The 114,266-nt window shown below is 71.7% G+C and carries 102 protein-coding genes and 1 tRNA gene (2 of these 103 cut by a window edge); 52 read left to right on the plus strand and 51 right to left on the minus strand.

The window, feature by feature from the left end:
* The 3 genes in view from ACH4G3_RS08535 to ACH4G3_RS08545 are tightly spaced (at most 12 nt apart) and all read right to left on the minus strand, a layout consistent with a single transcriptional unit that may run on beyond the window.
* Positions 1-31, minus strand: the 5' end (the start) of a protein-coding gene (locus ACH4G3_RS08535) for an SAM-dependent methyltransferase (RefSeq protein WP_397623757.1). The gene continues 746 nt to the left of window position 1, outside the view; 31 of the gene's 777 nt are visible here — the first part of the coding sequence; the start codon lies at positions 29-31; its stop codon lies off the left edge, out of view.
* Positions 32-43: 12 nt separating this feature from the next.
* Entirely contained in the window at positions 44-667 is a 624-nt protein-coding gene (locus ACH4G3_RS08540) for a histidine phosphatase family protein (RefSeq protein ID WP_397623758.1), read from the minus strand.
* Positions 664-2,130 (minus strand): FGGY-family carbohydrate kinase, encoded by a 1,467-nt coding sequence (locus ACH4G3_RS08545; RefSeq protein WP_397623759.1) that lies wholly within the window; start codon positions 2,128-2,130, stop codon positions 664-666. The genes ACH4G3_RS08540 and ACH4G3_RS08545 overlap by 4 nt, the downstream gene beginning before the upstream one ends.
* Positions 2,131-2,286: 156 nt before the next feature.
* Between ACH4G3_RS08545 and ACH4G3_RS08550 the strand changes: the two genes are divergently transcribed.
* From ACH4G3_RS08550 to ACH4G3_RS08595, 10 genes are read left to right on the plus strand one after another with little or no spacing between them, the layout of a single operon-like run.
* Positions 2,287-3,708 (plus strand): ABC transporter substrate-binding protein, encoded by a 1,422-nt coding sequence (locus tag ACH4G3_RS08550; RefSeq protein WP_397623760.1) that lies wholly within the window; start codon positions 2,287-2,289, stop codon positions 3,706-3,708.
* 2 nt (positions 3,709-3,710) lie between these two features.
* The gene (locus ACH4G3_RS08555) at positions 3,711-4,586 is read left to right on the plus strand and encodes a carbohydrate ABC transporter permease (protein WP_397623761.1); all 876 of its coding nucleotides are present in this window, start codon (positions 3,711-3,713) and stop codon (positions 4,584-4,586) included.
* Positions 4,587-5,411, plus strand: a complete 825-nt coding sequence (locus ACH4G3_RS08560) for a carbohydrate ABC transporter permease (protein ID WP_397623762.1) — start codon at positions 4,587-4,589, stop codon at positions 5,409-5,411.
* Positions 5,408-6,496 carry an ABC transporter ATP-binding protein gene (locus ACH4G3_RS08565; protein ID WP_397623763.1) on the plus strand — a complete coding sequence of 363 codons (1,089 nt, stop codon included), beginning with the start codon at positions 5,408-5,410 and terminating at the stop codon, positions 6,494-6,496. Before ACH4G3_RS08560 ends, ACH4G3_RS08565 begins: the two co-directional genes overlap by 4 nt.
* The gene (locus ACH4G3_RS08570; RefSeq protein WP_397623764.1) at positions 6,493-7,317 is read left to right on the plus strand and encodes a DeoR/GlpR family DNA-binding transcription regulator; all 825 of its coding nucleotides are present in this window, start codon (positions 6,493-6,495) and stop codon (positions 7,315-7,317) included. The genes ACH4G3_RS08565 and ACH4G3_RS08570 overlap by 4 nt, the downstream gene beginning before the upstream one ends.
* Positions 7,295-8,374, plus strand: a complete 1,080-nt coding sequence (locus ACH4G3_RS08575; RefSeq protein ID WP_397623765.1) for an ABC transporter ATP-binding protein — start codon at positions 7,295-7,297, stop codon at positions 8,372-8,374. The genes ACH4G3_RS08570 and ACH4G3_RS08575 overlap by 23 nt, the downstream gene beginning before the upstream one ends.
* Positions 8,371-9,402: a 2-hydroxyacid dehydrogenase gene (locus tag ACH4G3_RS08580; RefSeq protein WP_397623766.1), complete on the plus strand. Its 1,032-nt coding sequence runs from the start codon at positions 8,371-8,373 to the stop codon at positions 9,400-9,402. The genes ACH4G3_RS08575 and ACH4G3_RS08580 overlap by 4 nt, the downstream gene beginning before the upstream one ends.
* Positions 9,403-9,433: 31 nt before the next feature.
* Entirely contained in the window at positions 9,434-10,858 is a 1,425-nt protein-coding gene (locus ACH4G3_RS08585; protein WP_397623767.1) for an FGGY family carbohydrate kinase, read from the plus strand.
* A 26-nt stretch (positions 10,859-10,884) separates the two neighbouring features.
* Entirely contained in the window at positions 10,885-11,919 is a 1,035-nt protein-coding gene (locus ACH4G3_RS08590) for a glycerophosphodiester phosphodiesterase family protein (RefSeq protein ID WP_397623768.1), read from the plus strand.
* Positions 11,919-12,146: a hypothetical protein gene (locus ACH4G3_RS08595; protein WP_397623769.1), complete on the plus strand. Its 228-nt coding sequence runs from the start codon at positions 11,919-11,921 to the stop codon at positions 12,144-12,146. Before ACH4G3_RS08590 ends, ACH4G3_RS08595 begins: the two co-directional genes overlap by 1 nt.
* Positions 12,147-12,149: 3 nt before the next feature.
* Here the strand turns inward: ACH4G3_RS08595 and ACH4G3_RS08600 are convergent, their stop codons facing one another.
* On the minus strand, positions 12,150-12,788 hold the full coding sequence (locus ACH4G3_RS08600) for a mycothiol-dependent nitroreductase Rv2466c family protein (RefSeq protein WP_397623770.1): 639 nt from the start codon (positions 12,786-12,788) through the stop codon (positions 12,150-12,152).
* Positions 12,789-12,925: 137 nt separating this feature from the next.
* Between ACH4G3_RS08600 and pepN (ACH4G3_RS08605) the strand changes: the two genes are divergently transcribed.
* From pepN (ACH4G3_RS08605) to ACH4G3_RS08620, 4 genes are all read left to right on the plus strand, one after another.
* On the plus strand, positions 12,926-15,505 hold the full coding sequence (gene pepN, locus ACH4G3_RS08605; protein WP_397623771.1) for an aminopeptidase N: 2,580 nt from the start codon (positions 12,926-12,928) through the stop codon (positions 15,503-15,505).
* A 195-nt stretch (positions 15,506-15,700) separates the two neighbouring features.
* Positions 15,701-16,741, plus strand: a complete 1,041-nt coding sequence (locus ACH4G3_RS08610; protein ID WP_397623772.1) for a hypothetical protein — start codon at positions 15,701-15,703, stop codon at positions 16,739-16,741.
* A gap of 267 nt (positions 16,742-17,008) precedes the next feature.
* Positions 17,009-17,620 (plus strand): ECF RNA polymerase sigma factor SigK, encoded by a 612-nt coding sequence (gene sigK, locus ACH4G3_RS08615; protein WP_397623773.1) that lies wholly within the window; start codon positions 17,009-17,011, stop codon positions 17,618-17,620.
* Positions 17,617-18,351 carry an anti-sigma factor gene (locus tag ACH4G3_RS08620; RefSeq protein ID WP_397623774.1) on the plus strand — a complete coding sequence of 245 codons (735 nt, stop codon included), beginning with the start codon at positions 17,617-17,619 and terminating at the stop codon, positions 18,349-18,351. The genes sigK and ACH4G3_RS08620 overlap by 4 nt, the downstream gene beginning before the upstream one ends.
* 4 nt (positions 18,352-18,355) lie before the next feature.
* Here ACH4G3_RS08620 and ACH4G3_RS08625 read toward each other — a convergent pair whose 3' ends face one another.
* The 9 genes from ACH4G3_RS08625 to ACH4G3_RS08665 all read right to left on the minus strand — a co-directional run bounded on the left by ACH4G3_RS08625 (position 18,356) and on the right by ACH4G3_RS08665 (position 31,103).
* Complete coding sequence (locus ACH4G3_RS08625) at positions 18,356-18,964, minus strand: 4'-phosphopantetheinyl transferase family protein (protein WP_397623775.1); 609 nt, start codon at positions 18,962-18,964, stop codon at positions 18,356-18,358.
* Between the two features lie 128 nt (positions 18,965-19,092).
* On the minus strand, positions 19,093-20,106 hold the full coding sequence (sbnA, locus tag ACH4G3_RS08630) for a 2,3-diaminopropionate biosynthesis protein SbnA (protein WP_397623776.1): 1,014 nt from the start codon (positions 20,104-20,106) through the stop codon (positions 19,093-19,095).
* A gap of 44 nt (positions 20,107-20,150) precedes the next feature.
* Positions 20,151-21,218 carry a 2,3-diaminopropionate biosynthesis protein SbnB gene (gene sbnB / locus ACH4G3_RS08635; protein WP_397623777.1) on the minus strand — a complete coding sequence of 356 codons (1,068 nt, stop codon included), beginning with the start codon at positions 21,216-21,218 and terminating at the stop codon, positions 20,151-20,153.
* Positions 21,215-22,231: a TauD/TfdA family dioxygenase gene (locus ACH4G3_RS08640; protein ID WP_397623778.1), complete on the minus strand. Its 1,017-nt coding sequence runs from the start codon at positions 22,229-22,231 to the stop codon at positions 21,215-21,217. The genes sbnB and ACH4G3_RS08640 overlap by 4 nt, the downstream gene beginning before the upstream one ends.
* Before the next feature lie 30 nt (positions 22,232-22,261).
* Positions 22,262-24,724 carry a non-ribosomal peptide synthetase gene (locus ACH4G3_RS08645; protein WP_397623779.1) on the minus strand — a complete coding sequence of 821 codons (2,463 nt, stop codon included), beginning with the start codon at positions 24,722-24,724 and terminating at the stop codon, positions 22,262-22,264.
* On the minus strand, positions 24,724-27,252 hold the full coding sequence (locus ACH4G3_RS08650) for a Pls/PosA family non-ribosomal peptide synthetase (protein WP_397623780.1): 2,529 nt from the start codon (positions 27,250-27,252) through the stop codon (positions 24,724-24,726). The genes ACH4G3_RS08645 and ACH4G3_RS08650 overlap by 1 nt, the downstream gene beginning before the upstream one ends.
* Before the next feature lie 140 nt (positions 27,253-27,392).
* The gene (locus tag ACH4G3_RS08655; RefSeq protein ID WP_397623781.1) at positions 27,393-28,532 is read right to left on the minus strand and encodes a serine hydrolase domain-containing protein; all 1,140 of its coding nucleotides are present in this window, start codon (positions 28,530-28,532) and stop codon (positions 27,393-27,395) included.
* 92 nt (positions 28,533-28,624) lie between these two features.
* Complete coding sequence (locus ACH4G3_RS08660; protein ID WP_397623782.1) at positions 28,625-30,379, minus strand: TIGR03767 family metallophosphoesterase; 1,755 nt, start codon at positions 30,377-30,379, stop codon at positions 28,625-28,627.
* Between the two features lie 256 nt (positions 30,380-30,635).
* Positions 30,636-31,103: an NUDIX hydrolase gene (locus ACH4G3_RS08665; RefSeq protein WP_397623783.1), complete on the minus strand. Its 468-nt coding sequence runs from the start codon at positions 31,101-31,103 to the stop codon at positions 30,636-30,638.
* Between the two features lie 219 nt (positions 31,104-31,322).
* Between ACH4G3_RS08665 and ACH4G3_RS08670 the strand changes: the two genes are divergently transcribed.
* Entirely contained in the window at positions 31,323-34,619 is a 3,297-nt protein-coding gene (locus tag ACH4G3_RS08670; RefSeq protein ID WP_397623784.1) for a S8 family serine peptidase, read from the plus strand.
* A gap of 67 nt (positions 34,620-34,686) precedes the next feature.
* On the opposite strand, the gene ACH4G3_RS08675 is transcribed toward ACH4G3_RS08670, so the two are convergent.
* Positions 34,687-35,817, minus strand: coding sequence for a hypothetical protein (locus tag ACH4G3_RS08675; RefSeq protein WP_397623785.1), 1,131 nt, complete (start codon positions 35,815-35,817; stop codon positions 34,687-34,689).
* A 1-nt stretch (position 35,818) separates the two neighbouring features.
* Entirely contained in the window at positions 35,819-36,355 is a 537-nt protein-coding gene (locus ACH4G3_RS08680) for an RNA polymerase sigma factor (RefSeq protein ID WP_354736669.1), read from the minus strand.
* A 351-nt stretch (positions 36,356-36,706) separates the two neighbouring features.
* Here ACH4G3_RS08680 and ACH4G3_RS08685 point away from each other — a divergent pair, with 351 nt between their 5' ends.
* Positions 36,707-37,723 (plus strand): aspartate-semialdehyde dehydrogenase, encoded by a 1,017-nt coding sequence (locus tag ACH4G3_RS08685; protein WP_397623786.1) that lies wholly within the window; start codon positions 36,707-36,709, stop codon positions 37,721-37,723.
* 13 nt (positions 37,724-37,736) lie between these two features.
* Here ACH4G3_RS08685 and ACH4G3_RS08690 read toward each other — a convergent pair whose 3' ends face one another.
* Together ACH4G3_RS08690 and ACH4G3_RS08695 are read right to left on the minus strand one after the other, a co-directional pair.
* Positions 37,737-38,219 carry a DUF1203 domain-containing protein gene (locus ACH4G3_RS08690; RefSeq protein WP_397623787.1) on the minus strand — a complete coding sequence of 161 codons (483 nt, stop codon included), beginning with the start codon at positions 38,217-38,219 and terminating at the stop codon, positions 37,737-37,739.
* Positions 38,220-38,224: 5 nt separating this feature from the next.
* On the minus strand, positions 38,225-39,490 hold the full coding sequence (locus ACH4G3_RS08695) for an MFS transporter (RefSeq protein ID WP_397623788.1): 1,266 nt from the start codon (positions 39,488-39,490) through the stop codon (positions 38,225-38,227).
* A gap of 96 nt (positions 39,491-39,586) precedes the next feature.
* Here ACH4G3_RS08695 and ACH4G3_RS08700 point away from each other — a divergent pair, with 96 nt between their 5' ends.
* Positions 39,587-40,483 (plus strand): LysR family transcriptional regulator, encoded by an 897-nt coding sequence (locus ACH4G3_RS08700; protein WP_397623789.1) that lies wholly within the window; start codon positions 39,587-39,589, stop codon positions 40,481-40,483.
* A gap of 55 nt (positions 40,484-40,538) precedes the next feature.
* Positions 40,539-43,112, plus strand: coding sequence for an aminopeptidase N (gene pepN, locus ACH4G3_RS08705; RefSeq protein WP_397623790.1), 2,574 nt, complete (start codon positions 40,539-40,541; stop codon positions 43,110-43,112).
* A 124-nt stretch (positions 43,113-43,236) separates the two neighbouring features.
* On the opposite strand, the gene ACH4G3_RS08710 is transcribed toward pepN (ACH4G3_RS08705), so the two are convergent.
* Positions 43,237-44,208: an EamA family transporter gene (locus ACH4G3_RS08710; protein ID WP_397623791.1), complete on the minus strand. Its 972-nt coding sequence runs from the start codon at positions 44,206-44,208 to the stop codon at positions 43,237-43,239.
* 105 nt (positions 44,209-44,313) lie between these two features.
* Here ACH4G3_RS08710 and ACH4G3_RS08715 point away from each other — a divergent pair, with 105 nt between their 5' ends.
* Positions 44,314-44,832, plus strand: coding sequence for a MarR family winged helix-turn-helix transcriptional regulator (locus ACH4G3_RS08715; RefSeq protein ID WP_397623792.1), 519 nt, complete (start codon positions 44,314-44,316; stop codon positions 44,830-44,832).
* A gap of 56 nt (positions 44,833-44,888) precedes the next feature.
* Here ACH4G3_RS08715 and ACH4G3_RS08720 read toward each other — a convergent pair whose 3' ends face one another.
* The gene (locus ACH4G3_RS08720; RefSeq protein ID WP_397623793.1) at positions 44,889-46,331 is read right to left on the minus strand and encodes an FAD-dependent monooxygenase; all 1,443 of its coding nucleotides are present in this window, start codon (positions 46,329-46,331) and stop codon (positions 44,889-44,891) included.
* A 156-nt stretch (positions 46,332-46,487) separates the two neighbouring features.
* Here ACH4G3_RS08720 and ACH4G3_RS08725 point away from each other — a divergent pair, with 156 nt between their 5' ends.
* Positions 46,488-47,066 carry a TetR/AcrR family transcriptional regulator gene (locus tag ACH4G3_RS08725; RefSeq protein WP_397623794.1) on the plus strand — a complete coding sequence of 193 codons (579 nt, stop codon included), beginning with the start codon at positions 46,488-46,490 and terminating at the stop codon, positions 47,064-47,066.
* A gap of 131 nt (positions 47,067-47,197) precedes the next feature.
* Here the strand turns inward: ACH4G3_RS08725 and ACH4G3_RS08730 are convergent, their stop codons facing one another.
* The 3 genes from ACH4G3_RS08730 to ACH4G3_RS08740 all read right to left on the minus strand — a co-directional run bounded on the left by ACH4G3_RS08730 (position 47,198) and on the right by ACH4G3_RS08740 (position 49,922).
* Positions 47,198-47,497: a hypothetical protein gene (locus tag ACH4G3_RS08730; RefSeq protein WP_354735959.1), complete on the minus strand. Its 300-nt coding sequence runs from the start codon at positions 47,495-47,497 to the stop codon at positions 47,198-47,200.
* Positions 47,498-47,558: 61 nt separating this feature from the next.
* The gene (gene malQ / locus ACH4G3_RS08735) at positions 47,559-49,652 is read right to left on the minus strand and encodes a 4-alpha-glucanotransferase (RefSeq protein WP_397623795.1); all 2,094 of its coding nucleotides are present in this window, start codon (positions 49,650-49,652) and stop codon (positions 47,559-47,561) included.
* A complete protein-coding gene (locus ACH4G3_RS08740; RefSeq protein ID WP_029181645.1) occupies positions 49,653-49,922 on the minus strand; it encodes a hypothetical protein in 270 nt (89 codons plus the stop codon).
* Positions 49,923-50,145: 223 nt separating this feature from the next.
* Between ACH4G3_RS08740 and ACH4G3_RS08745 the strand changes: the two genes are divergently transcribed.
* The 4 genes from ACH4G3_RS08745 (at position 50,146) to ACH4G3_RS08760 (ending at position 55,646) form a co-directional block, all read left to right on the plus strand.
* Positions 50,146-52,998 carry a glycoside hydrolase family 84 protein gene (locus tag ACH4G3_RS08745; RefSeq protein ID WP_397623796.1) on the plus strand — a complete coding sequence of 951 codons (2,853 nt, stop codon included), beginning with the start codon at positions 50,146-50,148 and terminating at the stop codon, positions 52,996-52,998.
* 82 nt (positions 52,999-53,080) lie between these two features.
* Entirely contained in the window at positions 53,081-53,614 is a 534-nt protein-coding gene (locus ACH4G3_RS08750) for a PadR family transcriptional regulator (RefSeq protein WP_397623797.1), read from the plus strand.
* Positions 53,611-54,297 carry an ABC transporter ATP-binding protein gene (locus ACH4G3_RS08755; protein WP_397623798.1) on the plus strand — a complete coding sequence of 229 codons (687 nt, stop codon included), beginning with the start codon at positions 53,611-53,613 and terminating at the stop codon, positions 54,295-54,297. The genes ACH4G3_RS08750 and ACH4G3_RS08755 overlap by 4 nt, the downstream gene beginning before the upstream one ends.
* Positions 54,294-55,646: an FtsX-like permease family protein gene (locus ACH4G3_RS08760; RefSeq protein ID WP_397623799.1), complete on the plus strand. Its 1,353-nt coding sequence runs from the start codon at positions 54,294-54,296 to the stop codon at positions 55,644-55,646. Before ACH4G3_RS08755 ends, ACH4G3_RS08760 begins: the two co-directional genes overlap by 4 nt.
* Before the next feature lie 94 nt (positions 55,647-55,740).
* Here ACH4G3_RS08760 and ACH4G3_RS08765 read toward each other — a convergent pair whose 3' ends face one another.
* Positions 55,741-56,277: an HNH endonuclease gene (locus ACH4G3_RS08765; protein ID WP_010046718.1), complete on the minus strand. Its 537-nt coding sequence runs from the start codon at positions 56,275-56,277 to the stop codon at positions 55,741-55,743.
* A gap of 312 nt (positions 56,278-56,589) precedes the next feature.
* On the opposite strand from ACH4G3_RS08765, the gene ACH4G3_RS08770 reads away from it, so the two are divergent.
* From ACH4G3_RS08770 to ACH4G3_RS08805, 8 genes are all read left to right on the plus strand, one after another.
* Positions 56,590-57,693 carry a mechanosensitive ion channel family protein gene (locus ACH4G3_RS08770; RefSeq protein WP_397623800.1) on the plus strand — a complete coding sequence of 368 codons (1,104 nt, stop codon included), beginning with the start codon at positions 56,590-56,592 and terminating at the stop codon, positions 57,691-57,693.
* Positions 57,694-57,983: 290 nt separating this feature from the next.
* Positions 57,984-59,195 (plus strand): ROK family transcriptional regulator, encoded by a 1,212-nt coding sequence (locus tag ACH4G3_RS08775; RefSeq protein WP_397623801.1) that lies wholly within the window; start codon positions 57,984-57,986, stop codon positions 59,193-59,195.
* Between the two features lie 56 nt (positions 59,196-59,251).
* Complete coding sequence (locus ACH4G3_RS08780; protein WP_397623802.1) at positions 59,252-60,589, plus strand: ABC transporter substrate-binding protein; 1,338 nt, start codon at positions 59,252-59,254, stop codon at positions 60,587-60,589.
* 12 nt (positions 60,590-60,601) lie between these two features.
* On the plus strand, positions 60,602-61,546 hold the full coding sequence (locus ACH4G3_RS08785; RefSeq protein ID WP_397624097.1) for a carbohydrate ABC transporter permease: 945 nt from the start codon (positions 60,602-60,604) through the stop codon (positions 61,544-61,546).
* The gene (locus tag ACH4G3_RS08790) at positions 61,543-62,436 is read left to right on the plus strand and encodes a carbohydrate ABC transporter permease (protein WP_397623803.1); all 894 of its coding nucleotides are present in this window, start codon (positions 61,543-61,545) and stop codon (positions 62,434-62,436) included. Before ACH4G3_RS08785 ends, ACH4G3_RS08790 begins: the two co-directional genes overlap by 4 nt.
* A 4-nt stretch (positions 62,437-62,440) precedes the next feature.
* Positions 62,441-63,703: a 6-phospho-beta-glucosidase gene (locus ACH4G3_RS08795; protein ID WP_397623804.1), complete on the plus strand. Its 1,263-nt coding sequence runs from the start codon at positions 62,441-62,443 to the stop codon at positions 63,701-63,703.
* Complete coding sequence (locus ACH4G3_RS08800; protein ID WP_397623805.1) at positions 63,694-64,665, plus strand: N-acetylglucosamine kinase; 972 nt, start codon at positions 63,694-63,696, stop codon at positions 64,663-64,665. The genes ACH4G3_RS08795 and ACH4G3_RS08800 overlap by 10 nt, the downstream gene beginning before the upstream one ends.
* 119 nt (positions 64,666-64,784) lie before the next feature.
* Positions 64,785-65,006 carry a hypothetical protein gene (locus ACH4G3_RS08805; RefSeq protein ID WP_029181646.1) on the plus strand — a complete coding sequence of 74 codons (222 nt, stop codon included), beginning with the start codon at positions 64,785-64,787 and terminating at the stop codon, positions 65,004-65,006.
* Positions 65,007-65,400: 394 nt separating this feature from the next.
* On the opposite strand, the gene ACH4G3_RS08810 is transcribed toward ACH4G3_RS08805, so the two are convergent.
* Together ACH4G3_RS08810 and ACH4G3_RS08815 are read right to left on the minus strand one after the other, a co-directional pair.
* The gene (locus ACH4G3_RS08810; protein WP_397623806.1) at positions 65,401-66,102 is read right to left on the minus strand and encodes a hypothetical protein; all 702 of its coding nucleotides are present in this window, start codon (positions 66,100-66,102) and stop codon (positions 65,401-65,403) included.
* Between the two features lie 189 nt (positions 66,103-66,291).
* Positions 66,292-66,465, minus strand: a complete 174-nt coding sequence (locus ACH4G3_RS08815; RefSeq protein ID WP_397623807.1) for a winged helix-turn-helix transcriptional regulator — start codon at positions 66,463-66,465, stop codon at positions 66,292-66,294.
* 356 nt (positions 66,466-66,821) lie between these two features.
* Between ACH4G3_RS08815 and ACH4G3_RS08820 the strand changes: the two genes are divergently transcribed.
* Entirely contained in the window at positions 66,822-67,487 is a 666-nt protein-coding gene (locus ACH4G3_RS08820) for a hypothetical protein (RefSeq protein ID WP_397623808.1), read from the plus strand.
* 698 nt (positions 67,488-68,185) lie between these two features.
* Here the strand turns inward: ACH4G3_RS08820 and ACH4G3_RS08825 are convergent.
* Positions 68,186-68,593, minus strand: coding sequence for a DUF6188 family protein (locus tag ACH4G3_RS08825; protein ID WP_397623809.1), 408 nt, complete (start codon positions 68,591-68,593; stop codon positions 68,186-68,188).
* Positions 68,594-68,842: 249 nt separating this feature from the next.
* Here ACH4G3_RS08825 and ettA point away from each other — a divergent pair, with 249 nt between their 5' ends.
* Genes ettA through ACH4G3_RS08840 form a run of 3 tightly spaced genes read left to right on the plus strand, consistent with a single transcriptional unit; the run spans position 68,843 to position 71,588 of the window.
* A complete protein-coding gene (gene ettA / locus ACH4G3_RS08830) occupies positions 68,843-70,507 on the plus strand; it encodes an energy-dependent translational throttle protein EttA (protein ID WP_397623810.1) in 1,665 nt (554 codons plus the stop codon).
* Between the two features lie 2 nt (positions 70,508-70,509).
* The gene (locus tag ACH4G3_RS08835) at positions 70,510-70,923 is read left to right on the plus strand and encodes an acyl-CoA thioesterase (RefSeq protein WP_243380696.1); all 414 of its coding nucleotides are present in this window, start codon (positions 70,510-70,512) and stop codon (positions 70,921-70,923) included.
* Positions 70,920-71,588, plus strand: a complete 669-nt coding sequence (locus tag ACH4G3_RS08840) for a DUF8185 domain-containing protein (protein ID WP_397623811.1) — start codon at positions 70,920-70,922, stop codon at positions 71,586-71,588. The genes ACH4G3_RS08835 and ACH4G3_RS08840 overlap by 4 nt, the downstream gene beginning before the upstream one ends.
* A 68-nt stretch (positions 71,589-71,656) precedes the next feature.
* Here the strand turns inward: ACH4G3_RS08840 and ACH4G3_RS08845 are convergent, their stop codons facing one another.
* The gene (locus ACH4G3_RS08845) at positions 71,657-72,070 is read right to left on the minus strand and encodes a globin (RefSeq protein WP_020275394.1); all 414 of its coding nucleotides are present in this window, start codon (positions 72,068-72,070) and stop codon (positions 71,657-71,659) included.
* A gap of 66 nt (positions 72,071-72,136) precedes the next feature.
* On the opposite strand from ACH4G3_RS08845, the gene ACH4G3_RS08850 reads away from it, so the two are divergent.
* A complete protein-coding gene (locus tag ACH4G3_RS08850) occupies positions 72,137-73,120 on the plus strand; it encodes a methyltransferase domain-containing protein (RefSeq protein WP_397623812.1) in 984 nt (327 codons plus the stop codon).
* Between the two features lie 13 nt (positions 73,121-73,133).
* On the opposite strand, the gene ACH4G3_RS08855 is transcribed toward ACH4G3_RS08850, so the two are convergent.
* The 12 genes from ACH4G3_RS08855 to ACH4G3_RS08910 form a co-directional block, all read right to left on the minus strand.
* Positions 73,134-74,585 (minus strand): FHA domain-containing protein, encoded by a 1,452-nt coding sequence (locus ACH4G3_RS08855; protein WP_397623813.1) that lies wholly within the window; start codon positions 74,583-74,585, stop codon positions 73,134-73,136.
* Between the two features lie 32 nt (positions 74,586-74,617).
* On the minus strand, positions 74,618-75,964 hold the full coding sequence (locus ACH4G3_RS08860) for a vWA domain-containing protein (RefSeq protein ID WP_397623814.1): 1,347 nt from the start codon (positions 75,962-75,964) through the stop codon (positions 74,618-74,620).
* 100 nt (positions 75,965-76,064) lie between these two features.
* Entirely contained in the window at positions 76,065-77,438 is a 1,374-nt protein-coding gene (locus ACH4G3_RS08865; protein ID WP_397623815.1) for a PP2C family protein-serine/threonine phosphatase, read from the minus strand.
* A gap of 3 nt (positions 77,439-77,441) precedes the next feature.
* Positions 77,442-80,129, minus strand: a complete 2,688-nt coding sequence (locus ACH4G3_RS08870; RefSeq protein ID WP_397623816.1) for a serine/threonine-protein kinase — start codon at positions 80,127-80,129, stop codon at positions 77,442-77,444.
* Positions 80,130-80,146: 17 nt separating this feature from the next.
* On the minus strand, positions 80,147-81,481 hold the full coding sequence (locus tag ACH4G3_RS08875) for a hypothetical protein (RefSeq protein ID WP_397623817.1): 1,335 nt from the start codon (positions 81,479-81,481) through the stop codon (positions 80,147-80,149).
* A gap of 48 nt (positions 81,482-81,529) precedes the next feature.
* Complete coding sequence (locus ACH4G3_RS08880) at positions 81,530-82,567, minus strand: glutamate ABC transporter substrate-binding protein (RefSeq protein WP_397623818.1); 1,038 nt, start codon at positions 82,565-82,567, stop codon at positions 81,530-81,532.
* Positions 82,568-82,596: 29 nt separating this feature from the next.
* Entirely contained in the window at positions 82,597-84,048 is a 1,452-nt protein-coding gene (locus ACH4G3_RS08885) for a hypothetical protein (RefSeq protein ID WP_397623819.1), read from the minus strand.
* Positions 84,049-84,211: 163 nt separating this feature from the next.
* Positions 84,212-84,652, minus strand: coding sequence for a GNAT family N-acetyltransferase (locus tag ACH4G3_RS08890; RefSeq protein WP_397623820.1), 441 nt, complete (start codon positions 84,650-84,652; stop codon positions 84,212-84,214).
* Between the two features lie 394 nt (positions 84,653-85,046).
* Positions 85,047-86,456, minus strand: coding sequence for a Cys-Gln thioester bond-forming surface protein (locus ACH4G3_RS08895; protein WP_397623821.1), 1,410 nt, complete (start codon positions 86,454-86,456; stop codon positions 85,047-85,049).
* 280 nt (positions 86,457-86,736) lie between these two features.
* Positions 86,737-87,213, minus strand: coding sequence for a single-stranded DNA-binding protein (locus ACH4G3_RS08900; RefSeq protein WP_397623822.1), 477 nt, complete (start codon positions 87,211-87,213; stop codon positions 86,737-86,739).
* A gap of 285 nt (positions 87,214-87,498) precedes the next feature.
* Complete coding sequence (locus ACH4G3_RS08905; protein WP_397624098.1) at positions 87,499-89,169, minus strand: GTP-binding protein; 1,671 nt, start codon at positions 89,167-89,169, stop codon at positions 87,499-87,501.
* Positions 89,170-89,448: 279 nt separating this feature from the next.
* Positions 89,449-91,056 (minus strand): dynamin family protein, encoded by a 1,608-nt coding sequence (locus tag ACH4G3_RS08910; RefSeq protein WP_397623823.1) that lies wholly within the window; start codon positions 91,054-91,056, stop codon positions 89,449-89,451.
* A 320-nt stretch (positions 91,057-91,376) separates the two neighbouring features.
* Here ACH4G3_RS08910 and ACH4G3_RS08915 point away from each other — a divergent pair.
* A tRNA-Arg gene (locus ACH4G3_RS08915) sits at positions 91,377-91,449 on the plus strand.
* A 676-nt stretch (positions 91,450-92,125) separates the two neighbouring features.
* Here the strand turns inward: ACH4G3_RS08915 and ACH4G3_RS08920 are convergent.
* Together ACH4G3_RS08920 and ACH4G3_RS08925 are read right to left on the minus strand one after the other, a co-directional pair.
* Positions 92,126-92,434: a hypothetical protein gene (locus ACH4G3_RS08920; RefSeq protein WP_397623824.1), complete on the minus strand. Its 309-nt coding sequence runs from the start codon at positions 92,432-92,434 to the stop codon at positions 92,126-92,128.
* A complete protein-coding gene (locus tag ACH4G3_RS08925; protein WP_397623825.1) occupies positions 92,431-92,976 on the minus strand; it encodes a DUF6232 family protein in 546 nt (181 codons plus the stop codon). The genes ACH4G3_RS08920 and ACH4G3_RS08925 overlap by 4 nt, the downstream gene beginning before the upstream one ends.
* Before the next feature lie 475 nt (positions 92,977-93,451).
* Between ACH4G3_RS08925 and ACH4G3_RS08930 the strand changes: the two genes are divergently transcribed.
* The 4 genes from ACH4G3_RS08930 to ACH4G3_RS08945 all read left to right on the plus strand — a co-directional run bounded on the left by ACH4G3_RS08930 (position 93,452) and on the right by ACH4G3_RS08945 (position 95,795).
* Complete coding sequence (locus ACH4G3_RS08930) at positions 93,452-94,189, plus strand: dienelactone hydrolase family protein (protein WP_397623826.1); 738 nt, start codon at positions 93,452-93,454, stop codon at positions 94,187-94,189.
* Positions 94,186-94,437, plus strand: a complete 252-nt coding sequence (locus ACH4G3_RS08935; RefSeq protein ID WP_397623827.1) for an FtsX-like permease family protein — start codon at positions 94,186-94,188, stop codon at positions 94,435-94,437. Before ACH4G3_RS08930 ends, ACH4G3_RS08935 begins: the two co-directional genes overlap by 4 nt.
* Positions 94,437-94,652: a hypothetical protein gene (locus ACH4G3_RS08940; RefSeq protein ID WP_397623828.1), complete on the plus strand. Its 216-nt coding sequence runs from the start codon at positions 94,437-94,439 to the stop codon at positions 94,650-94,652. Before ACH4G3_RS08935 ends, ACH4G3_RS08940 begins: the two co-directional genes overlap by 1 nt.
* Positions 94,653-94,835: 183 nt before the next feature.
* A complete protein-coding gene (locus ACH4G3_RS08945) occupies positions 94,836-95,795 on the plus strand; it encodes a D-2-hydroxyacid dehydrogenase family protein (protein WP_397623829.1) in 960 nt (319 codons plus the stop codon).
* A gap of 157 nt (positions 95,796-95,952) precedes the next feature.
* Here ACH4G3_RS08945 and ACH4G3_RS08950 read toward each other — a convergent pair whose 3' ends face one another.
* The 5 genes from ACH4G3_RS08950 to ACH4G3_RS08970 form a co-directional block, all read right to left on the minus strand.
* Positions 95,953-96,237 (minus strand): hypothetical protein, encoded by a 285-nt coding sequence (locus ACH4G3_RS08950; protein ID WP_354736030.1) that lies wholly within the window; start codon positions 96,235-96,237, stop codon positions 95,953-95,955.
* Positions 96,238-96,382: 145 nt separating this feature from the next.
* On the minus strand, positions 96,383-96,655 hold the full coding sequence (locus ACH4G3_RS08955) for a hypothetical protein (protein ID WP_397623830.1): 273 nt from the start codon (positions 96,653-96,655) through the stop codon (positions 96,383-96,385).
* A gap of 253 nt (positions 96,656-96,908) precedes the next feature.
* On the minus strand, positions 96,909-97,184 hold the full coding sequence (locus tag ACH4G3_RS08960) for a hypothetical protein (RefSeq protein WP_397623831.1): 276 nt from the start codon (positions 97,182-97,184) through the stop codon (positions 96,909-96,911).
* A gap of 155 nt (positions 97,185-97,339) precedes the next feature.
* Complete coding sequence (locus ACH4G3_RS08965) at positions 97,340-97,609, minus strand: hypothetical protein (protein ID WP_397617832.1); 270 nt, start codon at positions 97,607-97,609, stop codon at positions 97,340-97,342.
* A gap of 250 nt (positions 97,610-97,859) precedes the next feature.
* Complete coding sequence (locus ACH4G3_RS08970) at positions 97,860-98,126, minus strand: hypothetical protein (RefSeq protein ID WP_397623832.1); 267 nt, start codon at positions 98,124-98,126, stop codon at positions 97,860-97,862.
* A 378-nt stretch (positions 98,127-98,504) separates the two neighbouring features.
* Between ACH4G3_RS08970 and ACH4G3_RS08975 the strand changes: the two genes are divergently transcribed.
* Positions 98,505-98,798, plus strand: a complete 294-nt coding sequence (locus ACH4G3_RS08975) for a chaplin (RefSeq protein ID WP_397623833.1) — start codon at positions 98,505-98,507, stop codon at positions 98,796-98,798.
* Between the two features lie 94 nt (positions 98,799-98,892).
* Here ACH4G3_RS08975 and ACH4G3_RS08980 read toward each other — a convergent pair whose 3' ends face one another.
* The 4 genes from ACH4G3_RS08980 to ACH4G3_RS08995 all read right to left on the minus strand — a co-directional run bounded on the left by ACH4G3_RS08980 (position 98,893) and on the right by ACH4G3_RS08995 (position 101,975).
* Positions 98,893-99,759 carry a tyrosinase family protein gene (locus ACH4G3_RS08980; RefSeq protein WP_397623834.1) on the minus strand — a complete coding sequence of 289 codons (867 nt, stop codon included), beginning with the start codon at positions 99,757-99,759 and terminating at the stop codon, positions 98,893-98,895.
* Positions 99,743-100,237, minus strand: a complete 495-nt coding sequence (locus tag ACH4G3_RS08985) for a tyrosinase family oxidase copper chaperone (protein ID WP_397623835.1) — start codon at positions 100,235-100,237, stop codon at positions 99,743-99,745. The genes ACH4G3_RS08980 and ACH4G3_RS08985 overlap by 17 nt, the downstream gene beginning before the upstream one ends.
* Before the next feature lie 220 nt (positions 100,238-100,457).
* A complete protein-coding gene (locus ACH4G3_RS08990; RefSeq protein ID WP_020270406.1) occupies positions 100,458-100,580 on the minus strand; it encodes a hypothetical protein in 123 nt (40 codons plus the stop codon).
* Between the two features lie 702 nt (positions 100,581-101,282).
* Positions 101,283-101,975 carry a hypothetical protein gene (locus ACH4G3_RS08995; protein WP_397623836.1) on the minus strand — a complete coding sequence of 231 codons (693 nt, stop codon included), beginning with the start codon at positions 101,973-101,975 and terminating at the stop codon, positions 101,283-101,285.
* 402 nt (positions 101,976-102,377) lie between these two features.
* Between ACH4G3_RS08995 and ACH4G3_RS09000 the strand changes: the two genes are divergently transcribed.
* From ACH4G3_RS09000 to ACH4G3_RS09035, 8 genes are read left to right on the plus strand one after another with little or no spacing between them, the layout of a single operon-like run.
* Positions 102,378-103,460: a DUF3344 domain-containing protein gene (locus ACH4G3_RS09000; RefSeq protein ID WP_397623837.1), complete on the plus strand. Its 1,083-nt coding sequence runs from the start codon at positions 102,378-102,380 to the stop codon at positions 103,458-103,460.
* A 50-nt stretch (positions 103,461-103,510) separates the two neighbouring features.
* On the plus strand, positions 103,511-104,761 hold the full coding sequence (locus ACH4G3_RS09005; RefSeq protein ID WP_397623838.1) for a glycosyltransferase: 1,251 nt from the start codon (positions 103,511-103,513) through the stop codon (positions 104,759-104,761).
* On the plus strand, positions 104,758-106,185 hold the full coding sequence (locus ACH4G3_RS09010; RefSeq protein WP_397623839.1) for an exopolysaccharide biosynthesis polyprenyl glycosylphosphotransferase: 1,428 nt from the start codon (positions 104,758-104,760) through the stop codon (positions 106,183-106,185). The genes ACH4G3_RS09005 and ACH4G3_RS09010 overlap by 4 nt, the downstream gene beginning before the upstream one ends.
* 5 nt (positions 106,186-106,190) lie before the next feature.
* Complete coding sequence (locus ACH4G3_RS09015) at positions 106,191-107,531, plus strand: O-antigen ligase family protein (protein ID WP_397623840.1); 1,341 nt, start codon at positions 106,191-106,193, stop codon at positions 107,529-107,531.
* Complete coding sequence (locus tag ACH4G3_RS09020; protein ID WP_397623841.1) at positions 107,528-109,225, plus strand: lipid II flippase MurJ; 1,698 nt, start codon at positions 107,528-107,530, stop codon at positions 109,223-109,225. Before ACH4G3_RS09015 ends, ACH4G3_RS09020 begins: the two co-directional genes overlap by 4 nt.
* A complete protein-coding gene (locus tag ACH4G3_RS09025; RefSeq protein ID WP_397623842.1) occupies positions 109,209-109,973 on the plus strand; it encodes a polysaccharide deacetylase family protein in 765 nt (254 codons plus the stop codon). Before ACH4G3_RS09020 ends, ACH4G3_RS09025 begins: the two co-directional genes overlap by 17 nt.
* 1 nt (position 109,974) lies before the next feature.
* Entirely contained in the window at positions 109,975-111,123 is a 1,149-nt protein-coding gene (locus tag ACH4G3_RS09030) for a glycosyltransferase (RefSeq protein ID WP_397623843.1), read from the plus strand.
* Positions 111,120-111,776, plus strand: coding sequence for a YveK family protein (locus ACH4G3_RS09035; RefSeq protein WP_397623844.1), 657 nt, complete (start codon positions 111,120-111,122; stop codon positions 111,774-111,776). Before ACH4G3_RS09030 ends, ACH4G3_RS09035 begins: the two co-directional genes overlap by 4 nt.
* Positions 111,777-111,828: 52 nt before the next feature.
* Here ACH4G3_RS09035 and ACH4G3_RS09040 read toward each other — a convergent pair whose 3' ends face one another.
* Positions 111,829-113,085 carry a glycoside hydrolase family 26 protein gene (locus tag ACH4G3_RS09040; protein ID WP_397623845.1) on the minus strand — a complete coding sequence of 419 codons (1,257 nt, stop codon included), beginning with the start codon at positions 113,083-113,085 and terminating at the stop codon, positions 111,829-111,831.
* A gap of 168 nt (positions 113,086-113,253) precedes the next feature.
* Here ACH4G3_RS09040 and ACH4G3_RS09045 point away from each other — a divergent pair, with 168 nt between their 5' ends.
* Positions 113,254-114,266, plus strand: partial view of a carboxylate--amine ligase gene (locus tag ACH4G3_RS09045; protein ID WP_397623846.1) — the 5' portion only. 241 nt of this gene lie beyond the right edge of the window; the window shows 1,013 of its 1,254 coding nt (coding positions 1-1,013); the start codon lies at positions 113,254-113,256; the stop codon falls past the right edge of the window.

A 114,266-nucleotide genomic window follows, 5' to 3' on the forward strand; every position in this document is an offset into this window, starting at 1 on the left:
AGTGCGGCACCGAGGTGTCGATCTGCGTCATGGGCTCATGGTGCTACGGCACGTCCGTTCCGCACGGCACATTGAGTGAGAGGAGTGCGGCGGAACCGTCGGAGTTCATGCGCAGTTCGCTGATCGCAGCGTTCCGCAACCGCGGGAACACTCTGCGGTACTCCCCGGCCGGGATCGACAGCAGGGTGCACAGGACCAGGCGCAGCAGGGTGTTGTGGGCGACGACGAGGACGCGTCCGCCGGGGTGGGCGCCGGCGATGCGGCGCAGGGCGGCGGCACCGCGGGCTGCTGCCGCCGTCGGGTCCTCCGCTCCGGGGAAGGGGTGGGCGACGGGGTCGGCACGGAAGGCCGCGGCCCGGTCGGGGTTCTCCGCCTCGAACTCGGCGAGCGTACGGCCCTCCACGACTCCGAAGTCGCATTCGACGAGGCCCGGTTCGCGCCGCGGGACGAGGTCCAGGGCACGGCAGGCGGGCTCGGCGGTGGCGACGGCCCGGGAGAGCGGGGACGTCCAGATCGCGTCGACGGGGTGGGCGGCGGCCCAGCGGCCGAGAGCCTCGGCCTGGGCGCGGCCGGTGTCGGTGAGGTCGATGTCGCTGACGCCGGCGTACCGGTTCTCGGCGTGCCAGACGGTCTGCCCGTGGCGGGCCAGGAGGAGGGTGGTGGTCATGACTCCCCAGTGTCCCGCTGCAGACGGGCCAGGGCGTGTTCCGCTACGGCAGCGGGCAGCCAGCCGCGTTCTCGCAGGGCGTGGACGAGGCGGGCGTACGGCTCGGCGAAGGCCGCCGCGCGGTCGGGGCGGGGTTCGAGGACGGTCCGGACGCGGACCATGCGCTCGGCGACGTCCGCGAGCGCGCCCGCCTCACACGCCCCGTACGCGGCCAGCGCGGCCATGCCCAGGGCCGGTTCCGTCTGGTCCGGGACGCGGGCCGGGCGGCCGAGGATGTCGGCGCGCAGCTGGTTCCAGTACCCGCTGCGCGCGCCGCCGCCGGTGAAGGTGAGCGGGCCGTCGAGGGGGGCGCCGAGGTGGTGCAGGTAGTCCAGGCACAGGCGTTCCGCGAAGCCGACGCCCTGGAGCAGCGCGGCCCACAGGCCGGCGTCGCCCTCGGGTTCGCCCAGGACCAGGGCGGTCGCGTCCGGCGCCCGGAACGGGAACCGCTCCCCCGGCGAGACCAGCGGGTACGCGACCGCACGGGACGGCTCGAACGCCGCCGCCAGTTCGTCCATCGCGGAAGGGTCGGCGTCCGGGAAGTGCGCCGCGAGCGCCCCGGCCCCGACGCTGGACGCCCCGCCGGGCAGCCAGGTGCCGTCGGGGGCACGGTGGTTGTAGAGCACGCCGGTGGGGTCCTGGACGGGGTCGCGGGCAGCTCCCTTCAGTACGAGGGTCGTGCCGAGGACCGAGTTCCAGGAGCCGGGGCGCAGCGCGCCCGAGGCGATCTGCGCCGCGCAGCCGTCCGTCATCCCGGCGAGCACCGGGGTGCCGGCGGGGATGCCGGTGGCGTCGGCGGCGGCCGGGGCGACCTCGCCGAGGCGGGTGCCCGGGCGTACGACGTCGGGCAGCAGGCGGTGCGGGACACCGAGTTGGGCCAGGGCGGCCTCCGGCCAGGTCTCCCCGTGCAGGTCGTAGCCGGTCTTGAGGGCGTGGCTGGAGTCCGCCGGGGGCGGCTCGCCGGTGAGGCGGGTGACGATCAGGTCGGGCTGGTGACTCAGGCGAAGACCCGGGCCGTACTCCCCCAGCAGCCACAACGCCTTCGGCAGCGCCCAGGTGTCCTGCACCGCGAGCCCCGCCTCCCGGGCCCGCACGGCCTGCTTCGCAGCGCGGCCGTCGTCGTACATCAGCGCGGGGCTCACCGGGCGGCCCGGGCCGTCCGTCAGCAGGACCGTGCCGGACGTGCCGCACACCGCGAGGCCGCCGACCGGCACGCCGGGCGCGGCGCCGAGTGCCGCCCGGGACGCCGTGCACAGCGCCGACCACCACTGCTCCGGGTCCTGCTCGTGCCGCACCCCGTCCCGCCGCCCGGTCAGCGGGGCCGAGCCGCTGCCGAGGACCCGGCCGTCGGCGGTGACGAGCAGCACGCGGACGCTCTGCGTGCCCAGGTCGACGCCCAGCCAGCCCGCACCCTCGTCCGCCATCCGGAACCTCCCACGACGTCGCAGCCGGATCTGTGAACTTCTCACTGTGCCCCGATATTTTCCCGTGCGCGAGGGATTGACGCCCAACTTCAGCCGTTCCACCCTCTGTTAACGAGTCGACTCGACGTGTTAACCAGCCCCCACGTGGAGGTACGGATGGACACGCACGTGCACGACCGGCGGCGCTTCCTCGCGCTCGCCGCCGGGGCTGCCGCGGCCCCGCTGCTCACGGCCTGCGGCGCCGGCTTCGGCGGGGACGACAGCAAGAGCGACGGGTCCGCCGCGGACGACGTCACCGGCTCCTTCGACTGGAAGCGGGAGCAGGGCACCACCGTCAAGGCCCTGCTCAACAAGCACCCGTACACCGACGCGTTGATCGCCGACCTGAAGTCCTTCACGGCGAAGACCGGCATCAAGGTCGAGTACGACGTCTTCCCGGAGGACAACTACTTCGACAAGCTCACCGTGGACCTGTCCAGCGGGCGTGCCTCCTACGACGTCTTCATGCTCGGCGCGTACATGGTGTGGCAGTACGGTCCGCCGGGCTGGCTGGAGGACCTCGGGCCCTGGATGCGCAACTCCTCGGCGACGGGCGCCGAATGGGACCAGGCGGACTTCTTCCCGAACCTGCTCCAGGCCGACCAGTGGTCGCTGAAGGCGGGCGCGCCGCTGGGGCAGGGCGGGCAGTACGCGCTGCCGTGGGGCTGGGAGACGAACGTCGTCGCCTACAACACGGAGGTCTTCAAGAAGCTGGGCCTGAAGCCGGCCGAGACCTTCGAGGAGCTGACCGAACTCGCCGGCACCATCAAGCAGCGGGCGCCGGGCGCGGGCTTCGACGGCATGTACGGGATCGCCGTACGCGGGTCCAGGAGCTGGGCCACCATCCATCCCGGTTTCATGACGATGTACGCCCGCAACGGGCTGAAGGACTTCACAGTCGACGGCGGGAAGCTCACACCCGCCATGAACAGCTCCGATGCCGTCGCCTTCACCGAGGACTGGGCCGGCATGGTCAAGCGGGGCGGGCCGCCGTCCTGGACGTCGTACACCTGGTACCAGTGCTCCAGCGACCTGGGCGCGAAGAAGGCCGGGATGCTGTTCGACGCCGACACGGCCGCCTACTTCCAGGCGGTGAAGGGCGCGAGCCCCGCCTCCGGGAAGATCGCCTTCCACCCCGGCCCGAAGGGGCCCGACGGGTCGCTCGCCACCAACATGTGGATCTGGTCGCTCGGCATGAACGCCAAGAGCAAGAAGAAGAGCGCCAGTTGGCTGTTCCTGCAGTGGGCGACCGGCAAGGAGCACCTGCGCAAGAGCGCGATCACGCACAACCACATCGACCCGGTGCGCAAGTCGGTCGCCGACGACGCCGCGTACAAGGACAAGATGCGGCATCTGCCGGGCTTCCTGGAGACCTTCGAGACGGTCGTCGACCAGACGAGGATCCAGTTCACCCCGCAGGCGCAGTTCTTCGACGCGACGACCAGCTGGGCCGCCGCCCTCCAGGAGATCTACGGCGGCGAGGACGCGAAGTCGGTGCTGGACGGGCTGGCGGACGACCTCGCCGACAAGGTGCGTTAGCCATGCGGCTCGCGCTGCGTCCGTACTTCCTGATCGTGCCCGCACTGCTGCTGACCTGCGGGATCCTCTACCCGTTCGGGCTCGGCCTGTACTACACCCTGTTCGACTTCTCGGCGAGCAAACCGCAGCCGGACATGGTGCGGTTCGAGAACTACAGAGCCGTCTTCACACAGGAGGCGTTCTGGAACTCGGCGTGGGTGACGGTGCTGTACGCGGTCGGGGCGGCCCTCGCCGAGACCGTGCTCGGGGTGACCGTCGCCCTGCTGCTGCACCGCTCGACGCTGGTGGGCCGGGTGCTGGAGAAGATCCTGATCCTGCCGCTGATGATCGCCCCGGTGATCGCGGCGATCATCTGGAAGCTGATGCTCCAGCCGTCGGTGGGGGTGGTCAACCACCTGCTGCGGCCCTTCGGTCTGGGCGGGGTGCAGTGGACGGACACCCCGACGGGCGCCCTGCTGTCGTCGATCGCCGTCGACGTGTGGGTGTACACGCCGTTCGTGGCGATCCTCGCCCTGGCCGGTCTGCGGTCGCTGCCCACCTCCCCCTTCGAGGCGGCGGCCGTGGACGGTGCGGGGTGGTGGTACACCTTCCGGCGGCTGACGCTGCCGATGCTGTGGCCGTACGTGCTGGTGGCGGTGATCTTCCGGTTCATGGACTCGCTGAAGGTGTTCGACATCATCTACGCCCTGACGGAGGGCGGGCCCGGTGACTCGACCGTCGTCCTCCAGATCCGGGCGTATCTGGAGGCCATCCGCTTCCAGCGCTACTCCTTCGGGATCAGCTACACGATCGTGCTGTGGGCCGTGGTGTACCTGGCCGCGATGGTGCTGGTGAAGCACCTGGGGAAGATCCAGCGCCGGGCCGCGGAGGTGACCTGAGTGAAGAAGCGTGTGCTGGGGTGGCTCGCGGACGCCACCCTCGTCCTCTACTTCGTCTTCGCGCTGTTCCCGATCGCCTGGATGGTGATCCTGTCGCTGAAACCGGCGGACCAGCTCTTCTCCACCTACTTCTCCTTCTCCCCCACCCTCGACGGCTACCGGACCGTCCTCGGCGACAGCGAGGGCATCCCGTTCGTGCGGTTCTTCGTCAACAGCCTGGTGGTGTCCGTGGGGGCGGTGGCGCTGTCGCTGGTGGTGGGGCTGCCGGCGGCGTACGCCTCGGCGCGGTGGCGGTTCAAGGGGTCGGAGAACCTGATGTTCACGCTGCTGTCGTTCCGCTTCGCGCCCGAACTGACCGTGATCATCCCCCTGTTCGTGCTGTACCAGAAGCTCGGACTGTTCGACACGTACGTCGGCATGGTGTGGGTGCTGCAACTCGTCACCCTGCCGCTGATCGTGTGGATCATGCGGTCCTACTTCGCCGACCTCACCCCCGAGCTGGAGCAGGCGGCCCTGCTGGACGGCTACACCCGCAAGCAGGCGTTCTTCAAGGTGGCCCTGCCGCTGGTGAAGCCGGGCATCGCGGCCGTGTCGCTGCTGGCGTTCATCTTCGCCTGGAACAATTTCGTCTTCCCGCTGATCCTCACCTCCAACGAGGCCCAGACGGTGACCGTGGGCGCGCTGTCCTTCCTCGGCGGCGACCGGCCCAAGTACAACCTGACGGCCGCCGCCGCGCTGGTGTCCGTCGTACCGCCGCTGCTGCTGGCGCTGACGATCCAGCGGTACCTGGTGCGGGGACTGTCGTTCGGGGCGGTGAAGTCGTGATCGCACTGAGCGGGATACGGAAGACCTACGGGAAGACCGTCGCGCTCGACGAGCTCGAACTGGAGGTCCGTGAGGGCGAGTTCTTCTGCCTGCTGGGCCCCTCGGGCGCGGGCAAGACCACGACGCTCAAGACCGTCGCCGGGCTCGAACGGCCCGACTCCGGCACCGTCGTACTCGACGGCAAGGACATGCGGGGGGTGGAGCCGTACGACCGGGGCGTGGCGATGTGCTTCGAGAGCTACGCCCTCTACCCCCACCGCTCGGCCTACGACAACCTGGCCTCGCCGCTGCGCTCGCCCCGGCACCGGCTGCCCGCCGCCGAGGCCCGGCAGCGGATCGGCGCCATCGCCGAACTGCTGGGCATCTCGGGGCTGCTGGACCGTCCGGTGGGCCGGCTGTCCAACGGGCAGCGGCAGCGCGTCGCCCTCGGCCGGGTGCTGGTCCGCCCCGCCCGGGCCTTCCTCCTCGACGAGCCGCTCTCCCACCTCGACGCCAAGCTCCGCCAGCAGATGCGGGCCGAGCTGAAGGCGATCGGGGCCGTGCAGCACACCACCACCCTGTACGTCACCCACGACTCCGTCGAGGCGCTGGCGCTCGGCGACCGGATCGGGGTCATCCGGCGGGGGCGGATCGTGCAGACGGGGACGCGGGAGGAGATCTGGTACCGGCCGTACGACACGGAGGTCGCGCGGGCCTTCGGGCGGCCCCGGATCAATCTGCTGCCGGGGGTGGTGACGGAGAGCGGGGTGCGGTCGGACGGCGGGGTGGAGCTGCCGGTCCGGGCGCAGGCCCCGGCAGGCACCGAGGTCCTGGTCGGGCTGCGGCCCCGGGACCTCGCCCTGCGCGGCGAGGGGCACGAGCTCACCGGGACCGTGTACGTCACCGAGGTGCTCGGCCGGTCCGTCGAGGTCACCGTCCGGCTCGGGACCGGGGAACAGCGGGTGTCGCTGGTGGCCCCCCGGGCCGACGCGGCGCGCCTTCGTCCGGACGATCCGGTACGGCTCACGGTCCGGCCTGAGAACCTGCTGCTGTTCGAGGCCGACCGGCCGGAGCGACCGGGACGACGGATAGAGACACAGCGATGAGCAGCAGCAGTGGTGGACAGCAGGGGCCGGCGGCGCGGCAGGCCGCCATGGCCGAGCAGGTGCTGGCCGACGGATCGGCGACGGCGGCGGAGCTCGCCGAGCGGTTCGGGGTGAGCCTGATGACCATCCACCGGGACCTCGACGAGCTCGAACGGCAGGGCATGGTGCGGAAGTTCCGGGGCGGGGTGACCGCGCAGCCGTCGGGGGTCTTCGAGTCGAACGTGCAGTACCGGCTGAAGACCATGCGGGCCGAGAAGGCGGCCGTGGCCGAGCACGCGCTGCGGATGGTGGAGCCCGGCATGGCGATCCTGCTGGACGACTCCACGTCCACCCTGGAGATAGCCCGGCGCCTGCGCACGGGCGAGGTCACGCCGCTGACGGTCGTCACCAACTTCCTGGAGGCGATCAACCTGCTCGCCGACCAGCGGGGCATCCACCTGATGGCGCTCGGCGGCGACTACGACCCGCTGCACTCCTCCTTCCTGGGAGTGTCCTGCGTGGAGGCGGTCGAGCAGTTGCGGGTGGACGTGTGCTTCGCGTCGACGTCGGCGGTGCACGGGGGCTACGCCTACCACCAGGAGCAGCACATCGTGTCCGTGAAGCGGGCGATGCTCGACGCGGCCGCGCGGAACGTCCTGCTGATCGACCACACCAAGCTCGGCCGGGTCGCCCTGCACCGGGTCGTCCCGCTGTCCCGCTTCGACACGCTCCTCGTGGACGACGGGGCGTCGGCGGAGGCACTGCGGGATCTGGACGAGCACAAGGTCCGTTACGAGGTCTGTGCGACGAAGGGCAGCGATGACCGAGCTGGAGCTACGTGATCTGCGCAAGACCTACCGGGCCCGGGGTCGTCCGGGCGTGGACGCGGTGCGCGGCCTCGACCTCGCGCTGCGTTCCGGGGAGCTGCTGGGGCTGCTCGGGCCGTCCGGCTGCGGCAAGTCGACGACGCTGCGGATGATCGCCGGGCTGGAGTCCGTCACCGGCGGGGACATCCTCGTCGGCGGAGCGTCGGTGGTCGAACGGCCCGCGCAGCAGCGCAACATCGGGGTCGCGTTCGAGAACTACGCGCTGTATCCACCGCTGTCGGTCGCGGAGAACCTGGCGTTCGGGCTGAAGGCCCGGGGACGTAAGGCCCGTGGGGACGTCGACCGCAAGGTGCGGGAGATCGCCGGGCGGGTCGGCCTGACCGACCTCCTCGACGCCCGCCCGGCCGGCCTGTCCAGCGGCCAGAAGCAGCGCGTGTCGCTGGCCCGGGCCCTGATCCGCGAACCGGACGTGCTGCTGCTCGACGAGCCGCTGTCCCACCTGGACGCGGCCCAGCGGGACACCACCCGCCGCGAACTCAAGCGCATCCAGAAGGACCTGGGCCACACCACGATCCTGGTCACCCACGACCAGGAGGAGGCCCTCTCCCTCGCCGACCGGATCGCCGTGATGAAGGACGGCGTCATCCAGCAGCTCGGCACCCCCTACGAGATCTACGACAGCCCGGCCAACGTGTTCGTCGCGGACTTCGTCGGCGAGCCCGCGATCACGCTGCTGCCGGGCATCGCCGGAGGCGACGGCCGGGCCCGCCTCTCCGACGCGGTGCGGATCGCACTGCCCGTGCCGGTGCGGGAGGGCCGGGAGGTGGTGGTCGGGATCCGCCCGGAGGACGTCCGGCTCACCGCCGAGGAGGGCCTGCCCGCCCGGGTCGTCGCCCACGAACCCCTGCTGGAGTCGGGCCTGGCGACCCTCGCCCTCGACGGGGTCGAGCGTCACCTGGTCGTCGTCACCGACCCCGAGGTGCGGCTCGCCCACGACGAGCGGGTCCGGGTCGCCGCCGACCTGGAGCACACCCATGTCTTCGACGCCGAGACGGGAGACTCCCTGCGATGACCTCCGGAAACAGTGTGCGTGTGGTGGCCGCCGGTGACCACTTCGTCCTGCCGTCGCTGATCACGCGGGCGGTGGAGCACGAGGTGGAACGGGCCCGGGTGACGGAACTGAAACTCGGCTGGCCGCTGGAGCCGTTCGGGCCGGTCGCCGAGGTGCAGGAGGCCAGTGACGCCGAGGACGAGATGATCGAGGCCCTGGCCGGGGCGCAGGTGCTGGTCACGCAGATGGGGCCGGTCACCGAGAAGGTGCTCGCCGCCTGCCCGGATCTGAAGCTGGTCGTGGTGTGCCGGGGCGGGCCGGTCAACGTCAACCTGGACGCGGCGAAGCGGCGTGACGTGCGGGTGTGCTTCGCGCCCGGCCGCAACGCCGCCGCCACCGCCGAGTTCACCGTCGGCATGATGCTGGCCGCGCTGCGCCGCATTCCCCAGGCCCACGACCCGCTGGCCCGGCAGGGCAGCTGGGAGGGGGCGACGTACTACACGTACGAGCGCAGCGGTCTGGAGCTGGAGGACCTGCCCGTCGGGCTGGTCGGATACGGGGCCGTCGGCAGCCGGGTGGCCCGGGTGCTGTGCGCGTTCGGGGCCCGGGTGATGGTGTACGACCCGTATGTGCACGGCGAGATCCACGGCCTGCGCGTGGCCTCGCTGGACGAACTCCTGCGCCGCTCCCGGGTGATCACCCTGCACGCCCGGCTCACCCCCGAGACCCGGGGGCTGATCGGCGCCCGGGAGCTGGGGCTGCTGCCGTCCGGCGCGCTGGTGGTGAACGTGGCCCGGGGCCCACTGCTGGACGAGGGCGCGCTGTGCGACGCGCTGGAGAGCGGGCAGGTGTCGGCGGCGGCCCTCGACACGTACGAGCGGGAGCCGCTGCCCGCGGATTCGCGGCTTCTCGGGCTGGGCGACCGCGTCGTACTGACCCCGCACCTCGGTGGCGCCTCGCGCGCCGTGGCGGAGAAGGCGGCGCGGATCGCCGCCGAAGAGGTGGGCCGCTGGGTGCGCGGCGAGCCGCTCGCGCACTGCCTGACCTGAGGACCTTGAGAGGACCCTTGAGGGGAGCCGCATGTACGTCGGTATCGATGTGGGCACGTCCATGGTCAAGGCGGCGGCCTTCGACGACACGGGCCGGGAACTGGCCGTGTCCTCCCGGCCGGTGGACCTGAGACTGCACGGCGGGTTCGTCGAGCAGGACATGGACGAGGTGTACGGGGCGGTCGTCGCCGTGCTCGACGAGGTCACCGGGCGGGTTCCGGGGCCGGTCGAGCTCGCCGGGCTCACCGGGCAGGGCGACGGGGTGTGGCTGGTCGACGGGGAGGGGCGGCCCGTGCGGGCGGCGGCCTCCTGGATGGACGGGCGGGCGCACGAACTGGTCGACCGGTGGCTGGCCGACGGCACGTTCGAGACGGTGTTCCGGCGGACCGGCAGCGCGATGTTCCCGGGCTGCCCGGGGCCGCTGCTGGCCTGGCTGGACAGCAACGAACCGAAGGCGCTGGATGCCGCGAGGGCCGCCCTGTACTGCAAGGACATGGTGTTCCAGCGGCTGACGGGGGCGGGCCCGGCGACGGATGTGTCGGACGCCTCGATGCCGTTCCTGGACCCGCGCACCCGGACGTACGACAACAGGGTCGTGGAGCTGCTGGGGCTCACGCACCGGCGCGGGTTGCTCGCCCCGGTGAGCGACCCGGTCGCGACCGCCGAGGCGCGGGGCGAGGGCCTGCCGTCGGGCACCCGGATCGCGAACGGGCCGTACGATCTGCCGGCCTGCGCGCTGGGCGCCGGGGTGACGGCCCCGGGGGACGGTCTGCTGATCGTGGGCACGTGTCTGGCCAGCCTGGTCGGCACGACCGAGCTGGACCTGACGGGGGAACCGGCCGGCCTGTACATCTCCACCGACCGGCCCGGGTACTGGCTGCGCGCCATGCCGGCGATGGTCGGCACGGCGGCCCTGGACTGGGTGCTGTCGACGACGGGCGTGCGGCACGACGAGGTGGACGCCCTGCTGGCCGAGACCCCACCGGGCGCGAACGGCGTCCGTGTACTGCCGTACTTCGCGCCCTCCGGCGAACGCGCCCCCTTCGTCGAGCCCCGGCTGCGCGCCGAACTCACCGGGGTCTCCCTGGAGTCGACCCGGGGCGATCTGGTCCGCGCCACCTGCGAGGGCATCGGGTACGCGGCCCGGCACTGCCTGGAGGCGGCGGGCCTCGAAGGGAGTCTGGCCGTCTGCGGCGGCGGCACCCGCAGCCCGGCCTGGATGCGGCTGCTCGCCGATGTGCTCGGCCGGCCGCTGCGGGTCGTCGAGGGCGAGGTCGGTGCCCGGGGCGCGGTCCTCGCGGCGGCCGAGCGGTACGGGGTGCCGCTGGACGCGCGGGTGTGGACGCGGCCGACGGAGGTCGTCGAGCCGGACCCGGGCCGGGCCGCGTACTACACGAAGGGCTACGAGGAGCACCTGGTCCGGCTCACGCAGGCGCGGGCCCGGGCACGTACATGAATCCGCCTACCGGGAAAGGGAGTCGCATGCGGCTCGGACGGAGATCTCTGCTGCTCGCGGCGGCCGCGGGAACAGCCACGGCCGCCACGGCCGCCACGGCGGCGGCCGGGCCCCGCGGGAGCGGCCCGGTCGTCATCGGCCACCGCGGCGCGGCCGGCTGGCGCCCCGAGCACACGGCCGCCTCGTACACGTACGCCGTGCAGACGGGCGCCGACTGGATCGAACCGGACCTGGTGCCGACGAAGGACCATGTGCTGGTCGTCCGGCACGAGAACGAGATCTCCCAGACCACCGACGTGGCCCGCCGGCCGGAGTTCGCCGGCCGCCGCACGACGAAGACGGTCGACGGCCGGTCCGTGACCGGCTGGTTCACGGAGGACTTCACCCTCGCCGAGTTGAAGACGCTGCGGGCGGTGGAGCGGCTGCCGCAGGTCCGCAACCGCAACACGGTCTTCGACGGGCGTGAGGAGGTCATGACCTTCCAGGAGGTCGTCGATCTGGCGCGGAGGCTGTCGAAGGCGTACGGCCGGACGATCGCCGTCTTCCCGGAGACCAAGCACCCGACGTACTTCCGGTCCATCGGGCTGCCGCTGGAGCCGAAGCTGGCGTCAGCGATCCGGCGCAACCGGCTGGGCCGGCGCGAGTGCGTCGTGCAGTCCTTCGAGCCGACGAGCCTGAAACGCATGACGGGTCTGGGCGTGCCGCTGTGGCAGGCGCTGGGGACGACGGGCGGGCCGTACGACCTGCCCACGACGACCTACCGGGAGATGATGACCCCGGGCGGGCTGGCGGACATCACGCAGTACGCCGACTGGATCGGCCCGGACAAGTCGTCGCTCGTCGGCACGTCGCTCCTCGCGGACGCGCACGCGGCTGGCCTGCGCGTGGGGCCGTACACCTTCCGGGCGGAGAACCAGTTCCTGCCGGAGGAATTCCGGCGCGGCACCGGAAGCACCGATTTCGGGGACGCGTTCGCCGAATACGCGCTGTACTACCGCATGGGGGTCGATGCGGTCGTAACCGACTTCCCGGACCTGGCGGTGATGGCGAGGAGGGGTTGATGGCGGTGAGCCGGGCGTGCCGGACCTGCGGCACCATGCAGGACTTCCGGATGTTCAACGATGCCGAGCGGGCGGCCGTCCGGGCGGAGAGGGGGGAGGGTCATTTCGTGGACGACTACTGGCGCTGCACCGCTGTCGGCTGTCGGTGGTACCAGCGCTACCTCAACCGAGGCGAGGACGGCCTGCTCCCCGAGGAACTCAAGATCCAGGCCGCCCCCGCCGAGTGAGTCCTACAGGTTGGAGAAGTCCGGCCCCTTGGTGCGGGTGCGCTTGATCTCGTAGAAGCCGGGGACCGAGGCCACGGCGAGGGTGCCGTCCCAGAGGCGGGCGGCCTCCTCGCCCTTGGGGGCCGGGGTGACGACGGGGCCGAAGAAGGCGAGCTGCTCGCCGTCGGCGCCGGGCACGGCGATGACCGGGGTGCCGACCTCCTGGCCGACCTTGTCGATGCCCTCCTTGTGGGAGGCGCGCAGCTCGGGCTCGTACCGGGTGCCGTCCCAGTGCTCCATGAGGGACTCGGGCAGGCCGACGTCCTTCAGGGCGGCGGCGACGGTCTCCTTGCCGGGGCCCTCTCCCTGGTTGTGGAAGCGGGTGCCGAGCGCGGTGTAGAGGTCGCCCAGCACCTCGGCGCCGTGCTCCTGCTGTGCCGCGATGACGATCCGGACGGGACCCCACGCCTTGGTCTCGAGCAGCTCGCGGTACTCCTCGGGCAGCTGGTCGAGCTTGTCCTCGTTGAGCACGGCGAGGCTCATGACGTGCCAGCGGACCTTGATGTCCCTGACCTTCTCCACCTCCAGCACCCAGCGGGAGGTCATCCACGCCCAGGGGCACAGCGGGTCGAACCAGAAGTCGACCGGGGTCTTGTCCGACATGTCTCTCCTCATGAGGAAACCGTTTCTCCGGCAACGCCAACGCTCGCGCCGGTCATTCCCGGCTGCCTCGTATCAGGGGCACGTGGCAGGATCGGTGCTGTTCAGCCGTACCCGACGACGCTTGAGGAGTTCCGCCCGTGCCCGGTGAGAATCTGTCCCGCGACGAGGCCCGGGAGCGGGCCGCCCTGATCGGCGTCGACGGGTACGAGGTGTCCCTCGACCTGCGGTCCGCGGTCGGTGAGGACGACACCGGCGGGCCCCGCACGTTCCGGTCGGTCACGACGATCCGGTTCCGCTGCAACGAGCCCGGCGCGAGCACCTTCGCCGACCTGATCGCCCCTGGTGTGACCGCCGTCTCACTCAACGGCCGGGATCTGGACCCCGGAGAGGTCTTCGACGGCTCGCGGATCACGCTGGAGGACCTGGCCGCCGACAACGAGCTGGTCGTCGACGCGCAGTGCGCCTACTCCCGGACCGGCGAGGGCCTGCACCGCTTCGTCGACCCCGAGGACGGCGAGGTGTACCTGTACACGCAGTACGAGCCGGCCGACTCCCGCCGTGTCTTCGCGAACTTCGAGCAGCCCGACCTCAAGGCCCCGTTCCGCTTCGAGGTGCGGGCACCGGAGGGCTGGACGGTGTGGAGCAACGGGGTGGGTGAACGGGCCGACGGGGTGTGGCGGTTCGCCGAGACCAAGCCGATCTCGACGTACATCACGTGCGTGGTGGCGGGCCCGTACCACTACGTGACCGACACGTACTCCCGTACGTGTCCGGACGGCACGACGCTGGAGATTCCCCTCGGCGCGCTGTGCCGCAAGGGCCTCGCGCCCCACTTCGACTCCGATGACGTCTTCCTGGTCACCAAGCAGGGCCTGGACTTCTTCCACGACCACTTCGACTACCCGTACCCGTTCGGCAAGTACGACCAGGCGTTCGTACCCGAGTACAACCTGGGCGCGATGGAGAACCCGGGTCTGGTCACGTTCCGGGAGGAGTTCATCTTCCGCGGCAAGGTGACGCAGGCGTCCTACGAGGGCCGGGCCAACGTCATCCTGCACGAGATGGCGCACATGTGGTTCGGCGACCTGGTCACCATGGAGTGGTGGGACGACCTGTGGCTGAAGGAGTCGTTCGCGGACTTCATGGGCGAGTTCTCACTGGTCGGCGCGACCCGCTTCGTCAACGGCTGGGTCACCTTCGCCAACCGCCGCAAGTCGTGGGCCTACCGGGCCGACCAGCTGCCCTCCACGCACCCGATCACGGCCGACATCCGCGACCTCCAGGACGCCAAGCTGAACTTCGACGGCATCACGTACGCCAAGGGAGCGTCGGTGCTGAAGCAGCTCGTGGCGTACGTCGGCCAGGACGCGTTCCTGGAGGGCGCCCGGCGCTACTTCAAGCGGCACGCGTACGGCAACACGCGCCTCGGTGACCTGCTGTCGGTGCTGGAGGAGACCAGCGGCCGGGACATGAGCGCCTGGGCGCGGTCCTGGCTCCAGACGGCCGGGGTGAACGCGCTGACCCCGCAGCTGCTGCTGGATCCGCAGGGCCGCGTGCAGGAGCTGGCGGTGGTGCAGGAGGCGGCCGAGTCGCATCCGGAACTGCGCCCGCACCGGGTGGCGGTGGGCCTGTACCGGGCGACGGACGGCGGGGCGGTCGAGCGGTACGCGCGCGCCGAGGTGGACGTCGACGGCCCGCGGACGGTCGTGGCGGAGCTGTCCGGCGCCGTGGCGCCCGACCTGGTCCTGGTCAACGACGACGACCTGACGTACTGCAAGATCCGCTTCGACGAGACCTCGCTGGCGACGCTGCGCGAGCACCTGGGATCGGTGACCGATCCGCTGGCGCGCGCCCTGTGCTGGTCGGCGCTGTGGAACATGACGCGGGACGCGCTGCTCCCGGCGAGGGACTTCGTGGACCTGGTGCTGCGGTTCGCGGGGAGCGAGTCCGAGATCGGCGTGGTGCAGATGCTGCACGGGTGGGCCGAGTGGGCGGTCACGCACTACGCGGCGCCCGCCCGGCGGGAGACGACCGCCCGCCTCCTCGCCGAGGGCGCGCGGCGCGAGCTGTACGCGGCCGAGGCCGGCAGCGAGCACCAGCTCGCCTGGGCGCGCTTCTTCGTCCGGACGGCCACCACCGAGGCCGACTTCGCGCTGCTGAACGACCTGCTGGCGGGCACGGCGTCGGTCGAGGGCCTCGACCTGGACCAGGAACTGCGGTGGGGTTTCCTGGAGCCGCTGGCCGCGCACGGGGTGGTGGACGAGAAGGTGCTGGCCGAGGAGCTGGCCCGGGACGACACGGCCTCCGGCAAGCGCCACCAGGTGCGCTGTCTGGCGGCCCGTCCGTCGGCGGCGGTCAAGGCGCAGGCGTGGGCGCAGGTCGTGGAGTCGGACACGCTGTCCAACGCCATGGTCGAGGCGACCATCTCGGGTTTCTCCCAGGACTCGCAGCGGGAGTTGCTCGCGCCGTACGCGGAGAAGTACTTCGCGGCGATCGAGCGGGTGTGGGCCGAGCGGTCCATCCAGATCGGGATGCACGTGGTGCAGGGCATGTTCCCCTCGCTCCAGCAGTCCCCGGAGACCCTCGCCGCCACGGACGCGTGGCTGGAGGCCCACCGGGAGGCGGCCCCGGCCCTGCGCCGGCTGGTGCTGGAGGCCCGGGACGACCTGGCGCGGGCGCTGCGCGCGCAGGAGTGCGACGAAGCCTCTGGCCAGTAGCTTTGGCCTGAGATCGGGCGTTCCGCCATCGTTACGAGATGCGTGCCCCGCGAGCCGTAACCCCTGGCCCGCACCCGAACGGACCAGGGGCTTTCGGCATCCGAACACCCGTCCTTTAGTGCTGGGTTGTCCGTATTTGTCGACGGACCTGTAACAGCGGTTAAAGGGCGGTCGGAGCGCGGGAAATTGCCGGTCATGACCCACAACACCCCGCTCTCCCCCCGCCCCCTGCACGACCTGTCCGGCCGCGGCCGGCTCCGTGTGATGACGGTCGCGCAGCTCCGCTCGCACGGCGTGACGACGTCCGCGACGAACGAGCAGTGCCGCCCCGGCGGGCCCTGGCAGCAGCTCCTCCCGGGCGTCGTCCTGCTCCACCCGGGCCCGCCGACCAGCGAGGAGCGGCTGCACGCGGTGCTGATGTACGCGGCCCGGGAGCGCGGCACGGGCGTCCCCGCCCAGCCGAGCGCGGGCAAGGGGCACGCCACCGCCTACCCCGAGGCGATGATCACCGGCCTGGCCGCCCTGACGCTGCACGGCTTCTCCTCCACTCCCCCGCTGCCGTCGCTGGACGCGATCGACGTCCTGGTCCCGCGGCTGCGCCGGCTGCGCTCGACGGGCTGTGCGCGCATCGTCCGCGGCGCCGCGCTGCCCGCCCCCGAGCAGGTGACGGGCCTGCCGGTGGCCCCGGTCGCCCGCGCGCTGGCCGACGCGGTGGCCGACCTCCGGGACGCCGGCATCGTGCGCCGGCTGATGACGGAGGCGGTGCGCGGCGCCCACTGCGAGCCGGCGGCCGTGGTGCGGGAGCTGAACCAGGCGCGGCTGCTGAGCCGCCCGCACGTGGTGGACGCGGTGGAGTCCCTGCTGGCCGAGGGCCGGGCGATCGCGGAGAACCGCCTCTACCGGATGGTGCGCGAGTACGACCTGCCCGACCCGGTCTGGAACGTGGACCTGCGCCTGCCCGGCGGCCCCTACCTCGGGGGCCTGGACGCGTACTGGCCCGACCAGGCGGTGGCGCTGGAGCTGGACACGCGGGCGCCCCGGCAGGACGACGACGCCCTGTGGTCCGAGTACGCCCGCAAGCGTGAGCACCTGGAGCGCCTCGGCATCACGGTCGTCCACATCACGCCCAGGAAGCTCCGCGACTGTCCGGAACAGCAGGCGACGGTGGTCCGCACGGCCCTGATGGCCTCGGCCGACCGCGAACCGGCCGCGTATGTCGTGGTGCTGCCCCGGTAGTGACGGACCGGGGGCAGGACCAGGAGGGGAGAGGAGGGGCCGCCGGAGTCGCCGGCGGCCCCTCCTCGTACTCCGGCGGCGACTGATCATGATCTGTCGCGGCGCCGGCTTCGAACAAAGGGTGAGGGAAAACGCACCGCCCCGCCCGGCGCGAGGCCGGCCGGCCGTTCGCTGCGGCAGGCAGGTGAATCTGTCAGACGGACGGCTTCGGACCGGATGCGCCGCTCGCGGCGGAGGGCCAGTGTCGAGCTGAGGCGAGGAGGCGCGATGGACCGAGGAGCCGGAGCTCGGAGGGAAGGTGACACGCAAGGGCGGCGAGGAGGGTCGGCGGACGACCCCGGGCTGGACCAGTTGCTCGTCCGCGCCGCAGACGGTGACGACCAGGCCTTCGCCGAGCTGTACGACGCCCTGGCACACACGGTGCTGGGACTGGCCTGCCGTGTGGTGGGGGACAAGGCCCAGGCGGAGGAGGTGACCCAGGACGTGATGGTGGAGGTGTGGCGGACCGCCGACCGGTTCCAGCCGGCCCGCGGAGCCGCCCGGAACTGGGTGCTCACCCTCGCGCACCGCCGCGCCGTGGACCGGGTACGGTCCGTCACCGCGGGCCGCGTCCGCGAGCTGCGCGCCGCGGTCATGGAGCAGGAACGCTCCTTCGACACCGTCGCCGAAGAGGTCGAGGTGCGCGAGGAGCAGCGCGCGGTCTTCCGCTGCCTGACCCAGCTCGCCCGCGAGCTGAGGCTGCCGCTGGTGCTGGCCTACTACGAGGGGCTGACCTACGCGGAGGTCGCCGAGGCGCTCTCGACGCCGACGGGGACCATCAAGTCGCGGATGCGCCAGGGGCTGCGGCGCCTGCACGAGTGCATGGAGGCCGCTTCGTGAACCTCACCGACGACCCCCACCTCGCAGTCGGAGCGTACGTGCTGCACGCGCTGCCGGCCGGTGAGGCGACCGACTTCGAGAAGCACCTGGCCGTGTGCGGCCCATGCCGTCGGGAAGTCGATCAGCTGTCGAGCGCGGCCGTTCGGCTGGGGGCGGCCGAGACGAGCACACCCTCCGCGGACCTGCGCCGCCGCGTGCTCGACCAGATCGTCACCGTACGTCAGGACCGGTCCGTCACGGGCGGGCGCCGACGCCCCCGGTGGAGCCTCAAGCCGGCGCTGGCGGCATCCGTGGCGGCGGCCGCGGCTCTCGGAGGCGTCGTCTGGTGGCAGAGCTCCGAGGCCGACACCGCACGCGAGCAGTCCGCGCAGGACCGTGCCGAGTACCGGCAACTCACCGATGTCCTTGCCGCACCCGACGCCACGATCAGCAGAAAGGAGCTCAAGGGCGGCGGGACCGCGAGCGTGGTCGCCTCCCGGGCGCAGGGCCGGTCCGCGCTCATCGCCTCCGGACTGCCGCGGCTCATCGGCGACCGGGTCTACGAACTCTGGTACGCCGAATCGGGACGGTACCGGCCGGCCGGACTGCTGTCCTCCGCGGGCGGACGTCAGGCGTATGTCCTGGACGGGCGCCTCGAAGGGGCCACCGCCGTCTGTATCACCGTGGAACCGGCCGGCGGCTCCACCCAGCCCACCACCGACCTCGTCGGCGTCATCCCCGTCCCCTCGTGACGTCTCACTGCTCGGCCACCGCGACGGCGGCCGCACAGCCCCTCCCCACCGCCACGTCCTCGACCGACCAGCCCGGCACCCCGCTGAGCCCGCGGACGGAGGCGCCGAGGTGGTCGGAGCGGAGGTCACGTCCCAGCCCGGTGCCGAGCCCCTTCAGATACGCCTCCTTGCGGGTCCACACACGGGCGAAGGCGAACGGGCGCCGGTCCGGCGGGCACGCGGCGAGTTCGGCGGCCTCCCGGGGATGCAGGGTCGCTGTGAGGTCGGAGACGACGTCGGGGGCGGGCAGCCGCTCGATGTCCGCGCCGACCGCTGTGTCCGCGAAGGCGAGAAGGCAGAGTCCGGCGGTCCGGGAGAGGGAGAAGCACAGGGGCACGCCGGGCACGTCGGGGCGACCGTGCGGGGCCCGGCACACGGGGCAGGGCAACCGCACCAGCGGCACCTCCGACGGCTCGACGTCGAGGTAGGCGCCGAGGAGCATGCGCAGGCACACGTGGGCGACCCGGTAGCCGTCCCTGTCCGCCGCCCGGTGAAGTGCCGCGGCCCGCGCCCTTTCCCCGTTGTCCAGCACCACGTCCGCGAGCGGGGCCACGGCGCTGCGAAGGTCCTCCACCTCGGCCAGCCACAGTCGGGGCCGACCGGGGCGGGGCGGCTTCGGGAACCGGGTCCAGGCGGCGGGCGTGAGCCGTTCGGGACGCCGGACCGGTCTCGCGGGGAGGAGGCACACGGCAACGGCCGCCTTCAGTCGGAGGAGGCTCGCACGGCGCGGGGGTCCTCGATTCCGCCGGCGTGCGACACCGGCGGGGCGAGTGCGTCGCCACCGTACAGGGCCTGGACCCAGTTGCTCTGGTAGATCGTGTCGAGGTAGCGCTCACCGAGGTCCGGGGCGATCGCGACGGGCGTGAGGCCCGGCGTTGCGTGCCGGGCGAGCCAGCTCGTCGCCCCGCTGACGACCGTGCCGGTCGAACCGCCGAACAGGAAGCCCCGCCTCGCCAGGCTCTGGCACGTCCGGATGGTATCGGCCTCCTCGACGCGGACCGCCTCGTCGACGTAACTCTCGTCGAGCAGGGGAGGCCGCAGGCTCATGCCCAGTCCGGGAATCATCCGCCGTCCGGGCGGGTCGCCGAAGATGGCGGAGCCGACGCTGTCCACCGCGACGATCCGCACCGGCCGGTGCCAGGAGCGGAACCAGCGGGCGCAGCCCATCAGCGTGCCGGTCGTGCCGACACCGATGAACAGGACGTCCAGGTACGGGAACCAGCGGGCGATGGCCGGGGCCGTCCTGAAGTAGTGCGCCCTCCAGTTGTCGGGGTTGGTGTACTGACTCAACCACACGTAACGGTCGTCCGCGGCGCACAGATCGCGCAGGTGCGCCAGCCGCGCGCCCAGGAGACCGCCCGCGGCGTGCTCGTCGGAGACGACGTGGACCTGGCTGCCCAGGGCCTCCATCATCAGCCGGGTGGCCAGGTTGCACCGGGAGTCCGTCACGCAGACGAAGCGGTAGCCCTTGCTCGCGGCGATCATGCTCAACGCCACACCGAGATTGCCGGAGGAGGACTCGATCAGGATCGAGTCCCGCCTGAGGGTCCCGCTCCGCTCGGCGGACTCCACCATCTCGGTCGCGGCCTTCAGCTTGATGGAACCGGCGAAGTTGAAGCCCTCGCACTTGAGGAAGAGCCGGTGTCCCGTGGTCGGCTCGAGGTCGACGTACAGGTCCTCCTCGTTGAAGGCTTGGGGTACGGATATGACTGGCACGATGTTCTCCTCGTCCATGGCCGGACGGCGGACGGGTGCCGTCCTCAGCCGTGCCGGCTCAGTTCGTGAAAGAAGTCGTCGATGACCTGCAGTTCGCCGGAGCGGGCCACTTCGTCGTAGACGTAGGAGCCGACCGCGAGGTCCAGCACGCCCAGGCCGAACGGCGAGAAGACCGCCGGACGGCCGGCCGGGACCGTCACGCGGCCGGTCATCACGTCGTCGAGCGTGCCGAGCAGGAAGTCGCGGTTGCCGGTGAGGCGTTCGGTGAGGTGCGGCGAGGTGGCGGCCCTGAGGCAGTGGTCGATGTCGTCGACGACGTTGGTGGCGCTGAGCAGCACCTGCGGTGCGAGGTCGCGCAGCGACACGTGCAGCACCACCGGGTTGTGCCGGAACCACGACGGCTCGGTGATGTGCGGCCGGTCGGCGACCGTGGCGAAGACGATCAGGTCGCTGAGGCGGATCAGCTCCTCGGCGCTGCGGTGCACCGTGACGCGTCCGACGGCCCCGGACTGCTCCAGGTAGGTGCGGAAGCCGGCAGCGCTGTCGGGGGACAGATCGTGCACACCGATGGTGTCGAAGGTCCAGCCGGTGCCCGCCAGGTACGTGTGGATGTAGCGGGCGATCAGACCCGCCCCGACGAACCCCAGGCGGGCGGGGCGCGCTCGTCCCCTGCTGAGCCGGTCGGCGGCCGACGCGGCGGACGCCGCGGTCCTGGCGGCGCTGATGATCGAGCTCTCCATGCAGGCGAAGGGGTAGCCGGTGGCGGGGTCGTTGAGGATGAGGACGGCGGACGCCCGGGGGATGCCCGAGGCGACGTTGGCGGGGAAGCTGGAGATCCATTTCAGTCCGTCCACGCGGCCCTCGCCGCCGAGCGAGGCGGGCAGCGCGATGATCCGCGATGTCGGCCGGTCGGGGAAACGCAGGAAGGAGGACGGCGGGTTGACCGTACGGCCGGCGCCGTGCAGGCGGTAGGTCGCCTCGACGACCTCCACCACGGTCTTCTCCCGCCCCTGGAGCACCTCCTTGACCTGGCTTCCGGGGACGACGGCGAAGGACGGCACGGCCGGGCTGTCCGTCCGGGCGGTCTGCGGTGCGGTGTGCAGGGTGGTCATGCCGCTTCCCTCCCCGTCCGCGGTCCCGGAAGGCCGGGGCGCACGGGGTCGGCCATCGCCACCACGACGTTCCGCGGCCCCCGGTACGCCTCCCGGCTGTGCGCGGTGCGGATGTTGTCCACGAGCATCAGGTCCCCGCGCTGCCAGGACCGGCGTACGGTGTGGGCTTCGTACGTCTTGTTGATCTGCTCGACGACGTCCGGGGGCACCGGATCGCCGTTGCCGTAACGGGTGTTGAAGGGCAGCCCGTCCGGTCCGTACTCCTCGATCAGGAACTCCCTGACCTCGGGTGCCATCGTCCACTCGTTCAGGAACGCGATCTGGTTGAACCAGCAGTGCCGGCCGGAGACCGGGTGCCGCACGACGGCGGGCCGGTGCTGGCGCGTCCGCAGCGAACCGTCCGGCTGCCAGGACCAGTCGATCGCGTGGGCACGGCAGTAGGCCTCGACCGCGTCGCGATCGCCGGTGCCGAAGGACTGACCGAGCGTCGCGCCGATCCCCTCGTTGTACGCCCTGTCGAGCAGCCAGCCCTCCCGGGCGAAACGGTCGACGAGTTCGGCGGGCAGCGCGTGCAGCACCTCCGTGGCGTCGGCCACCGCGGTGGCACCGCCTTCGACGGGCGGCTCCAGACACGCGAACATCAACAGGCCGGGACACTCCAAGGCGTAGCTGAGTTCGTGGTGCATGCACATGGGCTGGTTGGGCGGCCACGCCGACGACGAGTAGACGCCGTCCGCGTGGCGGTCGCGGGCGGCGAACGCCTCGCGTTCCGCCACGGGACGCTCGGCCACCTGGCGCAGAACCGACTCGACGTCGGCCGGGGAGCGCAGGCCGAGGCCCCGGACGACGAGCGCCCCCCGCTCGGCGACGAGTTCACGCAGCTCGCCCCGTCGGACGGCCGCCCGGGCCGCCGCGTCCGCGGCGTCCGGGGTGTCTGCGGCATCGAGTACCGGAAGGCCGTCCGGAGCCGGTGCGGTGGTGGCCCTGTGCTTGCGGAAGAGTGCCGACAGCATGTCGATCTCCTCTCGTACTCCTCGTGTCCGTCACGGTTCTCCGCGGGTCCGGCTGTCGATCAGCTCGGCCAGGTCGGCCAGTACGGGACGGCCGGCGAGGTCGCGCGGGGAGATCACCCGGCCCAGCGAGACCGCCAGCCGTACCGCCGACAGGGAAGTGCCGCCCAGGTCGAAGAAGTTGTCGTCCCGGCGGATCCGCCCGGGCGGCAGGCCGAGTTCCGCCTCCCAGTGCGCCGCGAGCCGCTGTTCGGCCGGCGTCCGCGGGGCGCCATGGGCCTCCCGGGCCGGACCGAGGTCCTCGGCGAGCGCCGCGAGGGCCTTGCGGTCGGTCTTGCCGTTGGCTGTGAGCGGCAGACGGTCCAGCCGGTGGAAGGACGCCGGGATCATGTACGCGGGGAGCAGGTCCGCGAGCCGCTCCCGCAGGTCCTCGGCGGTCACCGCGTACGCGCTCGTGCAGAAGGCCGCGAGCTGGCGGCCGTGCCCTTCCGCGCCGGTCACCACGACCGCGCAGTCCGTGACACCGGGCACGCGCAGCAGCGCGTTCTCGACCTCGCCGATCTCGACCCGGAACCCCCGGATCTTCACCTGCGTGTCCCGGCGGCCGAGGAACTCCAGCTTCCCGTCGGGCCGCCAGCGGCCGAAGTCTCCTCCGCGGTAGAGCCGTTGGCCGGGGCGGTGAGGGTCGGCCCGGTAGGCGAGCCGGGTGCGTTCGGCGTCGTTGACGTAGCCGCGGCCGACGCACACCCCGGAGAAGACGATGGCGCCGGGCGCCCCGAGCGGAACCGGGAGCAGGTTGTCGTCGACGACGTACTGGTAGACGTTGGCGATGGGCCGGCCGAGCGGGATCCGATCGGTGGCGGGCGCCCGGTCCATCACCTCGTGGTTGGTGTCGTCGGACGTCTCGGTCAGTCCGTAGGCGTTGACCAGCCGCACGGCCGGACCGGTGGCGAACCACCGCTGGACCAGCTCCCCACGCAGCGCCTCACCGGTGACGGACACGCACCGCAGGTCCGGCAGGTCCCGGGGGCCGCGTTCCAGGACGGACAGGATGACGTCGAGATAGGACGGCACCAGTTGCAGGACGTTGACGCGGCCCTCGGTGATCGTGTCCAGGAACCGGTCCGCGTCGAGGATGGCGTCCTGTTCGACCAGCAGGGTCCGCCCGCCCGTCAGCAGCCCCGCGAGCAACTGCCAGAGCGAGATGTCGAAGCACTGCGAGGCCGTCTGCGCCACCACGGTGCCCTCGCCGATGCCCAGGTCGTCGATCTTGGCGTACAGGTGGTTGAGCAGGCCGGCGTGCTCGCACATGGCGCCCTTCGGCTCCCCGGTGGAGCCGGAGGTGAAGAAGACGTACGCGAGCCGGTCCGCCGGTATGTCCAGGCCGAGGTCCGTTCCGTCGGTGGCCCGGCCGGTGACGTCCGGGACGAGCAGCCGCCGGGTCCCGGGGAGCGTTGCGAGCGCCCGGTCCAGCTGCCCGGTGCTGCCCGGTTCGGTGAGGACGTACGAGCAGCCGGCGCGGGTGAGCATCGCGGCGATGCGGCCGGGCGGGTGACGCGGGTCGACGGGCAGGTACACGGCGCCGGCCTTGAGGACGCCGAGCACGGCGGCCGCCCAGTGGAGGTCGCGCTCGGTCACCACGGCGACCGTGTCCTCGGGTCCGAGCCCCTCGGCCAGCAGGGCCCGGGCCAGCCGGTTGGCCCGTGTGTCGAGGTCCGCGTACGTCAGGCTGCGGCCCTGGTGGATCACGGCGACGGCGTCCGGAGCCTCGCGCACGCGTTCCTCGAACAGCTCGTGGAACCGGCGGTCCGGCAGCGCACGGTGCGGCCCCGCCAGCCCGTCGAGCTGGAACCGGAGTTCGTCCGCCGACAGCAGGCTGCGCCGGTCATGGGGGGCGTCGGGATCGGCGGCGATCGCCTCCAGTGCGGCGAGGTGGTACCCCCCGATCCGCGCGGCACAGTCCGCGTCCAGCAGGTCCGTCCGGTGACGCAGGCGCAGCACGAGCCGGCCGCCCTCCTCGCCCGCCGAGACGCCGAGGAGCAGGCTGCCGTCCGCCGGGACGGTGACCTCCTGCCCGGCCGGGGCGAACACCGCTTCGGCTCCGGCCGCGTACGGTGAACCGGCCCCGGGCGACGGCACCGCCGCCTCGGCCCGCCGGGCTTCCAGGACCAGCCGGCGCCAGGTGCCGGGCGCGACCGTCAGCTCGAAGGGCAGCGGCCCGGTCCGGCCCGGGAGCAGACAGCCGCTGCGCACCTCGGGATCGCCGGAGAGCAGGGCGAGCACCTTCGTGTGTGCCGCGAGGAGGATCGCGGTGAGCGGCACCCCGAGTTCACGGGCCCGCCCGTGCAGGGCCGCCGTCACTTCGCGGGGGACGCTCCTGACGTGCTCCCCGGTGCCGGGCACCGGCTCCTTCGCCCATCGGGGCAGGGCCGTGAAGCCGCCCTGGGCCCTGCTGTCGCTTCCGGGGACGCGGGCGTCGGTCGCTGTCGCCGCCATCACCGCGCACCTCCGTTCTCGTCCAGGGGGTGTGCCGGATTCCCCGTCCAGCGGGTGCGTTCGGGGACCGTCTCGCCCTTCATGAGGAAGGAGTCCGCCGCGAGCACGGCGCCGTCGCCGACCGTCACTCCGTAGTGCACGAGCGCTCCGACGCCGAGAGTGCAGCCGGCACCGAGCGCGCTGCGGTCCGACTTGAACGTGCCGTCCTCCTGGGAGTGGCACTGCAGGACACTGCCCGAGTTGAGGGTGCAGTCGTCCCCGATGGCCACCATGGGGCGCTCCGTCATGTGGCAGCCGTCGTCGAAGACCCGTGCCCCGATCCGGACGCCCAGCAGGCGCCATACGACGGTCTTGTACGGGGTGCCGTCGAGGATGTGCAGATAGGTCTCGGACGGCACCTTCCAGTACCGCTCACGGCGCCAGAAGCGGCGGTCGTAGATCGAGCAGAACAACGGCTCGGGTGGGTGCGCGGCGATGACGGCCCGCTCGAGGAGGACGTAGTACAGGAAGGTGAACGGCAGCAGGGCGGCGTTGGCGAGCGCGAGGGCCACGGTGCCCCACGCGGGGTACCGGCTCGCGGCGAGCGCGAAGAGCAGGGCGACGCAGAAGAAGTACAGCCATCCCGTGAGCAGGTGACATGCCATGGTGACGGCGTTGTGCAGGTTCTTGGCCGCGAGGGCACGGCGCAGGCCGTCCGCGTCCTTGAGTTCGTCGAAGGTGCTGTCCCGCGCCACCGACCGCGGGATCTCGAAGCAGGGGGAGCCGAGAAGTCCCACGTCGTGCCGGAGCGGTCCGCTGACGGGGACGGCCACCTTGGTGGCGAGGAGGCAGTTGTCGCCGGTCCGGCCGCCGGCGGGGTAGGCGATGCGGTTCCCCAGGAAGTTGTGCGCCCCGATCACGGTCGGCGACAACCGGAAGGAGGTGCTGGAGTACTCGGCGTTCATCAGGGACAGTCCGTCCGCGACCATGGTCCCGGTGCCGACCCTGCTCAGGTAGGGGCTCTCGTGCTTGACCGCTGTGCCGAAGTTCGACCCGGTCTGCTCCACGGGAGTCAGGCGATAGCCGATCCAGCGCAGGTAGTGCACGATGCAGGAGCTGTCGCCGAACAGGCGCGTCAGGGATTTCCTGTTCGTCATCAGGACGATCGTCCGGTGCACGGAGTAGTGGAATCCGAAGAGCGGGTACGTCCGGCCGGGCCGGACGAGCAGGCCCAGCAGCCGAGGGACGGTGGCCAGGACCACGAGAGCGGCGATCACACCGCCGAAGAAGACCACGGCCGTGACCACCAGCAGGTCGGCGTAGAGCACCGTCGCCCCGCCCTTCGCCACCGCGGATCCCTCCAGCACCCGGGAGAGCAGCACGTCCAGGCAGCCCACCGCCAGCGGCAGGTACACCAGCAGCACCGTGAGCAGCAGCAGGGTGCCGTGGACCGCTCGCCGTACGGTGCCGCACCGGGCGGGCTCCACCTCCTGGAAGTCGCCGTCCGCGGGCTGGGCCGGCGAGCCCTGCCAGTGTTCGCCGTCGGGGACCGCCTGGCCGGTGTGCAGGGAGGACGCGTGCCCGAGCCGGGACGCGTCACCGAGCCGGGTCCCGATGTCCAGCACGGTCACCTCACCGACGACGGCGCCCCGGCCCAGGGTGACCGGCCCCGTCTCGATCACCCCGCCGACCGCGTTGTAGCAGCTCATCAGCGTGTCCTTGCGGACGAGCGTGCCGTCACCGACGGTCAGCAGATCGGTGCAGACGGGGGCGGAGCGCGAAAGGATCGTCACTCCTCTGCCGATCCGTGCGCCCAGGGCCCTCAGGAAGAGGGGGTAGAGCGGCGATCCGGCGAACAGGACCAGCGGGCTCGACCGGATCAGCGTCTTGACCAGCCAGAACCGGAAGTAGGTGAAGCTCCAGACGCGGAACCGGCGTGGTGTGAACCGGCCGAACAGCAGCCACTTGGCGATCACGGGCAGGGCGCACAGCACGAGGAGCAGTGCGGCGCCGAACACCACGCTCCGCAGGTAGGCGTCGAGCAGGTGCGCTTGCCCGGAGATCCATTCGTAGCCCTGGGCCGTGACGGCGGCGACGAGGAAGGCGTAGCCGAGGAAGGCCAGAAGCTGGAGTGCCCCGCAGAGCACGCGGTGCGGGCGGCCCGTCGGCGGCGCCGACGCCTCGGCCTGCTGCCTGGGCAGTGCCGGTCGGCCGGGCATCTCGGATCCGGGGGGTGGCGGGGTGCTGTCGAGCAGTGCGGCCGCAAGGCTGCCGGCGGTCGGATGCCGGTAGACGTCGCGCATCGACACCGGCGGCAGATCCGGCCGGTTCCTCACCCGTGCGCAGAAGTGCGCCATCACCAGGGAGTCGGCGCCGAGATCATCGAAGAAGTCGCTGTCGAGCGGCACCTCGTCCAGCTGGGCGACCTCCGCCAGCAGCGCGGCGAACCGCTCCGCCGCAGCGGATACCGCGGGATGTGGCGGCGCTTCGAAGGGCCCGGCTCCTTCCATGACGCCCCTGGCCGCCTCCTGCAGCTGCTGTCCCTTCATGAGGAGGACCCCCTCGGCTGCGACTGTCGCGTGCCCTTCCTCGCTAGGGATTCGGAGCCAGGCAGCCGAGGGATGGAAGGTCCGGCTGTTCTTCTCGCATGATGAGCGAGCCTCTCACCAAGCGGACGGACGGCACCGTCCTACCTGCCGCAGAACTCCGCCTCGATGATCGCGTCGGTGCTGCCCGACCAGTCGCCGTTGAAGTTGACCGCCAGGGAGTGCCGGCCGTCCTCCGTCGTCACGGCGTCCGAGTTCGAGCCGCTGATGCCGCCGTCGTGGCCCCAGACGTGGACGCCACAGCTGAGCTTGCGGTCGACGAGCCCCAGACCGTAGCGGCTGGTGTCCCGGCTGGAAGGGACCGTGGTCTTCATCTCCCGCAGCTGCTCGGGCGGCAGCAGCCTGCCGCGGAGCAGGGCCGAGTAGAAGCGGTTCAGATCGGCCGAGCCGGAGACCATCTGGCCCGAGCCGTAGGCCAGACGCGCGTTCAGTTCCGTGACGTCGTACGTCGGGCCCGTGTCCGTCTCGGCCAGCTTGGAGTAGGCGCGGCTGCTGGGCCGGGGCAGGGTGACCCGGGTGGTGGGGACGGACGTGGAGGTCAGGTGCAGCGGGGTGATGATGCGCCGGCCGATCTCGTCGCCGTAGTCGTTGCCCGTGACCTTCTCGATCACCCGCGCGGCCAGGAGGTAGTTCGTGTTGGAGTACTCGAACGACCTGCCCGGCGCGAAGTACGGCTCGTTCGCCAGGGCGTAGGCGAGCAGTTCCCCGGGGTCCGCCTCGTCGAACCGGTGCTTCATGAAGCCGTCCGCGGTCATGTACGTCCGCTGGAAGCCGGGGTCCGCCAGGTAGTCGAAGATGCCGCTGGTGTGGTTGAGGAGCTGCCGGACGGTGATGCGGCTGCCGTCGTGGCCGTTGCCCCGGACCACGCCCGGCAGCCACTTGTCCACCGTGTCGTCCAGCGACAGCCGCCCCTCCGCCTCCAGTTGCAGGACGACGGTGGCGACGAACGTCTTGGAGATGCTGGCGATGCGGTAGTGGTCGCGCGTCGAACGCGGCTTGCCCGTCTCGAGGTTGCCGACACCGGCCGTGGCCGCCCAGGTGCCGTGCCCCTGCCGCACTCTCACCGTCACGCCCGGGACGCCGTCGGCGACCGCGGCCCGTACCGCCTGCCGGGTCGCGTCGTGGCCGCCGGTGGGCGGGGCCGCGGCCGCGGGGCCCGCCAGGGCCGCCGACAGTGCCACGGCCGTCGCCGCCGTCAGGATCGTGCGTGCGCGTCTGTTCATGTCCCCTGCCCCCGTCACGTCGAGCGGTGTCAGGGGGTGGGACCCGGGCCGCCGGGCCGGGGTTGACCGGCCCGGGCGGGGTTGAGCTGGAATCAGCCCTTCTTCAGCACCAGTTCGGTGTTGCGGTCCTCCGGGTCGCCGCCGAGGGTCGTGCTCGCGCCGGGGGCGTTGAGGGACAGCTCGCGGTAGAGGGCCGCGAGGCCGGTCTGGGAGAGGTCGGAGAAGTCCGTGCGGTGCGGGGCCGAGGACTCCACCAGCGTGGTGAACAGGGAGACCGTGCCGTCCTTATTGTCGGTCAGCTCGATGATGCGGGCGAGCTGGGGGTAGTCGACGTGGGAGGCCGTGGAGATCTCCCAGAAGGAACCGCCGCCGGACATCGAGTGCGGGGTGATGACGTTCTTGTGGATGTGGCCGTTCACCCAGGCGAGCACGTTGCGGTGGCCGCCGAGGAGGGCGAGGACCTCCTGGCCGTTGTGCCGGCGCTCATCAGGGCGGGCCGGGTCGATGCGGGTGTTCGTCATCGTCTTGCTGGTGTGATGGCTGAAGATCACCGCGTGGGAGTCCTTGTTCTCCCGCAGGGTCCGGTCGAGCCACTTCAGCTGGGCCGTGCCGAGCGAGCCCTCGTAGTGGCCGCCCGCGTCGGTGGTGTCCAGGCTGATGCCGATGACGTCGTCGGAGATGCGGAAGACGTAGTACTGGGTGCCCGTGTCGAGGTTGGCGGAGGAGTAGCCGTGGCCGGCCGGGCCGACGCCGCGGTAGGCCGGGTCCAGGTGCGCCCGGAGGTACTCGGCGGGGGTGAAGGGGGCGCGGCTCTCGTCCGGGGTGACCGAACGCATGGCCCGGGCGTGGGACTTCAGGAAGTCCTCGTAGCGGACACCCTTGGGGTCCCGGGCCTTCTTGATGAGGGTCTGGAGCCGCTGTGCCTCGGCCGCGGACACCTCCATCAGCTTCTTTCCGCCGACGGCGAGTTCGGTGAGGTAGGAGTCGCCGTGCGAGGCGTAGCAGCCCATCGGCAGGGAGTCGTGGTTGCCGACGGTGGAGTACCAGGGCAGGTTGAGGCCCGGGCTGCGGACCTCGCGGATGGCGGCCTTCAGGAAGCCGTCGAGGTGCGGGAAACCGGCCTGCTTGTCGCTGTCGCGGACCGCGGCGTCCGGCTGCCAGTACTGCTTGAGGCCGCTGTTCTGCACGCCCTCGTACCGGCGCGGGTCCCCGGAGTTGGGCGTGATGCGTCCGCCGCTCATGATCTTCAGGAACCACTCCAGCTCGGACTTGGCGTTGTTGTCCGTGTTGTCGCCGGTGGTCATGGCGAAGTGCAGAGGGGCGCCGGTGACGGGGGCGCCGCGGAGCGCGTTGATCCGCTCCACGAGCGCGATCGCGCCCTGCACGGTCAGCGCCTCGTGCGGCCGCCAGGCGTGCACGTCGGCGGAGCGCAGGTACTCCAGGCGCAGCGGGTGCTGGGCGTCGATGATGTGCAGGTCGGTGAGCTGCACGAATGCCGCGAGCGCGGTACGGCGCCCGGCGCGGCCGGACTTGGGCGCGGCCAGGTCGGAGCGCACGACCCGCTGCCAGCCGGGTCCGTCGCCCAGGCGCCGGTAGCCGGAGCCACGCGGGGTGGCCACGGACGCCAGGGTCGTGCCCTTGGTGTAGGGGGCCAGCGGTGCGGCCGGGGCCCGGCGGGAGGAGGCGGCGACGGCCTCGGTGGTCTCCGTGGCGGTGGCGGCCTGGCTGTCGCTGGGCCGCAGGGCGTAGCCGGCACCCGCGGACAGGGCGACCGCTCCGGTGGCGGCGAGGACGGAACGACGGTGGATGCCCTGGCCGGAGCCGGCGACTGAGCGTGTGCGCGACATGCGCTTCTCTCCCCGAGTGCGAACGCGTCGGCAGTGGTCGCGGGAAGCTCGGCACGCGAACTTCCCGCTCGTACTGGATCGTTGGCACCCGGAATGACCTGCGCGTAAACAGGGCGGCAACGCGCAGCGCCGATCACCGTACGTGGATCTTGGACTACCCAGCGCGTCGTCGGCCGCTCCGGGAACGGCCGGGAGTCGGTCACGCGGTGTTCATCTTCCGGGGTACTGCATCTAAGGCCTGGCGTCCGGGCAGGCTCTATTCGGCGTCCTCCAGGACGTCGGCGAGCCGTCCGGTGGGCGGCCGTTCCCGCCACAGGCGCAGTGCGATGTCGACCATCCCCACCCGGACCAGTCCGGGCACCGCGTCCAGGTCCTGCCAGGCGGCGAGGTCGGTGGAGCCGCCCACCTCGTTGCGCAGTTCGCCGCCGATGATCCGGCCCTCGTAGACGAAGCGGACGGCGTGATGGTCGACGGCGCGTCCCAGGCCTTCGCGGAAGACGCGGTGGGAGGAGTCCACGCCGAGCAGTCCGGTGACCTCGATGCGGTACCCGGTCTCCTCCTCGACTTCCCGCCGCACGGTGTCGTAGGGGTCCTCGCCGTGCTCCATGCCGCCGCCGGGCACGACCCACTCCGGGGTGCCGTCGGGCGCCGGGGAACGGGCGAGCAGGATCTGTCCGTCACGGACGCATATGGCGTAGGCCGCCACCCTCAACTTCTGTCGCACTCCGGGACGTTAACCGATTTCGCCGCCTTAGGGACTCATGCCCGCAAAACGCATCGCGGGTTTTCCCCATACATCCATTTCGATTCGGTCAACCCTCCCCAAAGAACCTCACCTTGCGTAAAGCTGTGCGATCGTCCGGGCCTGCGATCCGGACGGTCGCGACCAGGGCCGATCGGTTCCGGTCGCTCCCGCTCGTTCCTTTACCTACAAGGGATGCCGATGACCAACACCCCCCAGCGTGACCCGATATCGGCCAGGAGACGCGTGGCGCGCGTCGCCGTGGCCGCCGGTCTCGTCGCCGCCCTCTCCGCGGCCGGGCCGGTCCCCCTGGCCTTCGCCGCCGACGAGCCGGGGGCGACCGCCCCGGCCGACACCGACGTCAAGTCGGCGCACGGCAAGCTCGGTTCGGGCGACGCGGACCTGCTCGCCGAGGCCAAGGCCGATGGCGACAAGACCGTCACGATGATGATCGCCACCGCGCCCGGACAGACCGAGCAGGTCGCCGGGCAGCTGGACGCGGTCAAGGGCGGCTCGGTGGGCCGGGCCGACGACAAGCTGGGCTACGTCCGCGCCACCGTCCCGACCTCCCGGGCGGACTCGGCCATCGCCGCCGCCGCCAAGCTCTCCTCCGTGCACGGCATCGACCTGCGCGAGGAGATCCCGCTGGACGACCCGACGCCGGCCGCGGACACCGCCAAGGGGGCCGAGGCCGCCGCGGCGACGTACCCGGCGCCGGGGAAGAAGACCCCCGCGGAGAACCCGTACAACCCGTCCTTCGAGACAGGCGCGGTCGACTTCGTCGAGGACCACCCGAAGGCGGACGGCCGCGGCATCACCATCGGCATCCTGGACTCCGGCGTCGACCTGGGCCACCCGGCGCTGCAGAAGACCACCACCGGCGAGCGGAAGATCGTCGACTGGGTGACGGCGACGGACCCGGTCGTCGACAACGACAACACGTGGCGCCGGATGGACACCTCGGTCGCGGGCCCCGCGTTCACGCACGACGGCAGGAGCTGGAAGGCGCCGTCGGGCTCGTACCGGGTGAGCACCTTCAAGGAGTCGTACACCACCGGCGGTGACGCCGCGGGTGACGCCAACCGCGACGGCGACACCACGGACTCCTGGGGCGTGCTGTACGACCCGGCCGCCGGTACGGTCCGCGTCGACCTGAACAACAACTTCGACTTCGCCGACGACACCGCGATGAAGCCGTACAAGGACGGCTTCCAGATCGGGTACTTCGGCACCGACGACCCGAAGACCGACATCGCCGAGCGGCAGCCGTTCGTGGTCGAGATCCGCAAGGACGTCGTCTACAACGGCGCCGGCGCGAAGGCCGACTTCGTCAACATCGGCGTCATCGAGTCCGAGCACGGCACGCACGTCGCCGGCATCACCGCCGCGAACGGCCTGTTCGGCGGCAAGATGGACGGCGCCGCCCCGGGCGCCAAGCTGGTCTCCTCGCGTGCCTGCACCTGGTCCGGCGGCTGCACCAACGTCGCGCTCACCGAGGGCATGATCGACCTCGTCACCAAGCGCGGCGTCGACATCGTCAACATGTCCATCGGCGGCCTGCCGGCGCTGAACGACGGCAACAACGCGCGCGCCGAGCTGTACACGCGCCTCATCGACACCTACGGCGTGCAGCTGGTGATCTCCGCGGGCAACTCCGGCCCCGGCACCAACACCATCGGCGACCCGGCCCTGGCCGACAAGGTGATCTCGGTCGGCGCGTCCGTCTCCAAGGAGACCTGGGCCGCCAACTACGGCTCGGTCGTGGAGAAGAAGTACGCGCTGATGCCGTTCTCCTCGCGCGGTCCGCGTGAGGACGGCGGTTTCACCCCGACCCTGGTCGCCCCGGGTGCCGCGATCAACACGATCCAGACGTGGATGCCGGGTGCCCCGGTCGCCGAGGCGGGCTACTCCCTGCCGGCCGGCTACGGCATGCTCCAGGGCACCTCGATGGCCTCCCCGCAGGCCGCCGGCGCCGCCGCGCTGCTGCTGTCGGCCGCCGAGCAGAAGAAGATCGAGCTCACGCCTGCGACCCTGCGCACGGCCCTCACCTCGACCGCCGACCACATCAAGGGTGTGCAGGCGTACGAGGAGGGCGCGGGCCTGATGAACATCGAGGACGCCTGGGACGCGATCCGCGACGGCGCGGCCTCCCACGCGTACACGGTGAAGGCGCCGGTCGACACCGCGATGGACGACAAGCTCAGGACGCCCGGCTACGGCACGGGTCTGTACGACCGTGAGGGCGGCCTGAAGGCCGGTCAGAAGAAGACGTACGAGATCACCGTCACCCGTACGTCCGGCGCCGACAAGGCGGTCCGGCACGAGCTGCACTTCGAGAACAACGCGGGCGGCACGTTCCGGATCGTCGGCTCCGACGAGGTGAAGCTGCCGCTGAACAAGCCGGTCACCGTCAAGGTCCAGGCCGCGCCGGAGTCCGCGGGCATCAAGAGCGCGATCCTGGAGGTCGACGACCCGAAGACCGAGGGCATCGACAAGCAGGTCCTGAGCACGGTCGTGGTCGCGGCGCCGCTGAAGTACACGTTCTCCGCGTCCGGTTCGGTGCAGCGCAACAGCTCGCGGCACTACTACGTCACCGTGCCCGAGGGCGCGAAGACGCTGGAGGTCGCGCTGGGCGGGCTGAAGGACAAGAGCCAGACCCGGTTCATCTCCATCCACCCGTACGGCGTCCCGTCCGACCCGACGTCGACGGTCAACTGCTACCCGAACTACGCGAACCCGGCCAACACCTGCCGCCCCGACGTGCGTTCCTACGCGAACCCGCAGCCCGGCGTGTGGGAGATCGAGGTCGAGTCGCGCCGTACGTCGCCGCTGCTGGACAACCCGTACAAGCTGGACGTCGCCGTGCTCGGCGCGGCCTTCGAGCCGGAGACCGTGACCGTGCCGGAGGCGAAGGTCGGCACCCCGGCCACCGCCTCCTGGAAGGTGACGAACGGCTTCGCCGCGATCGACGGCAAGCTGGTGGGTGGTTCCCTCGGCTCGTCGAAGACGACCCGTCCGTCGATCAGCCAGCGCGAGACGCAGACCACCACGGTCGAGGTGCCCGCGGGCGCGAAGTCGCTGGACGTGGCCATCGGCCGCGTCTCGGACGCCGCCGCGGACCTGGACCTGGTGGTCTACGACGCCGCCGGCAAGCAGGTCGGCAGGTCCGCCGACGGCGACTCGGAGGAGTCGGTCTCCGTGCCCTCGCCGGCCGCCGGCAAGTACACCGTCGAGGTCGTCGGCTACTCGGTGCCGGCCGGCACGACCGAGTACGACTACCGGGACGTGTTCTTCGCTCCCTCCCTCGGCAGCGTCACGGTCGACGGGTCGGCGCCGGTGAAGCTCGGCACGGGCGGCTCGGCGACGGTCTCGGGCAGCGTCACCGCCGCGGCGCCCGCGCCCGAGGGTCGTGAGTTCTTCGGCCAGGTCCAGCTGGTCAACGCGCGCGGGACGGCCGCGGGCGTGGGCAGCGTGAAGATCGAGAAGGTCGTGCCGTAGCGGTTGGACGGCATCGGAGGGCGGGCGTCCCGGCTGGGCGCCCGCCCTCGCTGTTTCCGTCCACTGCTCACTCGCAGGGCAGGGTCGCCGACTCCGGCAGGGCGGCGGTGATCCAGGCGCGTTCAGGGGCGATCTCCTTCTCGCCGACGCTCCACAGGTCCGGCTGGGCCTGCCCGCGCGTGAACCCGACGAGGACGTGGTCGCCCGGCCGCGGCCGGGGGGCGGCGTCCTCGTCCATGGGGAAGACGATCCGGTCCTGGCCCTCGGCGGGCTTGTAGGAGCGGTCCACGTCGAGGGTGACGCGGTCCTGCCGGGCGCCGGGTACCGGTTCGACCTCGACGACGGTGCCCTCGGCCACGACCCGGGCGCAGGCCAGATAACCGGCGTGACCGAGCTTGGCACCCTCCTGGCCACGCGCCGGACCGGCCGCGGCATCGGCGGCCGAGCCGGAGCCCGCGTCGTCCCCCGCCCCGTGATCGCCCTGCACGACGAGCCATCCCATACCGACCACGACGGTGGCGGCCACGGCAGCGACGAGCCCGCGCACGACGACGCCGAGGGCCCGGGGCCGACTACGCCGCCCGGACCGCCCCCCATGCGCCCGGGCCCCCCCGGGCAACACCGTCACCGAAACGCCGCCGCCCGCCCCCGCGAGCGGCCCTGCGGCCGGGGCCCGTCCCCCCGGATCCCCCTCTCCGTCCCCCACCGGAGCACCAGCGCGCACGGCCCGCGGCCCGCCCCCCGGTGCTTCACCCGCCGGATCCACCGCTTCCGGCAACGGGTCCACGAACGCCCCCGGCCCGGCGGCCCCCACGACCGGCACGCCGCCCGCAGGCCCCGCCACCGGGGCTCGCCCCGCCGGATCTCCTGGTCGCGGCGACAAGCCGCCGTCCGTCGGGAGTCCCTCCGGCGGATCCGCTGCTTCCGTTCGAGTTCGCGCCCCGGTGTCGGTCCCGGCGCGGGGCTCCGTCTCGGGGTCGGCCGCGTCCGCGCCTGGGTCGTGCGCCAGGGTGTCTCCCATCAGCAGCAGCTGTTCCCGTAGGAGTGCCACGTCCGCCGCGGCAGCGCGGTGGGCCGTCATGAAGGCCGGGTCCCGCCGGGCCCCCTCCGGCAGCGGGTCGCCGGCGAGCACGGCCATCAGCGCGTCCATGCCGTCGTACTCGGCGTCGCGCCGGTCGTCGTCGTTCCGGGCGGTCACGTCACACCACCTCGTCCTCGTGCAGGCGGGCGCGCAGAGCCCGTACCGCCGTGTGCAGCCTGCTCTTGACCGTGCCCTCCGGGACGCCGAGCTGCTCGGCGATGGACCGGACCGGCAGGTCGGCGTAGAAACGCAGCACGACGACCTGCCGCTGGGCGTCGGGCAGCTCGTCCAGGCCCTGGGCGACGGCGACGGACAGCACGCTGGTGTCCTCGCCGGAGGGATGCGCCGGCTGCCGCAGGGCGGCCAGCCGCTCCCCGAGGCGCTCCTGGCGGCGTTTGGCCCGATGCCAGTCCATCGCCAGGTTGGACGCGACCACCGCCGCCCACGCCGACACGTCCCGCGGCGCCTCCCGGCCGCTCGCGGCCCGCTCCAGCAGCCGCAGGCGGACCTGCTGCACCCCGTCCGGCAGGTCCGCCTGCGGCACCCCGCCCAGCGCGAGCACCGCCCGCACCCGGCGCTCCTGTGCCGCGTCCAGCGGATCGTCGCCGGCACCGGCGTGCGCCTCCCGGCCGCGACGGGCCCTTCCGCGCAGCAGCACAAGCCACCCCCCTCACCGTGTTTCTCCTACGACGCCGGCACGGCCCGGAACGTTCGGTCCTTTTTTCCGGCACGGCGACGGCAGGCCGGCAGAGGCGTACGTCACACTCCCGTGTGGCCGAGAGCAACAGGGGCAGGCGACCTTGCGGCGTATGCCCCCCGGTAGACGATTTTCTCCAGCTCAGCGGGGGTGGGCGCCGGACGTCCGCAACCATGGAACGGGACACGTCGTCCCACTCCCCGGGCAGACCGGGGAAAGAAGTGGACAGGCGGGCCGTGGTCGGCCGCATGATGGAAAAGCCTCGGCCAAGCAACGAGTACGTGAAGAGACGCAGGAGAGGGAGTCACCGTGAGGGTCGGAATCGTCGGAGCCACCGGACAGGTGGGCACGGTCATGCGCAGGATCCTCACGGAGCGGAACTTCCCGGTCACGGAACTGCGCCTGTTCGCCTCGGCCCGTTCCGCGGGCACGCAGCTGGACGGCGTGACGGTGGAGGACGCGGCGACCGCCGACTACACCGGCCTGGACATCGTGCTGTTCTCCGCGGGCGGTGCCACGTCCAAGGCACTGGCCGAGAAGGTCGCCTCCCAGGGCGCCGTCGTGATCGACAACTCCTCCGCCTGGCGCAGGCACCCGGAGGTCCCCCTGGTCGTCTCCGAGGTGAACCCGCACGCGATCGCGAACCGCCCCAAGGGCATCATCGCCAACCCGAACTGCACGACGATGGCCGCGATGCCGGTGCTCCGTCCGCTGCACGCGGAGGCGGGCCTGGAAGCCCTGGTCGTCGCCACGTACCAGGCGGTCTCCGGCTCCGGCCTCGCGGGCGTCGCCGAGCTGCACGGCCAGACGCAGAAGGTCGTCGCCGAAGCGGACAAGCTGACGCACGACGGCGAGGCGGTCGACTTCCCCGAGCCGGGCGTCTACAAGCGGCCCATCGCCTTCAACGTGCTGCCCCTGGCCGGCAACCTCGTCGACGACGGTCTGAACGAGACCGACGAGGAGCAGAAGCTCCGCAACGAGTCCCGCAAGATCCTGGAGATCCCCGAGCTGAAGGTCTCCGGCACCTGCGTGCGCGTCCCGGTCTTCACCGGCCACTCCCTCCAGGTGCACGCCCGCTTCTCCCGCCCGATCACCCCCGAGCGCGCGACGGAGCTGCTGTCCGACGCCCCGGGCGTCGTCCTCACCGACATCCCGACCCCGCTCCAGGCCGCCGGCAAGGACGCGTCCTACGTCGGCCGCATCCGCCGTGACGAGACGGTGGACAACGGCCTGGCCCTGTTCGTCTCGGGCGACAACCTCCGCAAGGGCGCCGCGCTGAACGCGGTCCAGATCGCGGAGCTGGTGGCGGCCGAGCTGAAGGGCTAGTCCCCGCGCACCTCTAATCCCTGCGCACCTCGTAGAGGAAGCACCCGTACTCGACGGCCCGGACGTGGACGAGCGCCACGGCCGGGTCGTCGAACGCTTCCCCGAAGGCCTGCTCGAAGGCATCCGGCTCCTCGACCAGCCGCCCGCCCAGGATGTGCCCCTCGGCGGAGTAGCGGCGGACCGTGCGGTGGGCGTTGGTGAAGGGCAGGGCGGCGCCGGCGTCCGGGCCCGGGCAGTCGTCGGCGTGGATGAAGACCGGGCCCACCTCGTCGTACGGACCGGGGTCGACGCCCCTTTCCGCCGCCCAGCGGCGCAGCGGGGCGTAGGAGACCAGGGCGATGCGGTCGCCCGGCTCGCTGCGGGACAGGCAGCAGCGCAGGGGCGCGCCGCCCTCGGTGTCGGTGAAGGGGGCCGTGGGGCGGCCCGCGTCGTCCGTCGTGCGGAGTTCCTTCAGGACGCGCGGGGCGATGGGCTGTGTGGTGTACGTCCTCGTCATGCTCCTCAGACTTGCTCGTCCGGGTCCTTCGGACCGGCGGAATCCGGACGTCGTGTTGCCCCCGGGCCCGACCCGGGCCGTCCGGCCCGTACGACCGCGGGCAGGGCCAGCAGCGCCAGGCCGCCGCCCACGCAGAGCACCGCCGTAGGGCCCAGGGCGTCGGCCGCGCGGCCCCCGGTGAACGCGCCCAGCGCGATCCCCGCGTTGAAGACGCCCGCGAAGAGCGCCGACCCGGCCTCGCGGGCCCTCGGCGCGGCGGCCGACAGCCAGTTCTGGGCGGACACCGAGACGCCCCCGTAGACCAGGCCCCAGACGACGAGCAGCAGCGTCGAGGCGGCGAGTGAGACCGCCGCCGGGATCAGCAGCAGGACGACCGTGCCCAGCCCGGCCGCGATGACCAGCAGGGCCCGGCGTGGGTCGCGGGCCGCCGGCCATCCGCCGGCGAAGGTGCCGGCGACTCCGGCCAGGCCGTAGCCGAGGAGGAGGGTGCTGACCGTTCCCGCGCCCAGGCCGGGGACGCGTTCCAGGACCGGGCGGACGTAGGTGTACGCCGTGAAGTGGCCGGTGACCAGCAGCGCTGTCACGAGCAGGCCGCGGGAGACCGGCGGCGTGCGCAGCAGGGCCGGGAACGTGCCGAGCCTGACGGGGCGTTCGGGGGGCAGCGGCGGCAGGGCGAGGGCCAGGGCTCCGGCGACGGCCGCCGCGAGGACGGCCAGGGCGGCGAACGCCCAGCGCCAGCCCGCGAGCGAGCCGAGGAAGGTGCCGGCCGGGACGCCCAGCACCGAGGCCACCGCGATCCCGCTGAAGATCAGCGCGGTCGCCCGGCCCGCCCGGTCCGGCGGCATCAGCCGTGCCCCCAGCCCGGCCGCGATCGCCCACACCCCGCCGATGCACACCCCGACCAGGGCGCGCGCGAGCAGCAGGACGGCGATGTGCGGGGCCAGGGCGGAGAGCACGTTCGCGGCCGCGAGCAGGAGCAGCAGCGCGCACAGCACCGTGCGCCGGTCGGCGCGGCGGGCCGCGACCGGCAGCAGGGGCGCGCTCGCCGCGGCGACCAGGCCGGGCAGGGTGACGGCGAGCCCGGCGGTGCCGGCGGAGACGTGCAGGCCAGTCCCGAGCGAGGTGAGCAGGCCGACCGGGAGCATCTCGGTGGTGACGACGGAGAAGGTGGCGCCGGCCAGGGCCAGGACGGCGGGCCAGGGGCGCGCCGGCCCGCCGGTGCGGGTCTCCTGGGCGGTGGTCATGGAGGTCGTTGAGCTGGTGGAGGGCATGCCTCCACCTTTTTGTGCGGCCCGGCCGGGAACAACGGCGAAGTCCTCACCCTTGCATGAGCGGGACTGATCGATCGGAACCGAGGGGAAACGGCCGTGGCGGGGCTGGAGTTGCGGGAGCTGGAGTGCTTCCTGGTGCTGTCCGAGGAGCTGCACTTCGGCCGGACCGGAGAGCGGCTGTACGTCTCGCAGAGCAGGGTGAGCCAGTTGCTGAGCGCGCTGGAGCGCCGGGTGGGGGGCCGTCTGGTGCACCGCACCAGCCGCCGGGTCGCCCTGACGCCGCTCGGCGAGCGGTTCGTGCAGCGGCTGCGTCCGGCGTACGGCGGGCTGCGGGACGCCGTGGACGACGCACGGGCCGCCGCCCGGGGTGTCGAGGGCGCCCTGCGGATCGGTTTCCAGGGGACGGCGGACACCGGGCTGACGGCGGCGGTGCGGGCCTTCCGGTCCGCGCACCCGGAGTGCGCGACGGACGTCGTGGAGATCCCGCTCGCCGACCCCTTCGGCGCCGTGCGCGAGGGCACGGTGGACGCGGCGGTCGTCCTGCTTCCCGTCGAGGAGCCCGACCTGGTGCTGGGCCCGGTCTTCTCCGAGCGGCCCCAGACGGTCGCGGTCGGCCGGGACCACCCGTTCGCGTCCCTCGCGCAGGTGACGGCGGCGGAGGTGGCGGCGGCCCCGCTGGTCACGGCCGCTCCCCCGGCCCCCGCGTACTGGCGGGCCGCCCACGCCCCGTCCGCCGTGCCGGGCCCGGCGGTGACCACCCTCCAGGAGGGCCTGACCCAGGTCGCGGCCGGCCGCGCGGCCATGCTGCTGTGCCGGCCCACGGCCGCGTACCACCGGCGCGAGGACGTGGTGTTCGTACCGGTGGAGGGCGTGCCCGAGTCGGCCCTCGGCCTGGTGTGGCACCGGGACGGGGAGACGGCGGCGGTGCGCGAGTTCGCCCGGGCCCTCGCCGGGCGAGGGGTATCCCTAGGAGACGCCCGGGTCGTCGCCTGATGCGAGGCTGCCGTGGAAAGATGGCGCAACCCACCCATACCGAGGAGATGACCGCGTGCCTGGCACAAACCTGACCCGCGAAGAGGCGCAGCAGCGGGCGAAGCTGCTCGCCGTTGACTCGTACGAGATCGAACTCGACCTCTCCGGCGCGCAGGAGGGCGGCACCTACCGGTCCGTGACCACGGTGCGCTTCGACGTCACGGAGAACGGGGCGGAGTCGTTCATCGACCTGGTGGCCCCGGCCGTGCACGAGGTGACCCTCAACGGGGACTCCCTCGATCCCGCCGAGGTCTTCGCGGACTCCCGGATCGCCCTGCGCGGCCTGCTTGAGGGCCGCAACATCCTCCGGGTGGTCGCCGACTGCGCGTACACCAACACCGGCGAGGGCCTGCACCGTTTCGTCGACCCGGTCGACGACCAGGCCTACCTCTACACCCAGTTCGAGGTGCCGGACGCCCGCCGCGTGTTCGCGAGCTTCGAGCAGCCGGACCTGAAGGCGACCTTCCAGTTCACCGTGAGGGCACCGGAGGGCTGGACCGTCATCTCCAACTCGCCGACGCCCGAACCGCAGGACAGCGTCTGGGTGTTCGAGCCGACGCCGCGCATCTCGACGTACATCACGGCGCTCATCGTCGGCCCGTACCACTCGGTGCACAGCGTGTACGAGAAGGACGGCCAGTCCGTCCCGCTCGGCATCTACTGCCGCCCCTCGCTCGCCGAGTACCTCGACTCGGACGCCATCTTCGAGGTCACCCGGCAGGGCTTCGAGTGGTTCCAGGAGAAGTTCGACTACACGTACCCGTTCAAGAAGTACGACCAGCTGTTCGTGCCGGAGTTCAACGCGGGCGCGATGGAGAACGCGGGCGCGGTGACCATCCGCGACCAGTACGTGTTCCGGTCGAAGGTGACGGACGCGGCGTACGAGGTGCGCGCCGAGACCATCCTGCACGAGCTGGCCCACATGTGGTTCGGCGACCTCGTGACCATGGAGTGGTGGAACGACCTGTGGCTTAACGAGTCGTTCGCCACGTACACCTCCATCGCCTGCCAGGCGGCGCACCCGGAGTCGCGCTGGCCGCACTCCTGGACCACGTTCGCCAACTCCATGAAGACGTGGGCGTACCGGCAGGACCAGCTGCCGTCGACGCACCCGATCATGGCCGAGATCAACGACCTGGACGACGTGCTCGTCAACTTCGACGGCATCACGTACGCGAAGGGGGCTTCCGTACTGAAGCAGCTCGTCGCGTACGTCGGCGAGGACGAGTTCTTCCGCGGCGTGCAGGCGTACTTCAAGGCGCACGCGTACGGAAATACGCGCCTGTCCGACCTGCTGGGCGCCCTGGAGACGACGTCCGGCCGTGATCTGAAGTCCTGGTCGAAGGCGTGGCTGGAGACGGCGGGCATCAACGTCCTGCGTCCCGAGATCGAGACGGACGGGAACGGCGTCGTCACCTCCTTCTCGATCCGCCAGGAGGCCCCGGCCCTGCCCGCCGGCGCGAAGGGCGAGCCGACGCTGCGCCCGCACCGGATCGCCGTCGGCCTGTACGAACTCGACGACGCCAGCGGCAAGCTGGTCCGTGAGGAGCGTATCGAGCTGGACGTGGACGGCGAGCTGACCGCCGTACCGCAGCTGGTCGGCAAGCGCCGCCCGGCCGTGATCCTGCTCAACGACGACGACCTGTCCTACGCGAAGGTCCGCCTGGACGAGCAGTCCCTGGCCTTCGTGACGGAACACCTCGGCGACTTCGAGTCCTCCCTGCCGCGCGCCCTGTGCTGGGCGTCGGCCTGGGACATGACCCGCGACGCCGAGCTGGCGGCCCGCGACTACCTGTCGCTGGTGCTGTCCGGCATCGGCAAGGAGTCCGACATCGGCGTCGTGCAGTCGCTGCACCGCCAGGTGAAGCTGGCGGTCGACCTGTACGCCGACCCGGCCGCCCGCGAGGCGCTGCTGGCCCGCTGGACCGACGCGACGCTGGCCCACCTGCGGGCGGCGGCGCCGGGCAGCGACCACCAGCTGGCGTGGGCGCGCGCGTTCGCCGCGACGGCCCGCACGCCCGAGCAGCTGGACCTGCTGGACGCGCTGCTGGAGGGCTCGCAGACGATCGAGGGCCTGGCCGTCGACACGGAGCTGCGCTGGTCGTTCGTACAGCGGCTCGCGGCCGTGGGCCGGTTCGACGAGACGGAGATCGCGGGCGAGTACGACCGTGACCGTACGGCCGCCGGTGAGCGCCACGCCGCCACGGCCCGCGCGGCCCGCCCGACCCCGGAGGCCAAGGCGGAGGCGTGGGCGTCGGTCGTCGACTCCGACAAGCTGCCGAACGCCGTGCAGGAGGCGGTCATCGCCGGCTTCGTCCAGACCGACCAGCGCGAGCTGCTCGCCCCGTACGCGGACCGCTACTTCGAGGTGGTCAAGGACATCTGGGACTCCCGCTCCCACGAGATGGCCCAGCAGATCGCCGTCGGCCTCTACCCGACGGTCCAGGTCTCCCAGGAGACCCTGGACAAGACGGACGCCTGGCTGGCCTCCGCCGAGCCGACCGCGGCCCTGCGGCGGCTGGTCTCGGAGTCCCGGGCGGGCGTCGAGCGCGCGCTGCGGGCGCAGCGGGCGGACGCGGCGGCGGAGTAGCCGTTCCCGTCGTCACGACTGCGGGGGCGCCCGGCACTGTGCCGGGCGCCCCCCTTCCGTGAGGACTGCGGGCGGGCCCTTCTCGGGGCCACAGGCCTGGCCGCACCCGGCCTGATCCGGGCCGTCATCGCCGCGGACCGCGACCCGCGCTGACGGATGCCGCGGGCCTGCCGCCGCGCCGGGAGTCGGAAGGCCGGACCGCCCGGTCGACAGCGAGGGTGCGCGGGGCCGCCGCCTGCCGCCGCGGTCCGATCTGCCCCGCCACCGTCGCCCCGAACGCCAGCGCCATGCCCGCCAGTTGTACCGGCGTCAGCTCCTGGCCGAGCGCCGCCCAGCCGACGACGGCCGCGGTCAGCGGGGAGAGCGGGCCGAGGAACGTCACCTGGGTGGCGGTGAGGCGGCCGATGCCGCGGAACCACAGCCAGTACGCGACCGCCGTGTTCGCGACGGCGAGGTAGAGGTAGCCGCCGACCGCCCGGCCGTCCAGCGCGGGCGGCGCGCCCTCGACGAGAAGGGCGAGGGGCGCGATGAGCAGGCCGCCCGCGGTCAGCTGCCAGCCGGTGAGGGCCAGCGGGCCGACGCCTTCGGGGCGGCCCCACCGCTTGGTGAGCACGGTGCCGGTGGACATGGACGCGGTGGAGGCGAGGGCCGCCAGCACGCCCGGCAGATCCAGCGCCCCGGCCGCCTCGAGCACGACCAGGCTGACGCCGAACGCGGCCGCGATCCCCGTGAGCAGCGTGCGCGGCGTCGGCCGCTGCCCCAGCAGCAACGCCGCGAGGCCGACCACGAACAGCGGGCCGACGGAGCCGACGACCGCCGCCATGCCGCCGGGCAGCCGGTACGCGGAGAGGAACAGCAGCGGGAAGAAGGCGCCGATGTTCAGCGCGCCCAGTACCACCGACTTCCACCACCAGGCACCGCGCGGCAGCACCCGGGCGAGGGCGAGCAGCAGCAGACCGGCCGGCAGGGCGCGCATGAGGCCGGTGAACAGAGGGCGGTCTGCCGGGAGGAACTCGGTGGTGACGGCGTAGGTCGTGCCCCAGGAGACGGGGGCGAGCGCGGTGAGGGCGATGACAGCCGGGCGGGAGGTGGCCATGAGAGGCACCCTTCAAGTAGGTCGATAGAAAGTAGCTTAGCTCTAAGCTACTTTCCGTCAAGCTACTTTCTTGCGGGCGACCCAGAAGGGTCGGATACTCGTGCCATGAGCGAACCCCCCGAGCAGCGCAAGGACCCCGTCGACGCGATCATCGACCAGTGGGCGACGGTGCGGCCCGACCTCGACACCGCCGCCATGGAGGTCTTCGGCCGCATCCACCGGCTCTCACGCGCGATGGGCGACCGGACGGAGAAGGCGTACGCGCGGTTCGGGATCGGCCGCGGGGAGTTCGACGTCCTCGCGACACTGCGCCGCGCCGGTGAGCCCTACACGCTCTCGCCCCGCCGGCTCTCGGCCACCCTGATGCTCACGACGGGCGGGATGACGGGCCGTCTCGACAAGCTGGAGCGCGCCGGCCTGCTGCGCCGCTCCCCCGACCCGCACGACCGCCGGGGCCTGCAGGTCACACTCACCGACAAGGGCCTGGAGCTGATCGACGAGGCGGTCGGCGCCGGAGTCGCCGTCCAGAAGGAGGCGCTGTCCGGCCTCGACACCGAGCAGGCCGGACAGCTCGCGGAGCTGCTCAGGGGGTTGCTCCGGACGACGGAGGGCCGGCAGGACTGAGCCGGAGTCCGCGGATTCGCCGGCCTGCCCCGGGCCGGCGGATGCCCGCCGAGGTGCTACCCCACGTGGGCGGCGAGGGCCGCCTCGATCGCCCGGGCGTCCGCCGCGTCGGCCGCCCACGCCGCGTACCCGTCGGGCCGCACCAGCACGGTCGTACGGCGGTCACCCGCCCAGCACTCCACGGCCAGCCGGTCCTCACGGTCGGCCCTGGCCTTGTACGGCTCCGGGGTGATCAGAACGAACCGGCCGCCCCGCATCGCTTCGTGGAGGCGACCACCCCCGGCCAGGGCGACGTCCGGGACTCGGTGGCCGGTGAAACGGTGGGAGCCGCGGGGAGCGGGGTAGCGGTAGCCGATGCCGGTGACCTGGCCGAGCGCCTTGCGGCGGGCCGGGCCGACGGTGCCGAGGAAGGTGGCGAAGGCGGTACGCAGCGCGATCGTCCAGGGCCGCCTGGCCATGGCGGCGCGCACGATACCCCCGCTGCTGCGCAGCACCGACCTGCCCACGGGGTGGCGTTCGGCCTGGTAGGTGTCGAGGAGCGGGTCGGCCGCGTGCCCCTTGAGGACGGCGGCCAGCTTCCAGCTCAGGTTGGCCGCGTCCTGGAGGCCGGTGTTCATGCCCTGGGCGCCGGCCGGGGTGTGGACGTGCGCGGCGTCCCCGGCGAGGAAGACACGGTCGACCCGGTACGCGGGTGCCTGCCGCTCGTCGCTGTGGAAGCGGGACATCCAGCGCGGGTCGTGCATGCCGAAGTCACGGCCCAGGGCGCGCCGGGTGGTCTCCCTGATCTCGTCGAGTCCGACCGGCGCGTCGTCCGGGAGCTCGCGGCCTCGGTCCCAGCAGACGACGCGGTGGTAGCCGTCGCCGAAGGGGACGAGGAAGGCGAAGGCGTCGCCGACGGCATTGAAGGTGAGCAGTTCCCCGGGCTCCTCGGTCACCCGTACGTCCGCGAGCATGACCGAGCGGATCACCGAACGGCCGGGGAACGGCAGCCCGATCGCGTTCCGCACCGTGCTGCGCATCCCGTCGGCGCCGACGACGTACGCCGCGCGCAGCGCCTCCGAGCCGCCGCCCGGCCCGCGGACCTCCACCGTCACGCCTTCCGCGTCCTGCGTCAGCCCGCTCACCTCGGTCTCGTACCGGAACTCCACCCCGGCCTGAAGCGCCCGCCGCTCCAGGACCTTCTCCACCTCGTACTGCGGCAGGACGAGGAGGTGGTTGAAGCGGGAGGGGAGCGTCGAGAGGTCGAGGCTGAGACGGCCGTAGAGCTGGAACCGGCCGAGCCGCCGGCCCACCGCTTCCAGCTCCTCGGCCAGCCCTCGGGCGTCCAGTTGCTCCAGGGTGCGGGCGTGCAGGACGAACGCGCGGGAGAGGTTGCCGATCTTGTGCGGGCGCTTCTCGACGACGGTGACGGGGACGCCGGCGGTGGCCAGGTCACCGGCCAGGAGAAGGCCGGTGGGGCCGGAACCGACCACGATCACAGTGCGGGTGATGTCGCTCATCAGAGCCTCCCTGGGGCCAACACGTGTTGGTCGACGGTCGTTGGTCAACGTGTGTTTGCCAACAAACGTTGACCAACGGTTATCGACCAACGTAGAAGCGCATCACCATTGCGTCAACACTTGTTGGCCTACGAATGTTGGCCTACGCTCGTTGGCATGCCCGACAGCAAGCCCACCGCCCCCTCCAGGCGCTCCGACGCCACCCGCGCCGCCATCCTCGACGCGGCCCGCGAGCGTTTCGCCGCCGACGGCTACGAGCGCGCCACCATCCGCACCATCGCGCGGGACGCGGGCATCGACCCGTCCATGGTGATGCGGTACTACGGCAGCAAGGAGGGCCTGTTCGCGGCCGCCGTCGCGGTCGATCTGAAACTGCCCGACCTGGGCCCGCTGCCCCGGGAGGAGGTCGGGTCCGCCCTCGTGACCCACTTCCTCGCCATGTGGGAGGAGAACGAAGTGCTCACGGCCCTGCTGCGGGTCGGTGCCACCAACCAGGCCGGGGCCGAGCGCATGCAGGGCATCTTCCAGGACCAGTTGCTCCCGGTCGCCCACCAGGTGTGCCCCGACCCCGAACAGGTCCCGGCGCGGGCCGCACTCACCGCCACGCAGCTGCTCGGGATGGCGCTCGCCCGGTACGTCCTGCGCCTCCCACCGGCCGTGGCGCTCAGCCGCCAGGAGATCGTGGCCTGGCTGGCACCGACGGTGCAGCGCTATCTGACGGCACCGAATCCCTGACGCCCGGCCGACTCACGGCCACCGGACAAGCCGAGGGCGCCGCCCCGGTCGTCGTACGGCGGCATGCGCGTACGTACGACGGGGACGGCGCCCTCGGAAAAGGTGCGCGGCGGACTCGAAGCGAGCCCTGGTCAGGCCTTCGCGTCGGCCTTGGTGTCGGCCTTGCTGTCAGCCTTGGTCGTGATGTTGGAGCTGGTCGGGTCCTTCCGCTTGTGCGACTTGTCCCCGACCATCACCAGACCGGCGATGACCAGGTACAGCACGATCGGGGCCACGACGAAGAGGCCCAGCGTCTCGATGACGCTCAGGCCCGGACCGGGGTCGTCACCGTCGTCGCGGGTGAGCGCGGAGGCGGGCGACGACATGAGCAGCATCATCAGCGTCGTACCGGCTGCCAGGGCGCCGGCTCGCAGGGCGTTCTTCTTGTCCACGGTGCCAAAAGTATCCAACGCCGGTCGGGGCCGCGCGCCCGGGGTGCCGTAAGAGACGTCTTCACTCGTCGGACGCGCCGGCCGGCTGTCGCAGAACCTCGATGAGGGCGTGCAGCCGGGGCGACGCCGCCAGTTGCTCCAGCGTGACGGGACGTCCCTCGGCGTCCGCGATCGGCAGGCGCCAGTTCGGGTACTGGTCCCACGTCCCCGGGAGGTTCTGCGGGCGGCGGTCGCCCACCCCGTCCGGGAGCCAGACGCCGACCATGCGGGCGGGAGTGCGCAGCAGGAAGCGGTGGACGGCCTGGATCTCGGCCTCCTCCGAGGAGGTGTCGGTGCCGCCGGTGCCGTCCAGCAGGCCGAGCTCGGTGAGCAGGGCCAGCCACTCGGCGGTGTCGGCGGCGGCCTCGGCGCGCTCCTCCTGAAGCGGACGGGTCAGCAGGCCCAGGCTGTCGCGGAGCTCGACGTGCTCGCCGGTGAGGCGGGCGGCGGTGGAGGGCAGGTCGTGGGTGGTGGCGGTGGCCAGGCAGTCGGCGCGCCAGCGGTCGGGGGGCAGCGGGCGGCCGTCTCCCTCCCAGTCGCGTTCGAACCACAGCACGGACGTGCCGAGCACCCCGCGCTCGCGCAGCGCCTCGCGCACGCCCGGTTCGACGGTGCCCAGGTCCTCGCCGATCACCAGCGCCCCGGCCCGGGAGGCCTCCAGGACGAGGACGGCGAGCATGGCCTCGGCGTCGTAGCGGACGTAGGTGCCCTCGGTCGGTGGCCGGCCCTGCGGCACCCACCACAGGCGGAACAGGCCCATGACGTGGTCGATGCGCAGGGCTCCGGCGTAGCGGAACAGGGCGCGCAGCAGTTCGCGGAAGGGGGTGTAGCCGGACTCGGCGAGGCGGTCGGGGCGCCAGGGCGGCAGGCCCCAGTCCTGGCCGCGGGCGTTGAAGGCGTCCGGCGGGGCGCCCACCGACATGCCGGCGGCGAAGTACTCCTGCTGGGCCCAGGCGTCGGCGCCGCCGGGGTGGACGCCGACCGCGAGGTCGTGCACGATGCCGACCGGCATCCCGGCCTCGCGCCCGGCGCGCTGCGCGGCGGTCAGCTGGGTGTCGGTGAGCCAGGCGAGCCGGGACCAGAAGTCCACCCGGTCCATGAGCCCGTTGCGGGCGCGGGCGGTCTCGGCCGAGCGCGGGTCGCGCAGGCCGGTCGGCCAGCGGTGCCAGTCCGAGCCGTGCACCTCGGCCAGCGCGCACCAGGTGGCGTGGTCCTCCAGGGCCCGGCCCTGCTCGGCGAGGAAGTCGCAGTAGGCGGCGCGTCTGCCGGGGCCGAGCGGCACCTCGCACAGCAGCTCGAGCGCCTCCCGCTTGAGCTCCCACACGGCGTCCCGGTCGATCAGCGCGCCCTTCTCCAGCACCGCTTCGCGCAGCCGTCCGGATCTCTCCAGCAGCGCGCGCAGCCGATCGCGGTCCTCGACGTACGCGCATTCGGGGACGTCCTCGACGCGCAGGTGCACCGGGTCGGGGAAGCGGCGCGAGGAGGGGCGGTACGGGGAGGGGTCGGTGGGGGCGCCGGGCACGGCCGCGTGCAGCGGGTTGACCTGGACGAATCCGGCGCCGAGCGCCCGCCCGGCCCAGCCGGCCAGCTCGGCGAGGTCGCCCAGGTCGCCCATGCCCCAGGAACGGCGGGACAGCAGGGAGTAGAGCTGGACGAGGAGTCCGTGGGAGCGTCCGGTGGGGGTGGGCAGGCGGGCCGGGGCGACGACCAGGTGGGCGGTGGCCGTGCGGCCGTCGGGGACGGTGGCGGTCAGCCGGTGGACCCCGGGCGGGAGGTGTTCGGCCGAGGCGCGTGTCTCGCCCTGCTCGGTCTCGATCAGCAGCCGGCTTCCTTCGGGGAGCGCGGCCAGGGCGGCCGGGGGGCCTGCGCCCCAGCAGACCACCGTGGGCGGCAGCAGCCTGGTGCCCCGGTCCCGCTCCCGGGCGGCGAGCGCGGCGCGGACGGCGCCGGGCGTGCTCGCGTCCACGCCGAGAGCGGCCAGGGTGAGGGTCACCGCGGCGGCCGAGGCCGCGACCGTACGGTCCGGGGACGGGCTGTACGAAGTGGCGACGCCGTGCAGTTCGGCGAGGCGGGACAGGTCCTCGGAAGGCGGTTCGGCCGGCCGGGGTGCGGTCATCTAGGACCTCGTGAAGTCCGGGACGAAGGCGGAGGGTTCGCTGGTCAGGGGGGCGGATTCGGCGAGCGGCGGCTCGCTGGTGAGCGGCTCGGCGTCGGGCAGCGGAGTCTCGCTGGTCAGCGGGGGCTCGGCGCAGGTGCTCTCGGAGCTGAAAACGCAGTAGTGGGGGTCTTCGTAGCGGGGATCGTCATAGTGGGGGTCGAGGTCGGCGGACGTGTCCGCCACGGGTTTGGACGGGGCCGGGAGCGGGAGGAAAGTCATCGCAGCCACGGGGGCCTCCTTGTCGGGTACGGCATTCAACGGTTATCGCAGCCCTACCCAGTCGACGCGAAGGCAGACACCCCAGGCCGGACATCGTGCTTCTGCTCACATTCCACTGCCCTCCACTCCTTCCAGATTCCGGCAATCCAGTGATAACGGCCACTCTCGTTGACACCTTCACCGGGCGGGTGGTGGGCTCGTTCTCCCGGTCGAACACACCTGGAGGGGGCCTGTGGGACTGCGGCGTGGGAAGCGGGCAGCGGCTCTCGCCGTCGCCGTCGTCGCCGGAACCCTCGGCGCCCCTTCCGTCGCGGTGGCGGCCCCGCCCGCCCCGGGCACGACCGCCTCACCCACCGCCGACACCGCCGGGCCGGGCCTCGCGGTCTGGCCGCGCCCCCAGTCCCTGCGCGCGAACGGCGCACCGGTCGCGGTCACCGACGAGGTCGCGCTGGTCACGGACCCGTCGGCCGACAGGTACGCCGTCGAAACCCTGCGCGAGCTGCTGCGGCAGGCCGGGGCCCGGCGCATCACGGACTCGGCCGGGCCCGGGGCGCTGGTCGTGCGGGTGCGGACGGAGCCCGTCCGCCGGGACGACCGCCACGCCCTCCCGGCCGGGGGATACGAGCTGTCCGTGGGCGGGGACGGCGTCTCCCTCACCGGCACCGGCGAGGACGGGCTGTTCCACGCGGTGCAGACCCTGCGGCAGCTCCTGCGTCCGGACGGCACGATCACAGCGGCCGTCGTACGCGACTGGCCCGGCACCGCCGTACGCGGTATCACCGAGGGCTTCTACGGCACCGCGTGGACGCGGCGGCAACGGCTGGCGCAGATCGACTTCATGGGGCGCACCAAGCAGAACCGCTATCTGTACGCCCCCGGGGACGACCTGTACCGGCAGGCGCGCTGGCGTGAGCCGTACCCGGCGGGGCAGCGCGCCGAGTTCCGGGAGCTGGCCGAGCGGGCGCGCCGCAACCACGTCACGCTCGGCTGGGCGGTGGCCCCGGGCCAGGCGATGTGTTTCGCGTCGGACGCCGACGTACGCGCACTGACACGCAAGCTCGACGCGATGTGGGCGCTCGGCTTCCGGGCCTTCCAGCTCCAGTTCCAGGACGTCAGCTACAGCGAGTGGCACTGTGACGCGGACGCCGACCGGTTCGGCTCCGGCCCGCGGGCGGCCGCGCGGGCGCAGGCCCGGGTGGCGAACGCGGTGGCCCGGCACCTGGCGGAACGGCACCCCGGCGCGGCCGGTCTGTCGCTGATGCCGACCGAGTACTACGAGGACGGCACCACCGAGTACCGGCGGGCCCTGGCGGGCACGCTGGACACGGGTGTCGAGGTGGCGTGGACGGGCGTCGGGGTGGTGCCCCGCACCATCACGGGCGGTGAACTGGCCGAGGTCCGGGAGGCGTTCCGGCATCCGCTGGTCACGATGGACAACTACCCGGTCAACGACTACGAGCCCGGCCGCCTCTTCCTCGGCCCCTACCGGGGCCGCGAGCCGGCCGTCGCCACCGGCTCGGCCGCCCTGCTCGCCAACGCGATGCAGCAGCCTGAGGCGTCCCGCATCCCGCTGTTCACCGCCGCCGACTACGCCTGGAACCCGCGCGCCTACCGCCCCGGGGAGTCCTGGCGCGCCGCGATCACCGACCTGGCGGGCGGCGACCGGCGCCGCGAGGAGGCCCTGACCGCACTCGCCGGGAACGACGCGTCGTCGGTCCTGGGCGAGGAGGAGTCGGCGTACCTGCGCCCGCTGACTAAGGCGTACTGGCGGGCCCGCACGGCGGGTGGCACCGGCGCCGACGGCGACGCCGCACGGCGGCTGCGCGAGGCGTTCACCGTGCTGCGCGAGCTGCCCCGGCGGCTGTCCGGAAACGGCCTCGGCTCCGAGGTCGCCCCCTGGTCGGAGCAGCTGGCGCACTACGGCGAGGCGGGCACGGCCGCGCTCGACATGCTGGACGCGCAGCGCGCCGGGGACGCGGCCGCGGCCTGGACGGCGTACCGCCGGCTCGGCGCGCTGCGGGACCGGCTGGAGCCGGCGCCGGTCGAGGTCGGCACGGACGTCCTGGACCCCTTCCTGCAGCGAGCGCAGAAGGCGTACGCGGCCTGGTCGGGCATCCACCACGAGCCGCCCCGCAACCCCGGCGACGGCCGCACGCTGCGCTTCCCGCAGCCCCGGGCGCTGACCGCCGTGACGGCCCTGACGGAGCCGGGCGCCGAGGGCGGCGTCGAGGTTCATGTGCCGGGGCAGGGCTGGCGGGAGGCGGGCCGGCTGGACCGGTCCGGGGCGACCGAGGTGCGGTTCTCGGCGCGGGCCGACGCCCTGCGGATCACCGGCCCCGCACCCTCCCGCGTCCACCACCTCATCCCCTGGTTCACCGACTCCCCGGCCACCTCCCTCGGCCTGCCCCGCGACCGCGCCGACGTGGAGACCGGCCGCACCCAGCGGCTGACGGCCCGGCTGGGCTCGCTGCGCCCGGCCGACGCCCGCGGCCGGCTCACCGCCGAGGCGCCCGAGGGCGTCCGGGTCCGGGTGCCGAAGGGCGTGCTGACGGTGCGGCGCGGCACGACGGTGGAGGTCCCCGTCGAGGTGACCGTGGAGCGCGGTGCGCCGATGCGGTCCCACGACATCCGGCTGGGGTTCGCTGGGGCGACGCGCACGCTCACCGTCCGGGCCTTCCCGCCCGTCGGCGGACCCGACCTGGCGCGCACCGGCACGGCGCGCTCCTCGGGCGACGAGACGCCCGACTTCCCCGCGTCGGCGGCGAACGACGGCGCCCCGGACACCCGCTGGTCGTCCCCGGTCGACGACGGGGCCTGGTGGCAGGTCGAACTGCCGCGTCCGGCGCGGCTCGGGCAGGTCGTGCTGCGCTGGCAGGACGCCCACCCTTCGGTGTACCGCGTCCAGGTCTCGCCGGACGGCCGCCGCTGGCGCACGGCGGCCTCGGTGCGGGACGGCCGGGGCGGCCGGGAGAGCGTCCGCATGGACGAGCGCGACGTGCGCTTCGTACGCGTGCAGGGCGAGAAGCGGGCCACGCCGTACGGGTACTCGCTGTGGTCGGTGGAGGCGTACGCCGTCACGGACTGAACCCGCCCCCGGGCACCGGTCGGGAAAATGGAATCGGCGCGACTATTCACTCAGTACATGTACTGAGTACATAATGATCGGCATGAGCACCCGCCACATCCTGCTGGGCCTGCTCGCCACGGGTCCGAGCCACGGCTACGACCTCAAGCGACGCCACGACGAACGCTTCCCGCAGGCCCGCCCGCTGGCCTACGGGCAGGTCTACACGACCCTCCAGCGCCTCGTCCGCGACGGCCTCGCCGAGGTCGAGGGCACCGGCTCGGACGGCGGCCCGGAGCGGACCATGTACCGCGCCACGGAGGAGGGGACGCGCGAACTGTCCCGCTGGGCCGGGGAGATCGCGCCGCCCGCGCCCTTCGTGGCGAACGAGCTCTTCGCCAAGGTCGTCGTGGCGATCCTCTCGGGCGGCGACCCGGCCGCGTATCTCAGCGCCCAGCGCGCCGCCCACATGGAACGGATGCGGGAGCTCACGGCGCTCAAGGCCGCGAAGGGCGCGGACCTCGCGACCGTGCTCTCGGCGGACTACGCCCTCAACCACCTCGACGCCGACCTCCGCTGGATGAGCACCACGGCGGCCCGGCTCACCACCCTGACCGCGGAGGTCGACGCAGCATGAGCAGACCCGTACCTCTTCTCTCGGCGAGCGGCCTCACCAAGGCGCACGGCAGGACGCCCGCCCTGCGCGGCGCCTCGGTCGAGCTGCACGCCGGGGAGATCCTCGCCGTGACCGGCGCGAGCGGCAGCGGGAAGTCGACGCTGCTGCACTGCCTGGCCGGGATCGTCCGGCCCGACGAGGGCTCGGTGACGTACGACGGCCGGCGGCTGGCGGACCTGCCGGAGAAGCGGCTGAGCGAGCTGCGGCGGACCGAGTTCGGCGTGGTGTTCCAGTTCGGGCAGCTCATCCCCGAGCTGACGGCCCTGGACAACGTCGCCCTGCCGCTGCTGCTGGCCGGCACCGACCGCACCCGGGCCCGGACTCTGGCCGGTGAGTGGCTGGAGCGGTTCGGCGTGCGCGGGCAGCAGGACCTGCGGCCGGGCGAGATGAGCGGCGGCCAGGCCCAGCGGACCGCGCTGGCCCGTGCCCTGGTCACCGGCCCGAGGGTGGTCTTCGCCGACGAGCCGACGGGGGCCCTGGACTCGCTCTCCGGCGAGCAGGTCATGACGGCCCTGGTCCACACGGCCCGCGAGTCGGGCACCGCGGTCCTGCTGATCACCCATGACGCCCAGGTGGCGGCGTACGCGGACCGAGAGGTCCAGCTGCGGGACGGTGCCGTGGCGCCGCTGGGGGTGACGGCATGAAGGCCCTGCGTGCCGATCTGCGCCTCGCCTGGGAACTCACGCGGGGTTCGGACCGCGGGGAGTGGTGGCGGGTGGCGCTGACGGCGACGGGCGCCGCGCTCGCGACGGGGTTCGCGCTGGCCGCCGTCGCCCTGGCCTCCCTGCGCGGCAGTTACCGGGTGTCCGTCGGCGCGGGCCTGCTGGACGAGCCGGGCACGCGGTCCGGTGTGATCGTCGGACTGTTGCTTCTGCTCGTGCCGGTGCTGGGCTTCCTCGGCCAGTGCGCCCGGATCGGCGCCGTGCACCGCGACCGGCGGCTGGCCGGACTGCGGCTGGCCGGGGCGACGCCCTGGCAGGTGCGGCGGATCGCCGCGCTGGAGACCGGGCTGGCCTGTCTGCTGGGCTCGGCGGCCGCCACCGTCTGCACGGTGCTGCTCCTGCTGCGCCAGTGGGACCGGCCCACCGCCCTGGCCTGGGTGGGGATCGCCCTGGTCGCCGTGGCCGTACCGGTGCTGGGCGCGGCGGCGGGCGCACTGGCCCTGCGCCGGGTCGTGGCCTCCCCGCTCGGCTGGGTGCGCCGGGTCGGCCCGCGGGGCGGACGGGGGCCCGGGCTGCTGTTCCTGGCCGGGGTGCTGCTCGTCGCGGTGCTGGCGCTGCTGACCGTGGGTACGACGTCCCCGGCCGCCTCCAACCGGCCTGACGGCGGGCTGCCGCTGACGATGGCGGGCGCGGTCCTCGCGGTCGGCGCGGGCGCGGTGTGGCTCTCCGGGGCCACCGCGAAGGCGACCGGCCGGATCCTCGCGGCCCGGGCCAGGTCGGCGGCGACGCTGATCGCGGCGGAACGGCTGCGCGACGACCCCTGGTCGGCCGCCCGGACGCACGCGGCGGTACTGCTGGTGACGGTCGTGGGCACCGGCTTCATGGGCATCCGGCAGGTGCTGAGCGACGTGCTGCGCACCGGACGCTTCGCCGCGCCCGCGTCCTACTACACCACCGGCCTCGACCTCACCGGCGCCGCGATCGCCATCGCCCTCGCGATCACCCTGACCGGCCTCGCCGTCGGCACCGCCGAGTCCCTGGCCACCCGCCGCCGGGGCCTGGCCGCGCAGGCCGCCGCCGGGGTGCCGCGCACGGTGCTCGGCCGGGCCCTGCTGCTGGAGACCGCGCTGCCGCTCGCCCCCGCCGTGCTGCTCTCGGGCCTGGGCGGGACGGCCATCGGCACCTGGTACGCCCTGCTCGCCGGCCGGCCGGTGCCCTGGGCGATCACCCTGGTCCCGGTCGCCGTCTACGCCGCCTGCCTGCTGGCCGCGGCCACCTCGCTGCCCCTGCTGCGCCGCTCGGTACGCCCGGGGGAGCTGCGGTACGCCTGAGCGTCCCTCCTCACGACGGACCGGCCCGGGGGAACGGGGGTTCCCCGGGCCGGTCGGCCGGCCGCACGCGGCAATACGAAGGCCCGGATCCTCGTCAGGCGGAAATGCCGTCGATCCGGGCCAAGGCGTCGTCCGCGCCGTACGGCTGCAAGTACGGCAGCCAGCGCGGGTCCCTATGGCCGGTCCCGATGATGCGCCAGGCCAGGCCGGAGGGCGGAGCGGGTTTGTGGCGCAGCCGCCAGCCGATCTCGAAGAGGTGACGGTCGGCCTTCACGTGGTTGCAGCGGCGGCAGGACGCCACCACGTTGTCCCAGACGTGCTTGCCCCCGCGGCTGCGCGGGATGACGTGGTCGACGCTGGTTGCGACGCCACCGCAGTACATGCACCGGCCCCCGTCGCGGGCGAACAGCGCCCGGCGGGTCAGAGGAACGGGCCCCCGATAGGGAACCCGGACGAATCGCTTGAGCCGGACCACGCTGGGTGCGGGGACTGTGACGGTCGCGCTGTGCAGATAGGCGCCGGACTCCTCGAGGCATACGGCCTTGTTCTCGAGGACGAGGACGAGCGCGCGGCGGAGCGGTACGACACCTAGCGGCTCGTACGACGCGTTGAGGACCAGGACGTGCGGCACGGATGCCTCCTTGGACGCCGGCGGCGCGTGGCTCGCGCCGGGACGATTCGTAGCCAGTCTCCCCTCATGCCTGGTGAAAGCGCCACCATGTCCCCGTAACGGGCTGGGAGTGTTTTCGACCACATCTGATTCATCCCCCGGATCATGGCCTGTTCAAGCCCAGGTGAGCACGGTCTCTCCTTCACACATCCGGCAAGGGCACACACAATGCCCCGTTAGTGTGGTGGTTCTGCCCCTTCGGTGACCCAGTCGTGACCTTGACCCCCCGAACCACCGCGCCGGGGCAGACCGCTGCACCTGGAGGTACCTGCCGTGTCCTTGTCCGCCGCCCTGCTCGCCGCCGGTCCGTCGCCGTCGCCGACTCCCTCGGACACAGAGACTCCGAGAGTGCCCTCGCTCCAGGACGCCCAGGAGAAGGCGACGAACGCCGCGGGCTGGGTCGAACAGAACTGGTCGACGTGGCTCGCGATCGGCCTGCGGGTCCTGCTGATCGTGGTGATAGCGGCCGTGCTGAGGGTCGTCGTCCGGCGCGCGATCACCAAGCTGATAGACCGCATGAACCGGACCGGCCAGTCCGTGGACGGCTCCGGGATCGGCGGGCTGCTGGTCAACGTCGAGCGCCGTCGCCAGCGCTCGCAGGCGATCGGCTCGGTGCTGCGCTCGGTGGCGTCGTTCCTGATCATGGGCACGGCCGCGCTGATGGTCCTGGGCACCTTCCAGATCAACCTGGCCCCGCTGCTGGCCTCGGCCGGTGTCGCCGGTGTCGCGATCGGCTTCGGCGCCCGCAACCTGGTCACCGACTTCCTCTCCGGCGTCTTCATGATCCTTGAGGACCAGTACGGCGTCGGCGACACCATCGACGCGGGCGTCGCCTCCGGCGAGGTGATCGAGGTGGGCCTGCGCGTGACCAAGCTGCGCGGTGACGGCGGCGAGATCTGGTACGTCCGCAACGGCGAGGTCAAGCGCATCGGCAACCTGTCGCAGGGCTGGGCGACGGCCAACGTCGACGTCACGGTCCACGCCGGTGAGGACCTGGACAAGGTCAAGGCGACGCTGGACGAGGTCGCCGAGAAGATGAGCGCCGAGGAGCCCTGGAACGAGCTGCTGTGGGGCCCGATCGAGGTCCTCGGCCTGGACAGCGTCCTGCTGGACTCCATGGTCGTGCGCATCTCCGCCAAGACCATGCCCGGCAAGTCCCTGACCGTGGAGCGCGAGCTGCGCTGGCGCATCAAGCGGGCCTTCGACGCGGCGGGCATCCGGATCGTCGGGGGCGCCACGGCCCCCGTGGAGGAAACGCCCGCCGACCCGACGGCGGGGATGGCGGCCCCGTCGGTGTACGCGAACTCGTCGTCCCCGCAGTCGGCGGCGGCGTCCCCGCTCACGCCCGTCGCACCGCCGACGAGCACCACGAAGTAGCCGACCGGCAGTACGAAGGGGGCGGCACCCGGGCTTCCGGGTGCCGCCCTTTCGCATGCCCGGGTCCGCACGCCCGGGTCCGCACGCCCGGGCCCGCCTGCCCGGCTTCGCACGCCCGGGTAACGACTGCGTTGCCTGAACCGTCCCCTATTGACGCCCGTGCGGCGCCGGATTACCTTCCTCCCACCGATAGGAAACTTTCCTAACAGTGGTCGGGCGCAGGTCGGCCGATGGACTTCCCCGCCGGATCACTGAGAAGCTGAGCAGCCGAAGGGCAGGTGTGGACACGCATGGCAGGAACCGCCGGCACGCCGGGCACCCCGCGCGTCCTGCGCGCCATGAACGACCGGGCCGCCCTGGACCTGCTGCTGGAGCACGGACAGCTGTCCCGCACCCGGATCGGCAAGCTCACCGGCCTGTCCAAGCCGACCGCCTCCCAGCTCCTGGCCCGCCTGGAGGCCGCGGGCCTCGTCCTGGCCACCGGCACCACCGAAGGCCGACCGGGCCCGAACGCCCAGCTGTACGAGGTCAACCCGGCGGCCGGTTACGCCGCCGGGCTCGACGTCACTCCCCAGCGGATCCTCGCCGCCGTCGCCGACATCACCGGCCGTACGGTCGGCCGCCACGAGCTGCCCACCCCCGGCAGGCGCACCGGCACCCCGGTCGTCCAGCAGGTCACCGACGCTCTGGACGGCGCCGTGAAGGCGGCGGGCCTCGCCCGGGACGACGTCCACCGGCTCGTGATCGGCACCCCGGGCGCCTTCGACCCCACCACGGGCCGTCTGCGCTACGCCTCCCACCTCCCCGGCTGGCACTCCCCCACCCTGCTGGACGAGCTCGCCGCCGCCCTGCCGATGCCGTTCGAGTACGAGAACGACGTCAACCTGGTCGCACTCGCCGAACAGCGCCTCGGCGCGGCCCGGGACCACACGGACTTCGTGCTGCTGTGGAACCAGGAGGGCCTGGGCGCCGCCCTGGTCCTGGGCGGCCGGCTGCACCGCGGCTGGACCGGCGGCGCCGGCGAGGTCGGCTTCCTGCCCGTGCCGGGCACACCCCTGGTCCGCCAGGTCACCAAGGCCAACAGCGGCGGCTACCAGGAGCTGGCCGGTTCCCAGGCCGTCCCGGAGCTGGCCCGCGAACTCGGCATCGAGGACATCCCCTCGGGCCCGTACGCCGAGGCCGCCGCACACCTGGTGGCCCGGGCCGCGGAGACCGACGACGAACCGCATCGCCGCCTCCTGCGGACCTACGCGACCCGGCTGGCCACCGGTCTGGCCTCCCTCGTCTCGGTCCTCGACCCCGAGCTCGTCGTGCTGAGCGGCGCGTCCCTCACCTCGGGCGGCGAGCCGCTGCGCGCCCTCGTCCAGGCCGAGCTGGAGGAACTGGCCGCGTCGCGCCCACGCCTGGTCGTGGGCGACGTCCGTGAACACCCCGTGCTGCGCGGCGCGCTGGAGAGCGCGCTCGCGACCACGCGCGACGAGGTCTTCGACACCTCCCGCTGACCCCACCCCCCTCCCCGGTATTTCCCTCCTTCCCCCGTACCTCAGGGAGCTCTGCCATGCCCGGAATATCCAGAAAAGCAGCCATCGCCCTCGCCGCCTCCGCCTCCCTCGCCCTCCTCGCCACGGCCTGTACGGGCCAGGCGGACTCCGGCGCCTCCGACGACGCCTCCAAGGAGACGACCCTGAACTTCTGGCACGCCTGGAGCGCGCCCTCCGAGGTGAAGGCCGTCAAGGACCTGGTCGCCGGCTTCGAGAAGACGCACCCCAACATCCATGTGAACGTCGTCGGCAACATGACCGACGACAAGATCAACCAGGCCCTGCGCGCCGGCGGCGGCAAGGCCCCGGACGTGATCTCGTCCTTCACCACGAACAGTGTCGGGAGGTTCTGCTCCTCCGGTGCCCTGGTGGACCTCAACCCGTTCTTCGAGAAGTCGGGCATAGACCCCGAGAAGACCTTCCCGAAGGCGATGAACGAGTACACCCAGTTCGAAGGAGACCGCTGCGCTGTCCCCCTCCTCGGCGACGCGTACGGCCTCTACTACAACAAGACGGCGTTCGAGAAGGCGGGCATCACAAGCCCGCCGAAGACCTGGTCCGAGTTCGAGAAGGTCGCCGAGAAGCTGACGATCCCCCAGGGCAACACGTACAAGCAGCTCGGCTTCATGCCGAACTACCACGGCTGGGAGACCACCACCGAGCACTACCTCGGCCAGTTCTCCCCCACGTACTTCGACAAGGACGGCAAGTCGAACGTGGCCAAGGACCCCGCCTTCGAAAAGGCCTTCACGGTCCAGAAGAAGCTGGTCGACACACTCGGCGGCTACCGAAAGCTGGAGACCTACCGCTCCGGGCTCGGTGACGAGTGGGGCCCCAAGCACCCCTTCCACACCGGCCAGGTCGCCATGCAGCTCGACGGCGAGTGGCGCCTGGGCATGGCCCTGGACACCAAGCCGAAGTTCGAGATCGGCGTGGCCCCGCTGCCCGTCCCCGACGACCAGGCCGACCAGTACGGCAAGGGCTACATCACCGGCACCATCGCCGGTATCGCGGCGACCAGCACGAAGCAGAACGCGGCCTGGGAGCTGGTGAAGTACATGACCACCGACACGGACGCGGTGGTGAACTTCTCCAACGCCATCCACAACGTGCCGTCCACGCTCGCGGCCCTGAAGTCCCCGAACCTGAAGTACGACCCGCGCTTCAAGACGTTCCTGGAGATCGCCGCCAACCCGGACTCCACCACCGCCCCCGCCTCCGTCAACGGCGGCGTCTACCTCACCACGATCCAGGAGTTCGGCTACGACTACGAGAGCGGCAAGGCCACCGACCTCAAGGCCGGCCTGAAGAAGACGGCCCGGCAGATCGACACGGACATCGCGCAGGCGAAGTAGGCCATGAGCACCGTGGGCACCTACACACTGCGCGCGAAGCACCGCCGTTCGACGCTGCGCACCCTCGCCTTCCTCGCCCCCTGGCTGATCGGCTTCTCGGTCTTCTTCGCCTACCCCCTGCTCTCCACCGTCTACTTCTCCTTCATGCACTACGACGGCTTCAAGCCGCCGACGTGGTCGGGCACGAAGAACTGGACGTACGTCTTCGAGCACTACCCCTTGTTCTGGCCCGCCCTGCGCAACACCCTGTGGCTGGTCCTCGTCATGGTCACGCTCCGGGTCGCCTTCGGCCTGGGCGTGGGCCTGCTGATCACCAAGATCAAGACGGGCACGGGTGTCTTCCGCACCCTCTTCTACCTGCCGTACCTGGCCCCGCCCGTGGCGGCCACCATGGCCTTCGCCTTCCTCCTCAACCCCGGCACGGGCCCGGTCAACTCCCTCCTGGAGAAGACCGGGCTCCCCGCCCCCGGCTGGTTCAACGACCCCGCCTGGTCGAAGCCGGCCCTCACCCTCCTGGCCCTCTGGGGCATCGGCGACCTGATGGTCATCTTCATGGCCGCGCTGCTGGACGTGCCGAAGGAGCAGTACGAGGCTGCCGAACTGGACGGCGCGACGCCTTGGCAGCGCTTCCGCTACGTCACGCTCCCGAACATCTCCCCGATCGTCATGTTCGCGGTCGTCACCGGCGTGATCCAGACCATGCAGTACTACACACAGCCGCTGATCGCCGGAAAGGTCGCCTCGGGCGTGATCCAGGGCGCGGGCACCCAGTTCGAGCCCGGCTATCCGGACAAGTCGACCCTCACCCTCCCCCAACTCGTCTACAACCTGGGCTTCCAGCGCTTCGACTACGGCTCCGCCTGCGTGGTCGCCCTGGTCCTCTTCGCCCTCTCCATGGCCTTCACCGCACTGCTCATGCGCCGCAAGGGCGGTCTGATCCAGGCAGGTGAACGATGACACAACTACTGGACAAGCCACTGGAGTCGAAGGCGCCGCCCTCTCCCGCGGAACGCACGGCCCACCGCAGGGCGTTCCTGGAGTGGATCGCGATCCACTCCGTGGGCGTCGCGGCGGCCCTCTTCTTCACCCTCCCCTTCCTCTTCGTCTTCCTCACCTCACTCATGAGCGACAGCCAGGCGCTCAGCCGCGACCTGATCCCGCACACCTGGGAATGGGACAACTACCGCAGGGTCTTCGACACCCCGGGCTTCCTCACCTGGTGGCGGAACACCCTGTTCTACGCGGTCCTGGGCACGGCGCTCACGGTGATCTCCTCGATCCCGGTGGCCTACGCGCTGGCGAAGTTCCGCTTCCGTGGCCGCAACCTCGCCCTGATGCTGGTCATCTCGATGATGATGCTGCCGCCGCAGGTGATCATCATCCCGATGTACCTGTTCTGGGCGAAGCAGCTCGACCTGTCCGGCACGCTCTGGCCGCTGATCATCCCCATGGCGTTCGGCGACGCGTTCTCGATCTTCCTGCTGCGCCAGTTCCTCACCACGATCCCCGACGAGTACCTGGACGCGGCCAAGGTGGACGGCTGCGGCGACCTGCGCACCCTCCTGAAGGTCGTCCTCCCGATGGCGAAACCGGGTATAGCCGCAGTGGCCCTCTTCCAGTTCTTCTACGCGTGGAACGACTACTTCGGACCCCAGATCTACGCCTCGGAGAACCCGGGCGCCTGGACCCTCTCCTACGGCCTGGAGTCGTTCAAGGGCGCCCACCACACCGACTGGAACCTCACCATGGCCGCCACCGTGCTGGTGATGGCCCCCGTGATCCTCGTGTTCTTCTTCGCCCAGAAGGCGTTTGTAGAGGGTGTCACGCTCACAGGAGTAAAGGGTTAGACACATGAAACTCACCGTGGTCGGCGGAGGCTCGACCTACACCCCCGAACTCGTGGACGGCTTCGCCCGCCTGAGGGACACCCTGCCCGTCGAGGAACTGGTCCTGATGGACCCGGCGCGGGACCGCCTTGACCTGGTGGGCGGCCTCGCCCGCCGCATCTTCGCCCGCCAGGACCACACCGGCCGCATCACCACGACGACCAGCCTCGACGAGGCGGTGGACGGCGCGGACGCGGTCCTCCTGCAACTCCGGGTCGGCGGCCAGGCGGCCCGCGAGCAGGACGAGACGTGGCCCCTGGAATGCGGCTGCGTGGGCCAGGAGACCACCGGCGCCGGCGGCCTCGCGAAGGCCCTGCGCACGGTCCCGGTCGTCCTGGACATCGCGGACCGGGTACGCCGTACGAACCCGCACGCCTGGATCATCGACTTCACCAACCCGGTCGGCATCGTGACCCGCGCCCTGCTCCAGGCCGGCCACAAGGCGGTGGGCCTGTGCAACGTGGCGATCGGCCTCCAGCGCAAGTTCGCGGGCCTGCTGGGCGTCGAGCCCCCGGAAGTCCACCTGGACCACGTGGGCCTCAACCACCTCACCTGGGAGACGGGAGTACGCCTCGGCGGCCCGGAAGGCGAGGACGTCCTGCCCAAACTGCTCGCCGACCACGGCGACACGATCGCGGCGGACCTGCGCCTCCCCCGCCCCCTCTTCGACCGCCTGGGCGCGGTCCCCTCCTACTACCTGCGCTACTACTACGCGCACGACGAAGTCGTACGAGAACTCGGAACGAAGCCCTCCCGCGCGGCCGAAGTGGCCGCCATGGAACGCGAACTGCTCGCCCTGTACGCCGACCCGTCCCTGGACGAGAAGCCGGCCCTGCTCGCCAAGCGGGGCGGCGCGTACTACTCGGAGGCGGCGGTGGACCTGGCGGCGGCCCTGCTGGGCGGCGGCACCCCGTACCAGGTGGTGAACACGTACAACCGGGGCACGCTCCCCTTCCTCCCCGACGACGCGGTGATCGAGGTACAGGCGGCGGTGGGCCCCCAGGGAGCCTCGCCCCTCCCGGTCCCCTCCACGGACCCCCTCTACGCGGGCCTGATGGCGAACGTGACGACGTACGAGGACCTGGCCCTTCAGGCGGCTCTGCACGGCGGCAGGACCCGCGTCTTCCGGGCCCTCCTCTCGCACCCCCTCATCGGCCAGTACGAGTACGCCGAGGCGCTCACCGACCGACTCATCGCACACAACCGGGAGCACCTCGCGTGGGCCTGACCGCACGTGTCCTCGCCATCGACGCCGGCAACAGCAAGACGGACGTCGCGATCGTGACGGCGGACGGAGAGGTCCTGGCCACGGCACGCGGGGGTGGCTTCCGCCCGCCCGCGGTCGGCCTGGACACGGCGATGGCCACTCTCACCCACACGGTCGCCCAGGCCCTGTCCGCTGCCGGACTCACCACGGTCGACCACCTCTCGGCGTGCCTCGCCAACGCCGACTTCCCGGTCGAGGAGGACCGGTTGGCGGCCGCGCTGCGCGCTCGCGGCTGGGGCGCGACGGTGACGGTCCGGAACGACACCTTCGCGATCCTCCGGGCCGGTGTGACGGAACCCCGGGGTGTCGCGGTCGTCTGCGGCGCGGGCATCAACTGCGTCGGCATGCGCCCCGACGGCCGCACGGCCCGCTTCCCGGCACTGGGCAGGGTCTCGGGCGACTGGGGCGGCGGCTGGGGCCTGTCGGAGGAGGCCCTGTGGCACGCGGCCCGCGCGGAGGACGGCCGCGGACGCCCCACCGCCCTGGCCCGCACCCTCCCCGCCCACTTCGGCCTGCCGTCCATGTACGCCCTCATCGAGGCGCTGCACCTGGGCGACATAGAACAATCCCGTCGCCACGAGCTGACGCCGGTCCTCTTCGCGACGGCGGCGGACGGCGACCCGGTCGCCCGCACCATCGTCGAGCGGCAGGCGGACGAGGTGGTCGCGATGGCCGTGGTGGCCCTGACCCGCCTGGACCTGCTGGACGAGCCGACGCCCGTCCTCCTGGGCGGCGGGGTCCTGGCCGCCCAGCACGCGCAGCTGAACGGCAGGATCGCCGACCTGCTGTCCGACCGAGCGCCCAAGGCGATCCCGCAGGTGGTCTCGGCCGGCCCTGTCCTGGGGGCGGCGCTGCTGGGGCTGGACACGGTGGGAGCCGGGGAGGGGGCGCAGGAGCGCTTGCGGGCGCACTTCGGGGCGTGAGAGAGGCCGGCCCGCGAGACCGCCCGCGAGATCGCCCGCGAGACCGGCCGGGGCCCTGCGGGACATCGGAGATGGACAGACGAAGACGCCCGAACACGCGAGGGCGCATACTAGGGGCAATGACAAAGCCTGCTGCACCGAAGCGCCATCTGCCCACCAGCCCCTTCAGGGCCCCGGTCATTCCAGCTCCCAAGCACTTCGCTGTGGGCGACCAGGTCACACATGACATGTACGGCCTCGGCCGGGTCATCGGCATCGAGGACGGAATCGCGGTCCTCGTCGATTTCGGCTCCGCCCAGCACCGGATCCTGAGCCCGTACGCCAAGATGACCAAGCTCTGACACCGCTGTGCCCGGTCACGGCACACCAGGTCCCTCCCGGGGCTTGGCACCAGAAGGAGACCTCCCATCGATCTGACCTCGCTCTTCTCCGCCCCGGAAGGGGCACCCCACGGCACGGCCACGGCCTCGCCTCCTCCCACCACGAACCCCTTCCAGGCCCCGGACTTCGGAGAGGACGACGGCGCGACAGCACCGGAGCCCCTCAACGGCGACCGGCACTGACACCAAACTCGCCACGCGAGGGCATGAATACGCCCCTCACCAGCGGTTTTCTTGCCGATGAGGGGCAGTGCCAGGCGACGGCTCGCACCGTCCCTGGGCCGTCGTGGGCATGACCGGCGGCCCGGTACGAAGTGCGTGCAGAGCGTGACCCCACGGTCACTGTTCCGGAGGGTCAGAGGTTCGCCGTAATGGCGCGGAAGACGGCAGGGGTGACCCGTTCCTTGACGATCTCGTCGAAGGCGGCACTGTCCTCTTCGGCGCCCTCGAAGTCGATGTAGTTGAAGCTCACGCCCTTGCTCTGGAACGCGAGCGGGCCTTTGCGGCAGACGACGGTCGGTATCTCGTTCTTGGACCTCGTATGGGAGTAACACTCATCGGCTCCGAACGTCCTGGCGTCCGTTTCGAGGACGACCGCCCGTTTCCCGTGCGCGGCCTTGGACTCGGCGACGTACCGGGTGAGCAGTTTCGGGTCGGCCACTGCGAGGATCTCGACGTCGAAGGCGCCCCAGCCTTCGATGTGCCCCTTGTACCCGCCGTTCTGCGGCAGCTCGAACGAGTAGTCGCACTTGCCGTCGGAGGCGAGCCCGGCGCCCGCCTTCCCGCCGAGGGCGCCCTCCTCGGAGAGCTTGACCCAGTCCGACTCCCGGCTGAACTCCTTCGCCTGCGGCAGTATCGCCATGATCTCGGCGTCGGTGACGAACGAGCAGGCGTCCGGCCAGCGCGCCGGATTGAGCACCGTGCCGGCGGGCACGTCGATGACGGTCTTCTCCTGCCCGGGTGCCGCGTTCCGGACATCGATCTCGGCTCCGCAAGCCGTCAGCGCGAGGCACGCCAGCACCGTCACGACGCCCACCCCGGTCCGCCGTGCACGCATCGCACTCCTTCTCTGAGCCATCAGTCCCCCCTCGATCACCAAGCTGCCTACCCCGGACACGGGAGGCCAGGCGGTAGGGAGGTCATGTTTGCACGACGGGTGCACCTTGATGCGCGTCAACTCCGGGACATCAGACGCGCCGGCGCTGCGAGGAATCCGTACGGCTTCCGCCAACCGAAGATCGCTGCGTCAGGCCTCCGCCCCCCAGTCCCTCAAGGCCTGGAGGACAGGTCCGAGGCGGTGTCCACTCCGGGTGAGCGCGTAGCGCACGCGCGGCAGCCAGCCCGGTCGACGGTCGCGCTCCACGACTCCGGCGTCGCCCAGCTGTGCCAACCGGTCGGACAGCACCTTGTCCGACGCCATGGGCAAGGCCGCGCGCAGCTCGCTGTAGGAGCGCGGTCACCACGCAGCAGCTCGCGAACCAGAAGGTCGTCGCCAGGTCAGCCGGGTCACATTCAGCAGTGGCCTGGCGAACCACGGAGAAGCGCAGTGGAGTTGAGACGGCCCACCGACGAAACAGCCTGCCTCAAGATCAACGCCGAATCGCCGCGGGTGCCATGGGTTGCTCTGGTCGACGACGTCAGCAGCATGGCCGCAGCGTGGAGGAGTGCAGCGAAGGCACACACGTCGGAGCAGTCGGCTGACCCGTCGTCGTGGCGGGCTGTCGTCGGCTGGGGTGGCCACGCATACCGATCTACCACTTTGCGCATTATGTGAGTGTGGAGACTGCCAAGATCGTGCTTGCATACGTGGAGGCGCTCGCATGGCCCGTCATGATTGTGATCCTGGTCTATCTATTGCGCACCCATCTAGTGGGTTTAATAGGAAGACTTAGCGTGATCAGTACACCCGCTGGCGATCTTGAGTTTGCCGCCGATGTAAATCAGGTTCACAACGCGGCAGTCGAGGCCGTGAGCGAGTCAGACAGCACAAGCCCGATTCCGGATCATTCACGTTCAGATGTCCGGCACGGTGGACAAGAGCTCGACGCTTTTGACGCTCTGCGTGATGTCGCGGCGTCAGCACCAGACGCGGCAATCATGGCAGCATGGAGGCGCGTAGAGCTAAGGCTCTCTGAAGCTCACCGTCTCGTGCGAGGGACTTCGTGGAACAACGAGCACACCCATCGCGTCTTCCCCATCACTCCCCGCCGGTGGGCGGAAGATCTCGTCGCCGCCGATCTGGACACTGATGTCGCGGAAATCATCGCGGAGCTTGTCGCCCTTCGGAACCGAGCGGCTCACTCACCTGACGTGTCCGGCATCTCAGCTTTGGAGTACGTGGAGAGCTGCGCCGCGGTTTGGGCATTGCTTGGACGCTTCATTGCTGCCCAGGAGCACAGCGGTGAGTCGCTGATCCCCCAGCCGGTAGCTCCTCCAAGCTAGCACCAGGCCCCGGACTTCGGAGAGGACGACGGCGCGACAGCACCGGAGCCCCTCAACGGCGACCGGCACTGACACCAAACTCGCCACGCGAGGGCATGAATACGCCCCTCACCAGCGGTTTTCTTGCCGATGAGGGGCCGTGGACATGCATGCCGTGTTTCCGGGCTACAGCACGCGCAGAGCCTGGTCGACATCGCGATCTCGCCTGGCCAGCGCATGCAGCACGGCCTGATCCCCGTGCCGGTCGCGGGCGGCTGCGACGAGGACGTCCACCGCTACGGCGACTGCGCCGTCGGGCGCCCGGCGATCACTGCCCACGCATGAGCGCGAGGTCCTCGATGTGCACCGCCAGCTCGACACAGCGGGTCCGCAGGCAGCCGTCGAGCAGCATTTCTTCCCCCCGGCCGGTGGAGGACCTCCACCCGTCGGCCGGCCGGCTCCGTGCTCAGCCGCCGCACCAGCCGCTCCCACGCCACCCGTGCCTGCTCGGCCGCCACAGGATCGGGTCCGGCTGCGGCTGTCTCCTCACTGCGGGCACGAACCGCGACATTCAGTGCTGATTCCGGCTCCGACGTGCCGACGAGTCGCGCGTAGTACCGCACCGGCGACACCGGTTCGGCGCCGACCACCTTGCCCAGCAGTTCCCCGGCCCGCTCGGCCGCCTGCAGTTCGCGTGGGCAACCAGCGCTCCGGGGTGGTCAGCGCTCCCAGTTCTCCTCGCCCCCAGGCCCGACCGTGATCGGCTCGATTCCGTACCCGATGAGACGCCAGGACACGAACTGCGGGTCCGGGCCCACCCACAGCCCTGCGCCGTCCTGAAAGTCGATGACCAACACACCTCGGTCGCGGACATCGACCGTAGCCACTGTCTGCCCGAAGAGCGCCAGAACGGGGGCGAGACTCACACCTGTGCCGGGGTCCAGCTCGTGCCACTCGTCGGCAGCGTCCCGGAACAGAAACGGCGTATCCAATATCAACTCGGCACCCAGCCGGTACCCCTCGTCCGGGTCCAGGGCAGAGAAACTCAGCCGAACATGCAGATCAAACGCTGTGCTGTCCACCTGAGCACCGATCAACGCCGTAGGAACCTTCACCCTGCCCCCCACGTCCTCAGCACGCCGCCAACATATGACTCGACGTCCGCTGGAAGGGGCGGTCCGCTGCGCTGGCCACGGCGGCACGATAGCCCGGCGCGGTGGAGTCGCGGCACCCCAGCGACAGACGGGTCTCAGCCACCAGCCCTGAAGCCCCAGGTCAGGGCCCCTCGGACATACGCGTTTCCACCCAGGGGTGGCGGTACGGCAAGATGGGGTGTATCTGCCCACTGCCGTATTCAAGCTGCCGGACGGTTTCTCTTGGCTGAGTTCATTTACACCATGCGCAAGGCGCGTAAGGCGCACGGCGACAAGGTGATCCTCGACGACGTGACGACCAGCTTCTACCCGGGAGCGAAGATCGGCGTCGTCGGCCCGAACGGCGCCGGCAAGTCGACCATCCTCAAGATCATGGCCGGGATCGAGCAGCCGTCCAACGGCGACGCCTTCCTCTCCCCCGGCTACACCGTCGGCATCCTGCTCCAGGAGCCCCCTCTGAACGAGGAGAAGACCGTCCTGGAGAACGTCCAGGAGGGTGTCGCCGAGATCAAGGGCAAGCTCGACCGGTTCAACGAGATCGCCGAGCAGATGGCGACCGAGTACACCGACGAGCTCATGGACGAGATGGGCAAGCTCCAGGAGCAGCTCGACCACGCCAACGCCTGGGACCTCGACGCCCAGCTGGAGCAGGCCATGGACGCCCTGGGCTGCCCGGCCGGCGACTGGCCCGTCACCAACCTGTCCGGCGGTGAGCGCCGCCGCGTCGCGCTGTGCAAGCTGCTGCTCGAGCAGCCCGACCTGCTGCTGCTCGACGAGCCCACCAACCACCTCGACGCCGAGTCCGTGAACTGGCTGGAGCAGCACCTGGCCAAGTACCCGGGCACCGTCGTGGCGGTCACCCACGACCGGTACTTCCTCGACAACGTCGCCCAGTGGATCTGCGAGGTCGACCGCGGCCGCCTCTACCCCTACGAGGGCAACTACTCGAAGTACCTGGAGACCAAGGCGGCCCGCCTCAAGGTCGAGGGCCAGAAGGACGCCAAGCGGCAGAAGCGCCTCAAGGAAGAGCTCGACTGGGTGCGGTCGAACGCCAAGGGGCGGCAGGCCAAGTCCAAGGCGCGTCTGGCCCGCTACGAGGAGATGGCCGCCGAGGCCGACAAGATGCGGAAGCTGGACTTCGAGGAGATCCAGATCCCGCCGGGCCCGCGCCTGGGCAACGTCGTCGTCGAGGTCAACAACCTCACCAAGGGCTTCGGCGAGAAGCTGCTCATCGACGACCTCAGCTTCACGCTGCCGCGGAACGGCATCGTCGGCATCATCGGCCCGAACGGCGCCGGCAAGACGACCCTGTTCAAGATGATCCAGGGCATCGAGGAGCCGGACTCCGGTGCCATCAAGGTCGGCGACACCGTCAAGATCTCCTACGTCGACCAGAGCCGCGAGAACATCGACCCGAAGAAGACGCTCTGGGCGGTCGTCTCCGACGAGCTGGACTACATCAACGTGGGCCAGGTCGAGATGCCGTCGCGTGCGTACGTCTCCGCCTTCGGGTTCAAGGGTCCGGACCAGCAGAAGCCGGCCGGGGTGCTCTCCGGCGGTGAGCGCAACCGGCTGAACCTCGCGCTCACCCTCAAGCAGGGCGGCAACCTGCTGCTCCTCGACGAGCCGACCAACGACCTGGACGTCGAGACCCTCTCCAGCCTGGAGAACGCGCTGCTGGAGTTCCCCGGCTGCGCCGTCGTCGTCTCCCACGACCGGTGGTTCCTGGACCGCATCGCCACGCACATCCTCGCCTACGAGGGCGAGTCCAAGTGGTTCTGGTTCGAGGGCAACTTCGAGTCGTACGAGAAGAACAAGATCGAGCGGCTCGGCCCGGACGCCGCGCGTCCGCACCGCGCCACCTACAAGAAGCTGACCCGGGGCTGATCTTGCGGCACATCTACCGCTGCCCGCTGCGCTGGGCGGACATGGACGCGTACGGCCACGTCAACAACGTGGTGTTCCTCCGCTACCTGGAGGAGGCCCGTATCGACTTCCTGTTCCGCCCGGAGAAGGACTTCAAGCAGGGGTCCGTGGTGGCACGCCATGAGATCGACTACAAGCGGCAGCTGGTCCACCGGCACCACCCGGTGGACATCGAGCTGTGGGTCACGGAGATCAGGGCGGCGTCCTTCACCCTCACCTACGAGGTGAAGGACGACGACGTGGTCTACGTCCGGGCCTCGACGGTGATAGTGCCGTTCGACTTCGAGGCACAGCGCCCGCGCCGCCTCACCTCGGAGGAACGCGAGTTCCTCCGGGAGTACACGGACGACGACGAGGAGGAGGCCGTCGCCGCATGACGGTGCTCCACCTCGCCGACGAGGGGGAGGCGGCGGATCTCGCGGCCTTCCTCTCCCGGCTGCTCCATTACGACCGCGGGGCCGCGGTGCGCCTCCAGGCGGCCGGCACCGCGCTCGCCGTGTTCGGCCGGCCGCCGTCCTTCGAGGTGCTGGCCGTGCGCGCGGTGCGGCTGGCGAAGCCGTACGAGGACGGGCTCGACGTCACGCTGGACGTGACCGTGTCCGCCGGTGAGCTGCTGGAGTCGGTGGACGAGAAGGGCGCCACGGCCGTCGTGCCGGGCGCGGTGACCGGGCCGCCCTGGGCGGGCGTGCTGCCGCCGCGCGGCGGCTGGCGGCCCGAGCCGGGGCTGCCGGCGCCCGACACGTTGCGGTCCCTCGTGGCCGCCGCCGTCGCCGAGTTCCGGTCCCGTACGCAGGAGTTGCCGCCGGAGCGGCGCACGAGGGCCGAGCTGGACGGGATCGGACGGGACATCTGGTCCCGTACGGTCGGCGACACCCGGCTCCCGGTCCGCGCCGTCCACGCCGCGCAGTCGCTCGGCTTCCTGCGGCCCGAGGTGCAGCCGGCGCTGTTCGCGTCGGGCGCGTGGCTCAGGCTGCGCACGCCCTACGGATCGGTCGCCGTACGGCAGGCCGGGCTCGGGGCGCTGGACGTCAGCGTCCGCTGACCGTCACAGGCCCCTGCCTGGCATCCTGCGCTGACCGTCACCAGGCCCCCGCCTGGCACCCCGGGGCGTCAGCCCGGGGCGTTCACCATCGACGCCGCCGCGTACGTCAGGTAGTTCCACAGCGTCTGCTCGTGCTCCTCGGAGAGCCCGAGTTCCTCGACGGCGACCCGCATGTGCTTCAGCCAGGCGTCGTGCGCCGCACGGTCGACCGTGAAGGGCGCGTGCCGCATCCGCAGGCGCGGGTGGCCGCGGTTGTCGCTGTACGTCGTGGGGCCGCCCCAGTACTGGATGAGGAAGAGCGTCAAGCGCTCCTCGGCCGGGCCCAGGTCCTCCTCGGGATACATGGGCCGCAGCAGTGGGTCCTCGGCGACTCCCTCGTAGAAACGGTGGACGAGCCGACGGAAGGTCTCCTCCCCGCCGACCTGCTCGTAGAAGGTCTGCTCCTGAAGCGTGCCGCGCCGAATCTCTCTCACGCCCTCCATGCTCTCAGACACGGGGGCATAGGACTCAAGGCCTAGGACCAGCCCCCGTGCCCTTACTGTGGGGGTATGGGCGGGCATGCACCCGACAGGGAACAGGACGATCTCGCCGCCTCCGCGCGGGCGGCACTGGTGCGCCGGATCGACGCGAGCGGGGCCTGGGCCGCCGACCCGGTGTGGCGGGAGGCGTTCGCGGCGGTCCCGCGCCACCTCTTCGTGCCGTACTACTACGTCGGCGTCGCCGGCGGCTACGAACGCCGGTGGGGCGAGAGCCCCGACCCGCGGGCGCGTGAGCGGTGGATACGGGGCGCCTACGAGGACACCCCACTGGCGACCCGGCTGCGCGACGGCGAACTGCTCTCCTCCAGCAGCCAGCCGTCCCTGATGGCGGACATGCTGGCCGCGCTGCGCGTCGAGGACGGGAACACGGTCCTGGAGATCGGCGCCGGCACCGGCTACAACGCCGCGCTGCTCGCCCACCGGCTGGGCGACGACCGCGTCACCACCGTCGATCTCGACCCGGAGATCACCGAGTCGGCCCGCCGACATCTGGCCGCGGCCGGGTACCAGCCGGTCGTCGTCACCGGCGACGGCGCCCGGGGCGTGCCCGAACGCGCGCCGTTCGACCGGATCATCGCCACCTGCTCGCTGAGCACTGTGCCGCGCGCCTGGCTCGCCCAGAGCCGCCCCGGTGGCCGGATCCTGATGCCGCTCGCCACGGGCCTGGTGGTGCTCACGGTCACCGACGCCGACCATGCCGAGGGGCGCTTCCTGCACACGCCCGCCTACTTCGTGCCGTTGCGCGGCGTGAGCCGGCCCGGGGGCGAGCCGCTCCAGCTGGGCGGCGTACCGCGCCGGGCCAGGGAGGACGACCTGTTCCGCTTCCTGCTGGCCCTGACCCGCGGCAGCCTCGACCCGCAGGAGGCGCACTCACTGTGGCAGCAGGAGGGCAGGCCGCAGCGCGAGCGTTACGGCATCACGGTCAGCGGGGACCGGGAGTGGGCCTGGCTGGACGACCCGGAGGGGCCGTACGCCTGGCCCCTCCCGACGTGACGAGGCCGGGCTCTCAGCCGCGGCGGATCGTGATCGTCGTCCAGGCGCCCACGTGCACCCGGTCGCCGTCCTGGAGCGGCACGGGGACGAACGGCTGGATCGGGTCCTCCGAGCCGTTGACCGTCGTGCCGTTCGTCGAGTTCTGGTCGACGACCGCCCAACTTCCGTCGGGCTGCTGGACCAGTACCGCGTGCTGGTGCGAGACGCCCGGGTCCTCCGGCGGCACCGAGAGATCGATGTCGGGGGTGTCGCCGGTGGAGTGCCGGCGGCGGCCGATCGTGATCTGGTTGCCGGTCAGCGTGCGCTGCTGCTCGGGCGAGTACGCGGGCAGGTTCAGGCCCGCGGCCTCGGGGCCGGAGCGCTGCATCATCGCCATGAAGTAGTCACGGTCCGGACCGATGGTCGCGGTCCAGGTCGCGGGTCCCTGGGGCGCCTGGGGCTGCTGCGGGAAGCCGCCGGGGCCGGGCGGGGCCTGGGTCGCGCCGGGCTGCGGGTAGCCGTAGCCACCGCCCTGACCGCCAGGAGGGCCGGGCGGGGCCTGGGTCGCACCGGGCTGCGGATAGCCGTAGCCACCCCCCTGACCGCCACCGGGGCCGCCAGGGCCGCCGCCCGGGCCGGTGGACGACGGCGGGGAGATCACCCAGTCGTCACCGCCGCCGCCGAAGGACTGGCCGCCCTGCTGCGGGCGCTGGGGCTCCTGCGGGAACCCGGGCGGAGCCGGCGGGCCGGACTGCTGGAAACCCTGCGGTGCGCCGCCGGGACCGCCGGGGCCACCGGGGCCACCCGGGCCGGGCGGAGGCGGGACCGGACGCGAGGGGTCGGGGCCGAATCCGGGCGGACCGGGAGGACCGCCAGGGCCACCATGCCCGCCGGGGCCACCCGGGCCGGGACGACCGCCGGGGCCGCCGGGGCCGCCGGGCCCTCCCGGGCCGGGGTGGCCCGAGGGGTCGCTGCCGAAGGGTGGGATCGGCTCGGCCGGGCGGTTCACCTGCGACGGGCGGGAGCCCTGGTACTCGTACGAGTCACCGCCGCCGTACGACGGACCGGGCGGGCCGGGAGGGCCAGGAGGACCGGACTGACCGGGCTGGCCCGGCGGCTGGAAGCGCACGCCCGGGCCGGGCGCCGGCGGGGGCGGGGCCGCGGGGGTGTACGAAGTCGCCGTGTTCGTCAGGAAGTTCCACCGGCACTCCTCGCAGAACGGTGCGCCGCCCTCACGCGGCGTACGGCACTGCGGGCAGAGCTCCGGCTCGGCGTTCGGTACGGCGGACAGGTGCGGAGGACGCCCACCGGGAGGGCCACCGGGGCCGCCGGGAGGGCCGCCAGGGCCGCCCGGGGGCGGGAAGCCGTAGCCGCCGGGCGGTGGCGGCGGGGGAGGAGGCGGAGGCACGGCACCCGCCATGCGGTGACCGCAGACCTCGCACCAGTCGTCGGAACCCGACTGGTGTCCGTTCGGGCAGGTCGGCATGTCGGCGCGTCCCTCCTTCGATTCCTTCTAGGTCACTTCTTCACGCGAACGGTCTTGGTGGACCGGGTCTCGAGCGTCATCTCGTCGGCCTCTTCGACCTTCGCCTTCAGTCGCACAGTACCGGTCGCGGCATCGACCACGTCCACCACCTTCGCAAGCAGTTTCGCAGTATCGGCGTTCCCGGAGGCACTCGCGAGCTGAACGGCCCGGCCCAGTTTGGCCGTTGCTCCGTCCATATCTCCCGACTTACGGAGATCCAGCCCTTGCTGGATGACTTGTGCCAGTTCTGCCTGCCCGGTGTAGTGGGCGACCTGAGGGTTGATCGACGTCGAGGCGACCATGTCGTCCGTCCACACGGCACGGACCAGGCCCTGCGCGCCGAGGTTCTGGACGGTGCCGTCGGGCTGCGGAATGACCAGCGAGATCCGGGCCGCCAGCATCTCCTGGCCGATGTGCGCGGCCGGGACCTCGACGCAGACGTGGTAGTCACGGGACTCGTCTCCCCAGGAACCAAGGGGGTAGTCGCCCGCCCGGGGGCCCGCCTCGGTGCGCCGACCGGTCAGTTCCTCGACCGTGGGCGCGACCTGCTTGACGAACTTCACAGTGGTGTCGACCGGGGTCCACAGCCGCAGGGAGACGTCCGCGACCTCCTTGCCCATCGCCGTCTCCATCATCTGCGTGAAGTCGGCGGCGAGCCCGGCCGGGTCGGCGACGATGTCGGCGGTGCCGAGCAGGGCGGAGGCGATCCCTGTGACTTCTTTCACTTCCCAGTCGGTGCCCACGCCGCGCGCGTCACAGGTGAAGCGCCCCGCGCACGCGTCGAGCGCGGCCTTCAGGTCCTGGGGCGACTCGTGTTCGTTGCGGCCGTCGGTGAGCAGGATGCCGTGCCGGATGGCGACGTCCGCGGAGGACAGCAGGCGGTCGGCCAGTTTCAGCCAGGTGCCGATGGCCGTGCCGCCGCCCGCGCTGAGCGAGCGCAGCGCGCGTTTGGCCTGCTCGCGAGTGGTGGCGTCGGCGACCGCGAGGTTCCCGCCGCCCGGGTAGACCTCCTTGGCCACGTGTGTCCCGCCGATCACGGCGAAGTGCACGCCGTCGCGCAGGGTGTCGATCGCGGCGGCCGTGGCGTCGCGGGCGTTGCGCATCTTGGTCGCCGGGTAGTCCATCGACCCGGAGCAGTCGACCATGATCGCCACGGCCGCGGACGGGCCCTGGCCGGGCGAGAAGAGGTGGGGCGCCGAGACCGCGCTGCCGATCGTGCCGCCGCCGGTCGCCGTCACCGTGACGATGGCGTTGACCTCGCCGGCACCCTCCGGCAGGTACTCGTTCTGATACACGTCCACCGAGAACTGGGGCACGTTCGACTTCGAGAAATTGGCCATGCCTGCTTCGATCCCCCTCGAAAGCCCCCACCGGAGCGGGGTGATGACGGTAGGCGGACCGGTCCCCTCCGGTCCGCTGAGCCGCCCCCGTAACGCGGCCTCAGGCCGATCCTGCCCCCTGGGGGACGGCCGGGAACGGCACGAGGGCCACTGTTACGTTGTCGTGGCCCCCGCCGTCCAGGGCGTGGCCGACGAGCACCCGGGCGCTGTGCAGCGGATGCGTGGCTGCGTCGAGGGGGACGACCCTGGCCATCTCGTCGGCGGCCTCCGCGTAGTTCCACAGGCCGTCCGTGCAGACCACGACCACGCCGGGCCGGTCGGGCTTGAACGCGGCGGTGTGCGGTTCCAGTTCGTAGGCGTCCGCGCCGAGCCAGCCGGTGATCGCGTGGGCGCGCTCGTCGGCGTATGCCTCGGCCTCGTTCATCAGGCCCGCGGCGACCATCTGCGCCGCCCAGGAGTCGTCCTCGGTGAGCCGGGCGGGGGGCGCGCTCCGGTCGACCGGGACCCAGTAGGCGCGGCTGTCGCCGACCCAGCCGACGATCAGCAGGCCGGAGGTGACGACGGCGCCGACGATGGTGCACGCGGGGGCGTTCTGGTGCGGGGCGTGCTCGCGGGCCATGGCGGGTTCCGCGGCGAGGGAGTTGACCGCGCGCGAGGCGGCGATGATCGCGTCGTGCATCGCCTGCTGCGGGTGCGTGCCGCGCGGCAGGGCGGCCAGCAGTGCCTCGCTCGCCGCCTTCGAGGCAGCCATCGATGCGTCGTCGGGGCGGGTCGCCGAGGAGACGCCGTCGCAGACGATCGCCACGGAGGCGGGCGAGCCGTCCGGCAGCGCGGTGCTGCCGATGGCGAACGCGTCCTCGTTGCGGTGGTGGCGCAGGCCGCGGTCGCTGACCGCGGCCACCGGGCCGGACTCCTGCTCCATGTGGTCCCGTTCGCGCGGCTGGGCGTGGCCGCAGTTCTCGCAGTAGCCGTCGTCGTCCACGCGGCCGGCCCGGCAGGCCACGCAGACCTTGCCGCCGGCGCCAGCGGCCTGGGCCGCCGGGTCGGCGGACACCCGTGGGTCCGGTGCCTGGAGGAGGTACTCGTCGGGCTGCTGCGCCTGGTAGGTCTCGGACGGTGCCGGATATTCCTCGGGCTGTGGCGCGTAGCCGCCGGGCGGGGCCGGGTGCCCCTCGGCCTGGGGCGGATGGTCGAAGCGGACCCCCGCGGCCGGCGGGGCACCGGGGGGCGGGGGTGCGTCCGGCCCCGGGGCGAGCCAGGCCGCGCCGGCGGGTGGCACCGACGGCGGCTCGGGATACGCACCGGCCGGAGCGCCCTGCGCGGGCACCGAGCCGTTCATGGTGATGGTCGGGTTGTCCTCCGGCCGTGCCGGCACGGCGGACAGGTCGTATCCGCACGCGCCGCAGAAACGGTCACCCGATTCGAGGGGTTCCTCGCAACTCGGGCAGGCGGACAACTGGGGCATCTGCGACATCAACTACACCCACGTCCGGGGGCGGTAACGATTGGCACGTTCCACCAGGTCGATCCTCTCCTCGCCGCCCTGCGCCAGCCTGGCCAGCGTGCGGTACGAGCGCTCCAGGCCGAAACGCAGGCCCCGCTCGTCCAGGCCGCTGCCGAGCAGCGTCCGTCCTCCGGCGGCGGGAGGGGCGGAACCCTGGCCCCCGGAGAGTACCCAGTCCAGCGCGCAGCCGAGGACTTCGGCCGACAACTGCTCGCGGCGCGCCGGATCCAGACCGTACGCGTCCAGGGCCTCGACCTGCGCCGCGGCGGCCGTGAGGTCCTCCAGGAACGGTACGTCGGACGCGGTCGCCGTGCGCTGCCGAAGCCGCGCCCGGACGGCGGCCACGCGCGCGCCCGTGTAGTGGATGGAGGACTCCGGGACCGACTCCAGCGTCCGTACGGCGCTGCGCCGGTCCCCCGTGGCCAGCTGCACGCGGGCCAGCCCGAACGCGGCGCTCACATAGCTCGGGTCGGTCGACCACACCAGCCGGTAGTACTCGGCGGCGTTGTCGAGCTGGCCCAGCACCTCCGCGCACAGGCCCAGCGCCAGCTTGGGCGCGATCTCGCCGGGGAAGGCGTCGTAGATCGCGTCGAAGGCGAGCGCGGCGCCCTCGTCGTCGCCCGTCACCAGCGCGGCCACGCCCCGGTACCAGACCACGCGCCAGTCGTCGGGCCGCTCCCCCTCCAGCCTGGCCAGCGCCTCCAGCGCGGCGGCCGGATCGCCGGTCTCCAGCCAGGCCCGGATCTGCCGCAGCCGCGTCTCGATGGACGGGGCCGGAGCCGCCGCGAGGGCGCCGAGCAGTTCGGCCGGGGCGGAGGTCATCAGGCCCGCCAGGAAACCGGCGTTGGGGTCGGACGGGTCGACGCGGGGGACGGGCAGGGCCAGGGCGGCGGCGGGGTGGTCGACGGCTTTGACGAGGCTGTGAGGGGCGGGGAGGCTCTGCGCGCCGCCGGGGCCCGGCCCCGTCGCTGCTCCTCCGGGCCCGGCGGCGAGCCGGGCGGCGTGGGGTTGGGAGGGGACAGCGGGCAGCGCCGCCGCCGTCGCGGAGTTGCGCCGTTTGCGCACCACCCTCGCCCCGAGCCGGGACACCTCACCGTCCAGCTTCGGGAACAACTCCGTGTCCGTGACCCGCAGCTCGGGCCCGAACAGTGTGGAGAGGGCGGGCCGGGCGCGGCCCGTCTGGAGGGAGACCACCTCCCGCAGGACGCCCGTGAGCTGCTCGGTCATCTCCTGCGCGGACGCGAACCGGCGGGCCGGGTCGGGATCCGTGGCGCGGACCAGCAGGCGGTAGAACGACTCGTACTGCCGGAACACCTCGATGTTGTCCGGGTCGGGCAGGGAGTCGACGTAGACGTTCGTGTACCCCTGGAAGTCGAAGGTCAGGACGGCGAGGGTGCGGGCGACGGTGTAGAGGTCGCTCGCCACCGACGGTCCGGCCTCGGCGACCTCCGGCGCCTGGTACCCGACCGTGCCGTAGATGGCCGACTCCTCGTCGTCCATCCTGCGCACCGCGCCCATGTCGATCAGCTTGAGCTGGTCCTCGGTCTGGATCGCGTTGTCGACCTTGAAGTCGCAGTACAGCAGGTTGCGGCTGTGCAGATGACCGAGCGCCTCCAGGGCCTCCAGCCCGTAGGCGCAGGCCTGCTCCACCGGCAGCGGGTCGCGCCTGCCGTGCGGGATGCGGCGGGCGTTGGCGATCTCCTTCAGCGACTTGCCGCCGACGTACTCCATGACGATGTAGCCGTCGAGGGAGCCCGTGCGCTGGTCCAGGTGCTCGACGAAGTTGTAGATCCGCACGATGTTGGCGTGCTCGATCTCCGCGAGGAAGCGCCGCTCGGAGATCGCCGCGGCCATCGCGTCCTGGTCGCCGGTGTCCAGCAGACCCTTGAGGACCACCCAGCGGTCGGAGACCGCCCGGTCGACGGCCAGGTAGACCCAGCCCAGGCCGCCGTGCGCGAGGCAGCCGACCACCTCGTACTGGCCGTGCACGACGTCCCCGGCCTTCAGCTTCGGCACGAACGAGTACGGATGGCCGCACTTGGTGCAGAAGCCCTCTGTGCGTCCCGGCCGGTCACCGCGGGCGCGGCCCACCTGGGCGCCGCAGTCGGAGCGCGAGCAGAACCGCTTCCGCTCGGGCACTTCCGGGTTGTCCAGGACCATCTCGCGCGGGTCGGGCCGCGGGATCGGCGGCACCTGGACCAGCCCGGCGCCCAGCCGGCCCCGGGACGAGGAACCGGCGGCCGAGCCGGAACTGCGCACCGACACCGAGCGGCCCGTCGCCTTGCCCGACAGGGAGCGCGAGAGGCGTCCCGACACCGAGCGGCGGGACTTCGACGACTGGGACGACGTACGGGAACTGCGGCTGCTCGTGCGGGAGCTGCCGCTGCGCCCCGAGCCCCCCGAGCCTCCCGAGCCGCGTGAGCCGCCCTTGCCGCCGGCGGTGATGCCGGTGGGGGGTGACCCGACCATACCGTTCGCTGCAACGACCGGGGCGAGGCCGCAGGTGTCGCAGTACAGTTCGCCGCCGCCCACGTCCTCGTAGCTGCCGCCGCAGGCAGGGCGCTGGCAGGTGCGCTGCGCCTCGGCCCGTGTTCCGCCCGGCGCCTGGCCCGGTGACTGGCTCGGCGGTTCGTTCGGTGGTTGGTTCGGTGCCTGACTCACGGACTCCCCCTTGTCGCTCATGCGCCCGGCCCCCTCCGGTCGTCCTCCGGCACGCCCTGGTCCGGCACCCGCGGGCCGCCGAGCAGTTCCGCCGCGGCCTGCTGGTAGCGCAGCACGGCCTGTTCGGCGGCGCGCAGGTCGCAGGGGGCGCTCCACAGCATGCGGCGGGCCTTCTCGTACCGCTCCACCAGCAGCGTGTCCTCGGCGAAGCCGTGCCGGGCGACCTTCGCCTTGTACGCGTCGAGACGGCCGCGCAGCTCGGCGCGGACCGCCAGGGGCGCCGTGACCGCGGTCAACGACTCGCGGGCGCGCAGCAGTTCGTCCTCCGCCTTCTGCTCCAGCGACTCCAGGAGCGGGGACAGGCGGTGCCACTGGGCCTGTCTGCGGTACTCCGCGGCCGCCGCCAGCTGCTCCTGCAACGCGGTCGGCGGTCCGCTGACGACCGGCACCTCCGTCGCCGCGATCTTCGCCAGGACCTCGCCACGGGCGGTGCGTGCCTCGGCGAGCGTACGGTCCGCGCGGCTGAGGACGTCCCGCAGCCTGACGATCCGCTTCTCGGCGTCCTGCCGCACCGTCAGAACCGCGTCGATCTCCCGGCGCACGTCCTCCAGGGCGCGCGCCTCCCGGTCGTACACCGTCGTGTCCGGCCTGCCGCCGCCCGGAGCCGAACTGCCCTCCGCGGACAGCCAGAACGCCAGCGGGTCCGACACCACCTGCTCGCGCAGCTTCGTGAGCGTGCGGGTGATGCGCTCCAGGTCGTCGCCCGCCGGGTGCTCGCCGGGGCGCACCCCGACCGAGTGCGCCAGCCGGCGGGTGCGCTGGAGCTCGGCCGCCAGCAGGTCGATCCGGGCCGGCAGCGCCGACCACACCGCGTCGGCCGCCACGACCATGTCCAGGCTCGTCGCGTACAGCTCGTTCATCCGGTCGACGAGGGTGGCGAGCGAGTAGCGTTCGCTGAGTTTGCTCCCCGTGCCGTGCAGCGTCGGGGCGTTGGCCGTCGCCGTGACACTGCCCGCGACCGTGACCGACTCGCCGTTCAGCAGCTCGGTGAGCTCCACCAGGTCCTCGCGGCTGGACCAGCGGCGGCGGGAACGGATCTCCCGGGCGGTGCGCAAGGCGCCCGTGTACGCGTCGAAGTACGTCCACAGCAGCGTGATCGACGCCTCCGTGGACGTCCAGCGCTCCTGGGTGACGCCGGTGAGCTCGGCGCCCTCCAGGAGTCTGCGGCCCGCGTGGTCCTGGAGGGCGAGGAGCGAGGTCTCGATCGCCTCGTGCTCCGCGCCGAGCCGCGCCAGCGCACGGTCCACCTCGTCCCGGTCCATCACCGGCCCGGTGGATCCCGTGACGCCCATCGATCACCTCTCGCTGCGGTTGTGCCGGTTGGGGGGTCGGTGCGGTTGTCAGGTCGTGCGCAGGTACTGCGGTGCCGGTGGTTCCGACTTCTCCGAAACCTTGCCCAGTGTCGCCGACAGCCACTTGTCGTACGACGCCTGCCAGCCGGTCGCGGTGTCCTTGCGGTAGTCCACCAGGATCTGGTTGACCCGGCGTACCAGATCGTCGGCCTCCTCCTTCATCGCCACGCCGTAGTACTCGGCAGTGAAGGCATCGCCCTTGAGCTCGACCGTCGGGTCCTGTGCCGCCTGGCTCGCGGCGAGCGCCCCGTCGGTGACCACCGCGTCTGCCTCGCCGAGCTGGAGCCTGACCAGGCAGTCGAGTTGGTTCGGGACGGTCTTGGAGATGTCGGTGGTGGCGGGGAGTTTGCCGCTCTTCTTGTCCGCCTCCAGCTTGGAGTACGCCGTGGAGCCCGCGGCCGTGCAGATCCGCTTGCCGGCGAGCGTGTCGTCATAGCCCTTGATGGGCGAGGACTTGGGGGCCAGGACCTGCTGTCCCGTCTTGAAGTACGGCGCGGAGAAGGCGACGTCCTGGATGCGCTCACAGTTGATCGTCATCGTGCGGACGACCATGTCCACGCGGCCGTCGCGGATCGCCGGGATGCGCTCGTTGGTGGGGATCGCCTTGAACTGGACCGCGTTCCGGTCACCGAGTATGTCCTCGGCGATGCGGTGGACCAGGTCGATGTCGAAGCCCTCCAGCTCCCCGCGCTTGCCGCTGTTGGGGTCGCGGTAGCCCCAGCGGTAGCTGTTCTGGTCGACACCGACGATCAGCTTGCGCTTCCCGCCCTGGCGGTTCTTGATCGCCTGGATGGTGTCGCCGTCGGCGGAGGAGGGCGACAGGGTCTGCTTCTCGGGGGCCTCGCAGTCCTCTGCTGCCTTCTCGGCCTTGACCCGGGCCGACTGGGCGACGGCCTGGCCGTCCACGGTCCGCGGCCCGGACAGCGGGACGCACAGTGCGAAGACGGCCACCATGGCACAGACGACCGCCATCGCGGCCACCCCGCCCCAGCCCTTCAGACTGGCCCGCAGACGTCGTGCTCGCATGGTCGCGCCCCCTTTCACCCGTGTCCCGTTCATCGGTACTCCGACAGCCTGCGGCCGATGCCGAGCACCGCGCCCGCTGCGCCCAGCACCGCGAGGACGGCCGCGCCCGCCGACAGGCCCGTCAGGGCGTCCCGGCCGTCGTCGGCCGCGCGCTCGAACTCGGTTTCCTCGTGCGCGAGTGCCGTGCGCAGGTTCGCGTCGACGCTGTCGAAGCACTCGCCGGTCGTCTTCCCCGTGCCGATGACCTTGTCCAGCGCCTGCTGGTAGTTGCCGTTCTCGTCCTGCTCGCGGGCCGCGGTGTGGCGCTTCTTCCACTCCGTCATGTTGCCCACGGCAGCGGTGACGGGGTTCTCGCCCGATGCGTCGTCGGCGAGCTTCTCCGCGGCCGCCAGGTGTTTGCCCAGGGCGCTCATGTCCGTGCGGAAGTCGTAGTCGTAGGCGTCATGGGTCTCCTGGCCGACCTTCTTCGTCTCGGCGCCGCGGGCCACCAGGGTCAGGTTCTCGTTGCCCCGCGCCTTGAGGGAGGCGATACGGGCGTCGTGCAACACGTTCAGGGAGCGGACGCCGTGGTCGTAGGAGTCGTTCAGCCCCGCGCGGGCGACGCTGTGGCCGACGACGAGCCACAGGAGGACCACGGTCGCGGTGGCCGTGGCGGCGACCAGGCCGTGGTTCAGAACGCGGTTCGTGCGCTGGTAGTTGCGGTGCTGTGCCCAGGCGAGGGCGGTCAGGGCGAGGACGCCCAGGGCGATGGCGGCCCAGGGGTAGGGCGTGGCGTCCGCGTAGTCCGCGCGCAGGCGCTGGTTCTCCTTCTTGTACAGCTCCTCCGCTGCCGGGAGCATCTGCTCCTGCATCTTCTCGTTGGCGTAGCGGAGGTAGGCGCCGCCGACCGGGAAGCCCTGGCGGTTGTACGTGCGGGCGCGCTCGACCAGGCCCTTGTACTCCGGGAGGAGTCTGTTGAGCTTGGCGATGGTCGCCGCGGACGGGGAGTCCGGATCCGAGTTGGCGGCGGCGTTGACGAGTTTCTCCGCGGCCGTGCGGATGTCCTTCTCGTAGCGGTCGCGCGAGGCGGCCGACTCCTGGCCGCCGGCGAGGAAGCCGCTGGAGGCGGCGGTGTTGGCGTCCGCGAGTGAGCGGTAGATGTCGGCCGCGTCCGAGCTGAGGGGCTGACTGCTGGTGAGGACGTCGTCAGCCGCTGCCGCGCGGTCGGTCATCTGCCAGGCGGTGACGGCACCGAAGGCGATGACGAGGAGTGCGAGGAGGGCGCCGATGATACGGAGGCGGCCGGGCTCTGTGGTGGCGGCGGCGCGGAGTTGGTCCAGTCCCTCGGCGAAGGCGGTACGGCGGGGCTGGGGTTCCGTGGGGCCGTGAGGCGCTTGGGCCGGTGGCCTCGGTGGCGCCTGTGCCGGTTGGGCCGGTACCGCCGGGAGGGTGGGCAGGCCCGGGCCTGTTGGTGGTGTGCTGCTCGTCGGCAGGTGTGTCACTGTGACCTCCCCCATGGTCATCCGTCGCCGCAAGTATCCCTTCCGGCACTGACATCCGCACCGCCCTTGCCACGATCTTGATCTGATCGCAGCGCGAGGCACCACCCCTTGCCCAGATACACGTCGGGGAAAGTGGTTCGGTTCCCGTCGGGAACGCGCGCGGCTACTCAACGTAGCGGCGAAACCCTTGCGCCAACGCCTTGAAGCCGCACACTTCGTAGAAACTGTGGACGTACTCGTCGTCCGCCGCCAGCAACTGCACCTTGTAGCAGCCGGCCGACTCCCCCAGCCGCACGGCCGCCTCCATCAGCCGACGCCCGACACCCCGCCGCTGAAAGCGGCCGGCCACCACGACGTTCTCCACGAACAGGATGGCCCGGCCACCACGGGTGAGGTTCGGCATCACGACGCAGTCCGCCGTCCCGGCCACGACACCGTCGGCCTCGGCGACCAGAACGGTCCGCCCCCGCTGCCCGGATATCTCCGCCCAGACGGCTTCCGCGGACGTCCGGGGCAACGGCGCATCGTCCGGGTTCAGTTCGCCGTAGAGGCCGAGCAGCACCGCCAGATCCGCCCGGGCCGCCGCCCGTACCGTGATCTTCATGGGGTGAGCGTAGATCGAGGGCATCGGCGCACGTCAGAGTGGGCACCGACCAAGACGAGGATTGCGGCTTGATGCCCCATGGCTGATCACGGCATATACGGCACTCGGACGCACACCCCCGAGGACCTGGTACGGCTTGTCAGTGCCTGCCTGGGAGTGACCTTCGCGGAGCGAGAGAGCGACTACCGGGGCGTCTACCACCTCGCCGACCACCACGGCGTACGGGTCGAGGTCCAGCCCAATGAGATCCCAGGGTTCGACGAAGACGAACCGTACGACCTCGCGCACCCGGAATGCCAGGTCCTCGTGCTGACGACCACGCCGCTCCCCGACCCCACCTTGCGGACACGGTTGGAATCCAGTGCTCACCTGGGTTGTCATGACCCGGGGACCGTCAGTCCCCCGTCGGTGTCTCCCTGCCGCGGAGCACGATCAGGGTCGTTCCGCCGATCAGGACCAAGGTGATGGCGATGCCGGCGATGAGGGGGGTGACGCCCGAGCTGCCGGTTTCGGCGAGGTTGGTGTCCGTCGCCGTGCCGCCCACCGAGGCCGGGCTCGGTTCGCTCAGGGTCTGCGTGGCCGTGCCCGTCTCGCTGCCCTGGGTCTGGCAGTCCAGCATGCCGCTGAATCGCTGGGTGAAGCCGCCCGGGCCGTGGATCGTGAAGTCGTACGCCTGGTCCTCCTGGAGCGGCACCGTCACCGTCCTGGACTCGCCCGCGGCGATGGTGTGCTCAAGGCCCTCCAGTTCGAAGGTGAACGGCTCGTCGCCCTTGTTGGACGCGATGATGTCAACTCCGCCCTCGGCGCAGTTCTTCGCCGCCGACAGTGCCGGGATCGCGCCCTTCTTCGCCCAGGTCGCCCCCGCCGTCGCCGACACCGTCGACTCGCTGGAACCGGCCAGGATCTGCGTCTGGCTCCGGCTCTCGGAGGCGAAGGCACGGCCGACCGGCACGGTCGTCGAGGCCTGCACGGTCAGCTCCGCCATGCCGGCCGCCGCGTCCTCGGGCACCTCGAAGAACACCTGCCCGCCGTCCGACGTGGACGTCACGGCCTTGCCCTGCTTGTCGACGATCCGGACCCCGCTCGTGGCGGCGTCCGCGGGCGGACTCACCGTCACACTGCCGGCGTTCGTGTGCACCGTCACCGGGCCCAGCCGCTCCCCCGGCCGGCCGGAGACCGCCGGCGGATCGAGGGTGAGGGAGGCCCGGGGCTCGGGCAGGCTCCGCGCGTTCTTCTCCAGGTAGTCCGCGAGCTGCTCGGCCTGCGGGTCGAGGGCGTCGACGGCCACGTCGTCCGAGTAACGCCAGATCGCCACCTGCGTGCCGGCCGCTGCGTCCTGCTCGGTCAGCGCGCCGCGGACGCGCGCCTTGCGTGCCAGCGCCGCGAGGTCGTTCACCTGCGGGTAGGAGTTCTGAAGGATCCAGCGGATCCGGCCGGCGTCCTTGTTGGCACCCAGGGACGTGCCGCTCCAGGGCGTCTCGTGGTACTTGGCGTCCCGCTGCGTCGGGTTGTGCAGGTCGACGCAGTACGTCTGGAGCATGCCGCCGCCCTCGACGGACATCTCGAACAGGCCCGCCGACACCTGCTGCTCCCCGGTGGCGCCGTGTATCACCGCGGTGCCGTACGTCTTGAGCCCGGCTGTCGTCGCGGTCGCTCCGCCCTGACTCCGCGGCGTCTCCTCGGCGGTCGCCTGGCCGGCGCCGGTGAGCACGCCCGCGGCGACGAGCCCGGACACGAGCGTCGCGGCACCGAGGCGGGCAGCCCCTCGCCTGCGTACGAACACCGCAGAGAACGAAGCAAACACCAAATTCCCCTTCGAGCAGGACCCGTCGACGTGGGGGGTACGGTCCCACCTGCAGAATCACAAGCCTCACAGGCCGCAAGAGCCCCGAGAACCATGCCCGGCATCCTAGGTACGCGGCGGACGCCGCTCGCCGGTGAGACGGTCGGACGAGTGATCCGACTCGGAATCGTTATCGCCGAGACCCCTTGTGAGCAGGGCTTATCGACAAGTCCACCCCCGATTTTTCGGTGCGCACTCGCCGATAAGCCGCAGTTCGGTCCAGGTGGGCGGGTGATTGACGTCACGTCAATGCGACTGGTTCCGGAGGCTGTTGAGCGGGAGCGCCCGCCGGGACCGACGAACCCTCCGGCGGTGTCTCCCAGTTGGGTTCCGGCTGCGCCGGTGGCGACGCCGCTTCCGGTTTTCCTCCGCGGCGGAACGCCGAGGTGCCCCAGGCCAGGTCGTGCCCGATCGCTGCCGCGTCGATGTCCGCCGACGTCCAGCTCTGCCCCTCGCGCACGTCGGTCCGTACCTTCAGCCTGCCCTGCACGATCACGGGCTCGCCGACCGTCAGCGACGCCGCCGTGTTGGTGGCGAGCTGGCGGTTGGCCCACACCGTGAAGAAGTTGGTGTGCCCGTCCGTCCACATGTTCTTCTCGCGGTCCCAGTACCGCGCGGTCACCGCCAGCCGGAACCTCGCCGACGGGCCGGACGCCATCTCCCGGTACACCGGCTGCGTCGCCACCCTGCCGACCGCGCAGACCATCGTCTCGTTCATCGCGAACCCCTCCCTCGCCCGGACTGCGACTCCGGGCCGACATGCGTACGGGCCCGTCCCGTACGGCTGTGTCTGCCAGACTGCCGCCGCCGGGCCGGGCCCGTTGAGCGCTGTGGATCACCGTCCGCCTGTGGACAACGCCGCCACCCGGACGGGTGACGCCGAGGGGCGTCCGCGGCCCGTCACAACCGCCACGCCCCCGGAGCCACCGTCCCGGCCCCGGAGCCACCGTCCCGGCCCCGGAGTCACCGTGCCGCCCCCGGAGCCACCGTCCCGGCCCGAGCGTCACCTCCCGGCCCCCACCACCCTCCCGTATTGCTCCCGAACCTCCCGGTACCGCAGCAGCTCCGCTGCCACCGGATCCAGCACGCGGGCCCTCCCGCACCCGGCTGCCGCCTCTCGCAACCGGCGTTCCGCCTCCAGCCCGTAGCGCCGGGCCGGTCCCCGCGCCGCCATCCGGCAGCTCCACTCGATGAGCGGGCCGCCGACGATGCCGATCACCATCAGCAGCACCGGCACGCCCAGGTTCGGCGACATGACGCCGACGATCTGGCCCAGCAACCACAGGCCGCCCAGGAACTGAAGGATCGTCATGGACGCCTGGCACAGCACGGCCACCGGCCACCACCCCGGCCGCGGCGGCCGCCCCGTCGGCACTCCCGCGCGCACGCTCAGCTCGTCCAGCGCCTCGGGCAGCCCCCTGGAGCCGCGGACGGCGGCCTCACGCACGGCCTGCGCCCAGGGCGCGGGCAGGCCTGCCGAGGCCCGGTCGGCCACCGTCCGCACGGCCTGCTCGACCCGCTGCCGGGCGGTGGCCTCCTCATCGGCCTGCGTGCGCGAGGGGAGCCGCCCCGTGGTGGGTTCGCCGCGGTCCTGGTACCAGCGCCACAACCGCAGCCAGGGCGTGCCGCAGGCACGGTTGGCGTTGCGCAGCCACGCGCGCTCGGCGGCCTCGCCTGCCGCCGTGGCGCCCACGGCGTCCGCGAGCCGGTCCGCGAACTCCTCCCGGGCCTGTTCGCTGAGTCCGGTCCGCCGCTGCGTGGCGTAGACGGGCCACAGCCGCGCCGCCGCGATGTCCACGTCGGCCGAGATACGGCGGGCCGGCGCCGCGCGCTCCGCGACGAACTGGCCGAGCACCTCGCGCAGCTCGCCGACGCCGTCCCCGGTGAGCGCGGACAGCGCGAGCACGGTCGTACCCGGTTCGCCGTACTCGCCGAGGGCGATGCCGTCCTCGTCGAGGAGCCGTCGCAGATCGTCGAGGACCTGCTCGGCGGCCTCCCCGGGCAGCCGGTCGATCTGGTTGAGGACGACGAACATGACCTCCGCGTGGGCCGCCAGCGGCCGCAGATAGCGCTCGTGGAGGACGGCGTCGGCGTACTTCTCCGGGTCGACGACCCAGATGACCGCGTCGACGAGCGCCAGGATGCGGTCCACGTGCTCGCGGTGCTGTACGGCCGCGGAGTCGTGGTCGGGCAGGTCGACGAGGACGAGTCCGTGCAGCGGGGAGTCCCCGTCCCCGGTCGGCAGCGGACGCCGGCGCAACCGGGGCGGGATGCCGAGCCGTTCGATGAGGCTGGCGGCCCCGTCGCTCCAACTGCACGCGATGGGAGCGGCGGTGGTGGGGCGGCGTACCCCCGTCTCCGAGATGGCCACCCCGGCGAGCGCGTTGAACAGCTGTGACTTGCCGCTGCCCGTGGCGCCCGCGATGGCGACGACGGTGTGCTGCCCGGAGAGCCTGCGCCGCGCGGACGCCTCGTCGAGCACTCGGCCCGCCTCCGCCAGCGTCCGGCTGTCCAGCCGGGTGCGGGAGAGCCCCACCAGTTCGCGCAGGGCCTCCAGCCGGGAGCGCAGTGGCCCGTCGTACACCAGCGGGGACACCGTCGGCGGGGCGGCGGGACGGCTGTCCGGCACGGCGTACTGGTTTCCTCCGGTGGTCTCGTCGACCCGCCGTGCGATGAGCCCGTCGTCCCAGGTGCCCTGGGAGAGTGCGGAGCCCTGGGAGAGTGCGGAGCCCTGGGCGCTCGTGGAGCCCTGGGCGCTCGTGGAGCCCGGGGAGTCCGCAGGGGCGGAGGAGCCTGCGTCCGGCACGCGCGCGTGGGTGCCGTCCGTGCTCTCGGCCTCGGAGGCGTTCCGGGGGGTCTTCGCCGACGGGTTCGCGGCGGCTGCCGCCTTGTCCGCGTCGCCCGGCTGGTCGGCGCGCTCGGTGTGGTCCTGGCCAGTGACGGCGGTCACCGGTCACCTCTCCTTCTGAAGTACGGACAGGGCGGCGATGAGTTCGGCCTGGGGTTCCGGGTGAACGTCGAGGGCGTCGAGCGGGGCGAGCCGGCGCTCGCGTTCGACGTGCAGCACCCGGTCGACGTGCTCGGCGAGCAGCCGTCCGGCCCGGTCGCGCAGCCGCAGCGCCCCGTGGGCGCCGATCCGCTCGGCGAGCCCCTCCCCCGCCATCCGGCCCCGGCGGCCGCCCAGCAGGGAGGTGGCGACCAGGGCGGCGACCAGTTCGGGGTCGGGCGAGAGGTTCCGGTCGAGCTCGCGCACCTCGTCCTCGGCGTACTCCTCGAGCTCCCGCCGCCACCGCCGTACGGCGAGGCCGATCCGGTGCTCGGCGCTCTCCGCGGCGGGTTCGCGGTCGGCGAGCCCGGGTGCGGCCGCCGCGGGTTCGCGCCGCCAGGCGTCGTCGATACGCTCGTCGGCGGCGGTGACGGCGCACAGCAGCAGCGCGCTCAGGCTCTCCACGAGCGCGTCGAGGAGTTCACCGGCGGTGCAGTCCAGGGGGAAGGCGCGCCACCGCTTGAGTGCGTCTCCCGCGAGCACCGCCCCGGCCTGCAACCGGCCCCGCACGCGCGTGTGCTCGCTGTCGTACGCCCCCTCGACGGTGGCGGTGAGCCGCAGTGCGGCGGCGTACTGTGCGGCGGCGGCGCCGGCCAGCTCGGGCATCCGGGACTTGAGGGAGTCGAGGACCCCGCGCGCGGTGCGGGCCATGACCTGCTGCCTGGCCGCCGGGTCCTGGGCATGGTGGACCAGCCAGGTGCGCAGCTGGGCCACGGCGCTGGCCGGCAGGAGACCGCCGCCCCAGGCCGACTCGGGCAGTTCGGGCACGGTGAAGCGGGGTACCTGCCCGAGTCCGGCCTTGGTGAGCAGGGCCCCGTACTGCCGCGAGACCTCGGCGACCACCTGGTGGGGCACCCTGTCCAGGACGGTGACGAGGGTGACGTCGTACTCCTTGGCGGTGCGCAGCATGTGCCAGGGCACGGCGTCGGCGTAGCGGGCGGCCGTGGTGACCATGATCCAGATGTCGGCCGCGCAGATGAGCTCGGCGGCCAGGACGCGGTTGTCGGAGACCAGGGAGTCGATGTCGGGGGCGTCGAGGAGGGCGAGGCCGGGCGACAGCGTTTCGGCGGTCTCGACCCGGAGCACGCGCGCGGGGTTCTCACCCGGGAGCAGCAGATCCTCCGTGGCGTCCTGCTGGGGCACCCACACGCGTGTGAGATCGGGCAGCACCCGCATGCCGCTGAACCAGTGATGGTCCTCCGGATGGCAGACCAGCACGGGGGTCCGGGTCGTCGGCCGCAGTACCCCGGCCTCGCTGACCCGCCGCCCCACGAGGGAGTTCACCAGCGTGGACTTCCCGGCTCCGGTGGAGCCCCCCACGACGGCCAGAAGTGGCGCTTCGGGGTCTCTCAGCCGGGGCACCAAGTAGTCGTCGAGCTGGGCGAGCAGTTCGTCGCGGCTGGCACGCGCGCGTGGGGCCCCCGCCAGGGGCAGCGGGAAGCGTGCGGCGGCGACACGGTCGCGCAGGGCGGAGAGTGCGTCGAGCAGCTGAGGCCGTACGTCCAAGGTCACCACATGTGAAGAATGCCCAATTTTAGGGGAATTCTGAAGCATATGAGCATGTCTGCGCGCCGACGGGACACAAGGGATGGAAGGGACTACTGGGACACGGGCCAACTCCAGGCATAACGAGTGCACAACACCCGATGCCTCTGACGCCAAAAGCGGTGCACGATTCGTACCTGCCTGCGATTATCAGGACCGCTTCACCGAACCTCCACATCGAGCCACGGAGGCGAAGCAACAGGGACAAGGACGCGGGAGCCCTATCCTTGTCCCCGGCAACGTCACGGATCGGCCCACACCAGGGCACCACGACAGAGGCCACCACACCGGCCCCCGTAGCTCAGTGGATAGAGCAGGCGCCTTCTAAGCGCTTGGCCGCAGGTTCGAGTCCTGCCGGGGGCGCAAGTCTCCGCCCTCCCTTTGGGGAGGGCTTTTTGCTGGTCAGAACCCATGCCAGCCGACGTGCCGAAGCCCTGGACGCCCTCTCGATGATCAAGATCTGGCTCCGGGGCTGTCCGGCTGTCACCGGGTTTTCGCGGGTGGCCGTGTCGAATCCGTGTCGAAGTCCGGGCCTCGGCGTCAGCTGGTCGACGGCCATTCGGGAGATTCCGGCAGCTTCGAACCACCTCTTCAGGTGGGAGGTGGGACAGCCGGCCTTGGCACCGCCGCAGACTTGTACGGCGCCCCGACCGAGGCCCGGCGTGCGCTCAAGCACCTCGATGCTCAGGTCTACATCGAGGGCCCGCCATCAGTGATCTCAGCAGCAGTGGATCTCGGCACCGGTCTGACAAGGATTCATCCGGTGATGCCGAGGGCAGCCAGGGGCCTTCGCCAGTCGCGAGCGGCGTGGAGTCGTCCTCGCGGAACGTGCGGTCGCGGACGTGGTACAGGAGATTTTCGATCTTCCAGTGCCCTCTGATCCAGTCGGCGAGCTGGGCGCCGGTAGCCGTGCCGGGCGGCGGGCTGGTGTCAGGTAGACGCGCTCGATGGCGAGCTTGCCGGTGGTGAAGTCCTTACTCCAGCGCACGACTTGGAGGGCCTGCCCTCACCCGGGAGCGGTAATGCTGAGAGTGCTCACTCACCCGATGCCGAACATCTGAGCGACGAGGCTGATGGCAGTGAGCAGCGGCACTCCTACTTCGCCCGCTGCGGTTGCGACTTGGCGAAGTCTGATCAGATTGCTCGTGCCTGGCCCGCCCTGGTCAATTTCTTCCAGCGATTCATCGATCTCTTGGCGTTCCGCAGGCGACACGTGATCTCGCAGAGCTTGTGCGGTGCCGATGAGGTACTGGAGCTCCGAACCGGATTGTCCATTATTTACGACTTTGCCGGTCGCGTAGTTTCCCTTGATTTTAATAATGTCACCGATGTGTATCTTGTCGCTCATTTCATCACCCTGATCGCCGTGCCGTCCGGGCCATTTACGCTGATGTTGTCGCCGAGGTGAAACTTCTCGATGGTGATTTGAAAGTCTGCTTGTGGGTTGTTGATCGCTGATGTGATTTCCAGGGAGATATTGCGCAACTGGGCAAGGTTCTTGGATGCGATTGCGACGCCAGATTGCCCGGTGCTTACTATGACCAGGATTCTCACGGTTAACTTGACGTACAGGCACCTGGCGACCTGGTAGACCCCGATGGGCAACAGAATCACTGCGGCGATCGTGCAGATTGTTGTCGGGAGATCCACGCTGCTTGCGTGCTCTCTCACAAAGTCTGGCGGGGCACCCGACAGGGCAGACGATCGCGTATTTCTTGTCATGGTGAAGAATATCAAGCCGACTACAGCAGAGAGGCCAGCCGCCAGCACTTGGGGGAACTTGAATTCAGGCTCGACTATCTGAGTGCTTGAAATGTTGTGCATTGGGAAGGAGCTGTCGCCGACCGATAGAATTCTCCGGCTGACCGTGATGTTTACGTTGCGGCTCAACTTGCCCCACGTCCCCCATGGGCCCTAAAGCTGTTGAAAGAAATTTAGCTGAATGCTCGCACAAATCAAAGGCGTCGGCAATCGCCTCGTTGAGATTCTCTTGTGGGGGGAGGGGGCGCGTGAGCGCACGATGGGACGTCTTTGCGCGCCATGCAGCGCGCAATTCTGCTTCCGCGCCCGTGGCGGGGGCGGTTGCGTGATCACGTTCCGTCCGGAGTGCCGTGCTCCCGTCCTTGGAGGGGACGGTCTCAGTGATCATGTGAGTGTCGAAGTCCATGAACACCTGGCGAGCCGTGCCTGAGGGTTCGTCGACCGTGGCACCGCGACGGAATCCGAGCATCTGAAGCCACGCCGCATCGTGCAGTCACAGCGGGTGTCCAGGGCCCGTCCCGTATTTCAGAGGGACACCTATGGCGCTCTGCCAGCAGCAGAACACCGGCCGGACCGGGCTCGACGATCACTACTGTCCAGTCTCATGACGACGATCACGACGCGTACGGTCGAGTACCCGGCCGACGGTTTGACGATGATCGGGCACCTCGCGCTCCCGGCCGGTGTCGACCGCCGGCCCGCCGTGCTGCTCGGACCAGAGGGCATGGGGCTCAGCGACATCGAGCGCCGTCGGGCCGATGCTCTCGCCGAGCTGGGATATGTAGCGCTGGCCTTCGACCTTCACGGCGGGCGCTATTTGGGGGACCCCGAGGAGATGCTGGCCCGTTGCATGCCACTGCTCGCTGATCCCGACCGGATGCGGCGCATCGGCCACGCGGCACTCGACGAGTTGCGCACCGAGCCCCGGACCGACCCCGACCGGATCGCCGCCATCGGCTACGGCACCGGGGGCGCCATCGCGCTGGAACTCGGGCGAGGCGGCGTCAACCTGCGCGCGATCGGGACAGTCAACGCCACTACCACGGGCCGACCGGGCGAGGCAGCGCGCATCCGCTGCCCGGTGTGGGCCGGGGTCGGATCGGAAGACCCGATCATGCCGCCCGCGCGACGAAACGCGTTCACCGCTGAGATGCAGGCCGCGGGCGTCGACTGGCGCCTCGCCATCTATGGCGGCGCCTTGCACGCCTTCCACCATCCGCCGGTCGACCACCCCGTGGTCCCCGGTGTCGGCTACCACCCACAGCACGCGCAGCGAGCCTGGCGCGACGTGGTCGACCTGCTCGCCGAGTGCCTGCCCGTGACGGAGAAACTGGGGGCATGACCCAGGCAGGTTCGCGGGTCGGCACCGAGGGCGCAGGGAGCGCCTCGGAATCCGGCGCCAACCTGTTCGTCCTGCTGCTGACCATGATCAACCTGTTCACCGCCGTCTCCGTGGTCAACACCCTGAGCATGGCGACGGCCGGCCGGCGCCGGGAGTTCGCCCTGCTGCGGCTGGCCGGCGCACAGTCCGCACAGGTCCTGCGGATGCCGGCCTGGGAGGCCGTGCTGCCCGCGCGGTCGCACTGCTGATGGCCGCCCTGGTCTGCGGGTCCGTACTGGTCCCGCTCAGCATCGCGATCACCGGTTCGGCCGTCCAGGCCTTGGCCGGCGGCCCGTTGACCGCGCCGGCCGCCGGGGCACCCCTGGTCACGGTCGCGACGGTCGGGACGGTCGCCCTCGCCGGCCTGCCGGCCCTGCGGAGCTCCGCGGCCGCGCCCGGGGGGCTGGCGAGGGCCGTAGCGTGACCACCGACGCCGCGCCCCCGGGTCTCACACCCCACAGAGCGGTACCCGGTCTCGGCGCTGCACGGCCGGGGCACCGACCGACCGGTCGGGTGACCGGGACAGGCTTCCCACGGCGCCGCCCAAGCGCGATCATGACCCCTGGAACCGAACCGTGGGCGACCACGGGCCGAGGAGGGGTGTGACGTGCGGCTGCGCTGTGCTGTGCTGGACGACTTTCAGAGGGTGGCGACCGAGGTCGCCGACTGGTCCCCGGTGGCCGACGAAGTGGAGGTCGTCTCCTTCGACACCCACCTGGACGGCGAGGACGCCCTGGCCGCGGCCCTGGCCGACTTCGACATCGTGGTGACGGTGCGGGAGCGCGTGCCCTTCCCCGGGTCGCTGATCGCCCGCCTGCCCCGGCTGAAACTGATCGTCGCCTCCGGCATGCGCAACTCGGTCATCGACTACGCGGCCGCCGAGGAGCACGGCGTCACCGTGTGCGGCACCGCCAGTTCCTCCACCCCGCCCGTGGAACTGACGTGGGCGCTGCTGCTCGGCCTCGCCCGCGGCCTCGTCGAGGAGAGCAACGCCCTGCGCTCCGGCGGCCCCTGGCAGTCCACCGTCGGCGCCGACCTGCACGGCAGCCGCCTCGGACTCCTCGGCCTGGGCAAGATCGGCAGCCGCGTCGCCCAGGTCGGTCTCGCCTTCGGCATGCACGTCAGCGCGTGGAGTCAGAACCTCACCAAGGAACGTGCCGACGAGGTCGGCGTCGAACTCGCCCCCTCCCGGGAGGACCTCCTCGCCGGCAGCGACTTCGTCTCGATCCACCTCGCGCTGAGCGACCGCACCCGCGGACTGCTCGGACCCGCCGAACTCGCCCTCCTCAAGCGGACCGCGTACCTGATCAACACCTCGCGCGCGGCCATCGTCGACCAGGACGCCCTCCTCGCCGCCCTGCACGAGGGCCGGATCGCCGGCGCCGGCATCGACGTCTTCGACATCGAGCCCCTGCCCGCCGGCCACCCGATGCGCACCGCCCCCCGCCTCCTCGCCACCCCGCACCTCGGCTACGTCTCGCACGCCAACTACACGACGTACTACGGGCAGGCGGTCGAGGACATCCGTGCGTTCCTCGCGGGCGAGCCGGTGCGACGGCTGCCTTGACGCCCGTCCGGAGCCGCCCGGTTTCCGCAACATCCGGGCAGAGACACAGAGATGGCCGGGACCCGGTGACGGGTCCCGGCCGGCCACCGCTGTGAGCGGTGGATTCACGCCACGGACGGCGACGTGAACAAGGGCGCCTCGACTGCCTCGTTGAACTTCAGGACTGCTTGCCGGGGACGACGACGTTGCTGACGCAGGTGACCTGGCTGTGCGAAGTCGGACAGGTCTGCGTCGACTCGTTGGCGAAGCGGACGGTGCCGTCCTTGGCGGTCGTGACCTTGTACGTGTCCCCTTGCACGCAGCGAATCTGTCCCCTGCCGTCGTCCACGCACTTGCCGGGGCCGCCCTGGGCGGCGGCCTGGGTGGCACCGGCCCCGATCAGAGCGAGGCTCCCCAGGACTCCGGCTGCCGCTGTAGCTGCGATCTTCTTCGAGTTGAGCATCTACTTTTCCTTTACGGTCGACCCCGTGACTGGACGGTGGGGTCGTTCCGGACGCTTGGGCCGACAAAGAAGCCAGACGACAGGCCCCGGGGCTCGGACCACCTGGTTCGAGCCCCGGGGCCTGCCTAGATCACCTGATCAGTGATCACTTGCCACCGAGGATGAAGTTCTGGGAGCAGGTCACGGACTCGCGCTCGCTGTTGTCCTGCTCGGACCAACCGAGGAGGCCGAGCGAGATGTTGACGTCATCGATGTTGATGAGGCCCTTGGTCGAGTCGTTCTGCTCACACGACTGGTTCTGCTTGTTCTCCAGCTTGACCTTCTCGTCCCCGTCCGCAGCGTGGCCGGCACCGGCCCCCAGGAAGCTGACGCTGCCGAGCATGGCCATGACGACCGCGGCCTTCTGGTAGTTGCGCATTACTGCTCCGTTCTTGAGTGGACACAACCCGTGATGAGTTGGTCACCGACAGTCGCCAACTGTAGGTGACCCTCATGTGGCTTCTAACGGGCGAAACGCCCACTCGCGCCAGTTTCTTGAAAAAAATCGCGTTTAACGCGGTCTTGCTTGTATCGGATGGCCGAGCCCGGCTGGCCACTTCCGGCAACTACCGCTAGGGGCCCCTGCGCGCGCGAGCCGATCGGGCCCGCATCGGCCGACGAAGCGTCAGGACCTACCGCCGAGGGGGGACGACGCTGTCGACACACGTGACCTGACCGTGCGTGGCCGGACAGGTCTGCGTCGACTCGTTACTGACGTGGACGGCGCCGTCCTTGCTCCTGGTCACCTCGTACTCACTCGTCTGCACACAGCGAACGTGGCCCTTGCCGTCGTCGACGCACTTGCCGGGACCACCCTCGGCGGCCTGGACCACTCCGCCACCGAGCAGAGCGAAGCCCCCCAGGACCCCGGCTGCCGCGAGCGCTGCGAACTTCTTCGAGTTGAACATCTACTTCTCCTTCAGGGTCGACCCCCGCGACTGAACGGCGGGGTCGTTCCGGACCTGTGGATCGAATGGAAGTCACGCAAGCGGGCCCCGGGGCTCGGACGCATGTCCGAACCCCGGGGCCTGCTTTAGATCATCTGATCAGCGCTAGCGGATGATCAGTGCTTGCCGAAGCTCTGGGAGCAGGCCAGAGACTCCTTCTCGCTGTTGTCCTGCTGGGACCAGCCGAGGATGGCACCGACCGAAACGTTGACGTCGTCGAGCTGGATGAGCCCGGTCTGCGCGTCGTTCTGGGCGCACGCCTGGTTCTGGTCGTTGTCGATCTTGACCTTGTGGCCCCCGTCGGAGGCGTGGCCGACGCCGGCACCCAGGAAGCTGACGCTGCCGAGCATGGCCATGACGACCGCGGCCTTCTGGTAGTTGCGCATTACCTCTCCGTTTCTCGAGTCGACACAATCCGTGATGGACTGGTCACTGGCAGTCATAAGCGTAGGGGATGTTGGGGGCTTTTGATAGGCAAAACGCCCAATCGCGTAACTTTCCTGAAAAAACACATTGTGGCGTTGTTGTGCAGGTCTCAGGCCACCGGTGACAGAACAAGGGCAGGCCCTGGGGTTCGGACACGTGGTCGAACCCCAGGGCCTGCCCTGGATCACTTGATCAGTGCTTGCCGAATGATCAGTGCTTGCCGAAGCTCTGGGAGCAGGCCAGCGACTCCTTCTCGCTGTTGTCCTGCTGGGACCAACCGAGGAGGCCGACCGAGACGTTGACGTCGTCGAGCTGGATGAGCCCGGTCTGCGTGTCGTTCTGGGTGCAGCCCTGCTTCTGGTCGTTGTCGATCTTGACCTTGTGGCCCCCGTCCGAGGCGTGGCCCACGCCGGCACCCAGGAAGCTGACGCTGCCGAGCATGGCCATGACGACCGCGGCCTTCTGGAAGTTGCGCATTACCTCTCCGTTTCTCGAGTCGACACAATCCGTACTGGATCGGTCACTGTCAGTCGCAGACTAGGCGAAGATTGATGGGTTTTATACGCAAAACGCCCAATCGCTTAACTTTCCAAAAAATCCCACTGCGGCGCCGCTGCACCGACACCGAGCGACTCCCCTGGCCCATCGCGCGCCGGCACCAGGGAGGGAGGTCGCCCGCGCCGCGACTCGGCTGGGCACGGGTCGGGCGGAAACAACGCCCGTACGGCGGAGCACCCGTTCAAAACGGGTGATCCGGAGAAAAACCTCGTTACCGGTCAGGAGTCCTCGCGTTGGAACGGGCAGTGCGGTCGCGCGTACTGCTGCCGCACTCATCGAGTCACTAAGGAGAACGTGATGTCTCGCATCGCGAAGGTTGGCGTTGTCGCTCTCGGCACGAGCGCTGTGGTGCTCAGTGGCGCCGGTCTCGCCGCGGCGGACGGCGGCGCCAAGGGCGCTGCCATCGGCTCGCCCGGCGTCCTGTCCGGCAACGTTGTTCAGGTGCCGGTCCACGTGCCGATCAACGTGTGCGGCAACACCGTCCAGTTCGTCGGCCTGCTCAACCCGGCTGTCGGCAACACCTGCAAGAACGAGGGCCACAAGAAGGACGACCACAAGAAGAGCAGCAAGAAGAGCGGCCACCGCCACTGACGTCTGCTGTCTGCCCCGAGAGCCCCGGCCTCCCCGAACGCCGGGGCTCTCCCCATGCCGGGCGAGGATCCGCGGCGTGAGGGTCCTCGTCACCTCACGCGTACCGGTAGATCCGGCCGATGTCCTCCAGTTGGTCCGGCGTCACGTCCCACGGAGGCAGGCTCTGGTGCCGTGCCACGATCCGGCCGTGCTGTCCGTCGCCGGTGCCCGGCGGTGACGCGGGAAGGTAACGGGCCCCGCGGTGCCGGCGCTGCCAGCGGTACCACTGCAGGTCGATGAAGGCGTGGTGCAGCCAGAACACGGGGTCGTTGACGGACGCGCCGCCGAGCATGTCACCGCCGACCCAGCCGTGCACCCGGTTGTGGTTGCGCCAGGACGTGCCGCCCGCGCCGGTGCCCCAGCCCTCCAGTTTGTTGCGGAACCCCCGCGTGACCGTCGAGTCCCAGGGCGCCACGTCGTAGACGGGGTCCTTCAGCGCCCACTGCAGCTCGCTCTTCGTGGGCAGGTCGATGGGGGAGCGGCGGCGGCCGAGGTCCCGGGTGAGGAACACCGCGTCGGTCACGGCCACCTTGATGGGCCAGTTGCCCTCCCGGTAGGCGAACGGACCCGTCATCACCTGGTGGTCGGAACGGCGTCCGTTGCCGCCGAGGAGGTCCGGCGTCCAGGGTGCGGAGGTGGTCGTGCGATAGCGCGTCCAGTCCCAGTACGGCACGGTCACCGAGGAGTCCACCCGGCGCAGCGCGCGCTCGAGGTCGAGCAGGAACCGGCGGTGCCAGGGCAGGAACGAGGGCGCCATGTGCGCGGCGCGCAGCCCGTGTTCGCCGTCGGAGGAGAAGTACTCGACGTGCATCCGCACGAACTCGTCGTACTCGCCCCGTCGTTTGACCTCCAGCAGCGCCTTGACGAACCGCCGCTTCTCGGCCTTGGTGAGCGTGCCGGCATCCCTACGCACGTACGCCATGCCGGTCCCCCGTGTGCACGTGCCCCGCGCCTCCCGGCTCCGCAGCCAGGTCGCGCAGCCGCCGGCCGGGGCCGAGTTCGTCGACGGCGGCGCGGGCGGCCTCGAGCGGTGACCGGTACGAGCAGTAGTGGTCGACCATGCTCAGCCAGGTGCCGTCGGCCCGGCGCATCAGATGCAGAGGGCGGCCGTCCACGGTGACGTGCCACCGGCCCTGCCCGGCCGAACCGCCCGACGGGATCCAGGTCACCCGGATGCGGCGGTTGCGGTAGGTCTGGTCGACGGCGGTGTCGCCCGGGGCATTCCCGGGTCCGGGACGCTGGAGCCGGAAGGCGGCGGCCACCGGGGCCGCCAGGGCCGCGGCGAGGGCGCAGGCACGCAGACGGCGCGTCACCTCCCGCCGCGTGCTGCCCGCCGGTCCGGGTTGCGCCGGGGTCGGCGCCCCGTCCCCCGCCGGTCCTCCGCCCATGCTGACGACCATGTCCACTCCTCGTCCGGTTCCGGTGTCGTAGCCGTAACCGCCGGACGTCCCGCGCGGTCACCGCCGCGCGGCCAGACAAGTGATCGCCGGTATCCGTCCCGGCGGGGATCGCCGGTGTCCGTCCCGGCGGGGAGCGGGTCGCGTCACCGGCCGGACACACGCGGAGGGCCGGCCCTCGAACTGTCCGAGGACCGACCCTCCGTACGACGTGGTCCCAGCTCTAGAACCACAGGTTGCCGTGCACCGGCTTGGCGTCGTTGACCGCGGAGGCGGCGTTCTTCGCCGTGTGGACCAGCGACTCCTTGCCCTGAGCGCTCACATCGAGGGGGACCCTGGTGCTCACGCCGCCGGTGAGGTCGGTGGATGCCAGGTCGCGGGTGTTCTCGGCGGCCGGAGCAGGCTGCGGAGCGGGGGCAGGCTGAGCAACCGGAGCAGGCTGCGGGGCGGGGGCCGGCTGAGCGACCGGAGCCGGCTGAGGAGCCGGGGCGGGCTGAGCGACCGGAGCCGGCTGCGGGGCGGGGGCCGGCTGAGCGACCGGAGCCGGCTGCGGGGCGGGAGCAGGCTGAGCGACCGGGGCGCTCTGAACAGCCGGAGCGCTCTGGGCGACCGGCGCGCTCTGAACCGGAGCAGCCTGAGCAACCGGAGCACTCTGGGCGACCGGGGCAGCCTGCACGTCCGGAACGCTCTGAGCGGCCGGCGCGCTCGGGGCGACCATGGCGTCCTGGGCGAACGCGGGTGTGGCGGAACCAGCGGCGATCAAGGACCCGGCAAAGACGGCGGCAGCCTTCAGAGACTTCATCGTGTTCCTTTCTTCGGCAACGCGCGTCGCCGGAGGGGATTCTGTCGCCGTGCCTAACGAGCCCTGGCCTGGGCGGAAACCGGAGACGCCCAAGATTGCCGATACCTCATACGAGATCTATTAACAGACCGGGTCGCGGAACGGAAAGGAACCGGAGGAATACGCGAAGCCGCGCGGAAAGTGCAGCGGAAGGAACAACAGTCGTGGCGCCGCTCCCTGAGGGCGGCACCACGACTGGACGTGGCTTCAGGAGGGCGGCGACAGCAGCGGCGTCAGCACCGTGGCCTTGGGGTACGTGACGGCCGCGGGTGCCGATGTCGACGACGTGCTGGGCGACGTGCTGGACGACGTCGACGAAGCGGACTCGTCCTGAAGCAGCAGGTCGCCTCCGAGCAGTGCGTCGAGGAGGTCGTCCACCCCGTTCAGCAGGTCGTCGACGGAGGGAAGGATGCCGCCGACACCGGAGGTGATCGCCTGCAGGAGACCGTCGACAGCACCCAGTACGAGGTCCAGCAGGTCGGTCACGGGGTCGGCGGCGCGCCGCTCGGGCGCCCCGGGCACCAGGGCGGGCAGGGCCGGCAGGGCAGGGGCCGGCCACAGCACGACCGTCGACGTCGCCGGGGGTCGCACGTCCTTCCCGGCCGCCCGTGCCAGGGCGGCCTTCGCTTCTGCTCCCAGCTTCCTGGCCTCGGCCGCGGGCAGTCGGCCGTTGCTCCGGAGCACGGCGGTCAGCAGGTCGGCGACGGGGGTGAGCTCACCCCAGTTGAGTTTCTCGATCTGCGCGAGACGCCTGTCCGCGCCGGGAAGCCGGGCGTCGGGCGCCACATGAGCGTGCCCGCGGGCCGAGTCGGCCGCCATGGCGACGGGGCCGGTGATCCCGACCAGAAGGGCGGCGCACAGGGCGCTGGACGCGATGCGCCGTGCGGGCAGAGCACACATGGAGATTCCTTTCGACGGCGTTGGATCTTGAGCCCACCGTGAAAGCGCCCGCCACTTCCCGCAACCGCTCATACGCTTTTCGGGATTTAACAATTCCCCCATTCGCCGCGCCCACCCTGATCAGACGGTATGTCAGGGCGCCCCTTCATCGGCCCTTCCCGGAGTAAGGCACCGGGCTCCCCCGAGTGGAGGCGCGGGCCGACACCAAAGGCCGCGGCCGGGACCGGCAAGGACTTGCGGTTTCACGATTCCGACACACTTGTCAGACTTCACCGAATTTCTTCGACTATGTCCGATTGTTGACTAGAGTTGCGAACCGCCCGACGCACTCCTCAGCGCGGACACATCGCACTCGTGGCGCTGCCGCCACGGCCACCTGTTCCGAAAGGGCAACGACCGGTCATGCGCCATTCTCTGGGCCCCGTGTTCCGCCGCGCGACCGTGGGCGTCCTGGCCCTTGCGGCCATGTGGGCAGCCGGCAGTTCCCCGGCCGCCGCGCCGGCCGCCGCGCCCGCACCGGAGGCCGAGAGCCTCGCCTTCGCCGAGCGGCACCGCGTGCTGCAGCACGGCGGCATCGTGCGCGCGGCCAACGCGTCGATCACCTGCCGCGCGGCCCAGAAGCCTTCGTGCCCGGACGCCCAGGCAGGCGGGTCCGGCGTGAACGGCGACTTCGACATGTTCTACGTCGATGTCGACCGCGACCCCAACACCTACAACTCCTCCCGCGCGGAGGTCCGCCTCCCGAGCGGCTCCCGGGTGACGTACGCGCGCCTCTACTGGGGCGGCAACCTGCGCGTGGGCGAACAGAAGCCGCCGCAGGACAACGGGCGCGTGCTGGTCGCCGAACCCGGCGGGGAGTACAAGGAGTTGGTCGCGGACACCACGGTCGGACACCGCGTGGCCGACGGCATGGACGCCTTCCAGGCCTCGGCCGACGTGACACGGCTGGTGCGGGAGGGCGGGCCGGGCCTGTACACCGTGGCGCAGATCAACATCGCCATGGGCAGATCGACGGCCGGGGCGTGGGGCGGCTGGACGCTCGTGGTGGTCTACGAGAACCCGTCGGAGCCACTGCGCCACCTCGCGCTCTGGGACGGCTTCACCCCGCTGAGGTCCGGTGCGCCGGAGATCCGGATGACGGATCTGGGCTTCTCCGCGGGCGCTTGGGGCCGTGCGGGCCTGGTGACGTACAACGGCGACCGCGGCACCACCGGCGACTCGCTCACCGTGACGACCGGCCAGTCCGAGTCCGCCCTCGCCAACGCCGCCAACCCCCAAAGCGACGTCCTCAATTCCACCATCACTGAGCCCGGGTCGGATGCGGCACGCGCGCCCGCGTACGCCAACAACCTCGGCTACGACTCCGACGTGTTCGATCTCGGAGGCCTGCAGCACGCCGGTGACCAGGCGACCTTCCGGCTCCACTCCCAGCAGGACGCGGCGTGGGCCGGCGTGCTCTTCGTCGCCGTCGACGCACGGCGGTGACTCCGTCACCGCCCGCCCCGAACACCTTCGCGAGCGAGGAATCCGCCCACATGCACCTGCCATCCACCGCCCCTCTCCCAAGAGTCCTGCACCTCACCCAACCGGTGGACGGCGGCGTCGCACGCGTCGTGACGGACCTGGTCCGGGCACAACTGTCGGACGGCCTGGACGTCACCGTGGCCTGCCCCGACAGCGCGCTCACCTCGAAGCTGCGGACGCTCGGCGCGCGCGTACGGCACTGGCACGCGACGCGGTCGCCCGGGACGTCGCTCGTCCGGGAGGTACGGCATCTGGCTCGGGTGATCGACGAGGTGCGTCCCGATCTGGTGCACGCGCACAGCGCGAAGGCCGGGCTCGCCGGACGGCTCGCGGTACGCGGGCGGATTCCGACGGTCTTCCAGCCGCACGCCTGGTCGTTCGAGGCGGTCAGCGGGGGCACCGCGGCCCTGGCGCTCATGTGGGAACGCTGGGGGGCACGTTGGGCCTCACGCGTGCTGTGTGTGAGCGAGGCGGAACGCGCCACCGGCATGGACGCCAGGATCACCGGCCGGTGGACCGTCGTCCCCAACGGCATCGACCCCGAGCGCTTCCACCCTGCCGCCGCGGGCGCCGTGCGGGCCGGGCTCGCACCTCTCGCCGGCATCCACCCGGCCGCACCGCTCGCCGTGTGCGTGGGGCGGCTGTGCCGGCAGAAGGGCCAGGACGTCCTGCTGCGGGCCTGGGAAGCCGTCGTGCGGCAGGTCCCCGACGCCCGCCTCGTCCTGGTCGGCGACGGGCCGGACCACGACCGGCTTCGCGAAGGCGCCCCGCCGTCCGTGGTGTTCGCGGGAGCCGTCGCCGACGCCTCCCCCTGGTACCAGGCCGCCGATCTCGTCGTCCTGCCGTCCCGCTGGGAGGGCATGGCCCTGGCGCCACTGGAGGCGATGGCCTGCGGGCGGCCCGTGGTGGTCACGGACGTCGACGGTGCCCGCGAGAGCCTGCCGCCCTCCTTCGCCGCCCGGTGCCTGGTCCCGCCGGAGGACCCGGCGGCGCTGGCCCGGGCCGTCACCGAGTTGCTGGCCGACCCGCTGCTGCGCGAGTCGCTCGGCAGCCAGGGCCGCCGGCACGTGCTGTCCACCCACGACGTGCGGTACACCGCCGAGGCCGTCTCGGACGTCTATCGCGACCTGCTCGGCCCATGGACCGCCACCACCCCCAGCGCTGAGCGCGGTCAGCCGCTCGGCACCGGACGTGGCGCCGAGGCGAACCGGACAACACAGCGCGTCGAGCCCACCGAGTACAGGGAGTCCATCCACTCGTGACCGCCGAACGTACCGTGCCCTCCCCCGGCGTACCGCCACGGGACCACGGATCCTCACCAGTCTCGGTCATGCCGCCGCGCGGCACCGCCACCGGTTTCCGGCCGTCCGCCCCGGGGCGCCCGGCCCGCCCCGCCTCCCCCGTCCCGCTGCTCGTCGCGGACGGCGTCGCCGCCCTGGCGGGGGCGCCGGCGCTCACCGAAGCCCAGCGCCATCCCGTGTTCGTCACCCTGCTGATCGTCATGTCGCTGCTGCTGCGCCGGCGCGACGGGCGGCCGCCGGTACCGGGGCTGCTGGAGGAACTGCCCGCCGTGTGCGGACGCATCGCGGTGGCCTGGCTGGCACTCGCGGCGCTCCTGGCGGCGTACCGGCCGGAGCACGCGTTGACCCTCGGTACCGTGCTGACGGGCCTCGCCCTGCACGCGGCGGCCGGCTGTGTGCTGCGCGGAGCGGTGCACGCGCGGCGGCGCGGCGCGCTGCTGCGCCACCCGCACACCGCACTCGTCCTCGGCCCGGCGGCGACCGCGCAGCGCGTGGCCGGCGCCGTACTGCGTCACCCGCGGTGCGGCGTGCGGCCGGTGGGGATCGTCGCCGAGCAGCCCGACGGCACCGAGAGCCTGCCGGTGCTGACGACCCCTGAGGAGGTCGAGCGTGCGGTCATCCAGAACGGGGTGCGGGCGGTGCTGGCCGTTCACCCCTCCGTACGCGCCGAACAGGAGCCGCTGCTGCGGGCGCTGGCCGAGTCGGGCTGCGTGGTCTGGGAGGTCGACGCCGATTCCCCGTCGTACGCGACGCAGGAGCGGCTGGCCGGGTTCTCCTGCCGGCGCCTGGACATGTCCCCGGCCCGGCGCGGCAGCGCGGCCAAACGGGCGCTCGACATTCTCGTGTCCGGGACGCTGCTGGTGCTGGTCAGCCCGCTGCTGCTGGCCTTCGCCGTGGCGCTGCGGATCAGCGACGGGCCGGGCGTGGTGTTCCGGCAGGAGCGCATCGGCAGGGGCGGCAAGCCGTTCACGCTGCTGAAGTTCCGTACCCACCGCCCGGTCGACGAGCACGAGTCGGCGACCCGGTGGAGCGTGGCGAACGAGGACGAGATGCGCTGGTTCTGCCGGATGCTGCGGCGCACCTCGCTCGACGAACTGCTCCAGCTGTGGAACGTGCTCCGGGGCGACATGAGCCTGGTCGGACCGCGCCCCGAACGCCCCTACTTCGTCGCGCAGTTCGGCCAGACCTACCCCGGTTACACGGTCCGCCACCGCATGCGGACCGGCATCACCGGCCTCGCCCAGATCCACGGTCTGCGCGGCGACACCTCGATCGAGGACCGCTGCCGGTTCGACAACGCCTACATCGACGACTGGTCCCTCTGGCAGGACGTCTGCATCCTGCTGCGCACCGCGGCCACGGTGGTACGTCCCACGGGGAGCTGAGAGAGGTGAGCCTCGCACTGACACCGCTCCCCCGCCGCGTCACCGTGCTGGCACCGGCCCTGCCCGTGGTGGCCGTACCCGCCGTGCTGGCACTGCCGCTGACGCCGGACGGCGCGGGGCCCGCCGACGTGCTCTCCGGGCTGATGGTGGTGTACTGCGTGATCCGTCTGATGCTCGAACGGCGGCGCCCGCTGTCGCCCGCCGCTGCCGTGGTGCTGGGCCTGCCGGTCGTGGGGCTCGCCCTCGCCGCCATGGGGGCGTTCTCCTCCCAGGCCGGGCTCACCGGCCTGGGACGCTATCTGCAGACCTTCGTACTCGTTCCCGCAGCCGTGCTGCTGCTGCTCCGCGGCCGGACCGGCTTCCGGCTGGTGGCCTGGGCGTTCGTGGGGCTCGGTCTGTGTCAGGGGGCCGTCGGCGTCCACCAGTTCGTCACCCGGACCGGCGCCTCCTACCAGGGCGAGAACATCCGGGCGGTCGGCACCTTCGGGGCGCACGACGTGATGGGCATGGCGACGGCGGTCTCCCTCGGCCTGGTGTGCGCGGTCGGGATCGCGCTGGGCCGGCTGTCCGTTCGGCAGCGGGTGGCCGCCGCCGCGTGCGCAGTGGTGCTGCTGCTGCCGCTCGCGCTCTCCTTCAGCCGCGGAGCCTGGATCGCGACCGTCCTGACGTGCACCCTGCAGCTGGTGCTGACCGGGTTGCGGCGCGCGCTCAAGGTGGTGGCGGCCGCGTTCGCCACGGGCGTGATCCTGGTGGGCGGGTTCGGTGTGGGCTCGGCGGTTCTGCAGCAGCGGATCGACAGCATCGCCCAGGTCACCGACGCCCCCGACCAGTCCGTCGTCGACCGGTACACCCTGTGGGCGTCCGCCACGGAGATCTGGCGGCAGCATCCGCTGACGGGTGTCGGGCTGAAGGGATTTCCCGAGTACCGGGACGGGCACGCCACGCTCGCGCTGTCGTCGGGCAGCGAGAACGACGGCCCGGGTATGAAGTACCAGAGGCAGCCGCTGCTGTCTCCGCACAACATGTACCTGCTGGTGCTCAGCGAGCAGGGCCTGATCGGGCTGCTCGCGCTCGCCGGGAGCTGGCTGGCCCTGCTGGTGTGCGGGATGCGGCGGCTGGTGCGCGTCCGCGCCCGCGGGCCGGGACTCGACTGCGGGCTCGTCGCCTGCGGGCTGCTGGTCTGGATGCTGACCGACTTCATGTACGGAGACATCGGCGGGCCCTCGACCGTGCTGATGGCGGTGGCCATGGGGCTCGGGGCGTGGTGGGCGCTGACCGGCGAGACGCGTGTGGACGCGCCCCGCAGCGGGGTGCGGGAACCCGCCGAGGAGGCCCTGGCGCGATGACGGTGGTGCCCTCGCAGTCCCCCGGGCCCGAAACGGACGACATGGCGACCGTCCCCCCGGCGCGTGCCGCCACCAAGGCCGGGGACGGCGCCGACCCGGCCTCTTCGGCGTCGGTCTCCGGAAGCTTCCTGGCCAGGGCCGCGCTCGTCACGGCGTCGCTGTCCATCGTCGGCTCACTGCTCGGCCTGGTGCGCGACCAGTCGCTGGCCCGGCTGTTCGGCGCGGGGAGCGACACGGACGCCTTCCTGGTCGCGTGGACCGTTCCGGAGTTCGCCTCCACACTGCTCATCGAGGACGGGCTGGCGATCGCGCTGATCCCGGCGTTCAGCATGGCGCTGGCCCGCCGCGCCCGGGGCGCCCCGGGCGATCCGGTCCGCGCCCTGGTCGGCGCCACCCTGCCCCGGCTGTGCCTCGCCCTCGCCGCGGTGGCCGCGCTGGTCGCCGGCACCGCTCCCTACCTGGTCCGGGCCCTCGCCCCCGGCCTGCCCGACCCCCGGCTCGCCGCCGACTGCACCCGGATCACGGCGACCTGCGTGCTGGCCTTCGGGCTCGCCGGGTACTGCAGTGCCGCCCTGCGGGCACACCGCTGTTTCCTCGCGCCCGCGGCGATCTACGTCGCCTACAACACCGGCATCATCGCGGCGATGTTCCTCCTCGGCGACGGCTGGGGCGTGCGCTCCGCCGCGGTCGGGGTCGCGGCGGGCGGCTTTCTGATGGTGGCGGTGCAACTGCCGTCGCTGTGGCGGCGACTGGCGTCGCGCACCCCGCCCCTCGCCAGGGCCGGGGCACAGGTCGAGGAGCGGCCGATGCAACTCGCCCTGGTCGCCGCCGTGCTCCTCTTCGCCCTGTGCCGCCAGTCGCAGGTTCTCGCCGAACGCTTCCTCGCCTCCGGCCTGCCCGCCGGCGCCATCTCGCACCTGAACTACGCGCAGAAGGTCGCCCAGATCCCGATGACGCTGTCGCTGATGGTGTGCACCGTCACCTTCCCGGTGGTGGCGCGGGCCCTCGCGGACGGCGACACCGCGCGGGCCCGCAGCCGCGTGGAGCGGGATCTGGCGCTCGCCTCGTGTCTGGTGCTGCTCGGCATGTGCGCGGTGATCGCCTGCGCCCCTCAGATGATCGAACTGCTCTTCCAGCGGGGCGCGTTCACCGCGGGCGACACCGCGGCGACGGCGGACGTCATGCGCGTGTACGCCCTCGGACTGCTGGGTCAGACCCTGGTGGGCGCCCTCGTGCGCTCCTACTTCTCGGCGGGCCGGGCCAGCTGGTACCCCCTCGGTGCGATGGCGGCGGGCATCGCCGTGACGTCCTGGATCGGCGCCGCCACCGTGCACTCCTGGGGCGTGGCGGGGATCGCCGCCGCCAACGCCCTGGGCATCACCGTCACGGCCGCCCTGCTGCTCGCCGGGCTGCGAACGGGCCGGATGGACAGTCCCCACAGCGTCTCGGTCCGTGTCCGGCGGGTCCTGGCCGAACTGGGCAGGCTCGTGTGCGCCGCGGTCGTCGCCACGGCCGCGGGGGCGTTCGCCGCGAGCCGGCTGCCGTCCCCGGCCTCGGGCCTCGCGGCCGGCTGCCTGACCGTGACCTTCGTCTTCGTCCCGCTCACCTGGGCCCTCGGTGCCCAGAGTCCCGCGTCCGCCCTGCGCTTCCTACGCGCCGTCACACGAAGGCTCACACATGGCCGCTTCCGTTGATTCCCTCGACACCGGCAGACCCCCGGCCCCGCACCGGAGTCCGGTCCCCTGGGTGGCGATGTACCACTCGGTGGGCGACTGCTCGGACGACCCGTACCGCATCACGGTCACGCCCGAGCGGCTCGGCAGCCAGCTGGCCTGGCTGCGCCGGCGCGGTCTGCAGGGCGTGTCCGTGACCGAGCTGCTCGCCGCCCGCGCCCGCGGCGAGGGGCGGAACCTGGTCGGGCTGACCTTCGACGACGGGTACGCCGACTTCGTCACCGACGCCCTGCCGCTGCTGCACCGCTTCGACTGCGGCGCCACCCTCTTCGTGCTGCCCGGACGGCTCGGCGGCGACAACGCCTGGGATCCGCTCGGCCCGCGCAAGCCGCTCCTGACCGCGGACGGCATCCGGCAGGCGGCCGCCGAAGGAGTGGAGATCGGCTCGCACGGGCTGACGCACGTCGACCTCACCAGGGCGGACGACCTCACCCTCAAGGCCGAGGTCGCCGAAAGCCGCGCCCGGCTCGAGGAGCTGACCGGCGCCCCGGTCGAGGGCTTCTGCTACCCGTACGGCACGATCGACGCCCGCGCCGTCCAGGCCGTGCGGGAAGCGGGGTACACCTACGGCTGCGCCATCGACCCGGGCCCGCTGACCGGTCCGCACGCCCTGCCGCGCGTGTACGTCGGCCAGGACGACACGGCATGGCGTCTGCACCTCAAGTACTGGCTGCACCGGCTGCGCCGGCGCCCGGTGGAGGGCCTGTGAGATGAGGGCTCTGCACATCATCACCGGCCTCGGCGTCGGCGGGGCCGAGCAGCAGTTGCGCCTGCTGCTGCGTCACCTGCCCGTCGACTGCGACGTCCTGACGCTCACCAACCCCGGTGCGGTCGCCGAGGGCCTCGCGGCCGACGGCGTCCGCGTCATGCATCTCGGCATGGGCGGCAACCGTGACCTGGCCGCGCTGCCGCGCCTGGTCCGGCTGATCCGCGCCGGCGGCTACGACCTGGTGCACACCCACCTGTACCGCGCCTGCGTCTACGGCCGGTTCGCCGCGCGACTGGCCGGGGTCCGGGCGGTCGTCGCCACGGAACACTCCCTGGGCGACTCGCAGATGGAGGGCCGCAGGCTGACGGCGGGGGTGCGCGGGCTGTACCTCGCCAGCGAGCGGCTCGGTTCGGCGACGGTCGCCGTCTCCCCGACGGTGGCCGAGCGCCTCAAGCGCTGGGGCGTGCCCGCGCCCCGCATCGAGGTCGTCCCGAACGGCATCGACCTGGACCGCTTCCGCTTCGACCAGGAGCGGCGGGAGCAGACCCGCCGGCACCTCGGCCTGCCGGAGGACGCCTGGGTGGTGGGCGGTGTCGGCCGGCTCACCGCGGGGAAGCGGTTCGACGTCCTCGTCCGCGCGCTCACCCTGCTCCCGGACGACCATTGGCTGCTGCTGGTGGGCGGCGGCCCCGAGGAGCACGCCCTGCGTCGCACGGCCCACGAGGCCGGCGTGGCCGGCCGCGTCGTGTTCACCGGCGAACGTCCCTACGTGCCCGACGGCTCGCCCGGCCCGGACCTGCCCTCGCTCACCTCGGCGATGGACCTGCTCGCGTCCCCGTCCACGGACGAGGCCTTCGGCCTGGCGGCCGTGGAGGCGCTGGCGTCCGGCCTGCCCGTGCTCTACGCCTCCTGTCCGGCCATCGAGGACGTGCGGCCGGGCGCCGCCGGCACCCGGCGTGTGCGCGGCGGCCCCGAGGCGTACGCCCGCGCGATCGCCGAGGTCCGCGAGGCCGGCGCCCGGCCGCGCACCGCCTCGGAGGTCGCCCACCACTACAGCATCACCCACTGCGCGGCCCGTCTGACGGACGTGTACGCGGCAGCGGTCTCCAGTTCGCCGTCCCTCTCACCCCTGGGAGCCACCTCCTCATGACCGACACTCCGACCCGCCAGCGCCGCCTGTCCCTGGCTCGTCTCAAGGGGCTTCCCCTGTGGTCCGTGCTCGCGGCCGGCACCCTCGCCGGGGGTCTGCTCGGCGGTGCGTACGGCTTGCTCACCCCTTCCACGTACACGGCCACGAGCTACGTCATCGCCGTACCGACCGAGAAGTCCACGCCGGACGCCGCCCTCGGATTCGCTCAGGCGTACGGCCGCGTCGCCACCCAGCTCGCCGTGCTCGGGGACGCGCAGGTGTACGCGGGTGTGCCCGTGCACACCCTGCAGCGCAGTGTGCGCACGGCGACGTCGCCGGACGCGCCGATGGTCGCCGTCTCGGCCACCTCCTCGCGCCCCGGCCTCGCCGTCGACATGGCGAACGCGGTCACCCGTTCGCTGACCCGCCACGCGGACGACACCAGGGGCAACACCAACGTGCGGCTCGTGCAGTTCTCGCGGGCGGTGGAGCCGAGCGAGCCGACGTCGGCTTCACCGGCGGTGACCGGTCTGGTGGGAGCGAGCGCGGGCGGTCTGCTGGGCGGCCTGGCCCTGCTGGCGCGGCCGCGGAAGACCGGCCAGGACGACGAACCCGCCCCGGCCCCCTCGGTGCCCGGCCCGGCCGCCGCCGCCGATGTGCGCGGACAACGGTGACGACGGCGGGCCTGGCCAGACATGGCGCCGGGGAGCGCCGTTTCGCCGTGCTCTACCACCAGTCGAAGCGGAGGCAGAGCTTCCCGCCGAGCCACTCCTCCACCCAACTGCCCAGGTCGAGCGGCGTGCAGTCCGCCGGGGGCGGCGGCGTGCTGGGCGGGGTCGGCTTCGGCGTGGGCGTCAGGGGCGGGGTCGCCTGGTCGGTTCGGCCGAACAGGGCGGACCGGTAGAGGTGGGACGACCTCGGGTTGGCCCCGCACTGCCACACGCCGTGCGGGCAGTAGTCGGTCAGCGTGTTGTAGAGCGGTTTGTGTTCCTCCATCCAGGCGAGCATGCGCCGCATGTACTCGGCATTGTCACCGTTGCGGAAGAGACCCCATTCCGGATAGGAAATGGGCTTGCCGTGAGCCTTCGCGAAATCCACGTGGTGCTGCAGCCCGTAGGGCTCTTTCACCTGTTGGTCGAACGACATCCCGGCCGGCTGGTCATAGGAGTCCATGCCAATGATGTCGACCGTGTCGTCTCCCGGATAGCATTTCGTCCAGGGAACGGCGTCCACGCCACGACTCGGCGTGAAATCGAACCGAAACTTCTGGCCCGGCACGGAACGCATGGTGGTGACGATCCGATTCCAGTACTTCTTCCAGGCCTCCGGGTCCGGCCCGCACCGATGGGTGTACGTGGTGCCGTTCATTTCCCAGCCGAGCACGACGATCGTGTCCGGCACCTTCAACTCCACCAGCCGCTCGGCCAGGACACGGAAGTGGTGATCGAACTCCCCGGCGGCGCCCTGCCGCAGCAGCCGCCGGACCTCGCTGTCGGAGACGCCCTCCTCGTTGCGCTCCTGCATGGGGACGTTGAGGACGAGCATCCGGTCGGGCTTCTTGTTGCGCCAGTGCGCCCACACCTTCAGGAAGTCGGCGGAACCCTCGATGTCGCGCCAGCGGTGGCCCGGCAGGTAGGTGTGGCCGGCGCGGAGCTCCGTGCCGCCCAGCCAGTGGCTGAACAGCGGCATTCGGGCCACGCCGCGGCTGTCGGACTTGAGGAAGACACCGAAGGCCGGGACTTCCTCGCCCACCGCCGGGGTGGTGGCCGGGGCCGACGGCGCCGAGGGCGCGGGGACGGCCGGAGGAGTGAGGGCCGAGGGCGTGGCCACGGGCGTCGGGCTCGGTGCCGGAGCCCGCGGATCGGCGGCTCGCGCCACCCCCACCCCCGCCGCGAGGCCGGACGCCAGGGCGGCCGACGCGGCGACCGCTGCCGCGCCCAAGGCCAGCCGGCGGACCCCGGCCCGCTTGTGCTGTGGGGCCATGCCTGTTCCTTTCTTCGCTCTCGTCCGGACTACTGCCACCGTTTGTGTTATTGACGGGCAGTCATATGAAGTCAGTCACAGAAAAGCCAATAGCGCCACAACCGTTACGACTTTCGAGTGCCGGGCTCGCCCGTGCGGGTGAGCCGATCGAAGAGAAAGAGAGAATTCGTGTCGCTGCTCGACACCCGCGTCCCCGCTGTGCTGCTGCGGATCGACCGGAATCCCTTTCACCACGGAACCCTGGGGGCCGCGCGTTCGCTCGGCAGGTCGGGAGTGGAGGTGCACGTCGTCGCGGATTCCGCGGGAAGTCCCGTGGGCGCGTCACGTTACGTACGTCAGATGCATCCCCCGCCGCTTCCGGGAGCGTCCCCGGACGACGTTCTCGCCGTGCTGCGCCGCGTGGCCGACGCGATCGCGCGCCCCGCCGTGCTGGTCCCGTTGGACGACGCGAGCGCGATCGCCGTGGGACGGATGCGGGACGAACTCGCCCCTTCCTACCTGCTGCCCTCGATGCCGGGCACTCTGGCCGAACGCGTCGCCGACAAGGCGGAACTGGCCGCCGTGTGCGCGTCCACCGACGTCCCGCACCCGACGACGCTGATCCCGGACAGTCCCGCGGAGGTCGCCGACGCCATGCGGCGGCTCGGGCTGCCGGTGGTGGCGAAGTGGAGCCGGCCCTGGCTGCTGCCCGCCGGCAGCGGACTGCGCAGCACGGTACTGGTCCGCTCCGTGCAGCAGGCGCGGGAGCTGTTCCTGCGCACGGGGGAAGCGGGCAGCCGGCTGCTGCTCCAGGCGTACCTGGCACCGGGGCCGGACCGGGACTGGTTCTTCCACGGCTACGCCGACCACTCGGGCACCGTGCGCGCGGGCGGACCGGGCCGCAAGCAGCTGTCCTGGCCGCGCGGGGCGGGGCTGACCGCGGTGGGCTGCTGGACGCCCAACACGCAGGTGCAGGCGCTGGCCGAGCGGCTCGCCGACGAGCTGGGCTACCGGGGCATCTTCGACCTGGACTTCCGCCGCTGCGGCGCGACGGGCCGCTACCACCTGCTCGACTTCAACCCGCGCGCCGGCGCCCAGTTCCGGCTCTTCGCGGACAGCGCGGGCCTGGACGTCGTACGGGCCCTGCACCTGGATCTGACGGGCCGTCCACTGCCGGCCGGGGCGCCGCTGGCCGGGCGGGC

Origin of the sequence: Streptomyces afghaniensis (genome assembly GCF_044327915.1) — a bacterium.
Lineage (GTDB): Bacteria > Actinomycetota > Actinomycetes > Streptomycetales > Streptomycetaceae > Streptomyces > Streptomyces afghaniensis.

Coding starts and splice junctions, on each gene's coding strand:
- ACH4G3_RS08540 (WP_397623758.1), bottom strand. CDS start 667: ATGACCACCACCCTCCTCCTGGCCCGCCACGGGCAGACCGTCTGGCAC.
- ACH4G3_RS08545 (WP_397623759.1), bottom strand. CDS start 2,130: ATGGCGGACGAGGGTGCGGGCTGGCTGGGCGTCGACCTGGGCACGCAG.
- ACH4G3_RS08550 (WP_397623760.1), top strand. CDS start 2,287: ATGGACACGCACGTGCACGACCGGCGGCGCTTCCTCGCGCTCGCCGCC.
- ACH4G3_RS08555 (WP_397623761.1), top strand. CDS start 3,711: ATGCGGCTCGCGCTGCGTCCGTACTTCCTGATCGTGCCCGCACTGCTG.
- ACH4G3_RS08570 (WP_397623764.1), top strand. CDS start 6,493: ATGAGCAGCAGCAGTGGTGGACAGCAGGGGCCGGCGGCGCGGCAGGCC.
- ACH4G3_RS08575 (WP_397623765.1), top strand. CDS start 7,295: ATGACCGAGCTGGAGCTACGTGATCTGCGCAAGACCTACCGGGCCCGG.
- ACH4G3_RS08580 (WP_397623766.1), top strand. CDS start 8,371: ATGACCTCCGGAAACAGTGTGCGTGTGGTGGCCGCCGGTGACCACTTC.
- ACH4G3_RS08585 (WP_397623767.1), top strand. CDS start 9,434: ATGTACGTCGGTATCGATGTGGGCACGTCCATGGTCAAGGCGGCGGCC.
- ACH4G3_RS08590 (WP_397623768.1), top strand. CDS start 10,885: ATGCGGCTCGGACGGAGATCTCTGCTGCTCGCGGCGGCCGCGGGAACA.
- ACH4G3_RS08595 (WP_397623769.1), top strand. CDS start 11,919: ATGGCGGTGAGCCGGGCGTGCCGGACCTGCGGCACCATGCAGGACTTC.
- ACH4G3_RS08600 (WP_397623770.1), bottom strand. CDS start 12,788: ATGTCGGACAAGACCCCGGTCGACTTCTGGTTCGACCCGCTGTGCCCC.
- ACH4G3_RS08610 (WP_397623772.1), top strand. CDS start 15,701: ATGACCCACAACACCCCGCTCTCCCCCCGCCCCCTGCACGACCTGTCC.
- sigK (WP_397623773.1), top strand. CDS start 17,009: ATGGACCGAGGAGCCGGAGCTCGGAGGGAAGGTGACACGCAAGGGCGG.
- sbnB (WP_397623777.1), bottom strand. CDS start 21,218: ATGACCACCCTGCACACCGCACCGCAGACCGCCCGGACGGACAGCCCG.
- ACH4G3_RS08640 (WP_397623778.1), bottom strand. CDS start 22,231: ATGCTGTCGGCACTCTTCCGCAAGCACAGGGCCACCACCGCACCGGCT.
- ACH4G3_RS08645 (WP_397623779.1), bottom strand. CDS start 24,724: ATGGCGGCGACAGCGACCGACGCCCGCGTCCCCGGAAGCGACAGCAGG.
- ACH4G3_RS08650 (WP_397623780.1), bottom strand. CDS start 27,252: ATGAAGGGACAGCAGCTGCAGGAGGCGGCCAGGGGCGTCATGGAAGGA.
- ACH4G3_RS08655 (WP_397623781.1), bottom strand. CDS start 28,532: ATGAACAGACGCGCACGCACGATCCTGACGGCGGCGACGGCCGTGGCA.
- ACH4G3_RS08660 (WP_397623782.1), bottom strand. CDS start 30,379: ATGTCGCGCACACGCTCAGTCGCCGGCTCCGGCCAGGGCATCCACCGT.
- ACH4G3_RS08670 (WP_397623784.1), top strand. CDS start 31,323: ATGACCAACACCCCCCAGCGTGACCCGATATCGGCCAGGAGACGCGTG.
- ACH4G3_RS08690 (WP_397623787.1), bottom strand. CDS start 38,219: ATGACGAGGACGTACACCACACAGCCCATCGCCCCGCGCGTCCTGAAG.
- ACH4G3_RS08695 (WP_397623788.1), bottom strand. CDS start 39,490: ATGCCCTCCACCAGCTCAACGACCTCCATGACCACCGCCCAGGAGACC.
- ACH4G3_RS08710 (WP_397623791.1), bottom strand. CDS start 44,208: ATGGCCACCTCCCGCCCGGCTGTCATCGCCCTCACCGCGCTCGCCCCC.
- ACH4G3_RS08715 (WP_397623792.1), top strand. CDS start 44,314: ATGAGCGAACCCCCCGAGCAGCGCAAGGACCCCGTCGACGCGATCATC.
- ACH4G3_RS08720 (WP_397623793.1), bottom strand. CDS start 46,331: ATGAGCGACATCACCCGCACTGTGATCGTGGTCGGTTCCGGCCCCACC.
- ACH4G3_RS08725 (WP_397623794.1), top strand. CDS start 46,488: ATGCCCGACAGCAAGCCCACCGCCCCCTCCAGGCGCTCCGACGCCACC.
- malQ (WP_397623795.1), bottom strand. CDS start 49,652: ATGACCGCACCCCGGCCGGCCGAACCGCCTTCCGAGGACCTGTCCCGC.
- ACH4G3_RS08750 (WP_397623797.1), top strand. CDS start 53,081: ATGAGCACCCGCCACATCCTGCTGGGCCTGCTCGCCACGGGTCCGAGC.
- ACH4G3_RS08755 (WP_397623798.1), top strand. CDS start 53,611: ATGAGCAGACCCGTACCTCTTCTCTCGGCGAGCGGCCTCACCAAGGCG.
- ACH4G3_RS08760 (WP_397623799.1), top strand. CDS start 54,294: ATGAAGGCCCTGCGTGCCGATCTGCGCCTCGCCTGGGAACTCACGCGG.
- ACH4G3_RS08775 (WP_397623801.1), top strand. CDS start 57,984: ATGGCAGGAACCGCCGGCACGCCGGGCACCCCGCGCGTCCTGCGCGCC.
- ACH4G3_RS08780 (WP_397623802.1), top strand. CDS start 59,252: ATGCCCGGAATATCCAGAAAAGCAGCCATCGCCCTCGCCGCCTCCGCC.
- ACH4G3_RS08790 (WP_397623803.1), top strand. CDS start 61,543: ATGACACAACTACTGGACAAGCCACTGGAGTCGAAGGCGCCGCCCTCT.
- ACH4G3_RS08795 (WP_397623804.1), top strand. CDS start 62,441: ATGAAACTCACCGTGGTCGGCGGAGGCTCGACCTACACCCCCGAACTC.
- ACH4G3_RS08805 (WP_029181646.1), top strand. CDS start 64,785: ATGACAAAGCCTGCTGCACCGAAGCGCCATCTGCCCACCAGCCCCTTC.
- ACH4G3_RS08810 (WP_397623806.1), bottom strand. CDS start 66,102: ATGCGTGCACGGCGGACCGGGGTGGGCGTCGTGACGGTGCTGGCGTGC.
- ACH4G3_RS08815 (WP_397623807.1), bottom strand. CDS start 66,465: ATGGCGTCGGACAAGGTGCTGTCCGACCGGTTGGCACAGCTGGGCGAC.
- ACH4G3_RS08840 (WP_397623811.1), top strand. CDS start 70,920: ATGACGGTGCTCCACCTCGCCGACGAGGGGGAGGCGGCGGATCTCGCG.
- ACH4G3_RS08845 (WP_020275394.1), bottom strand. CDS start 72,070: ATGGAGGGCGTGAGAGAGATTCGGCGCGGCACGCTTCAGGAGCAGACC.
- ACH4G3_RS08850 (WP_397623812.1), top strand. CDS start 72,137: ATGGGCGGGCATGCACCCGACAGGGAACAGGACGATCTCGCCGCCTCC.
- ACH4G3_RS08855 (WP_397623813.1), bottom strand. CDS start 74,585: ATGCCGACCTGCCCGAACGGACACCAGTCGGGTTCCGACGACTGGTGC.
- ACH4G3_RS08860 (WP_397623814.1), bottom strand. CDS start 75,964: ATGGCCAATTTCTCGAAGTCGAACGTGCCCCAGTTCTCGGTGGACGTG.
- ACH4G3_RS08865 (WP_397623815.1), bottom strand. CDS start 77,438: ATGTCGCAGATGCCCCAGTTGTCCGCCTGCCCGAGTTGCGAGGAACCC.
- ACH4G3_RS08875 (WP_397623817.1), bottom strand. CDS start 81,481: ATGGGCGTCACGGGATCCACCGGGCCGGTGATGGACCGGGACGAGGTG.
- ACH4G3_RS08880 (WP_397623818.1), bottom strand. CDS start 82,567: ATGCGAGCACGACGTCTGCGGGCCAGTCTGAAGGGCTGGGGCGGGGTG.
- ACH4G3_RS08890 (WP_397623820.1), bottom strand. CDS start 84,652: ATGAAGATCACGGTACGGGCGGCGGCCCGGGCGGATCTGGCGGTGCTG.
- ACH4G3_RS08900 (WP_397623822.1), bottom strand. CDS start 87,213: ATGAACGAGACGATGGTCTGCGCGGTCGGCAGGGTGGCGACGCAGCCG.
- ACH4G3_RS08920 (WP_397623824.1), bottom strand. CDS start 92,434: ATGAGCGACAAGATACACATCGGTGACATTATTAAAATCAAGGGAAAC.
- ACH4G3_RS08930 (WP_397623826.1), top strand. CDS start 93,452: ATGACGACGATCACGACGCGTACGGTCGAGTACCCGGCCGACGGTTTG.
- ACH4G3_RS08935 (WP_397623827.1), top strand. CDS start 94,186: ATGACCCAGGCAGGTTCGCGGGTCGGCACCGAGGGCGCAGGGAGCGCC.
- ACH4G3_RS08940 (WP_397623828.1), top strand. CDS start 94,437: ATGGCCGCCCTGGTCTGCGGGTCCGTACTGGTCCCGCTCAGCATCGCG.
- ACH4G3_RS08950 (WP_354736030.1), bottom strand. CDS start 96,237: ATGCTCAACTCGAAGAAGATCGCAGCTACAGCGGCAGCCGGAGTCCTG.
- ACH4G3_RS08955 (WP_397623830.1), bottom strand. CDS start 96,655: ATGCGCAACTACCAGAAGGCCGCGGTCGTCATGGCCATGCTCGGCAGC.
- ACH4G3_RS08960 (WP_397623831.1), bottom strand. CDS start 97,184: ATGTTCAACTCGAAGAAGTTCGCAGCGCTCGCGGCAGCCGGGGTCCTG.
- ACH4G3_RS08965 (WP_397617832.1), bottom strand. CDS start 97,609: ATGCGCAACTACCAGAAGGCCGCGGTCGTCATGGCCATGCTCGGCAGC.
- ACH4G3_RS08970 (WP_397623832.1), bottom strand. CDS start 98,126: ATGCGCAACTTCCAGAAGGCCGCGGTCGTCATGGCCATGCTCGGCAGC.
- ACH4G3_RS08975 (WP_397623833.1), top strand. CDS start 98,505: ATGTCTCGCATCGCGAAGGTTGGCGTTGTCGCTCTCGGCACGAGCGCT.
- ACH4G3_RS08980 (WP_397623834.1), bottom strand. CDS start 99,759: ATGGCGTACGTGCGTAGGGATGCCGGCACGCTCACCAAGGCCGAGAAG.
- ACH4G3_RS08985 (WP_397623835.1), bottom strand. CDS start 100,237: ATGGTCGTCAGCATGGGCGGAGGACCGGCGGGGGACGGGGCGCCGACC.
- ACH4G3_RS08995 (WP_397623836.1), bottom strand. CDS start 101,975: ATGTGTGCTCTGCCCGCACGGCGCATCGCGTCCAGCGCCCTGTGCGCC.
- ACH4G3_RS09000 (WP_397623837.1), top strand. CDS start 102,378: ATGCGCCATTCTCTGGGCCCCGTGTTCCGCCGCGCGACCGTGGGCGTC.
- ACH4G3_RS09005 (WP_397623838.1), top strand. CDS start 103,511: ATGCACCTGCCATCCACCGCCCCTCTCCCAAGAGTCCTGCACCTCACC.
- ACH4G3_RS09020 (WP_397623841.1), top strand. CDS start 107,528: ATGACGGTGGTGCCCTCGCAGTCCCCCGGGCCCGAAACGGACGACATG.
- ACH4G3_RS09025 (WP_397623842.1), top strand. CDS start 109,209: ATGGCCGCTTCCGTTGATTCCCTCGACACCGGCAGACCCCCGGCCCCG.
- ACH4G3_RS09030 (WP_397623843.1), top strand. CDS start 109,975: ATGAGGGCTCTGCACATCATCACCGGCCTCGGCGTCGGCGGGGCCGAG.
- ACH4G3_RS09035 (WP_397623844.1), top strand. CDS start 111,120: ATGACCGACACTCCGACCCGCCAGCGCCGCCTGTCCCTGGCTCGTCTC.
- ACH4G3_RS09040 (WP_397623845.1), bottom strand. CDS start 113,085: ATGGCCCCACAGCACAAGCGGGCCGGGGTCCGCCGGCTGGCCTTGGGC.